112 protein-coding genes, 5 tRNA genes, 1 other RNA gene and 2 pseudogenes (1 of these 120 cut by a window edge) are annotated in these 112,885 nt (G+C 70.4%); 57 read left to right on the forward strand and 63 right to left on the reverse strand.

The features are described from left to right. Window positions 1-199 precede the first annotated feature (199 nt). The 4 genes from VF330_RS07980 to VF330_RS07995 form a co-directional block, all read right to left on the reverse strand. The gene (locus tag VF330_RS07980; protein WP_330850862.1) at window positions 200-2,242 is read right to left on the reverse strand and encodes a DNA polymerase III subunit gamma and tau; all 2,043 of its coding nucleotides are present in this window, start codon (window positions 2,240-2,242) and stop codon (window positions 200-202) included. Window positions 2,243-2,272: 30 nt separating this feature from the next. Further along, window positions 2,273-2,369, reverse strand: an RNA gene (gene ffs, locus VF330_RS07985) — signal recognition particle sRNA small type. 86 nt (window positions 2,370-2,455) lie between these two features. After that, window positions 2,456-3,631: an RNA polymerase sigma factor gene (locus VF330_RS07990; protein WP_330850863.1), complete on the reverse strand. Its 1,176-nt coding sequence runs from the start codon at window positions 3,629-3,631 to the stop codon at window positions 2,456-2,458. A 4-nt stretch (window positions 3,632-3,635) separates the two neighbouring features. Further along, entirely contained in the window at window positions 3,636-3,974 is a 339-nt protein-coding gene (locus tag VF330_RS07995) for a YciI family protein (protein WP_330850864.1), read from the reverse strand. Between the two features lie 131 nt (window positions 3,975-4,105). Here VF330_RS07995 and VF330_RS08000 point away from each other — a divergent pair. Both VF330_RS08000 and VF330_RS08005 read left to right on the forward strand, forming a co-directional pair. Beyond that, window positions 4,106-4,190: transfer RNA gene (locus VF330_RS08000), tRNA-Ser, on the forward strand. 64 nt (window positions 4,191-4,254) lie between these two features. Continuing rightward, window positions 4,255-4,896: a GOLPH3/VPS74 family protein gene (locus tag VF330_RS08005; protein ID WP_330850865.1), complete on the forward strand. Its 642-nt coding sequence runs from the start codon at window positions 4,255-4,257 to the stop codon at window positions 4,894-4,896. A gap of 23 nt (window positions 4,897-4,919) precedes the next feature. Here the strand turns inward: VF330_RS08005 and VF330_RS08010 are convergent, their stop codons facing one another. Then, a complete protein-coding gene (locus tag VF330_RS08010; protein ID WP_330850866.1) occupies window positions 4,920-7,358 on the reverse strand; it encodes an endonuclease/exonuclease/phosphatase family protein in 2,439 nt (812 codons plus the stop codon). Window positions 7,359-7,558: 200 nt separating this feature from the next. On the opposite strand from VF330_RS08010, the gene VF330_RS08015 reads away from it, so the two are divergent. The 3 genes from VF330_RS08015 to VF330_RS08025 all read left to right on the forward strand — a co-directional run bounded on the left by VF330_RS08015 (window position 7,559) and on the right by VF330_RS08025 (window position 8,832). Beyond that, window positions 7,559-8,329: a maleylpyruvate isomerase family mycothiol-dependent enzyme gene (locus tag VF330_RS08015; protein ID WP_330850867.1), complete on the forward strand. Its 771-nt coding sequence runs from the start codon at window positions 7,559-7,561 to the stop codon at window positions 8,327-8,329. Between the two features lie 69 nt (window positions 8,330-8,398). After that, a complete protein-coding gene (locus VF330_RS08020) occupies window positions 8,399-8,614 on the forward strand; it encodes a type II toxin-antitoxin system HicB family antitoxin (protein ID WP_189260145.1) in 216 nt (71 codons plus the stop codon). Further along, on the forward strand, window positions 8,611-8,832 hold the full coding sequence (locus tag VF330_RS08025) for a type II toxin-antitoxin system HicA family toxin (protein ID WP_330850868.1): 222 nt from the start codon (window positions 8,611-8,613) through the stop codon (window positions 8,830-8,832). The genes VF330_RS08020 and VF330_RS08025 overlap by 4 nt, the downstream gene beginning before the upstream one ends. A 153-nt stretch (window positions 8,833-8,985) precedes the next feature. Here VF330_RS08025 and VF330_RS08030 read toward each other — a convergent pair. From VF330_RS08030 to VF330_RS08040, 3 genes are all read right to left on the reverse strand, one after another. Next, a tRNA-Ser gene (locus VF330_RS08030) sits at window positions 8,986-9,070 on the reverse strand. Between the two features lie 32 nt (window positions 9,071-9,102). After that, window positions 9,103-9,534 (reverse strand): nucleoside deaminase, encoded by a 432-nt coding sequence (locus VF330_RS08035; protein WP_330850974.1) that lies wholly within the window; start codon window positions 9,532-9,534, stop codon window positions 9,103-9,105. A gap of 17 nt (window positions 9,535-9,551) precedes the next feature. Further along, complete coding sequence (locus VF330_RS08040) at window positions 9,552-10,040, reverse strand: tRNA adenosine deaminase-associated protein (RefSeq protein WP_330850869.1); 489 nt, start codon at window positions 10,038-10,040, stop codon at window positions 9,552-9,554. 60 nt (window positions 10,041-10,100) lie between these two features. Between VF330_RS08040 and VF330_RS08045 the strand changes: the two genes are divergently transcribed. From VF330_RS08045 to VF330_RS08070, 6 genes are all read left to right on the forward strand, one after another. Then, complete coding sequence (locus VF330_RS08045) at window positions 10,101-11,306, forward strand: M20 family metallopeptidase (protein WP_330850870.1); 1,206 nt, start codon at window positions 10,101-10,103, stop codon at window positions 11,304-11,306. 113 nt (window positions 11,307-11,419) lie between these two features. Beyond that, window positions 11,420-13,351 (forward strand): hypothetical protein, encoded by a 1,932-nt coding sequence (locus VF330_RS08050; RefSeq protein ID WP_330850871.1) that lies wholly within the window; start codon window positions 11,420-11,422, stop codon window positions 13,349-13,351. Window positions 13,352-13,403: 52 nt separating this feature from the next. Then, window positions 13,404-14,342 (forward strand): prephenate dehydrogenase, encoded by a 939-nt coding sequence (locus VF330_RS08055; protein ID WP_330850872.1) that lies wholly within the window; start codon window positions 13,404-13,406, stop codon window positions 14,340-14,342. A gap of 9 nt (window positions 14,343-14,351) precedes the next feature. Next, a complete protein-coding gene (locus VF330_RS08060) occupies window positions 14,352-15,896 on the forward strand; it encodes a fibronectin type III domain-containing protein (protein ID WP_330850873.1) in 1,545 nt (514 codons plus the stop codon). Window positions 15,897-15,915: 19 nt separating this feature from the next. Beyond that, window positions 15,916-17,637 (forward strand): hypothetical protein, encoded by a 1,722-nt coding sequence (locus VF330_RS08065; RefSeq protein WP_330850874.1) that lies wholly within the window; start codon window positions 15,916-15,918, stop codon window positions 17,635-17,637. A 19-nt stretch (window positions 17,638-17,656) separates the two neighbouring features. After that, window positions 17,657-18,841, forward strand: coding sequence for a thiolase family protein (locus VF330_RS08070; RefSeq protein WP_330850875.1), 1,185 nt, complete (start codon window positions 17,657-17,659; stop codon window positions 18,839-18,841). Between the two features lie 4 nt (window positions 18,842-18,845). Here VF330_RS08070 and VF330_RS08075 read toward each other — a convergent pair whose 3' ends face one another. The 5 genes from VF330_RS08075 to VF330_RS08095 form a co-directional block, all read right to left on the reverse strand. Then, the gene (locus VF330_RS08075; protein WP_330850876.1) at window positions 18,846-19,559 is read right to left on the reverse strand and encodes a GbsR/MarR family transcriptional regulator; all 714 of its coding nucleotides are present in this window, start codon (window positions 19,557-19,559) and stop codon (window positions 18,846-18,848) included. Window positions 19,560-19,569: 10 nt separating this feature from the next. Next, the gene (locus tag VF330_RS08080) at window positions 19,570-19,731 is read right to left on the reverse strand and encodes a DUF397 domain-containing protein (RefSeq protein ID WP_330850877.1); all 162 of its coding nucleotides are present in this window, start codon (window positions 19,729-19,731) and stop codon (window positions 19,570-19,572) included. Window positions 19,732-19,741: 10 nt separating this feature from the next. Beyond that, the gene (locus VF330_RS08085; protein ID WP_330850878.1) at window positions 19,742-20,572 is read right to left on the reverse strand and encodes a DUF5753 domain-containing protein; all 831 of its coding nucleotides are present in this window, start codon (window positions 20,570-20,572) and stop codon (window positions 19,742-19,744) included. An 82-nt stretch (window positions 20,573-20,654) separates the two neighbouring features. Then, entirely contained in the window at window positions 20,655-21,296 is a 642-nt protein-coding gene (locus VF330_RS08090; protein ID WP_330850879.1) for a putative glycolipid-binding domain-containing protein, read from the reverse strand. Beyond that, window positions 21,297-21,467 carry an antitoxin gene (locus VF330_RS08095; protein ID WP_330850880.1) on the reverse strand — a complete coding sequence of 57 codons (171 nt, stop codon included), beginning with the start codon at window positions 21,465-21,467 and terminating at the stop codon, window positions 21,297-21,299. A 190-nt stretch (window positions 21,468-21,657) separates the two neighbouring features. Here VF330_RS08095 and VF330_RS08100 point away from each other — a divergent pair, with 190 nt between their 5' ends. Beyond that, on the forward strand, window positions 21,658-22,971 hold the full coding sequence (locus tag VF330_RS08100) for a BNR-4 repeat-containing protein (RefSeq protein WP_330850881.1): 1,314 nt from the start codon (window positions 21,658-21,660) through the stop codon (window positions 22,969-22,971). 77 nt (window positions 22,972-23,048) lie between these two features. Here VF330_RS08100 and VF330_RS08105 read toward each other — a convergent pair whose 3' ends face one another. Continuing rightward, entirely contained in the window at window positions 23,049-24,266 is a 1,218-nt protein-coding gene (locus tag VF330_RS08105) for a thioester domain-containing protein (protein ID WP_330850882.1), read from the reverse strand. A gap of 310 nt (window positions 24,267-24,576) precedes the next feature. Beyond that, the gene (locus VF330_RS08110) at window positions 24,577-25,782 is read right to left on the reverse strand and encodes a DNA cytosine methyltransferase (protein ID WP_330850883.1); all 1,206 of its coding nucleotides are present in this window, start codon (window positions 25,780-25,782) and stop codon (window positions 24,577-24,579) included. Between the two features lie 62 nt (window positions 25,783-25,844). Here VF330_RS08110 and VF330_RS08115 point away from each other — a divergent pair, with 62 nt between their 5' ends. Further along, window positions 25,845-26,603 carry a hypothetical protein gene (locus VF330_RS08115; RefSeq protein WP_330850884.1) on the forward strand — a complete coding sequence of 253 codons (759 nt, stop codon included), beginning with the start codon at window positions 25,845-25,847 and terminating at the stop codon, window positions 26,601-26,603. Window positions 26,604-26,612: 9 nt separating this feature from the next. Here VF330_RS08115 and VF330_RS08120 read toward each other — a convergent pair whose 3' ends face one another. Further along, window positions 26,613-27,905, reverse strand: coding sequence for a hypothetical protein (locus tag VF330_RS08120; protein WP_330850885.1), 1,293 nt, complete (start codon window positions 27,903-27,905; stop codon window positions 26,613-26,615). Between VF330_RS08120 and VF330_RS08125 the strand changes: the two genes are divergently transcribed. Then, complete coding sequence (locus VF330_RS08125) at window positions 27,885-28,076, forward strand: hypothetical protein (protein WP_330850886.1); 192 nt, start codon at window positions 27,885-27,887, stop codon at window positions 28,074-28,076. The genes VF330_RS08120 and VF330_RS08125 overlap by 21 nt on opposite strands. A 134-nt stretch (window positions 28,077-28,210) precedes the next feature. Here VF330_RS08125 and VF330_RS08130 read toward each other — a convergent pair whose 3' ends face one another. After that, the gene (locus VF330_RS08130; RefSeq protein WP_330850887.1) at window positions 28,211-28,423 is read right to left on the reverse strand and encodes a hypothetical protein; all 213 of its coding nucleotides are present in this window, start codon (window positions 28,421-28,423) and stop codon (window positions 28,211-28,213) included. Window positions 28,424-28,489: 66 nt separating this feature from the next. Between VF330_RS08130 and VF330_RS08135 the strand changes: the two genes are divergently transcribed. Further along, entirely contained in the window at window positions 28,490-29,347 is an 858-nt protein-coding gene (locus VF330_RS08135) for an NAD-dependent epimerase/dehydratase family protein (protein ID WP_330850888.1), read from the forward strand. Here VF330_RS08135 and VF330_RS08140 read toward each other — a convergent pair. After that, complete coding sequence (locus tag VF330_RS08140; RefSeq protein WP_330850889.1) at window positions 29,292-30,203, reverse strand: ribonuclease Z; 912 nt, start codon at window positions 30,201-30,203, stop codon at window positions 29,292-29,294. The genes VF330_RS08135 and VF330_RS08140 overlap by 56 nt on opposite strands. 23 nt (window positions 30,204-30,226) lie before the next feature. Here VF330_RS08140 and VF330_RS08145 point away from each other — a divergent pair, with 23 nt between their 5' ends. Next, window positions 30,227-31,048 (forward strand): serine hydrolase domain-containing protein, encoded by an 822-nt coding sequence (locus tag VF330_RS08145; RefSeq protein WP_330850890.1) that lies wholly within the window; start codon window positions 30,227-30,229, stop codon window positions 31,046-31,048. On the opposite strand, the gene VF330_RS08150 is transcribed toward VF330_RS08145, so the two are convergent. The 10 genes from VF330_RS08150 to VF330_RS08195 all read right to left on the reverse strand — a co-directional run bounded on the left by VF330_RS08150 (window position 31,032) and on the right by VF330_RS08195 (window position 39,098). Beyond that, window positions 31,032-31,367: a hypothetical protein gene (locus VF330_RS08150; protein WP_330850891.1), complete on the reverse strand. Its 336-nt coding sequence runs from the start codon at window positions 31,365-31,367 to the stop codon at window positions 31,032-31,034. The two genes, VF330_RS08145 and VF330_RS08150, sit on opposite strands and share 17 nt — an antisense overlap. 64 nt (window positions 31,368-31,431) lie before the next feature. Continuing rightward, window positions 31,432-32,274, reverse strand: a complete 843-nt coding sequence (locus VF330_RS08155) for an SAM-dependent methyltransferase (RefSeq protein WP_330850892.1) — start codon at window positions 32,272-32,274, stop codon at window positions 31,432-31,434. 139 nt (window positions 32,275-32,413) lie between these two features. Continuing rightward, entirely contained in the window at window positions 32,414-33,265 is an 852-nt protein-coding gene (locus VF330_RS08160) for an endo alpha-1,4 polygalactosaminidase (protein WP_330850893.1), read from the reverse strand. 76 nt (window positions 33,266-33,341) lie between these two features. After that, window positions 33,342-33,414: transfer RNA gene (locus VF330_RS08165), tRNA-Arg, on the reverse strand. Window positions 33,415-33,456: 42 nt separating this feature from the next. Continuing rightward, window positions 33,457-33,546: transfer RNA gene (locus tag VF330_RS08170), tRNA-Ser, on the reverse strand. Between the two features lie 155 nt (window positions 33,547-33,701). Beyond that, window positions 33,702-35,645, reverse strand: a complete 1,944-nt coding sequence (locus VF330_RS08175) for an acetoacetate--CoA ligase (RefSeq protein ID WP_330850894.1) — start codon at window positions 35,643-35,645, stop codon at window positions 33,702-33,704. A gap of 91 nt (window positions 35,646-35,736) precedes the next feature. Then, window positions 35,737-36,492: an ESX secretion-associated protein EspG gene (locus VF330_RS08180; RefSeq protein ID WP_330850895.1), complete on the reverse strand. Its 756-nt coding sequence runs from the start codon at window positions 36,490-36,492 to the stop codon at window positions 35,737-35,739. Further along, entirely contained in the window at window positions 36,489-37,778 is a 1,290-nt protein-coding gene (locus VF330_RS08185; RefSeq protein WP_330850896.1) for a PPE domain-containing protein, read from the reverse strand. Before VF330_RS08185 ends, VF330_RS08180 begins: the two co-directional genes overlap by 4 nt. Further along, window positions 37,775-38,317 carry a hypothetical protein gene (locus VF330_RS08190; protein ID WP_330850897.1) on the reverse strand — a complete coding sequence of 181 codons (543 nt, stop codon included), beginning with the start codon at window positions 38,315-38,317 and terminating at the stop codon, window positions 37,775-37,777. Before VF330_RS08190 ends, VF330_RS08185 begins: the two co-directional genes overlap by 4 nt. Window positions 38,318-38,456: 139 nt before the next feature. Beyond that, window positions 38,457-39,098, reverse strand: coding sequence for a dienelactone hydrolase family protein (locus VF330_RS08195; RefSeq protein WP_330850898.1), 642 nt, complete (start codon window positions 39,096-39,098; stop codon window positions 38,457-38,459). 74 nt (window positions 39,099-39,172) lie between these two features. Here VF330_RS08195 and hisC point away from each other — a divergent pair, with 74 nt between their 5' ends. Continuing rightward, entirely contained in the window at window positions 39,173-40,240 is a 1,068-nt protein-coding gene (gene hisC / locus VF330_RS08200) for a histidinol-phosphate transaminase (protein WP_330850899.1), read from the forward strand. Here the strand turns inward: hisC and VF330_RS08205 are convergent, their stop codons facing one another. Continuing rightward, on the reverse strand, window positions 40,241-40,990 hold the full coding sequence (locus VF330_RS08205) for a sulfite exporter TauE/SafE family protein (RefSeq protein WP_330850900.1): 750 nt from the start codon (window positions 40,988-40,990) through the stop codon (window positions 40,241-40,243). It lies immediately after the preceding gene. A gap of 121 nt (window positions 40,991-41,111) precedes the next feature. Beyond that, entirely contained in the window at window positions 41,112-43,157 is a 2,046-nt protein-coding gene (locus tag VF330_RS08210; protein WP_330850901.1) for an SdrD B-like domain-containing protein, read from the reverse strand. A gap of 223 nt (window positions 43,158-43,380) precedes the next feature. Here VF330_RS08210 and VF330_RS08215 point away from each other — a divergent pair, with 223 nt between their 5' ends. The 3 genes from VF330_RS08215 (at window position 43,381) to VF330_RS08225 (ending at window position 45,079) form a co-directional block, all read left to right on the forward strand. Continuing rightward, the gene (locus VF330_RS08215; RefSeq protein ID WP_330850902.1) at window positions 43,381-43,791 is read left to right on the forward strand and encodes a helix-turn-helix transcriptional regulator; all 411 of its coding nucleotides are present in this window, start codon (window positions 43,381-43,383) and stop codon (window positions 43,789-43,791) included. Between the two features lie 20 nt (window positions 43,792-43,811). Continuing rightward, window positions 43,812-44,213, forward strand: coding sequence for a VOC family protein (locus tag VF330_RS08220; protein WP_330850903.1), 402 nt, complete (start codon window positions 43,812-43,814; stop codon window positions 44,211-44,213). A 158-nt stretch (window positions 44,214-44,371) separates the two neighbouring features. Further along, window positions 44,372-45,079, forward strand: coding sequence for a class I SAM-dependent methyltransferase (locus tag VF330_RS08225; RefSeq protein ID WP_330850904.1), 708 nt, complete (start codon window positions 44,372-44,374; stop codon window positions 45,077-45,079). 58 nt (window positions 45,080-45,137) lie between these two features. Here the strand turns inward: VF330_RS08225 and VF330_RS08230 are convergent. Together VF330_RS08230 and VF330_RS08235 are read right to left on the reverse strand one after the other, a co-directional pair. Continuing rightward, a tRNA-Ser gene (locus VF330_RS08230) sits at window positions 45,138-45,222 on the reverse strand. A 28-nt stretch (window positions 45,223-45,250) separates the two neighbouring features. Then, window positions 45,251-45,682: a MarR family winged helix-turn-helix transcriptional regulator gene (locus tag VF330_RS08235; protein ID WP_330850975.1), complete on the reverse strand. Its 432-nt coding sequence runs from the start codon at window positions 45,680-45,682 to the stop codon at window positions 45,251-45,253. A gap of 164 nt (window positions 45,683-45,846) precedes the next feature. On the opposite strand from VF330_RS08235, the gene VF330_RS08240 reads away from it, so the two are divergent. The 4 genes from VF330_RS08240 to ypfJ all read left to right on the forward strand — a co-directional run bounded on the left by VF330_RS08240 (window position 45,847) and on the right by ypfJ (window position 50,539). Beyond that, window positions 45,847-47,562 (forward strand): bifunctional metallophosphatase/5'-nucleotidase, encoded by a 1,716-nt coding sequence (locus VF330_RS08240; protein WP_330850905.1) that lies wholly within the window; start codon window positions 45,847-45,849, stop codon window positions 47,560-47,562. Window positions 47,563-47,658: 96 nt separating this feature from the next. Further along, the gene (locus VF330_RS08245; RefSeq protein WP_330850906.1) at window positions 47,659-48,225 is read left to right on the forward strand and encodes a hypothetical protein; all 567 of its coding nucleotides are present in this window, start codon (window positions 47,659-47,661) and stop codon (window positions 48,223-48,225) included. 51 nt (window positions 48,226-48,276) lie between these two features. Beyond that, complete coding sequence (locus VF330_RS08250) at window positions 48,277-49,071, forward strand: hypothetical protein (protein ID WP_330850907.1); 795 nt, start codon at window positions 48,277-48,279, stop codon at window positions 49,069-49,071. Window positions 49,072-49,642: 571 nt separating this feature from the next. Beyond that, window positions 49,643-50,539: a KPN_02809 family neutral zinc metallopeptidase gene (gene ypfJ / locus VF330_RS08255; RefSeq protein ID WP_330850908.1), complete on the forward strand. Its 897-nt coding sequence runs from the start codon at window positions 49,643-49,645 to the stop codon at window positions 50,537-50,539. A 105-nt stretch (window positions 50,540-50,644) separates the two neighbouring features. On the opposite strand, the gene VF330_RS08260 is transcribed toward ypfJ, so the two are convergent. Both VF330_RS08260 and VF330_RS08265 read right to left on the reverse strand, forming a co-directional pair. Continuing rightward, window positions 50,645-52,156, reverse strand: a complete 1,512-nt coding sequence (locus tag VF330_RS08260; protein WP_330850909.1) for a M28 family metallopeptidase — start codon at window positions 52,154-52,156, stop codon at window positions 50,645-50,647. 80 nt (window positions 52,157-52,236) lie between these two features. Next, window positions 52,237-52,869: a GNAT family N-acetyltransferase gene (locus tag VF330_RS08265; protein ID WP_330850910.1), complete on the reverse strand. Its 633-nt coding sequence runs from the start codon at window positions 52,867-52,869 to the stop codon at window positions 52,237-52,239. A gap of 45 nt (window positions 52,870-52,914) precedes the next feature. On the opposite strand from VF330_RS08265, the gene VF330_RS08270 reads away from it, so the two are divergent. Continuing rightward, a complete protein-coding gene (locus VF330_RS08270; RefSeq protein ID WP_330850911.1) occupies window positions 52,915-53,880 on the forward strand; it encodes an NAD(P)H-quinone oxidoreductase in 966 nt (321 codons plus the stop codon). Here the strand turns inward: VF330_RS08270 and VF330_RS08275 are convergent. Together VF330_RS08275 and VF330_RS08280 are read right to left on the reverse strand one after the other, a co-directional pair. Then, a complete protein-coding gene (locus VF330_RS08275) occupies window positions 53,864-54,508 on the reverse strand; it encodes a class I SAM-dependent methyltransferase (RefSeq protein WP_330850912.1) in 645 nt (214 codons plus the stop codon). The genes VF330_RS08270 and VF330_RS08275 overlap by 17 nt on opposite strands. A gap of 19 nt (window positions 54,509-54,527) precedes the next feature. Continuing rightward, on the reverse strand, window positions 54,528-55,727 hold the full coding sequence (locus VF330_RS08280) for a cysteine desulfurase-like protein (RefSeq protein WP_330850913.1): 1,200 nt from the start codon (window positions 55,725-55,727) through the stop codon (window positions 54,528-54,530). A 245-nt stretch (window positions 55,728-55,972) separates the two neighbouring features. Here VF330_RS08280 and VF330_RS08285 point away from each other — a divergent pair, with 245 nt between their 5' ends. The 8 genes from VF330_RS08285 to VF330_RS08320 all read left to right on the forward strand — a co-directional run bounded on the left by VF330_RS08285 (window position 55,973) and on the right by VF330_RS08320 (window position 63,092). After that, the gene (locus VF330_RS08285) at window positions 55,973-56,455 is read left to right on the forward strand and encodes a bacterial proteasome activator family protein (protein WP_414675355.1); all 483 of its coding nucleotides are present in this window, start codon (window positions 55,973-55,975) and stop codon (window positions 56,453-56,455) included. 66 nt (window positions 56,456-56,521) lie between these two features. Beyond that, window positions 56,522-57,373 (forward strand): class I SAM-dependent methyltransferase, encoded by an 852-nt coding sequence (locus VF330_RS08290; RefSeq protein WP_330850914.1) that lies wholly within the window; start codon window positions 56,522-56,524, stop codon window positions 57,371-57,373. A 59-nt stretch (window positions 57,374-57,432) separates the two neighbouring features. Next, a complete protein-coding gene (locus VF330_RS08295) occupies window positions 57,433-58,344 on the forward strand; it encodes an ABC transporter permease (protein ID WP_330850915.1) in 912 nt (303 codons plus the stop codon). Between the two features lie 16 nt (window positions 58,345-58,360). Beyond that, window positions 58,361-59,179: an ABC transporter ATP-binding protein gene (locus VF330_RS08300; RefSeq protein ID WP_330850916.1), complete on the forward strand. Its 819-nt coding sequence runs from the start codon at window positions 58,361-58,363 to the stop codon at window positions 59,177-59,179. 3 nt (window positions 59,180-59,182) lie between these two features. Further along, window positions 59,183-60,085 (forward strand): glycosyltransferase family 2 protein, encoded by a 903-nt coding sequence (locus VF330_RS08305; protein ID WP_330850917.1) that lies wholly within the window; start codon window positions 59,183-59,185, stop codon window positions 60,083-60,085. A 93-nt stretch (window positions 60,086-60,178) separates the two neighbouring features. Further along, the gene (locus tag VF330_RS08310) at window positions 60,179-61,408 is read left to right on the forward strand and encodes a sugar ABC transporter substrate-binding protein (RefSeq protein ID WP_330850918.1); all 1,230 of its coding nucleotides are present in this window, start codon (window positions 60,179-60,181) and stop codon (window positions 61,406-61,408) included. Then, window positions 61,405-62,283, forward strand: coding sequence for a sugar ABC transporter permease (locus tag VF330_RS08315; protein WP_330850919.1), 879 nt, complete (start codon window positions 61,405-61,407; stop codon window positions 62,281-62,283). The genes VF330_RS08310 and VF330_RS08315 overlap by 4 nt, the downstream gene beginning before the upstream one ends. Then, window positions 62,280-63,092, forward strand: coding sequence for a carbohydrate ABC transporter permease (locus VF330_RS08320; RefSeq protein WP_330850920.1), 813 nt, complete (start codon window positions 62,280-62,282; stop codon window positions 63,090-63,092). The genes VF330_RS08315 and VF330_RS08320 overlap by 4 nt, the downstream gene beginning before the upstream one ends. 58 nt (window positions 63,093-63,150) lie before the next feature. Here VF330_RS08320 and glf read toward each other — a convergent pair whose 3' ends face one another. The 3 genes from glf to VF330_RS08335 form a co-directional block, all read right to left on the reverse strand. Continuing rightward, the gene (gene glf, locus VF330_RS08325; RefSeq protein WP_330850921.1) at window positions 63,151-64,338 is read right to left on the reverse strand and encodes a UDP-galactopyranose mutase; all 1,188 of its coding nucleotides are present in this window, start codon (window positions 64,336-64,338) and stop codon (window positions 63,151-63,153) included. Window positions 64,339-64,406: 68 nt separating this feature from the next. Then, window positions 64,407-65,306 carry a glycosyltransferase family 2 protein gene (locus VF330_RS08330; protein ID WP_330850922.1) on the reverse strand — a complete coding sequence of 300 codons (900 nt, stop codon included), beginning with the start codon at window positions 65,304-65,306 and terminating at the stop codon, window positions 64,407-64,409. Beyond that, window positions 65,303-66,898, reverse strand: a complete 1,596-nt coding sequence (locus VF330_RS08335; protein WP_330850923.1) for a glycosyltransferase — start codon at window positions 66,896-66,898, stop codon at window positions 65,303-65,305. Before VF330_RS08335 ends, VF330_RS08330 begins: the two co-directional genes overlap by 4 nt. 344 nt (window positions 66,899-67,242) lie before the next feature. Between VF330_RS08335 and VF330_RS08340 the strand changes: the two genes are divergently transcribed. The 6 genes from VF330_RS08340 to VF330_RS08365 are packed head-to-tail and all read left to right on the forward strand — an operon-like array spanning window position 67,243 to window position 73,856. Further along, window positions 67,243-68,382, forward strand: coding sequence for an acyltransferase (locus VF330_RS08340; protein WP_330850924.1), 1,140 nt, complete (start codon window positions 67,243-67,245; stop codon window positions 68,380-68,382). A gap of 41 nt (window positions 68,383-68,423) precedes the next feature. After that, complete coding sequence (locus VF330_RS08345) at window positions 68,424-70,364, forward strand: DUF6541 family protein (RefSeq protein ID WP_330850925.1); 1,941 nt, start codon at window positions 68,424-68,426, stop codon at window positions 70,362-70,364. Window positions 70,365-70,370: 6 nt separating this feature from the next. Further along, window positions 70,371-71,597: a hypothetical protein gene (locus tag VF330_RS08350; protein WP_330850926.1), complete on the forward strand. Its 1,227-nt coding sequence runs from the start codon at window positions 70,371-70,373 to the stop codon at window positions 71,595-71,597. 24 nt (window positions 71,598-71,621) lie between these two features. Beyond that, the gene (locus VF330_RS08355) at window positions 71,622-72,746 is read left to right on the forward strand and encodes a glycosyltransferase (protein WP_330850927.1); all 1,125 of its coding nucleotides are present in this window, start codon (window positions 71,622-71,624) and stop codon (window positions 72,744-72,746) included. A 58-nt stretch (window positions 72,747-72,804) separates the two neighbouring features. Continuing rightward, window positions 72,805-73,494 carry a glycosyltransferase family 2 protein gene (locus tag VF330_RS08360; RefSeq protein ID WP_330850928.1) on the forward strand — a complete coding sequence of 230 codons (690 nt, stop codon included), beginning with the start codon at window positions 72,805-72,807 and terminating at the stop codon, window positions 73,492-73,494. Window positions 73,495-73,496: 2 nt separating this feature from the next. Continuing rightward, a complete protein-coding gene (locus VF330_RS08365; protein WP_330850977.1) occupies window positions 73,497-73,856 on the forward strand; it encodes a DUF2304 domain-containing protein in 360 nt (119 codons plus the stop codon). Window positions 73,857-74,005: 149 nt separating this feature from the next. Here VF330_RS08365 and VF330_RS08370 read toward each other — a convergent pair. Further along, a pseudogene (locus tag VF330_RS08370) lies at window positions 74,006-74,917 on the reverse strand (NAD-dependent epimerase/dehydratase family protein); the annotation flags it as partial. Further along, window positions 74,908-75,711, reverse strand: a complete 804-nt coding sequence (locus VF330_RS08375; RefSeq protein WP_330850929.1) for an HAD family hydrolase — start codon at window positions 75,709-75,711, stop codon at window positions 74,908-74,910. The pseudogene VF330_RS08370 and the gene VF330_RS08375, both read right to left, overlap by 10 nt. Window positions 75,712-75,783: 72 nt before the next feature. Here VF330_RS08375 and VF330_RS08380 point away from each other — a divergent pair, with 72 nt between their 5' ends. Together VF330_RS08380 and lhgO are read left to right on the forward strand one after the other, a co-directional pair. After that, window positions 75,784-76,665: an LLM class flavin-dependent oxidoreductase gene (locus VF330_RS08380; RefSeq protein ID WP_330850930.1), complete on the forward strand. Its 882-nt coding sequence runs from the start codon at window positions 75,784-75,786 to the stop codon at window positions 76,663-76,665. A gap of 30 nt (window positions 76,666-76,695) precedes the next feature. Continuing rightward, window positions 76,696-77,865 (forward strand): L-2-hydroxyglutarate oxidase, encoded by a 1,170-nt coding sequence (gene lhgO / locus VF330_RS08385; protein ID WP_330850931.1) that lies wholly within the window; start codon window positions 76,696-76,698, stop codon window positions 77,863-77,865. On the opposite strand, the gene serS is transcribed toward lhgO, so the two are convergent. The 4 genes from serS to VF330_RS08405 form a co-directional block, all read right to left on the reverse strand. Beyond that, complete coding sequence (gene serS, locus VF330_RS08390; RefSeq protein ID WP_330850932.1) at window positions 77,862-79,112, reverse strand: serine--tRNA ligase; 1,251 nt, start codon at window positions 79,110-79,112, stop codon at window positions 77,862-77,864. The two genes, lhgO and serS, sit on opposite strands and share 4 nt — an antisense overlap. Before the next feature lie 94 nt (window positions 79,113-79,206). Next, entirely contained in the window at window positions 79,207-79,656 is a 450-nt protein-coding gene (locus VF330_RS08395) for a DUF350 domain-containing protein (RefSeq protein ID WP_330850933.1), read from the reverse strand. A gap of 21 nt (window positions 79,657-79,677) precedes the next feature. Further along, window positions 79,678-80,841 carry a glutathionylspermidine synthase family protein gene (locus VF330_RS08400; protein ID WP_330850934.1) on the reverse strand — a complete coding sequence of 388 codons (1,164 nt, stop codon included), beginning with the start codon at window positions 80,839-80,841 and terminating at the stop codon, window positions 79,678-79,680. Between the two features lie 6 nt (window positions 80,842-80,847). Further along, window positions 80,848-81,381 (reverse strand): hypothetical protein, encoded by a 534-nt coding sequence (locus tag VF330_RS08405; RefSeq protein WP_330850935.1) that lies wholly within the window; start codon window positions 81,379-81,381, stop codon window positions 80,848-80,850. Window positions 81,382-81,693: 312 nt separating this feature from the next. Between VF330_RS08405 and VF330_RS08410 the strand changes: the two genes are divergently transcribed. After that, on the forward strand, window positions 81,694-82,716 hold the full coding sequence (locus VF330_RS08410; protein ID WP_330850936.1) for a septum formation family protein: 1,023 nt from the start codon (window positions 81,694-81,696) through the stop codon (window positions 82,714-82,716). Beyond that, window positions 82,713-83,063: a metallopeptidase family protein gene (locus VF330_RS08415; RefSeq protein WP_330850937.1), complete on the forward strand. Its 351-nt coding sequence runs from the start codon at window positions 82,713-82,715 to the stop codon at window positions 83,061-83,063. Before VF330_RS08410 ends, VF330_RS08415 begins: the two co-directional genes overlap by 4 nt. Window positions 83,064-83,073: 10 nt before the next feature. On the opposite strand, the gene VF330_RS08420 is transcribed toward VF330_RS08415, so the two are convergent. Further along, on the reverse strand, window positions 83,074-83,670 hold the full coding sequence (locus tag VF330_RS08420; protein WP_330850938.1) for a histidine phosphatase family protein: 597 nt from the start codon (window positions 83,668-83,670) through the stop codon (window positions 83,074-83,076). Next, window positions 83,667-84,557 carry a prephenate dehydratase gene (gene pheA / locus VF330_RS08425; RefSeq protein ID WP_330850939.1) on the reverse strand — a complete coding sequence of 297 codons (891 nt, stop codon included), beginning with the start codon at window positions 84,555-84,557 and terminating at the stop codon, window positions 83,667-83,669. The genes VF330_RS08420 and pheA overlap by 4 nt, the downstream gene beginning before the upstream one ends. Window positions 84,558-84,693: 136 nt before the next feature. On the opposite strand from pheA, the gene VF330_RS08430 reads away from it, so the two are divergent. Further along, window positions 84,694-85,212, forward strand: coding sequence for a macro domain-containing protein (locus VF330_RS08430; protein WP_330850978.1), 519 nt, complete (start codon window positions 84,694-84,696; stop codon window positions 85,210-85,212). A 45-nt stretch (window positions 85,213-85,257) separates the two neighbouring features. Here the strand turns inward: VF330_RS08430 and VF330_RS08435 are convergent, their stop codons facing one another. Beyond that, window positions 85,258-85,752, reverse strand: a complete 495-nt coding sequence (locus VF330_RS08435) for a GNAT family N-acetyltransferase (protein WP_330850940.1) — start codon at window positions 85,750-85,752, stop codon at window positions 85,258-85,260. Window positions 85,753-85,813: 61 nt separating this feature from the next. On the opposite strand from VF330_RS08435, the gene VF330_RS08440 reads away from it, so the two are divergent. Beyond that, a complete protein-coding gene (locus tag VF330_RS08440) occupies window positions 85,814-86,431 on the forward strand; it encodes a response regulator transcription factor (RefSeq protein ID WP_330850941.1) in 618 nt (205 codons plus the stop codon). Here the strand turns inward: VF330_RS08440 and VF330_RS08445 are convergent. The 4 genes from VF330_RS08445 to VF330_RS08460 are packed head-to-tail and all read right to left on the reverse strand — an operon-like array spanning window position 86,409 to window position 92,952. Next, window positions 86,409-87,515, reverse strand: a complete 1,107-nt coding sequence (locus VF330_RS08445) for a GAF domain-containing sensor histidine kinase (RefSeq protein ID WP_330850942.1) — start codon at window positions 87,513-87,515, stop codon at window positions 86,409-86,411. The genes VF330_RS08440 and VF330_RS08445 overlap by 23 nt on opposite strands. Window positions 87,516-87,520: 5 nt before the next feature. Then, window positions 87,521-90,514, reverse strand: a complete 2,994-nt coding sequence (gene cydD / locus VF330_RS08450) for a thiol reductant ABC exporter subunit CydD (protein ID WP_330850943.1) — start codon at window positions 90,512-90,514, stop codon at window positions 87,521-87,523. Further along, complete coding sequence (cydB, locus tag VF330_RS08455) at window positions 90,514-91,485, reverse strand: cytochrome d ubiquinol oxidase subunit II (RefSeq protein ID WP_330850944.1); 972 nt, start codon at window positions 91,483-91,485, stop codon at window positions 90,514-90,516. Before cydB ends, cydD begins: the two co-directional genes overlap by 1 nt. Window positions 91,486-91,497: 12 nt before the next feature. Further along, window positions 91,498-92,952 (reverse strand): cytochrome ubiquinol oxidase subunit I, encoded by a 1,455-nt coding sequence (locus tag VF330_RS08460; RefSeq protein ID WP_330850945.1) that lies wholly within the window; start codon window positions 92,950-92,952, stop codon window positions 91,498-91,500. 331 nt (window positions 92,953-93,283) lie between these two features. Between VF330_RS08460 and VF330_RS08465 the strand changes: the two genes are divergently transcribed. Then, the gene (locus tag VF330_RS08465; protein ID WP_330850979.1) at window positions 93,284-93,862 is read left to right on the forward strand and encodes a TMEM165/GDT1 family protein; all 579 of its coding nucleotides are present in this window, start codon (window positions 93,284-93,286) and stop codon (window positions 93,860-93,862) included. Between the two features lie 9 nt (window positions 93,863-93,871). Here VF330_RS08465 and VF330_RS08470 read toward each other — a convergent pair whose 3' ends face one another. Beyond that, window positions 93,872-94,321 carry a MarR family winged helix-turn-helix transcriptional regulator gene (locus VF330_RS08470; protein WP_330850946.1) on the reverse strand — a complete coding sequence of 150 codons (450 nt, stop codon included), beginning with the start codon at window positions 94,319-94,321 and terminating at the stop codon, window positions 93,872-93,874. 80 nt (window positions 94,322-94,401) lie between these two features. Here VF330_RS08470 and VF330_RS08475 point away from each other — a divergent pair, with 80 nt between their 5' ends. Continuing rightward, window positions 94,402-94,752 (forward strand): cupin domain-containing protein, encoded by a 351-nt coding sequence (locus VF330_RS08475; protein WP_330850947.1) that lies wholly within the window; start codon window positions 94,402-94,404, stop codon window positions 94,750-94,752. On the opposite strand, the gene VF330_RS08480 is transcribed toward VF330_RS08475, so the two are convergent. The 7 genes and pseudogenes from VF330_RS08480 to VF330_RS08510 all read right to left on the reverse strand — a co-directional run. Beyond that, window positions 94,749-95,051: a hypothetical protein gene (locus VF330_RS08480; protein ID WP_330850948.1), complete on the reverse strand. Its 303-nt coding sequence runs from the start codon at window positions 95,049-95,051 to the stop codon at window positions 94,749-94,751. The genes VF330_RS08475 and VF330_RS08480 overlap by 4 nt on opposite strands. A gap of 35 nt (window positions 95,052-95,086) precedes the next feature. Then, the gene (locus VF330_RS08485) at window positions 95,087-97,237 is read right to left on the reverse strand and encodes a DUF5682 family protein (protein ID WP_330850949.1); all 2,151 of its coding nucleotides are present in this window, start codon (window positions 97,235-97,237) and stop codon (window positions 95,087-95,089) included. After that, entirely contained in the window at window positions 97,230-98,315 is a 1,086-nt protein-coding gene (locus tag VF330_RS08490) for an AAA family ATPase (protein ID WP_330850950.1), read from the reverse strand. The genes VF330_RS08485 and VF330_RS08490 overlap by 8 nt, the downstream gene beginning before the upstream one ends. Next, entirely contained in the window at window positions 98,312-99,736 is a 1,425-nt protein-coding gene (locus tag VF330_RS08495; RefSeq protein ID WP_330850951.1) for a DUF5691 domain-containing protein, read from the reverse strand. Before VF330_RS08495 ends, VF330_RS08490 begins: the two co-directional genes overlap by 4 nt. Continuing rightward, window positions 99,733-99,897, reverse strand: coding sequence for a hypothetical protein (locus VF330_RS08500; protein WP_330850952.1), 165 nt, complete (start codon window positions 99,895-99,897; stop codon window positions 99,733-99,735). Before VF330_RS08500 ends, VF330_RS08495 begins: the two co-directional genes overlap by 4 nt. After that, window positions 99,894-101,057, reverse strand: a complete 1,164-nt coding sequence (locus VF330_RS08505) for an SWIM zinc finger family protein (protein WP_330850953.1) — start codon at window positions 101,055-101,057, stop codon at window positions 99,894-99,896. Before VF330_RS08505 ends, VF330_RS08500 begins: the two co-directional genes overlap by 4 nt. 33 nt (window positions 101,058-101,090) lie before the next feature. Further along, a pseudogene (locus VF330_RS08510) lies at window positions 101,091-102,269 on the reverse strand (homogentisate 1,2-dioxygenase); the annotation flags it as partial. A gap of 76 nt (window positions 102,270-102,345) precedes the next feature. Here VF330_RS08510 and VF330_RS08515 point away from each other — a divergent pair. Genes VF330_RS08515 through VF330_RS08530 form a run of 4 tightly spaced genes read left to right on the forward strand, consistent with a single transcriptional unit; the run spans window position 102,346 to window position 106,140 of the window. Further along, window positions 102,346-103,209 (forward strand): hypothetical protein, encoded by an 864-nt coding sequence (locus VF330_RS08515; protein ID WP_330850954.1) that lies wholly within the window; start codon window positions 102,346-102,348, stop codon window positions 103,207-103,209. Further along, on the forward strand, window positions 103,206-104,369 hold the full coding sequence (gene fahA, locus VF330_RS08520; protein WP_330850955.1) for a fumarylacetoacetase: 1,164 nt from the start codon (window positions 103,206-103,208) through the stop codon (window positions 104,367-104,369). Before VF330_RS08515 ends, fahA begins: the two co-directional genes overlap by 4 nt. Next, entirely contained in the window at window positions 104,369-105,001 is a 633-nt protein-coding gene (locus VF330_RS08525) for an IclR family transcriptional regulator (protein WP_330850956.1), read from the forward strand. The genes fahA and VF330_RS08525 overlap by 1 nt, the downstream gene beginning before the upstream one ends. Next, window positions 104,998-106,140: a VWA domain-containing protein gene (locus VF330_RS08530; RefSeq protein ID WP_330850957.1), complete on the forward strand. Its 1,143-nt coding sequence runs from the start codon at window positions 104,998-105,000 to the stop codon at window positions 106,138-106,140. Before VF330_RS08525 ends, VF330_RS08530 begins: the two co-directional genes overlap by 4 nt. A gap of 159 nt (window positions 106,141-106,299) precedes the next feature. Here VF330_RS08530 and VF330_RS08535 read toward each other — a convergent pair whose 3' ends face one another. Continuing rightward, entirely contained in the window at window positions 106,300-106,749 is a 450-nt protein-coding gene (locus VF330_RS08535) for a MarR family winged helix-turn-helix transcriptional regulator (RefSeq protein WP_330850958.1), read from the reverse strand. A 74-nt stretch (window positions 106,750-106,823) separates the two neighbouring features. On the opposite strand from VF330_RS08535, the gene VF330_RS08540 reads away from it, so the two are divergent. Then, window positions 106,824-107,669: an alpha/beta hydrolase gene (locus tag VF330_RS08540; protein WP_330850959.1), complete on the forward strand. Its 846-nt coding sequence runs from the start codon at window positions 106,824-106,826 to the stop codon at window positions 107,667-107,669. 16 nt (window positions 107,670-107,685) lie between these two features. Continuing rightward, the gene (locus tag VF330_RS08545; protein WP_330850960.1) at window positions 107,686-108,585 is read left to right on the forward strand and encodes an NAD-dependent epimerase/dehydratase family protein; all 900 of its coding nucleotides are present in this window, start codon (window positions 107,686-107,688) and stop codon (window positions 108,583-108,585) included. Here VF330_RS08545 and VF330_RS08550 read toward each other — a convergent pair. Further along, window positions 108,557-109,024 carry a hypothetical protein gene (locus tag VF330_RS08550; RefSeq protein WP_330850961.1) on the reverse strand — a complete coding sequence of 156 codons (468 nt, stop codon included), beginning with the start codon at window positions 109,022-109,024 and terminating at the stop codon, window positions 108,557-108,559. The genes VF330_RS08545 and VF330_RS08550 overlap by 29 nt on opposite strands. 14 nt (window positions 109,025-109,038) lie before the next feature. Continuing rightward, window positions 109,039-109,503, reverse strand: coding sequence for a hypothetical protein (locus VF330_RS08555; RefSeq protein ID WP_330850962.1), 465 nt, complete (start codon window positions 109,501-109,503; stop codon window positions 109,039-109,041). Window positions 109,504-109,616: 113 nt separating this feature from the next. Between VF330_RS08555 and VF330_RS08560 the strand changes: the two genes are divergently transcribed. From VF330_RS08560 to VF330_RS08575, 4 genes are all read left to right on the forward strand, one after another. Beyond that, window positions 109,617-110,381, forward strand: coding sequence for a DUF2470 domain-containing protein (locus VF330_RS08560; protein ID WP_330850963.1), 765 nt, complete (start codon window positions 109,617-109,619; stop codon window positions 110,379-110,381). Between the two features lie 94 nt (window positions 110,382-110,475). Then, entirely contained in the window at window positions 110,476-111,174 is a 699-nt protein-coding gene (locus VF330_RS08565; RefSeq protein ID WP_330850980.1) for a CPBP family intramembrane glutamic endopeptidase, read from the forward strand. A gap of 147 nt (window positions 111,175-111,321) precedes the next feature. Next, a complete protein-coding gene (locus VF330_RS08570; RefSeq protein ID WP_414675357.1) occupies window positions 111,322-112,509 on the forward strand; it encodes an arginine deiminase in 1,188 nt (395 codons plus the stop codon). Between the two features lie 99 nt (window positions 112,510-112,608). Beyond that, window positions 112,609-112,885, forward strand: partial view of a ferritin gene (locus tag VF330_RS08575; protein WP_330850965.1) — the 5' portion only. 287 nt of this gene lie beyond the right edge of the window; the window shows 277 of its 564 coding nt (coding positions 1-277); it begins with the start codon at window positions 112,609-112,611; the stop codon falls past the right edge of the window.

Consider the following 112,885-nt stretch of genomic DNA (forward strand, 5'->3'; position numbering starts at 1 on the left):
GTGGGGTGGTCCCGTCACGAGCAGTGCTCGAGGCAGCCACACCCGAGGGGAGAGGTCAAGTCGCGAAAAGCGTGCGACTTGACCTCTCCCCTCGGGCGCGGCAAACGCGTGAGCACTGCTCGTGACGGGACCACCCCACCTGCCAGGCATGGAAAAAGCCAAGAGCACAAGCCAAGACTGCTCGCCTTCGGCTTCGCTGTCAGGCCTTCTTCAGCGGGCGAGCGCCGAGTTCGTCTGCCAGCAGTTTGAGCAGCACCGTTTCCGGGTCCTGCGCTTGTGGGACTACTGCTGACGGGTCCAGTGGGCGGGCGGCCTCGGCGAGCATCGCCTCTTCGTCGTCCGGCTCTGGCGGCAGGGGGTCGTCGGGCTCGGGTGGTTCTGGGGGCGGTGGGACGTCGTCTGCCGGTGGGCGGGGGGCCGGGCGTTGGGGTGGGTCCGGTTGCCTTGCTTGTTGCGGTTGGCCCTGCTGGCTTGGGCGGGTGGGGGCTGGGCGGGGGGCCTTGGCCTGGGCGGTTGCCTGTGGGGTGGCGCCTGGGGTGCCGTGGGTGCAGCGGACCTGCCAGGTGCCGCCTAGAACGGTGGCCAGGGCGTTGGCGATCGCCTCGGTGTTGCGGGGTTCTGCGAGGCGGCGGGCCAGGGGGGCTGAGGTGTGGGTGACGGTGACGGTGTTGCCGTCCACCTCGCTGACCATCGCGTTGGTCAGCATCGCCTCGGTGCTCCTGCTGGAGGAGCGGACCGCTGCCAGCAGTTCCGACCAGACCCTGCGGACCGCTGTCGCGTCCATGGCGCCCACGGCGGTTGCTGCGGGCTCCGGGGACTGCGGTGGTGCCTGGGGGGCCGGTTCCGCGACGGCTACCGGGGTCGGGGTCGGGGTGGGAGCGGGGGGTGCCTGGACTGGAGCGGCTTGAACCGGGGTGGGCGCCGGGGGTGCTGCTGCCTCCACCTGGATCGTCGCGGGGACGGGTGGGGTCGGGCGCGTGGGTGCCGGCTGGTCTGCGGGGGTCGCTGGTTGCTGGGACCTGCGGGTGAAGACCGGGCCGCCTGCTGGTGCCTGGGGGTCGCCCGGTGCTGCCGCGATGGCGGCCGGGGGGCGGCGTTCCAGTTGTTCGAGGCGTTGGAGCAGGGCCGCTTCCGACTGGCTCACCGACGGCAGGAGCATGCGGGAGACCAGGAGTTCCAGCAGCAGGCGGGGGGCCGTGGCGCCGCGCATCTCCACCAGGCCCGCGTGGACGATCTCGGCGTAGCGGGTCAGGGTGGCCGGGCCGATTCGTTCGGCCTGGGCCGCCATCGTGGCGAGCTCGTCCTCCGGGGCGTTGACCAGGTTGCGGTCGGCCGCGTCGGGGACCGCGCAGAGCAGGACCAGGTCGCGGAGGCGGTCGAGGAGGTCGCTCGCGAAGCGGCGGGGGTCGTGGCCCGCGTCCACCAGGCGGTCGATGGTGCCGAAGACCGCCGCGCCGTCGCCTGCGGAGAGGCCGTCGACCACGTCGTTGATCAGGGCCGAGTCGGTGACGCCCAGGAGGGTGATGGCGCGCTCGTACTTCACCCCGTCGGGGCCCGCGCCGGACAGGAGCTGGTCCATGACCGACTGCGTGTCGCGGGCCGAGCCGCCGCCCGCGCGGATGACCAGCGGGAAGACAGCCGGTTCGACGGCCACGCCCTCGGCGGCGCAGTTGCGTTCGAGCAGGGTGCGCATGACGCCGGGCGGGATCAGGCGGAACGGGTAGTGGTGCGTGCGCGAGCGGATGGTCGGGAGGACCTTGTCCGGCTCGGTGGTGGCGAAGATGAAGATCAGGTGGTCCGGCGGCTCTTCGACGATCTTCAGCAGGGCGTTGAAGCCCTGCGTGGTGACCATGTGCGCCTCGTCGATGATGAAGACGCGGTACTTGGCCTCCGCCGGGGCGTAGAACGCCTTGTCGCGCAGTTCGCGGGCGTCTTCCACGCCACCGTGCGACGCCGCGTCGAGCTCCACCACGTCGACGCTGCCCGTGCCGTTGGGCGCGAGGCCGATGCAGCTGTTGCACTCGCCGCACGGGTCGGGCGTCGGGCCCTTCACGCAGTTCAGCGAGCGGGCCAGGATGCGGGCCGACGAGGTCTTGCCGCAGCCGCGCGGGCCGCTGAACAGGTACGCGTGGTTCACCCTGCCCGCCGACAACGCGACACGCAGCGGATCGGTCACGTGCTCCTGGCCAACGACCTCGGAGAACGTGGCCGGACGGTACTTGCGATACAGAGCGAGCGCCACGCCCGAGACAGTACCGGGGGGCACCGACACAAAAAGGGGACCCCGTGCACCCACCAGAGCCCGCTTATCCTTGCTGCCTTCCGGCCCTGGGGAGGTTCGCGAGATGTGTGCCGCACGAGGTCCGACGCAAGTGTAGCGAACGATGTTGATCGAACGCATGTTCGAGTTGCCCACAGCGTTGTCCCCAGGTGTGGACAACTCCGGAACACCTGGTCAGGACTCGATCTCCGCCAGCCTGCGGCGCAGGAAGTCCCGTTCCGGATCGGTTCCGGCGAGCTCGATCGCCTCGCGGTAGGCCCGCGCGGCCTCCTCGTCGCGGCCGAGCCGGTGGAGCAGGTCGGCGCGGGCAGCCCTGAACGGGTGGTAGTCGCGGAGCCTGGGTTCGCCGGCGAGCTCGTCGAGCAACGCGAGCCCGGCCGCGGCCCCGTCGCGCATGGCGACCGCCGCCGCCCTGTTCAGCTGGACGACCGGTGACGGCGTGAGCTTGTCGAGGACGCCGTAGAGCGCCACGATCTGCGGCCAGTCGGTGTTCTCGAAGTCCGGCGCCTCGTCGTGCAACGCGTTGATGGCCGCCTGCACGCCGTACGGCCCGTAGCCGCCCGTGAGAGCACGTTCGGCCAACGCCGTGCCCTCGTCGATCATGTCGCGGTCCCAGAGTGCGCGGTCCTGGTCCTCCAGCAGCTCCGGCCGGGCGCCGCGGCGGGCGTGGACGAGCAGCATCAACGCCAGCAGGCCCGTCACCTCCCGCTCCCCCGGCAGCAGGTTCGCCAGGATCCGCGCCAGCCGGACCGCCTCCTCCGCGAGGTCGTCGCGCTGGGCCGCGTACCCCTCGGTGAAGATCGAGTAGACGGCCTGGAGCACGCCGGGCAGGCGTTCCGGGAGCTCGTGCGGGTCCGGCACGCGGAACGGGATGCGCGCCTGGCTGATCTTCTTCTTCGCGCGCACGATCCGTTGCTGCATGGTCGTGACCGGCACGAGGTAGGCCCGCGCGACCTCGGGCGTCGTGAAGCCCGCGAGGCAGCGCAGGACCAGCGCGCCGCGGTCCTCCTCCGGCAACGCCGGGTGCGCGCACGTGAAGAACAGCTCCAGCCGCTCGTCCGGCAGCACGTCCCCCGCGGGCGGGTCCGCGCGGTCGACCTCCACCTGCAGCACCGCCAGCCGCGCCGCGTGCACCTTGTCGCGGCGCAACCGGTCGACGGCCTTGCGGCGCGCGGTCGTGAGCAACCACGCGCCGGGCCGGTCCGGCACCCCGTCCACCGGCCAGTGCCGCAACGCCGCCTCGACCGCGTCGGAGGTGACCTCCTCGGCCAGGTCGAGGTCGCCGAAGCGCTTGACCAGGGTGGCGAGCAGCCGGCCGCGCTCCTCCCGGAACACCTGCTCGACGTTCACCGGATCAGAAGTCGAACTCGGCGATCGGCCTCACGACCACGGCCCCGCCATCGCGCGAGCCGGGGCACTTCGCCGCCCACTCCAGCGCGGCGTCGAGGTCCGGCACGTCGATGACGTCGTAGCCGCCCAGCACCTCGCGCGTCTCGGCGAACGGCCCGTCGGTGACCGTGCGCCTGCCGTCCTGTCCGACCTGGACGGTGGTGGCGGTGACGAGGTCGGCCAGCGAGTGGCCGGAGACCAGGACGCCCGCGTCCTTCATCTCCTTCTCGTAGGCCTGCCAGTCCGCGACGGTGCAGTTCGCCTGCTGGTCAGCGGCCGCGTAGATCATCAGCATGTACTTCACGGTGTGCCCTCCTCAGTCGGTGTTTACGGGACCACGACGAGCGGGCCTCCGTCAGATCGACACGACCCCCGAGGTTTTTTCGGCGACCCCCGTTTTGGGCCCCGGAACCCCCGTCCGGTAAGGTTCTCCACGGAGGATTCGCATAGCGGCCTAGTGCGCACGACTGGAAATCGTGTTGGGTTCACCCCCTCACGGGTTCAAATCCCGTATCCTCCGCTCTTTTCTCCGGAAGGGCGCCGAACCTCAACGTTCGGCGCCCTTCCGGCGTTACGGTTGCATGATGCTGCACGAAGAGCTGATGCTGCTGTTCATCAACCAGCAGACCGGAAAGCTGCACGTCGACTCGACCTCCGCGGAGAACGCGCTCGCCGGTGCCGTGCTCATCGAGCTGGTGAACTCGGGACGCGTCGCGTTCGAGCCCGACGGCAAGAAGCTCCGGGTCGTCGACCCGGCGCCGTTGACGAACCCGTTGCTCCAGGAGTCGGTGTCGAGGATCGACCAGCCGATGAAGCCGCAGAAGGCGGTGGAGCGGCTGCGGAAACGGGTGCGCGACACCGTGGCCGCGGAGCTGGAGACCGGTGGCGCCGTGCGGGTCGAGGCGCGCAAGGTGCTCGGGATCTTCCCCGGCAGGAGTTACGTGATCACCGACGAGCGCAGGAACGACGAGGTGCGCCAGGCCGTCGGCGACGTCGTGCGCGGGTATCGCGGGGCGGATGAGCGCACCGGGTCGTTGATCACGCTGCTGCACGCGGCGAACGGTGTGCACAGGGTGTTCGAGGGCGACAAGCGCGAGCTGAAGCGGCGGGCCAAGGACATCGCCGACGGCAACTGGGCCGGTGACGCCGTGCGCAAGGCCATCCAGGCGATCCAGGCCGGTGTCATGGCCGCGACGGCCGCTGCCGCCGCCGCGTCGTCTGGCTGACGCGGCGACGGCAGCTGCGGAGGCTACTTCTTCAGGCAGTCGATGATGTCCTCGAGGGCGAACACGATCTTGTCGACGTTCGCGTCACCCGTGGAGGGGCGGGCGCGGACGATCTGCGGGTCGTGGTCGCTCGCCTGGTCGGCGAACTCGGCGTTGATGTGCACCACGTCGTAGCTGAAGCGCGTGATGTTCTTGCTCATCAACAGGTGGTCGAGCGTCTGCGAGTTGCCCTCGAAGACGTAGCTGTACCGCTCGCTGACGGGCAGCGTCTCGATCAGCGCCTTCAGGTTGCCGTCACCGGTCAGCGTCTTGAGCGCGGGCGAGAACTGGTAGTCGTTCAGGTCGCCCGCGAGCACCACGTTGGCGCCCTTGTCGATCGCGCGGATCTGCTCGGTGAACGCCTTCAGCGCCGCGGCCTGCTTGGCGCGCTGCACCTCCGAGGAACGGGTCGGCGGCTGGTTGCGGCCGTGGATGGCCTCGTCGCCGCCCTTGGAGTTGAAGTGGTTCGCGACGACGAAGACGGTGCGGCCGCGGAACTTGAACTCGCCGGCGAGCGGCTTGCGGCTCGCGGTCCACGCGTCGTTCAGCGGGTCGATCCGGCCCGGTGACACGGAAAGCGCGGCGCGGCCGTTCTTCTTCACGACCTGGACGGGCGTCTTGAAGTCGCCGCCGGGACGGTCCACGAAGGACACCCGCTGCGGGTTGAAGAAGAAGCCGACGCGGATGTTGCCGCCGGGCTCGCCGCCGTCCTTGAGGTTCTCCGGGTCGATCTGGCGCCACTGGTAGCGCGGGCCGCCCTTGGCCGCGATCGCGTCCGAGAACTTCTGCAGCGTCTGGTCCGCCGCGACGACGCCGTCGTTGGTCGCGCCGTTGTTGTCCTGGATCTCCTCCAGCACCAGCACGTCCGGGCTGCGCAGGTTCGTCGTGACGCCGTCCGCGAGGCGGTCGAACTTCTCCTGCGGGTCGGACGGGTCGAGGTTCTCGACGTTGTAGGTCGCGACCGAGAGCTCGGACTCCTTCTGCTGCGCCGTGACCTCGCGCTGCAGGTTGGAGGAGGCGTACGTGCCGAGGTTCAGCGCGGCCAGCGTGTAGCCGCCGAAGTTCGTGTACTCCATGGCGCCGACGGTCGCGCCGGTGAACACGTCACCGACGTTCGCGGCGGGCAGCGTGCCGGCGGTCTTGATCTTCAGGCGGCCGCTGTTCTGCTGGTCGTAGCCGGTGTAGATGGTGCCGCCGCGCTGCGTGCGGAACTGGTCGGGGTTGACCGTGACCCAGACCTCGCCGAACGTGTTGCTCGGGCCGACCACGCGGGCGTCGTCGACCTGGACGAGCATGCCCTCGAGCGACTCGAAGTAGTCGAGGCCGTACTTGGCCGGCTCCAGCGGGAGCTGCTCGATGCTGCCGCCGGGCGCGGGCAGGTAGCCGGCCGGGACGTTCTTCACGACGACGGGCGCCGGGACGGGGTTGCCCTTCGAGACCGTGATCGTGGTGGGCGAGGTGATCTCGGTGAGGGTCTGGTTGGAACCCGTGTCGCCGCCCGGCCGGTACTCGGCGACCGTGCCGCTGACCAGCACGCTGTCGCCCACGGCGACGGTCGGCGCGCTGCCGGCCGTGTAGACGAAGACGCCCTCGCTGGTGCGCGGGTCGTCGTCCGGGGTGGTGTCCTGGATCCAGAAGCCGCGGTCACCCGTGGCGCGCGTGCCGGTGACGACGCCGGGGACGTTGGTGACCTTCTGGCCCACCAGCGGCGAGACGCGCGTGACGCCCTGGACGTCGCGGATGCGCTTGTCGCCGGGCGTGGGGTCGGGATCGGGGTCCGGGTCCGGGTTGCCGCCGCCCGGCGTCTCGCCCTTGGAGTTGGTCGGGGTGGGAGCGCCGACGGCGAAGTCCGCTGAGTTGTCGTCAGTATCGGCCAGCCCGGTCTTGCGCGACGCCGAGGTGGTGTTGCTCAGCGCGCCCGTCGCGGTGCCCTCGCGGACGGCGGCCGTGCCGTAGCCGACGAGGTCCTTGACCCGCGGCTCGGCGGCGCAGTCGGCGGCCGTCTTGCAGGTGAGGGCCGTGGTGCCGCTGACGAGCGCGATGGTGCCGCCGGTCGCGCTCATGGCGATGGTGCCCGTGGCGTCCGGAGCGGGCAGCTCGACGGTGCCGCCGGTGCCCTTGGCCTCCGCGACGAGGAAGGTCTTGCCGGGTGCGATCGAGCCGGTCAGCGGGGTGACGCCCCACTGCGTGCTCGCGCCGGGGCTGGCGGAGATGTACTGGACGCTGAAGCCGTCGAGGGCGAACGCGGTGGCGCCGGAGTTGGCCAGCTCGACGAAGTCCTGCGTCAGGGTGGCGCCGGAGTTGCCGCCGCCTCCGTAGACCTCGGAGATCAGCGCGTCGGTGCTGGGTGCGGCGACGGCGGGTGCGGCGGCGAGCACGAGTGCCGCCACCGCTGTCCCGACGACGGGCAGGGTGGGTCTCAAAACTTCCTCCAGGGGATGCGGCGGACCGACGCATCCTTACCCGTTCGAGTGAGCATTGGTAGCCGTTGTTACTAACGGTTAACCGGTTGGCCCATCAATCATCACTCGAACAAGTGTTCGATCATGGTGTATGCTCGTCCTCGGAACGCCGGCCGGTGGACCCCTCCCAGGCACCGGCCGGTGTCCCTACGTTTAGAGGCATGGGGATTCCGAGCTACGAGCGCCGCCGCGCCGAGATCGTCAACCAAACCGAACTGCTGGTCGCGTCCCTGGACGATGCTGACCTGGGCCTTCAGGTGCCGTCCATCCCGGACTGGACCCTCAACCAACTCCTGCGCCACCTCGGCCACGCCCACCGCTGGGCCGGCACGATGCTCCGCGAGAGGTTGCCGGAGATCGACTTCTCCCGCAACAGGGCCCAGCAGCTGTCGTCGTATGTGGGTGAAAAGCCGTCCGACCTGATCCCGTGGCTGCGCGAGGGCGCCACGTCGCTCGCCGAGGTGCTGGGCGAGGTCGACCAGGAGGAGATGATCGCTCCGCTGGGAGGCTTCCCGGGCCCGCGCGTGTGGTCGCGGCGGATGACGCACGAGACCGTGATCCACCGCTGGGACGCCTTCGACGCGCTGGGCGTGCCGTACTCGCTGGACCCGGAGATCGCCCAGGACACGCTGCGCGAGTGGACCGGTCTCGCGGTGCCGTACGCGTTCCAGCGGTGGCCTTCTGAGACCGCTCCGCTGGCCGGTTCCGGGACCGTGCACCTGCACGCGACGGATGTGGAGGCGGAGTTCGTGGTCGACCTCACCGGCTCGGCGCCCGTGGTGCGGGAAGGGCACGAGAAGGCCTCGGTGGCGGTCCGCGGTCCGGTGGTCGACCTCGTGCTGGCTGTTTACCGGCGTCGGCCGGTGGACGGGCTGGAGGTGTTCGGGGACCGCGCGCTGCTGGACCTGGTGCTGGACCGCATCCGGTTCTAGAGACGCGAAAAGGGCCCCGGATCTCTCCGTTGAAGACATGAGATGTCCCAGAGTGGGACACTGGCGTGTATGAGCGAACAGCGGACGCTGACCGCAGCGGTGCACCAGGAAGAGGACTGGTACATCGCTCAGTGTCTTGAGGTCGACGTGGCCAGCCAGGGACAGTCGATCGAGGAGGCGCTGAGCAACCTCCGTGAAGCGGTCGAGCTGTACCTGTCCGAGGTGCCCGAACCTGCGGTGACGGCAACGCCGTTGGTGACCTCGTTCCAGGTACCGGCCGCGTGAGTCCTGCTCTGTCGGACGTCGCCGTCCGCAAGGTCACCCGTGTGCTGCACTCGCTCGGATTCGAACACACCCGCACCAAAGGCAGCCACGCTGTCTACCGCCATGACGACGGCCGCACGGTCATCGTGCCGATGCACGGCACTGTGAAACGCGGCACGCTCGCCTCGATCATCCGGCAGGCAGGGCTGACGCCCGCCGAGTTCCTGACGCTGCCGTAGGCCGCTCCTGCCTCTCAGACGCCGGTATCGATCGGCTGACTCGTTTCACCCTCGGCGGAACAGAGGTGCCGACATCGGCCACAACTGCCGCTACTAACGCCACCAAACGTCAGAGCCCCGATTGCCATGATCGGCAACCGGGGCTCTGAGCAGCGGTGGCGGTGGGATTTGAACCCACGGAGGCTTGCACCTCACACGCTTTCGAGGCGTGCTCCTTCGGCCGCTCGGACACGCCACCGGTAAGAACAATACACAGCCCGATCCACGGGGTTAACGCTGGGTCCGGAAGAAGCGTTCGAGCAGGTCAGCGCACTCGCCCTCCAACACACCGCCGTGCACCTCCGGCCGGTGGTTGAGCCGGCGGTCGCGCACGACGTCCCACAGAGACCCCACGGCGCCGGTTTTGGGCTCCCAGGCGCCGAAGACGAGACGAGAGACACGGGCCAGCACCAACGCGCCGGCGCACATCGTGCACGGTTCCAGCGTCACGGCGAGGGTGCAGCCGTCGAGGCGCCAGCCGTCGCCGAACCGGGAGGCCGCTGCGCGCAGGGCCAGGACCTCGGCGTGTGCGGTCGGGTCGCCCAGGGCCTCGCGGGCGTTGCAGGCCTCGGCCAGCACCGAGCCGTCCGGGGCGAACACCACGGCGCCGATCGGGACGTCCTCGCCCGAACCCGAAGCCGCCTTCAGCGCGGCTCGGACCATGTCCTCCGACGAGACGTTCACGCCTGGATCGTGTCGAGGAGCTGGGTGAACTCGTCGATGAAGCCGATGCGCTGGGCGATCATCTGGAGCTGCTCGTCCGGGTAGAGGTCGACCTCGTCGACGATGATCTGGAGCTCGTGCGAGGGCATGCCGAGGTCGGTCAGCACGCCGAGGTCGCCCTCGGGCCAGATCTCGTTGTCCTCGTCGTCCGGGGGTTCGACGCGCAGCAGGTCCAGGACGTCGGCGGCGATGTCGTAGTCGAGGGCGGCGGCCGCGTCGGAGAGCAGCAGCGCCACGCCTCCGGGCACGGGGCGCAGGACGATGAAGAACTCGTCGTCGACGGCGAGGAGGCCGAACACGGCTCCTGTCGACCTCAGCTGGCGCAACTGCGTGATCGCCGCGTCCAGCTCCGACAGCGCGGAGCTGTCCATCCTGCTGCACCGCCAGCGGCCGTCCTCCCGGACGACCGCGACCGCGAAGCCGTTGACCGGCTCCTGCTCTGTCATGAGCACACCGTAGGGCCCAGACGACCTTCCCGGTAGCCGAGGTGGTGGCACCATCGACTGATGAGCACAACTACGCCGGACCCCCGTCTCGCAGGACTGCTCGAAGGGGCGCGTGCGCTCCAGCCGCGCACGGTGGCGCTGCGACGGCAGATCCACCGGCAGCCCGAGCAGGGGCTGCAGAACCCCAAGACCCAGGCGGCGATCCTGCACGCGCTGGAGGGGCTGCCGCTGACGGTCACGAAGGGCGAGTCGACGACCTCGGTCGTGGCGGTGCTCGAAGGTGAACGGCCGGGGCCGACGGTGCTGCTGCGCGGCGACATGGACGGGCTCCCGCTCCAGGAGGACACGGGCCTGCCGTTCGCGTCCGAAGTGGACGGGAACATGCACGCCTGCGGGCACGACACGCACGTGGCGATGCTGGCCTCGTCCGCCCGGCTGCTCGCGGACCGGCGCGACGCCCTGCGCGGCAGGGTGCTGTTCATGTTCCAGCCGGGCGAGGAGGGCTACCACGGTGCCCGGTACATGATCGAGGAAGGCCTGCTCGACGACGGCGTGGAGAAGGCGTTCGCGCTGCACATCACCTCGACGATGAAGTCGGGCGTGGTGACGTGCCGGCCGGGGGCGATGATGGCGTCCGCGGACACGTTCCACGTGCACGTGAAGGGCCGCGGCGGCCACGGCGCGATGCCGCACAACGCGCTCGACCCGGTGCCGGCGGCCGCGGCGATGGTCGGGGCGCTGCAGACGATGGTCGGCCGGCGGGTCAGCGTGCACGAACCGGCCGTGGTGACGGTCGCGCAGATCAACGCCGGCACGACGACCAACATCATCCCCGAGGTCGCGACCCTCGACGGCACGATCAGGACGCTGTCCGAGGCGACGCGCGCGCTCGTGCACAAGGAGCTCAAGCAGACCATCAAGCACACGGCCGCCGCGTACGGGTGCCACGCCGAGGTCAGCATCGTGCCGGGCTACCCGGTGACGGTGAACGACGACGTCGTCGGGCAGCACGTCGTCGACCTGGCGGCGCGGGCGATGGGCCCGTCGTGGAGCGAGCCGATGCAGGACCCGCTGATGGGCGCGGAGGACTTCTCCTACGTGCTGCAACGGGTGCCGGGCGCGCTGGCGTTCCTCGGCGCCTGCCCGCGCGGGACCGAGGTGGAGGACGCGGCGCCGAACCACTCCAACCGCGTGCTGTTCGACGAGGCCGCGATGGAGCACGGGGTGGCGACGTACGCGGCGTTCGCGCTGGACGCCCTGCGGTGACCGGCATCCGGTGATCGGCCAGGCGTAACGGACGGCCGCCCGGACGGATTCCCTCAGGGACGTCCCGGGCGGCCACGACTCCTCCCGGGGCACATCGCTGCCGAGGAGGGCCCGTGACGCACGCCCAGGGGGACCAGTTCCCGCCCGCAACGCTCGATCTCAACGGCACCACGTGGACCAGGAGCAATCCGCACTCCACGACATCAGCCGTGTACCAGTGCCCCGCCCACCCCTCCTTCCACATCACGCTCATCCTGAAGACGCCGCTCAAGTCCACGAACTGCACGCAGGTCCACGCCACCCCGAACCAGCACGCCTTCCGGAACCTGCACGTGTGGCTCGGCGGCGCGGACAACTTCCACGCGGGCGCCGAGCACTTCACGGACCTGACCAAGCCCCAGCAGAACAACGCCTACACCTGGTTCCTGGCCAACGGGACGACGATCCAGGCGTTGCTGGACTCGGCGTACTCCCGGCTGAGGGCGGCGAAGACCGCGTTCTTCCCGCCCGCCCAGGTGGCGGCGAACGCGGGTCCGGCCCCTCAGAAGCAGGCCACGGCGTGGGACGCGGCCCAGCAGAACGCGGAGAAGGCGGCCGTGCAGCACGCGGCGGAAGAGCAGAAGCTGCAACGGAAGCTGGGCCAGGTGCGGAGGTCGCTGAACTACGTCTCGCTCAACTTCCCGGACGCGGAGCTCCACGGGGACAAGGCCTTCCACTTCGTCTGCGACTACGCCAAGTGGTCGGCGCCGTTGGGCGAGGCCGTGGTGGTGTGGGCACCGCCGCTCAACGAGGCTCCGCAGTCGAAGTTCAAGTTCCTGCTGGAGAAGTACGAGGTCTCCGAGCTGTTCTTCTTGTACGGCGCTCTCACCGGCAAAGGACGCGTCGCGTGCGCTGTACCCCGCTCCTCCTGCACGAAGATCGAACTGGGTGGGGCGGGGACCAGCGTCGTCCTGCGGGAGGTCGTCCGCCAGAAGAAGAAGCTCGACCACGTCGTCGCGAACGTGATCGAGCCGTACGGGTACGCGCCCGGCCACGTCTTCCTGCCGTTCATCGGCGGCCTGGTCAAGAAAGCGGGCTGGTACTCGTACGACCCCGCCGGCGTGCACGACATCGCGCTGCACACGGCCATCGAGTTCAAGCTCGACACGAACAAGCTGCCGAACTGCCTCGTGCAGGTCTTCCCGAACAGCGCTCAGTCCTGCGCCCTGGACCTGATGCGGCACGTGCACGCGACAGACCTGACCAAGGCGCACACGGGATTCATGTCCTACCCGTGGCCCGACAAGGCGGTGAACGCCTGGGTGCAGACACTTCCCGAAGCGGAGCACAAGAACGACGTAGTGCTGGTCGACGGCCTCTTCTTCGCCCTCAAGGTCCACCTGGTCACTCCCGAGGCGAAGATCGCGTACTCGACGTTCGGAGCCCCCGCGTACTTCCTGCGCAGCAGCAGCAAGCCGGCCTTCTTCGACCTGAACGGGCTGACGCCGCTCGACCAGCCCGCCTGGAAGACGGATCCGGTGAAGATCCTGCAGCAGGAGTTCGACGAGGCCCGCGACGTGACGCCGTCGTACGCCTTCCGGTGCATGCTCGACGACGCGTACGTCCTGGAGACCCCGGACGGCGTCTGCCTCTCGACCCACCTCCTCCGGGAGCGCGAGACGCCCGACGACGTCGCGGTGACCGACGGCGGCACGTCCATCGGCTGGGTCGACCTCGGCCTGACCTACCCGCTGATGGACCACCTGCTGGTCTCCGGGCTGGTCACCACCGGCTCCCGCAAGATCGCCGAGTTCGCCTCCCACGGCACGACGTGGTGGAAGGTGGACGTGGAGGCGGCGGAGTACTGGGTGTGCACCGCGGACCTCCAGCAGGTCGTCCCGTTCGGCGACAAAGACCACGACTTCCTGCCCAACGACGAGCTGCAGATCCTCGACTGGGTGATCGCGGCGGACGGCGACGGACTGGTGTTCGTCCAGGACGGCAAGGGCACGTGGCTGGCGCGGATGTCCGTGTTGAGCACCGAGGCGCCGGACGGCCACACGTGAGCAAGCACGGTCGCTGTTAGTCCGAACACCCCTCACACGGAATGATGGGCGCGTGCGAGACGTGTGCGTGATCGGACTGGGACTGATCGGCGGCTCCGTGCTGCGGGCCGCCAAGGCTGCCGGGCGCACGGTGTGGGGTGCGACCGCGAGCGGCGAGGACGCGGACAGGGCGCGTGCCGAGGGCTTCGACGTCACGACGGTCGACGACGCCCTCGGCCGCGACCCGGAGGCGCTGGTCGTCCTCGCCGTGCCGCTGCCCGCGCTCCCCGACCTGCTGCGCAAGGTGCCCGAGGGCACCCGGCTCACGGACGTCACCAGCGTCAAGGGGCCCGTCCACGACGCCGTGCACCGGTACGCGAAGAACGTGCGGTTCGTCGGCGGGCACCCCATGGCCGGCACGAGCCGCAGCGGCTGGGACGCGGGCAGCGCCACCCTCTTCCGGGACGCGGCCTGGGTCGTCACGCCCGAGGAGGCGGACGACCACCTCAACGACGTCATCCGGCTCGCGCTCGACCTCGGTGCCCACGTCGTGCCGACGACGCCGGAGGAGCACGACGAGGCCGTGGCGCGGATCAGCCACCTGCCGCACATCATGGCGGCGGTCCTGGCGGCGGTGGGCGCCGGCGGCGGGCCGTTGGCGATGGCGCTCGCGGCGGGCAGCTTCGGCGACGGCACGCGGGTCGCGGGCAGCAGGCCGGAGCTGGTCCGGGCGATGTGCGAGGGCAACAGGGACGCGCTGCTGACGGCCGTCGACGACGCGCTCGGACGGCTCGGCGCCGCCCGCGGGTCGCTCGCGTCCACCGGCGGTCTGGCGAAGACGGTCGAGGCGGGTCACGAAGGTCGCAACGTGCTGGTCAACCAGCCGAAACGCACGGCGGTCACCATCGACCTGACCAAGCCGGGCGCTCTGGCGGCGCTGCGGAACCTCGGGTCGCGTGGAGGACGGGTGGTTGGGCTGAACGGCAGCACCGCCTCGGCGGAAACGTCGTAAGGTCGCCCGATGGATCGACGGACGCTCGCCGGCGGCGTCGGTGGGCTCGTGCTCGTCGTCGGTGCCGTCGTGGCCCTGCGCGCGGGTGACGCGCCGGACACCCTCAAGCGGGAGATCGCCGACGGCGTCGAGGTCGTGGCCCTCCAGGAACCGACCAGGCCGGCCAACGCACGGGTCCAGGCGCTGGACGCCGACGCGCTGCAGGTCGCGTGGAACGGTTCCGCGTCCGCCTACGAGGTGCGCTGGAACGGCAACCAGCAGCTCGTGCCCGGTCCCGAGGTGGAGCTGCCCGGCCTGAACCCCGACGACGAGGTCGAGGTCGAGGTCAGGGCCGTCAGCGCGACCGGCAGGCGGTCGGAGCCGCTCAAGATCGCCGCACGCCCCGCGGACCTCTACGACGACCGGTGGGACGACCAGCTCGTCGGCCAGGTCGACAGGTTCGACGGACCGGAGGCGCTCGACCCCCGCAAGTGGCGCGTCGAGGCCGAACCGGAGTGCCTCGGGCTGCGGCCGTTCGGTCCGGGCAGGCGCGTGGACGTCGACTGCCCGATGGCGTCGTTCCAGTCGAACACGCCCATCCGGTTCGGCGTGCCCGCGGGCGACGGCGCGGTCGGCCGGGCGATCATCAGCGTCGCCGGTGCCGTCGAGTCGAGCCACGTGCGGCTCACGATGCTGCCGGACCCGTGGCAGTACCTGAAGGAGACCGACGCGCAGCCGAAGGGCGCGGTGAGCCTCGACATCACCACGCAGGGCACGCGGATCATCGCCGACCCCGACCTCCCCCGCACCGCCAAGCAGGTCCCGCTCGGCGACTCGCAGATCACCGGGCTCGTCGCGGGCGTGCGGCACCGGTGGGAGATGCGGGTGCTGCCGGACGCGGTCGTCGCGCTGCGGGACGGCGTCGTGGTCGCCTACGAGCCCGTCGCGATCAGCACCCCGCTCGTGCACCCGCGGATCCGCATCGACGGCGGCGGCTTCCTCGACGCGTTCGGCGTCGGCGGCGTGCCGGAACGGGTCGTGCCCACCGAGGTCATCCCGCTCGTGCAGGACGTCGAGGTCCCACACGACGCGGTCGCCGCGAAGGTCGTCACGCCCCGGCCGGGCAACCAGGTCGAGGTCACCGACGTCGCGGCGAGGAAGGTCGCGGCCGTGCGGGACGCCCAGCTCGTGGTGATCCGCAAGCCCGAGAGCCGTCCTCAGGCGCTGCCGCGGCTCGCGGATCGCCCCGGCGGGATCAAGACCGGCGGACCGCGGCTGCACGTCATGCACGAGGACGGCACCAAGCCCCCGCAGAAGCTGCCGGCCACCGGACGGGTCCTCGTCACCGCCGAGGTCAACGGCATCGGCCACCGCGGCATCGAACTGGAGCTGGACGGAAAGCGGATCGTCGCTCTGCCCACGAACGAACAGGGCGACGCCGTCCCCGGCAGGCACGAGTTCTGGCTCGACGCCGGGAACCTGGCCCCCCGGTCGCTCGCTCGGCTCAAGCTCAGCGTCCTTCCGGCGGACCACGGCGAACCCGTTACCACCGAAACCGTGTTCGAGCTGGGGTGAACGCCCTAGCGTGACGGCTATGAAGCGGGTCGCCTTCGCCGTTGCGGGCCTCGCGCTGGTGGTCGGCGTGGTCCTGCTGCGCGACACCGGCGAGAGCGAGTCCGGCCTGCCCGCGGCTCCCCCGCCGCCGACCAAGCTCAAGCCGTTCGTCGCGGAGCAGGTGCTGGCGCCGAGCCCGCAGGGCCGTCCGGCCACGCCGTCGAACGTCGTCGCACGCGGCCGCCACCACCGGATCGCGGTCACCTGGACCGGCGACTCCCCCGCGTACGAGGTCCGCTGGGGCGACCGGGTCCGGCTCGTGACGCGGCCGGGCGTCCAGCTCAACGGCCTGGAGAACGGGCGCGAGCAGCAGATCGAGGTCCGCGCCGTGGACGCGTTCGGCCAGCGCTCCCAGCCCGCGCGGACCGCGGCGACCCCGAACGCCGACAACGCGCCGTACACGTTCGTCGACCGCTTCGACGGCTCCGACGAGCCGGACCTCGGGCGGTGGCGGCTCGCCAAGCGCACCGACTGCGCCCGCGCGACCTCCGGCGACAGCGAGGACCACGACCGGCTCGTGATCAGCAGCAGCTGCGGCACCCGCGCCGTGACGCTGCGGTCGCGCACGCCGTTCGTGCGCAACGACGACGAGAGCCGGTTCGTCGTCGAGACCGACGCCCCGAGCACCGGCGGCAAGCTGCTGCTCGACCTCGTGCCGGGTCCGGTGAGCGTGCAGGGCGACCCGGTGCCGCCGAACGCGATCCGCGCGACCGTCTCGACGGACGTGGCCGGCAACTCGATCGTCGAGCTCGTCCCGAACGGCACCCCGGCCAAGGCCGTCCCGGCCGCGCTGCCGGGCGTCACCACGCGCTGGGAGATCGTCCTGACGTCGAACGGCGTGCGCGTCGAACGGGATGGCGAGGTCGTCGCCACCTCGCCGTTCGTGCCGCAGTGGCGCGAGGCGACGGCGCTGGTCGGCGTCGCGGCACTCGCGGGCGACCGGGTCCGCGCGGGCGTCGACCTGATCGGCTACCGCGCCGCGAAGTCCGACGCGCCACCCGTCTCGCCCACGCCGCAGGTCCGCGTCGACGGGCCGACGTCGAGCCCCACCCCGATCGAGGGCGTCACCGCAGTTCAGCTCCGCATCGCACTGATCCCCTCGCGGGAGGGCGACGCGCTCACCACGATCAAGGTCAACGGCGTGGACACCCCGCTGCGACCGGCCGTCGAGGGCACGCCGTGGAAGCCCGGCGCGGAGTACCCGGCCGTCGCCGACCTGCCGAAGGAGGCGTTCACCGAGACGGTGAACGTGCAGCTCCCCAGCCCCGACCGCATCCAGGTCACGCACACCGACGTCGAACTGACCGGCGCGATGGACGTGCCGCAACGCCAGCCCGGCACGCCCCTGGTCGACGCCAAGCCGACGCTCGCCGACCCGGTTCCCGAGGTCCTGGACGCGGGCGGCCAGCCCATCGAGAGCGGCGCCGCGTTCACCCGCGGCCGCGTGGTGCTGGAGGTCCGCGTCAACGCCCTGGACTCGGCCGTGGCGGGCCTGGCCGGGTTCGAGGTCAGGATCGACGGCACGCACGTGGCGACCGTCCCGACCACGGCGGATGGACCGGCCGCCGCGGGCCGGTGGCGGCTCTCGCTCAACACCGGGACGATGTCCGCCGGTGCGCACGCCATCGAGGTGAAGGCCTTCAGCACCGAGTCCGGTGTGGACCCCGAAACGGGTTACGTCCCCTTTTTGCTCAAGGCGTGAGTGCCCCAAGATGGGGTGCATGGCTCGCGCATTGATCATCGACGCCGCCCGCACGCCGTTCGGCCGCTACCGCGGTGGCCTGTCCGGCATCCGGGTGGACGACCTGGCCGCACTGCCCATCGTCGACCTGCTGCGCCGCTACCCCGATCTCGACCTCGCGCGCATCGACGACGTGCTGCTGGGCGACGCCAACGGCGCCGGCGAGGACAACCGCAACGTCGCGCGCATGGCCGCGTTGCTGGCGGGGCTGCCGGTCTCGGTGCCGGGCGTGACGCTCAACCGGCTGTGCGCGTCCGGCGGCGAGTCGATCATCCAGGGCGCGCGGGCGCTGCTCGCCGGTGACGCCGACCTGGTCGTCGCCGGTGGTGTCGAGGGGATGTCGCGGGCGCCGTTCGTGACGGCCCGGCCCGACAAGGCCTTCCCCGACCGCTTGGAGACCGTGTCGACGGCGCTGGGCTGGCGGCTCGTGAACCCGCGGATGCCCAAGCACTACACCGTGCCGCTGGGACTGGCCGCCGAGACCGTCGCGCACGAGCTCGGCATCACCCGCGACCAGATGGACACCTTCGCCCTGCGCTCGCACCGCCGGGCTGCGGCGGCGTGGGACGCGGGCGTGCACGAGGGGTTCGCGTTCCCCGTGCAGCTGCCGGACGGCACCGCGATCCGGCGCGACGAGAACGTCCGCGCGGACACCAGCGTCGAGAAGCTCGCCAGGCTCAAGCCCGCGTTCTCCGAGAACGGGACGGTGACGGCCGGCAACGCGTCCCCGCTCAACGACGGCGCGCTGGCGGCGTTGCTCGGCACGGAAGCCGTCGCCGAGGAGCTGGGCGTGGACCCGCTCGGCGAGGTGCTCGGCAGCGCGACGACCGGCGAGGAGCCGCACCGGTTCACGATCGCGCCCGTCTCGGCGATCCGGAAGCTGCTGGGACGCCTGCACCTGGAGGCGTCGCAGGTCGACCTGTGGGAGATCAACGAGGCGTTCGCCGCGATGGCGCTCTCGGTGCTGCACCACCTGCCGGAGATCGACCGCGAGAAGGTCAACGTCCACGGCGGCGCCATCGCCTACGGCCACCCGCTCGGCGCCTCGATGCCGCGCGTGATCGTCGACGTGTGCCGCCACCTGCGGTCGCGCGGCGGCGGCATCGGCGTCGCCGCGGCGTGCGTGGGCGTCGGCCAGGGCGTCGCGGTGGCGGTGCGCGTCTAGCTCTTCAGGGCTTCGGGTGCAGGATGTCCCGCGCCTGCTCGGCGGCGCGGGTGATCGCCTCGGACACGAAGTCCAGGAACCGCGCGATGTTCTCCAGCCGCGTCGCGGCCCGGGTGCCGGGCCCGAGGCTGCTGACACCCTGCCGCGCCGCGTCGGCGAGCTGCGTCGTGCCGGCGGCGCTCGCGATCATCGACTGGTACCAGATGTCGCCCTCGTCGACGACGTACCGGTCGCGCCGCCGCTCGTCGCGCACGCGCCCGATCAGCCCCTGGCTCTCCAGGTACGACATCGCCTTGGACACCGACGCCGGACTGACCTGCAGGTGCGCCACCAGCTCCGCCGCGGTCAGGCTGCCCGAGTCGGTGGCGTAGAGGCTCGCGAGCGCACGGGCCGTCATCTTCGGCAGGCCCTGCGCGACGAAGATCCCGGAGAACACCTCCTCGAACTCGCGCACCGCCGCCGGGTCACGCCCGTCCACGCGTTCCAGTGCCTGCCGGCTCCTGGCCGACGCCGGCTTGCGCCGCTGGGCCCTGCGCTCGGTGGCGAGGTGCGCGAGATCGGCCTTGTACCCGGCCGGACCGCCGTTGCGCATCACCTCGCGCGTGACGGTCGAGGTGGGACGCTCCAGGCCGCGCGCGATCTCCGCGTAGGCGAGGCCGTCGGCCAGGCCGAGGGCGATCTGGCGGCGTTCCTGCTGGGTGAGTCGGCCTCCTGGCATGCCCAGGAGCTTAGTTTTGCGGAGCCTTCACCACGCTCAGGAACGCCGACCAGGCCTGGCCCGACACGGGCAGGTGCGTGGCCGGCGCCTTGCTGTCGCGGATGCCGACGCCCTGGCGCACCTCGACGCAGTCGTTCACCGGGCTGTAGCTGCTCTTGCGCCACGCGGACATGCGAGCCCCCTCAAGCCAGGATGCTGGTGATCAGCCTCCTCGATTCTTCCGCATCCAAGGCTTGGCGGTCGAGCAACTTGATCACCTCGGCATACGTGCCGAGCGAGGCTTTGTCCTCGATGAAGAGGCTGGTGTTCTCGGTTTCGGTGAAGACGACCGGCTCGTACTTCTCGTAGCCGAGGTAGTAGAAGGAGCCGGAGAGGCCCGCGTGCGCCCCGAAGGAGATGGGCACGACCCTCACGCTGATGTACAGGCGGTTCCCCATCGCCAGCACGTGGAGCAGCTGCTCCCGCATCACCGCCGGTCCCCCGACGGGGAGGCGGAGTGCCTGTTCGTGCACGTAGAAGACGAACTGCCGGCTGTAGTGGAAGATCCTCTGCCGCGCCGCCTTCGCGGCGATGACCTCTTCGACCTCCACGGTCTTCGCCCTGACCGACCGCTCGATGAGCGCGCGGGTGTACGCGGGAATCTGCAAGGGCCCCGGGATCAGGTTCATCGACCACATGGTGATCTCGTTGGCGAGGCGTTCCTGCTCGACCAGCGACCGCACCTGGTCCGGGATCCCGTCCTCGGGGAAGACCAGGAACCCGTTCTTGCGGGTCTCCTTGAACAGCGCCATCAGGCGGCGGCCCTCGTCGGCCTCCACCCGGCACAGGCCGAGCAGCATGGCCACCTCGACCTCGGTGACCCCGCCCTTGCCCCGCACCAGGTCGGAGACCTTCGCCTCCTCCCAGTCGAGCAGCTCGGCGATCCGCCGCTGCGTCAGGCCGGTGGACCGGATGGCGTCGCGGACGCCATCACCGAACGAGCGCCCCACCACGCTCGAGAATCGTTTCGGCATGGCGGCAAGCTAGAAGGCATGGCGAAGCACTTCCATCGTTCGGAGGCGACTCGCCACGAAGGAAGTACTTCTTGGAGGGCTTCTAAATCCGCTTCGAGATCAGCGGGTAGTCGACGACCAGGCCGTTCGCGTCGACCTTGATGTTCTGCTCGAAGCCGCCGCTCTTGAACCGCACCACCGAGACGTCGTCGCCCACCGACACCGTCTTGTAGGTCTGGGTCACGGCACGCACCGACAGGTCGGGCAGCGACACCCGCACGACCGGCAGCGCGTGCTCGCCCGGCTCGCGGTGCAGGCCGAGGCGGCGGATCGGGATGGCGTTGAACAGCACGGCGAACTGGACGTCGACGTCGAGGGCGCCGTTGAACGTCTCGCGCTTGCTGCCCTGGCCGTGGTCCACGAGCCAGGCGCCGTCCTCTGTCCGCGAGAGGGCGCACTGACGCTCCTCCAGGACCGTGGCCGTGCGCAGCAGCAGGCGGGTGACCTGGCCGCTCTCGCCCACGGACACCTCGAACGAGGCGTTGAACTGCTCCTCGGGTCCGGCGGCGACGAGGCGACCGGACGCGCGCAGGCGCTGGTCGCTCGACAGCAGCAGGCGGACCTGTTCGAGCCGTGGCTCGTGGAGGCCCTGCCAGGTGATCATCTCCGGCCGGCGGGCAGAAGGAGAGCGGGTCTCCGCACCGGAGGTGGCCCGCTCAGCGTCAGTGGTGTTGAAGGAGTTCACTCATCCACCTGGAAGGATGTCCTTGATCTTCTCGGCGACCGAGTCGACCTGCTCTTGGTGACCGAACTTGCCCGCGACGAAGCCCGCCGCGGCGTCGATGCCCTGGTCGACCTTCTCGTGGTTCTGCTCGGCCAGGTCAAGCGCCTTGTTCTTGATCTCGTCGAAGTTCATGTGGTGCTCCTCCGCTCCTGACGCAGGGTACCCGAGCGGGCCCCGCGTGTTGATAGCCGCGATCACGCTAACTGCGCCTGGACAAGTCGGCTGTGCGAAACGGAAGATGTCGGGTGCCGCCGCCTGGTCGGCCGCCGTCGCGGCCAGAACCAGGAGGACACGCCACATGACACGGCTCCTGCGTGGAGTTATGTCCGCAGCACTGCTGTTGCCGCTCGTCGCCCTCCCTTCGGCCCACGCCACGGCCGACGTCCAGGGGAAGGCGCAGTTCGCGGTGACCGCCACCGCCACGAACGTCGCGGCTCGCAGCGACCGCCGTCCCGTCGCGGGCGGGGTGCACGACAAGCAGGCCGGCAAGACGTTCATCTCGTGGGCCGGGCAGTACGAGGACAGCTACGTCCAGACGTACGACCACCGCCGGTCCACGTGGTCCGCACCCAACCGGATCGCCGACGGCGACGCCGACTCGCACAACTACCCGACCATGGTCCAGGCCGCGGACGGGCACCTGCTCGTCTTCCGCGGCATGCACAACGTCGAGCTGAGGATGTCCCGGTCGCCGCAGGCCCACTCGGCCGACGGCGTCTGGGAGGAGACGCTGATCTCGAAGAACGCGGCGACGTACCCGATGCCGTTCGTCACCCGTGACGGCACGATCTACGTCTTCTTCCGCGAGACGTCCGGCGACCTCGACCCGGCCGTCCCGACCGACACACGTCCGATGCTCTACGTCGTGTCCAAGGACAACGGGAAGACGTGGAAGACCTCCACGGAACTGACCGGCGACCGGTTCGCGATCGGCTCGACGTCCCGCGCGGACAACATGAACGAGATCTACATCGGCCAGCTCCGGCTGGAGGACGACGGCCGGGTGCGGATCGTCTACACGCTCGCCGGTGGCGGTCCCGAGGGCCACAAGCACGACCGCTACCACCGCAACATCTACTACGCGTGGTTCGACCCGAGGACCCTGCACTTCCACTCGGCGTCCGGGAGGGATCTGGGCACCCAGATCAACGACGTGGACCAGGAGCGGCACCTGAAGGTCGCGGAGACCCCGCTGACCCTGCCGAACAACGTCAAGTCACCCGACTACATCCAGCTGGTGGGCACGACGCTGGGCCGTCCGTTCCTGCTCTGGTTCTCCGGCGACGAGGCGGGCGGACCGCTGCACGACCACCTGTCCACGTGGAACGGCCGCGCCTGGGAGACCAGGGAGGTCGCGCGGGGGCTGAGGGTCCGCGACATGGAGGAGATCGACCCGTTCACGTGGCGCGTCTACGCCACCGAGGACGGGAAGCCGAACGTGAACACGTACCTGGTCCGGTTCGGGCGCACGTGGGACGCGGAGACCGTGATCCCGACGGCCAAGCCGGTGCAGCGCGTGGAGGTCGTGGGCGGTTTCCGCGACCCGGCGCGGGCGATCTTCTCGGGGGCGTCCTCCCAGCGGGACGTCGCGGTCGCGGACGGCGACATCACGGTGGCGGGCCTGAGCCGTCGCTAGGAACACCCTGAGAACGGCAAACGCCCCCAGGACCGGCGCGGAACCTGGGGGCGTTCGTCTACGAGGTGCTGACTAGATCAGGCACCGGCCTTCTTGCGGCGCACCACGAACAGCGCACCGACACCGGCGCCGACGAGCACCAGACCACCGACGAGCGGCCACAGGATCGAGGCACCGGTCGAGGCGAGGTTGTCGTCCGTGCTGCCACCCGGAGCCGGGTTGGCCGGGGTGGAGGAGGACGGGGTGGTCGCCGGGGTGGACGACGACGGGGTCGTCGAGGACGGCGTGGTCGGCGAGGTGGACGACGGCTGGGTCGGGACGACCTCGGTCTTCCAGTCGACCTTGGCCTCCTTCTGGACCTTGGCCTTCTGCGGCTGCGCGACGACGAGCGACTGCGCGACGTTGTCGTCCTGGCCGTTGTGCGAGACGAACAGGCGGCCCAGCGCGATCTCGGCCTCGGCCGAGAGCTTGAAGGTGGCGTTGCCGTCCTTCGTGCCTTCCGGCACGCTCACGAAGAACTCGGAGACCTTGTCACCGGTGCCCTTGACGGCGAGCTCGTCGTTCTTCTTCTGCACGGCGAGCGGGTTGCCGGACGCGTCGACGATCGTGACGCCCTCGGGCAGGTTCGCGGTCAGCTTGACCTCGGAGGCCGTGGTCGTGACCTTGAACGGGCCGATCTTCTGGCCGGCCTTGCCGGACTGCGAGGCCGGGTCGATCTCGAGGGTCGGCTTCGGGGCCTGCTCGACCTTGGCGTCGGTGACGAACTTGTTGTACAGCTCCACGACCTCGGCGTCGTTCTTCTTGCCCTTGACGTCGAGCTCGGCGTTGTCCGAGAAGTGCCAGAGCGCGGCCTGCGTGGCGGCGATGACGTCCTGCTTGTCCAGCTTGGCGATGCCGAACGTCTTGCGGATGTCCTCGACCGACTTGTTCGGGTAGGACCGGTTCAGGATCCAGAGGACCTTGCCGGGGTTGTCACCCTTGAACTTGGTGTTGGGGTTCGGGTGCTTGTCCCACGGCACCTCCTTGAGGACGTCGCCGTCCTTGAGGGGGGTCGGCAGCTCGACGCAGTAGGCGAGGACGTTGGTGCGGTCCTTGTCGTCCTCGATGCGGAGCTTGATGACCGAGGTGCCCTGCTTCTGCGCCTTGTCACCGTCCTTGAGCCACACGTCGTGGCCCTGCTCCTGGCCGCCGCGATCCGGCGTGATCTTCACTTCGGCGTGGGCCGGAAGGGCCGAGAACGACAGGGCGGCAGTGGCGCCGAGCAGCGCCGCGCCGATCCTCAACCGGGAAGCCATGGGTCTCCTTGCTCGCGTGAACCAAACCCGAACGCGGGGGAAGTCGTGTCGTCCCGTCGGGACAGTCGGCACGTCGACAGCGACACAGAACCGACAGGAAGCGACCGGACACTAACCGATGGGGTGTCACACGTAAGGGTGAGGTGTGGAGAGCATCACCCACTGCCCGTGACCAGCGGAAAGATACTCAGGGTGTCCACAGTGGATAGGCGTTCGATGCATTGATTTTGTCAGGTGACGTTAGATTCGTTGCCCAACAGTTATCATTTGCCGCGTCCGCTACGGATGATCACCGGGAGCGGTTCAACGGTCAGGCGACCAATTCTGTGACTTCCACCGGACGAATGTCGCCGGGCCGCAGCGAGGTGCCGCGCAGGCACATCTCACGGGGCTCCGGGCGGTCGCCGGTGAGAATCCACCTGGTGAGTCCCGCCAGCTGGTGCGCGATCAACGGCGGAACGGCGTCACCCACGTGGCGGTAGGCGTTCCCCAGAATCGAGACGTCGAACCTGAACTGCTTCGGAAACCCTTGCAGCAGAGCCATCTCGCGGACGGTGCAGAGCCGGTGCTGGACGGGGTGGGCATAGCGCCCGTTCCCGACGTGACCGCATTCCCTCTTGATCGTCCGCGCCGGTTCGTCCCACCACATGCGACCGTAGACGTCGGGGTGCGATCCCCAGTTCTGCTGTTCGACGATCTTGTGTTGTGCAGGATTCAACAACTTCGCCGTTTCGGGTGAACGGAGCAGATCCGCCCACGACCCGCCGTTCGCGGGAATGGCGCGCATTCTTTCGAGGCTGCGGCCCTGGGAAAAGGTCGGCGAGACGTGAATGGGGTCGTCCGGGTCGGCCTGGCCGGCCTCGATGACGGGCAGCTTGCCGATCGCGCGCCGGACCGTGACCGCCGACGGGCGGACGACCCTGCCCTCCCACAGGTCGTCCAGGGTCAGCAGCGGCAGGCCGCCGTCCACGGCCACCATCAGCGTCCGCTCGCGCAGCTGCGGCAGGCCGAAGCGCGAGAGCATGTGCGTGCCACCCCAGACGGAGTACCCGATCCGGGTGAGCTCCTCGGCGAGGCTGTCGAAGTGGTGGCGCTGCTTGCCCTTGACGAGCTCGCGGGCGTTCTCGACGAGCACGACCTTCGGGCGCAGCTCCTGCGCGTACACGGCGATCCGGCCGACCAGCGAGTTGCGCGGGTCGTCGCGGAGGTGGTTCTGCGAGGTGATCCGGCTGAACCCCGAGCACGGCGGGCAGGCGAGCAGCACGTCCAGCTCACCGCGCTTGAGGCCCCAGACCTCGCGCAACGCCGACGGCGACACCCTGGCGAGGTCGACCTCCAGCGGGTCGACGCCGATGTTCGCGCGGTAGGTGTCGTTGCAGCGCAACGACCCCAGCTTCGAGCTGGGCTTGCCGATCTGCGCGTCGGCGGCACCGACCACCCGGAAGTCGCGATGGGCGTGGAAGCCGAAGCTCATGCCGCCCGCACCCGAGAAGATGTCGGCCACCGTGAAGGACACGGCGAGATCGTACGGGCGAGGCGCCGATGGCCTTTCCGTGACATCCCGTACCTTTCCGCCCTATGGAGCTGCCGCGTGCCTGGCAACGGCCTGACCCGTTGCGCGGACTCGACAGGATTTCCTGGGTCGAGGTCTACGACGGCCGCGGCGGGGCCGGTCGGCTGCCCCGCCTGCTGCGCTCCCTGGTGGACCCCGTCGCCGAGGTGCGCCTGGAAGCGCTCTCCTCGCTCGCCGACCGGCTGCTGACCGACGACACGGTCTCCGAGGCGTCGTTCTGCGCCGTGCCGTTCCTGGTGGAGCTGGGAGCGTCCTACAAGGTCGCGGCGGACGTGCGCGATCGGGTGATCTTCCTGCTGGCCGCCATGGCGTTGGCGGGCAAGGGCTTCACCGAGGACGGCCGGCGCACGCACCGCCGGTGGAACGCCCTCGGCCGCGAACTCCCCCGCACGGCTCCGGACTGGCTCACGCAGACACGGCACGCCGTCGCCCAGGGCGCGCCGAAGATCTTCGAGGCGCTGGCGTCGGAACGGGTGGCGTGCCTCGTCGCGCTGGCGTGCGCGGTGCCGGAGAACCTGCCGGAGTTCGTCGGCGGGCTCATGGGCGAGATGGCGGAGCTGCCCGGTGAGGAGATGCTCGCCGACGCCGCCGAGATCGCCACGGCGCTGCTGAAGGGGTCGCCCGAGCTGCTCGGCGTCGACCGCCCCAAGGTGCTCGGCGAGGGGCTGGTGCGTCCGGCGCACCAGCCGCGCGAGGTCGCCGCCGCGTTGATGGGCTACCGGTTCGCCCTCGACTCCGCGTACGGCGACGAGGGCGCCTGGTAGATCGCCTTCCTAGGCGATCACTGCCTCTTCGAAGGTCTCCTCCACCGGAACGGTGTCCTCGACCGCGATGGCGGGCTCCAGGGCGCCGAGACCGGTGCCCCACTCCTGGTCCGCCAGCGCGAACGCCGCGACCGTCAGCGCCGCCACCGGAGCGCCCACGGGCATGTTCTCGCGGTGCAGGTCGAGGTCGAGGCGGCCGCCGATCGGCGACGGGCTGAGCCGCAGCGTGGCGTGCGCGGGCTCGTCGGCGTGCGCGAGGCGGCAGGCCCAGCCGGTGAAGATCACGCGGCGTTCGTCCACCTCGGTCGGCTGCACGGCGCGCACGTTGGCGCCCACGGCACCGGCGCGGTGGTTGTCCGCCGCCTGCAGGACGAGCTCCTCGAACTCCATCGACGAGATGCCGAGGTCCCAGCCGGCGACCAGGGCGACCTGGACGAGCGCGAGCGGCAGGGTCGGGACGGCGTCCTCGAAGCAGACCATCGCGCCGCCGTAGCGGGTGTTGATCTCGGTCGGCAGGAAGCCGTCCTCGGTCGCGATGCCGTCGAGCGTGAACGTGCCGCGGTAGCCGACGGTGCCGCGCAGGTGCTCGCCGACGCGGCGGGCCAGGTTGCGCATCTCGTCGCGGATCCACACGGGCGGGTCGTAGAACGACGCGCAGCCCGCGTAGAGGAACTTGGCCTGGCCCTGGCGGCGCGGCACGACCATCTCGATCGGGCGCAGCACCGCGGTGCCGTCCGGGAACACGATGCCGTGGACGCTGACCGGGATGCCCTCCAGGAACGGCATCACGCGGACCTGGTCGCACTTGGGCGCGAGCACCTCGAAGGCTTCCTTGGCCTCCTCGTACGACCGCACGCGGCGCACGAAGTTCGCACCGCCGTTGATCGCGGGGCCGTCACCGGACCAGACGACGCCCGCGCCGCGGTCCAGGATCTCCGAGGCTCCCCAGAGGCGTTCGAAGTCGAGGTCGAACACCATCGCGGGCGCGCGGCGGGCGCTGAGCTCGTCCCAGAGCGCGTCGATGGTGGTCTTGTTCTCCAGCTCGACCCAGTCGTGCTGCCGGGCGTTGAGCACCGGGCGGCCCTGGAAGTCGCCGATCTCGTTGTAGGGCGTGCTGATCACGACCGCCTCCGCGGCCGCGTCGAACTCGCCCAGGATCGCCTTGACCTCGGCGCTCGGCTTGGTCAGCAGCTTGCCCAGGCGGCGCTGCTCGACGGCGACGAGGCTGCCCTTGATGCCCAGCGAGACCCAACGGGCGATCTGGGAATCATGGAGCGGGGCATGATCATCGGTATCGAGCACGAGCGTATGGCGGGCGCCGAGCGCATGGAGCTCCTGCGCGCGCTTTGCCAGACGCGTCCCACCGGCCAGAACGACCAGCCGGTCACCGAACAACCTGCCGAGGCGCTCGTTGAGCGCTGCGAGAACATGATTCATCGCCGAGAACCCGCTTTGAGAAGAAGCAGAAGATGAACCGGCGATCGCCGGGTGACGCGTAGCGTAGAGCCACCCGGTATGCGTGTCGAAGCACGGTCCGGCAACGGCCGGATGAATCTTGCGACGGGCCTGTCGGCACAGGCTCCGGGGCAAGCGCGTGAGACGGCTTCCTAGAAGCGGGCCGCGTCCCGAAGGACCTGGTCAACGCGGTTGAGGAAGCTCCGCCTGGGGTTGATCGACGGCAGCGGGGCGGTCAGCTCCGCGGGGGCGGGCTCCGGCGTGGGAGCGGCGCCCACGATCTCGGCCACGTTGCGCAGGAACTCCTGCCGCTTGAACTCGTGCACGGCGTGGTCGTGCAGGAGTCCGGCGATGCTCGTGTGCACAGCGCGATGGGGATAACTCACTCGGGTGTTATCGGCTCACCCGGCGGTGACCTTTAGGGTCAACTCGTGCGAGTTCTGGTGACCGGCGCCACTGGGTACGTCGGCAGGGCCGTGGTGCGTGAGCTGCGGGTTCATGGTCATGAACCGGTTGCGTCCCGGCAGCGCCTCTCCGAGCCGTTCGAGCTGACCGATGTGGACGCCGTGATCCACCTGGCGGCCGCGGCCCGTGTGCGGGAGTCATTTCTTGATCCGCTCCCGTACTGGGAGACGAACGTGGGCGGGACGCTCAACCTGCTCAAAGCCCTGAAGGGGCAACGGTTCCTGCTCGCCTCGACCGGTGGCGTCTACCGGCCGTCGGACGCGCCGCTGACCGAGGACTCGGCCAGGGAGCCGTCCTCGCCGTACGCCGCGACCAAGGCCGCCGCGGAGGACCTCGTGGCGTGGACGGCGAGGTCGGGCCAGATCGGCGCGACCACGCTCCGTCTCTTCAACGTCGCTGGAGGAGGTGACGCGGACACCACTCGGGTGATCACGCGGGCTGTCGCGTCCGCCGCCGGGACGGTGCCCGGGATGGAGGTCTACGGCGACGGCACGGCCGTGCGCGACTTCGTCCACGTGCGCGACGTCGCTCAAGCCTTCGTCGTGGCGCTGGAGGCGTGTTCCGTGGGCACGTCGTCGGTCTACAACGTCGGAGGGACCCCTGCGTCCGTGCGGGACGTCCTGGCCGCGGTCGCGGACGTGACCGGCCACGAGGTGCCCGTCGAGTGGAAGCCGGCGCACCCCGGCGAGGTGCGGTTCCAGCGGGCCGACGTGGCGCGGCTGCGCGCGCTGGGCTGGGAGCCGCGGCACTCGTCGCTGGCGGAGATCGTCAGAGACCAGTGGCTCGCTTCGGCACCGGCACCCGGTCCAGGTCCTTCGCGATGACGATCTCCCCGTCGAACTCCGCGGCCGCCTCGGCGTGGAACTCGGCGGGGTCGTCGTAGCGCTGGGAGAAGTGCGTGAGGACGAGCTTGCGGACGTTGGTCTCCTGCGCGACGCGGGCGGCCTGCTGGGCGGTGAGGTGGCCGTGGTCGCCGGCGAGCCTGGTGTCGCGGGCGAGGTAGGTCGACTCGATCACCAGCAGGTCGGCGTTGTCCGCGAGCTCGTAGACGTTGTCGCAGAGCCGGGTGTCCATGACGAACGCGAACTTCTGGCCCTTGCGGGGTTCGCTGACGTCTTCCAGCCGCACCCCGTCCAGCTCGCCCCGGGCCTGGAGCGTGCGGACCCGCGGGCCCTGGATGCCGTGCTCCCTGAGCTTCTCGGGCAGCATCCGGTGGCCGTCCGGTTCGACGAGCCGGTAGCCGAAGCTGTCGATGCCGTGGTCGAGCCGGTAGGCCTCCAGCGTCCCGAACTTGCCGCTGGCGAACACGCCGTCGGAGTCGACCGGCTCCTCCTCCACGTCCGCGGCGTCGTAGAACGCGCTGGCGTGCCGGAGGCGTTCGAAGAAGTGGGCGCCGGAACGCGGGTAGTGCGCGTGGACGGTGTGCGGGACGCGGTCCAGGCTGAGCCGCTGGACGATGCCGGGGACGCCCAGGCAGTGGTCGCCGTGGAAGTGGGTGATGCAGATCCGGGTGATGTCGCTCGCAGCGGCGCCCGCCCGCAGCATCTGCCGCTGGGAGCCCTCGCCGGGGTCGAAGAGCAGGCCTTCGCCGTCCCACCTGAGCAGATAGCCGTTGTGGTTGCGCTGCCGCGTGGGAACCTGGCTGGCCGTTCCCAGGACGATCAGTTCCCGGACTGTCACACCCTGACGTTAACGTCTGTGCCATGCGGAGCGTGGAAGTGGCGGCGTCGTGGCCTGTCGGGAACGTGGCGGTGGCCGTCGTCTCGGACGGGGCCGTCGTGGGTTCTCTGGGTGATCAGCAGCGCGTGTTCCCGCTCGCGTCCGTCACGAAGCTGCTGACGTCGTACGCGGTGCTGGTGGCCGTCGAGGAGGGCGCGGTCGAGTGGGACCAGCCCGCCGGGCCTCCAGGGTCCACTGTGCGGCACCTGATCGCGCACACGGCCGGGTACGCGTTCGACAAGGCCGAGGTGCAGGCCGAGCCCGGCACGCGGCGGATCTACTCCAACGCCGGGTTCGACGTGCTGGCGTCGTTCGTGGGCGAGGCGTGCGAGATGCCGTTCGCGACGTACCTGCATGAGGCCGTGTTCGTGCCGCTGGGGATGAAGTCGTCGGCCCTCGTCGGCTCGGCCGGCGCCGGTGCCGAGTCCTGCGCCGCCGACCTGGCGCTGTTCGCGGCCGAGCTGCTGTCGCCGACGCTCGTCTCGGCAGAGCTGGTCGGCGAGGCCACGTCCGTCGTCTTCCCCGGCCTGAACGGCGTGCTGCCCGGCTACGGCATGCAGAAGCCGAACGACTGGGGCCTGGGCTTCGAGATCCGCGACGGCAAGTCGCCGCACTGGACCGGCACCTCGCACTCGCCGCGCACGTTCGGGCACTTCGGCCAGTCCGGCACGTTCCTGTGGGTCGACCCGGAGATCTCGTCGGCCTGCGTCGCGCTGACGGACCTGCGCTTCGGCCCGTGGGCGGTCGAGGCGTGGACGCCGTTCTCCGACGGCGTCCGCGCCGAGCTGGTCAGTCGGCGAGCCTGAGCGCGAGCTGCCGGAGGATCTCCTGCACGTCGGCGTCCTCGTAGTCGTTCTCGTACGCCTGCGCGACGCCGTGGAAGGCGTAGAGCAGGCCGGCGGTGAACCAGCCGAACTGCGACAGCACCTGGTCCATCGCCTGCTTGAGGGCCTGCGCGCCGGCCTCGTTCAGCTCGCCGTCGACCTTGACCTCGTAGCTGAACACGCCCTCCTGCAACGACTTGAGGGCCATGCGCAGGTAGTCGTTCGATCCGGCGCCGTCGTAGGTGAGCGTCAGGACGCCGAGCGCCCGCTGCATGATCTCCCGCTGGTCCACAGCCGCCACTCTGCCTCGTCGCCCGCCGCGGACAAAGGGCCCGGCACGCATCGGCGCGCCGGAGCCCCCTCCGTCAGGCCGGCTTGCGCGCGACCCACCGCGCGACCGAGAAGACCCCGGCGGCACGGGCGGCGTCGAGCACGCGCTTGCCGTCGTGGATGACGGTGTTCTTCTCGCCCTCGTAGTCGCCCCAGCCCTGGCCGTCGTCCGGCGGCGTGCTGCCCCAGCACTCGACGCCGGCGTAGAGGTCCTCGGACACCTCGACGTCGAACCCGGCCGCCACCATCAGGTCGCGGTAGCCGTCCAGCGTGCCGAGCTCGGGGATGGAGATGACCTCCTCGACCGGGCGGATGAACTCGGCGATCTGCTCGGGCGTCCGGTGGTCGCCGAACGGCCGGGCGATCCAGTCGACGCCGACAAGGCACGCGCCGGGCTTGAGCACCCGGAAGGCGGCCTGGAAGAAGGCGCCCTTCTCGGGCAGGTGGCAGACCGACTCGTAGAAGCTGACCATGTCGAGCGAGGAGTCCGGCCACCACACGAGCGACTTGTAGTCCTCGTCGCCGACGGTCAGGAACGCGGTCTTGTCGCCTTGTCCCCGCTGGTCGGCGTACTCGCGGGCCTGCGAGGAGAGCCACTCGTTGTTGGAGATCCCGACGACGTGCGCCTGGGCGATCTCGGCCATGTAGACCGTCGTGCCGCCGACGCCGCTGCCGAAGTCGAGCGCGGTCCCGCCGGCCCGCAGCCCGGCCGCGTCGACCTGCTTGCGCGCCAACGCCTTCGCCGCGTCCTCCGGCGACAGCCCCGCCTGCTCGGCCGCCAGGTCGCCGTGGTGCCAGAACTGCCCCATGAGCGCGTGGTACGCGGGCCCGGCGTGGTCGTAGTACTCGCGAACCTGCTGCTCGACAGTGGTGTTCACCAGTTCCGGCCTTTCAGGATCTCTGCTCCAGCAACGGCGAGGGGCAACGTAGTTCCCGATTCAACGACTTGTCCACGACCGGTGCGCGGCAACGACGACCTGCGATTTTCGGTGCTGTGATCACCGGCACGTCCTCGGCTCAGCAGTGGTCGAACGCGTAGTCCCTACCGCCCGCCGCCACGAGCAGCCGGTCGCGCAACGTCGTCGTCGCGGGCGTCTCCGGATCAGCGCACACGTCGCGGAAGGTGCCGCGCAGGTCGTCGGTGTACTCGATGTCGAGCACGTGCGTCCCGTACACGCCGGTGTAGGACGAGCACTCGCTCCAGCGGTGGCACTCCTCGGTCACCGCGAAGTCGAAGCCCACCTCGGACCGCCCGCGGGCCGCCTGCTCCGCGGAGTTCTTCTGCCCGATCGCGAGGCCCTTGCCGTGCGCCCGGTCCGCCAGCGCCTTCGCGTACGCGAGGTTGTCATCGGCCGTCAGCCGGCCGTCCGACCGCAGGAACGAGTCGAGGTTGTCGATCTCCACGGCCTGGAACCCCTTGGCGGCGCACCGGTCGACGGTCGCCCCGAAGATCGCCGCCAGCTCACCCCTTGCGGCGGGCGTCGAGGTGTCGAGCAGGAACTCGTCCGGCCACTTCGGATCGTTGACGGGCTTGCCCGACGAGTCCTTCAGCACCAGGTGCGCGCGCTCGGTCAGCCACACGTCCCGTTCGCCGGGCTGCGACTGGAACCCGTTGACGTAGCAGACGGAGTAGAGGCCGGGCGCGGGTTCGGCGGTGCTGTCCCGCACCACGAGCGTGACGCCGCCGGGCGGCGGGTAGGCGGCGCCGAGCTGGTAGTCGAGGACCGCCTTCTCCGGTGGGAGCCGGACGCCCTGTGCGGTCGGCGGCGCCGAGGGCTTCGGTCCCGGGGATTCGGACTCGGGTTCGTCGGCGCAGCCGGAGAGGACGAGTGCGGCGAGTGCGATGCCGAGGAGAGAACGGAGACGCACGGAGAACTCCTCGGTGGAAATAGTCGGCTCACGACGAAGCCCCGGCCAGACCGAAGTCTGACCGGGGCTTGTCCAGTGCGCTCGGCAGGATTCGAACCTGCAACCTTCTGATCCGTAGTCAGATGCTCTATCCGTTGAGCTACGAGCGCGTGCTATTCAATTATAACCGAACCCCTGGAGGCTCGGCCTTGCGGAGGCTCCGGGATTTGAACCCGGGATGGGGGGTTACCCCAAACCGCATTAGCAGTGCGGCGCCATAGACCAGACTAGGCGAAGCCTCCCGGGACCATCCTCGGCCACGACGCATAGGTTACACAGGTCTTCAACGGAGTTGCAAAACACCCCCCTCCCAACCCCGTACGCGCTGGTCAGAGCACGTGCGGAGGGCGGGAGAAGGGCGTTAAATGCCTGGTCGGCGCGTGCGAAGTGACCTAGATCATTCTGAAGCGAGTTCCAGGAAGGGCCGCAGCGACTCTGGATTGCGCAGCGCTCCCCTGCTCACGGCCTTCTCCGGGTCGGCGCCTGCCAGGATCTTCTTGACCGGGACCTCGCACTTCTTGCCGTTGAGGGTCCGCGGAATCTCGGCGACGGCGACGAACCGGTTCGGGACGTGGCGCGGGGAGAGCGCCGAACGCAATTCCCGGCGCAGCACCGGTTCCACGTCGGCGAGCGGGACGCCGTCCAGGACGACGAAGCAGAGCAGTTCGCCCTCGGTGACGCCGGACGTGTCGATCACCAGCGAGTCGGCGACGCCGTCGACGGACTCGACGACGCGGTAGAACTCCGAGGTGCCCATGCGGACGCCGCCGCGGTTGAGGGTCGAGTCGGAGCGGCCGTAGATCACCGCCGAGCCGCGCGGGGTGATGCGGATCCAGTCGCCGTGGCGCCAGATCCCGGGGTAGGTGTCGAAGTACGCGTCGCGCAGCCGCTCGCCCGTGTCGTCGCCCCAGAAGAACACCGGCATCGACGGCATGGGCTTGGTGATCACGAGCTCGCCGACCTCGTCGTCCAGCGCCGCGCCCGCCTCGTCGAAGGCGAAGACGGAGGCGCCGAGGGCGCGGCAGGACAGCTCGCCCAGCCACACCGGGCGGTCCGGCGAGGCGGCCACGAAGGCCGTGCACAGGTCGGTGCCGCCGGAGACCGAGGCGATCTGGACGTCCTTGCCGACGGCGGAGGCGATCCAGCGGAAGCCCTCCGGCGTCAGGGGCGCGCCGGTCGAGCCGACCACGCGCAGGCCCGTCAGGTCGTAGCTCTCCGACGGGTTGAGGCCGTCCTTGAGGCACGACTGGACGTACGGCGCGGACGTGCCGAAGTAGTTCACGCGGTGCTGTTCGGCCAGGTGCCACAACGTGTTCAGCGACGGGTAGGCCGGGCTGCCGTCGAACAGGACGATCGTGGTCCCGACGAGCAGGCCGCCCACCAGGTAGTTCCACATCATCCAGCCGGTGGTGGTGAACCAGAAGAAGCGGTCGCCGGGGCCGAGGTCGCTGTGCAGCGCGAGCATCTTCAGGTGCTCCACCACGATGCCGCCGTGGCCCTGGACGATGCCCTTGGGCAGGCCCGTGGTGCCGGACGAGTAGAGCACCCACAGCGGGTGGTCGAACGGCACCGGCGTGAACTCCAGAGCCGCGCCCTCGTTGTCCGCCAGCAGCTCCGCGAACGACAGGGTGTCCGGCAGCGTCGCGCCGTTGTCCAGGTAGTCGACCAGGACGGTGGCGCGCAGGCCGGGCAGCTGGGCGCGGATCTCCTCGACGACCGGGCGGCAGTCGAACGACCGTCCGTTGTAGACGTAGCCGGAGACGGCGACGAACACCGCGGGCTCGATCTGGGTGAACCGGTCGGCGACGGCGCGGGCGCCGAAGTCCGGCGAGCACGACGACCAGGTGGCGCCCAGCGACGCGGCCGCCAGGAAGGCGATCAAGGCCTCGGGGGCGTTCGGCACGAGTGCCACCACCCGGTCGCCCTGCGAGACGCCGAGAGAGGCCAATGCGGCCCGGAAAGCGGCCACGCGCGAACGCAGCGCACCGAAGGTCAGCGAGGAAGCGACGCCGTCCTCGCGGTGGAAGATCACGGCCAGGTCGTCGTCGCCACCGCGGCGCAGCGCGTGCTCGGCGTAGTTCAGCGTCGCGCCGGGGAACCACCGGGCGCCCGGCATCTCCGCGGAGCCCAGCACGCGTTCGGGGGCGGAGTGGAACCGGACGTCGAAGTACTCGGCTATGGCGCCCCAGAACCCCTCGAGGTCGGAGACGGACCACTCCCACAGCGACTCGTAGTCGGGGAAGTCGTGGCCCCGCCCGGCGAGCCAGGAGCGGAACTCGGTCATCCCGTTGTCCCTCGTGGGGTCCGGGCGCCACAGCAGTTCGACGTCGGTGTCGGTCATGCCCCATGTCTAATCGAGGCACCACCGCACGTCCATGTGTGATTGGCGGACTTGCGGTAGCCCACCTGTGTGGAACGACCTGGGGGTGGACCTAGCCCGCGGCCAGCAGCTCGTCGACCGCGCTCGTCAGCCGGCCGGCGTCCGCCGGGGCCAGCACGAGCCAGCCGTCCTGCTTGCGGAGCAGGTAGCGGCCCTCGCGGGTGTCGAGCCACGACACCGAACGGCCCGTGGGGCGCGGCACGCCGTCGCGGTTGCGGGCGGTCAGGCCCAGCTCACCGCCGCCGATGCGGGACGTGACGAGGCGCAGCAGCGTGTGCGCCTCCGGCTCGCGGACGCCGACGCCGCGCAGGACGTCGAGGAACGCCTGCTTGCCCTCCTGCTCGCCCGCCTTGCCCGCGCGCACGTAGTCGTCCCAGCGCACGTTGACGGCGCGGCCGGTGCCGGGCGCGAGGCCTGGCAACGATGACACCGTGGCCGAGGCCAGCGAGGTCGGGCGGAACGGGTAGAGGTGCACCTCGCCGTTGACGCGCGCGGCGAACGCGCCGCCCCAGCCCGCGCAGGCGATGCCGCGGGCCAGTTCGGCGCCCTTGAAGTACGCGATCTCCAGCGCCCGGTCGAACTCGCCGAGCCCGGCGACGAGCGCGCGGAGGTCGGGGTCGGGGCGCTGGATCGTGCCGAGACGGCGGGCCAGCAGCGTCTGCGAGCTCGCTTCGACGAGGCGCTGCCGTGCCGCCCTGGTCGCCCCGACGTGGGGCGTGCCGAGCGGCACGGTGCGGTCCTCGCCGTGCACGGCTTGCCACAGCAGGAAGAACTCCTGCGAGCTCACCGTGAACTGGCGTTCGTTCACTGACCGATCACCGGCGGGGCCGCCTTGCGGTCCACTCCGAAGACGTTGTCGTCCTCTTCGAGGTAGCTCGCGCTCTTGTGCTCGCGTGCGTCGTCACGGCCACCGGCACCGCCGGCCGCGGCCATCGGCGCGCCACCCATCGCGAGCGGGTTCTGGAACGCCTTGGTCTGGTTGCCGACCGCCTGCGACGAGGCGGCCGCCGCGGCACCGGCGCCACCACGTGTGGTCTCGTTGACGCCCGCGACGCCACCGCCGACACCGGGACCGCTGGGGCCGCTCGCGCCACCGCCGCCCTGGTTGCCGGCGCCGGAGTTGAACGGACGGGCCATGCCCATGCCGCCGCCGAAGCCGCCACCACCGCGACCGCCGCCGAACCCGCCGCCGCCACCGCCGCGCGACGAGGTGCTCGTGGTGCCGCGGTTCTGGTTGTTCGCCGTGCCGGCCGCCACGGGCGCGGTGCCGCCACCGGCACCCGCGCCGGCGCCGGTCGTGTCGGGGGTGCCCGGCGTGCGGGTGCCGCCGAGGTCACCGCCGGTCGGCGTCGGGTTGATCGGGTTGACCGGCGGCGTGAACTGCTGCGGAACGGTCTGGTCGACGGCCGCCGAGTTGCGCTGGAACGCCGCCATGACGTCCGCGGCACGGCGGTGCGACGCGTCGTTGGCCGCGAGGGTGTCGACGGGGCTGGTGCCGATGGCGTCGAAGTTCGCGAACTCGCCGGTCGGCTGGGCCACGCGGGCGATCTGCGGGTTCGCCACCGAGCTGAACCCGTCGACCTGGTCGACCGTCAGCAGCCTGTCGCGCAGGGCGGGGTTGACCGGGGTGACCGGGCTGATCGCCGCGTCCGTCGGCACGGGTGCCGCGGGGGCCTGGGGAGGCGGCGGCATCGCGGCGCGGGCGGCCTCGACGTTGGTCGTCTCGGTCGTGATCGCCGCGGAGACCTTGGTGGCGTAGTTGGCCGTGTCGTCGACCCAGTTGGTGACCTCGGTGAGGCCGTCGCGGGCCAGGCGCGCCGAGTCGCTGTCCCAGCCGACGCTCGAGTCCTCGACGGCCTTGAGCAGGTTCGCGCGCACGCCGGCGATGTCCTCGCCGATCTTCGCCCAGTTCGTGGCGGCGGCCTGGGCACCGGCGAGGTTCACGCCCGTGTGCACCATGTTGTAGAGCTGCTCGTGCGTGTACGTCATCCAGTCGACCGGCTCGTGCAGGTCGTTGCGGTCGTACTTGCGGTCGTCGCCGTGGTGCGACCCGTTGCCGTTGCCGCCCTTGTTGTTGTTCGATCCGTAGCTCACCAGGACCCCCCGGCGTTCTTCATCGACTTCTCTGCTTCTTCCTCGACGTCGCGCATGGTGTCCCTGTTGCGGCTCAAGGCGTTGCTGATGTCGTCGAGGACCTTGAAGAGGTCGAGCAGCGCCTTGGCGGCTCCGGAGTCCTCTCCGACGGCGAGGTCGGCGAACCGCGCGCTGATCGCCTTGGCGACCGGGTTCTCCCCGAGCTGCAGCGGCGTGGCCAGCTGGTCGGTCGCGCGCTTCCACAGGTCCATGACCTGGTCGCGGGCGGCGTCGACGGCCTTGATCAGGGCGTCGGCCGCCTCGAAGTCGAGCGTCAGCTTGCCGCTGTCCGCCGCTTGGTCGAGCTTGGCCGCGGCGTGGCTCGCGTCCGCCTTGTCCGCCAGCATCTGCTGCTGGAGGGCCGGCTTGGCCGCCGCCAGCTGCTCAGCCGTGATCGGCACGGTGGCCGACGTGGTCGTCGTCGTAGTCGGATCGGGCGTCACCACCGGCGCCGCCCCCGTGCCTGTCGTCGTCCCACTCGTCCCAGTGCCTTCAGCCATCCCTCACAACCCCCTGCACTGCATTAACTCGTCACCGCAGCACTGGGCGTTACCGATCACCACACCCAGTTCAGCCCGTCCGGAGCACTCCTTAGATGTACCCGGACACCTGTTCGGTTCCAATCCGCCGGAAAGATGCTTACCTCATGTGAGCGTCGAACCAGTTCAACGCACGAGCCCACGCTTCGTCACTCGAAACGTCGAAACGGACCACATCTGACGCGGTTTCCGAACTGATCACAGCATCACGAAGCTTGCTCACTTCTTCCGAGTCGTCGTCGCGGTAGATGCCGAGCCACGGGCAGGACAGGTCGGAGGCGACGTCGACCAGCGCCGGCAGCCCGTCCGAGAGCGGCTCGAGGATGCCGGGCCCCTGCACGGTGACGGCCGCGCCGATCGTGCGGCTCGCGGCGACCACCATCGCGACGGTGCCGCCGATGTCGAACCCGACGACGCCCATCCGGTCCGCGCTCACGCCCTGCTGCCCGAGCCACACGAACGCGACGTCGGTGTCGGCGAGCAGGCGGTCGCCGGAGAGCTTGCTGACCCGGTCCCTGATGTCGTCGCCGTGCACGCGGTCCTCGTCGTAGAGGTGCGGCGCGATGGCGAGGAACCCCTCTCCCGCCAGGCTGCTGACCAGCGTCCGGACCCCCGCGGTGATCCCGCGGGCCTCGTGCAGCACCACGAGACCACCCCGTACGGCGGAGTCGGGTTCGGCGATCGTCACCCGCAGCTCACGGCCGTCGGTGAGGGAAAGCGTCTCGATGCGGGTAGTGGTCATGGTTCACCCTCGCACGCCAGGGTGAACTCCAGTCAACGTGACCAATCGGACGGAGCAATGCGAGGATCGGGAGCATGACCGTGCGAACCCGTGCTGACCTGGCGTCCCTGCCTTCCTACGTGCCCGGCAGGACCATCCCCGGCGCCATCAAGCTCGCGAGCAACGAGGTGTCGGCGGGCCCGCTGCCGAGCGTCGTCGAGGCGATCGCCGCCGCGGCCACCGCCGTGAACCGGTATCCCGACTCGGGGAGCGCGGAGCTGACCGCCCGCCTCTCCGACAAGCTCGGCGTTCCCGCCGACCACATCGCCATCGGCTGCGGCTCGGTGACCCTGTGCCAGCAGCTCGTCCAGGCCACCTGCACCGAGAACGACGAGGTGCTGTTCGCCTGGCGGTCGTTCGAGGCGTACCCGATCGTCACGCACGTGGCCGGCGCGCGGCAGGTCCGCGTCCCGCTGAACTCGGAGCACACCCACGACCTGGACGCGATGCTCGCGGCGATCACGCCGAACACGCGGATGGTGTTCGTCTGCAACCCGAACAACCCGACCGGCACCGCGCTGCGCACCGAGGAGATCGAGGCGTTCATCGCCCGCGTGCCGCGCGACGTGCTCGTGGTCCTCGACGAGGCCTACAAGGAGTTCGTCGACGACGCGCACGTCCCGGACGGCGTCGAGCTCGCGAAGCAGCAGTGGGCGACGGGCCACGACAACGTGGCGGTGCTGCGGACGTTCTCCAAGGCCTACGGCCTCGCGGGCCTGCGCGTGGGCTACGCGGTGGCCCCGCCCGTGGTCGCCGACGTGCTGCGCAAGGTCTACGTGCCGTTCTCGGTGAACGCCCTGGCCCAGGCGGCCGCGATCGCGTCGCTGGACGCCGAGGACGAGCTGATGGTCCGCTGCCGCGCGATCGTCGCCGAACGCGTCCGCGTCCGCGGCGAGCTGCTGGCGATGGGCTACGACGTGCCCGAGACGCAGGCGAACTTCGTGTGGCTGCCGCTGGGCGAGCGCACCGCGGAGTTCAACGAGCACTGCCTGGAGCACAAGGTCGTGGTGCGCGCGTTCGCGGGCGAGGGCACCCGCGTGACGATCGGCGAGCCGGACGAGAACGACGCGTTCCTGGCCGCCGCCCGCGCGTTCTCGCTGTAGCTACTTGGTGAGCAGCTGAACGATCGCCGCGACTCCCACCACCACGATGACGCCGCGCAACACGGCGGGTGGGAGTTTGCGGCCGATCTTCGCCCCGATCTGCCCACCGACCACCGACCCGACGGCCAGCAGCAGCACGACCAGCCACGCCACGTCGGCGATGAAGATGAACATGACGCCGGCGACGAGGTTCACGAACGCCGTCAGCACGTTCTTCAGCGCGTTGAGCCGCTGCAGGTGCTCGCTGACCAGCACCCCCATGAGCCCCATGACCAGCACGCCCTGCGCGGCGCCGAAGTAACCGCCGTAGATCCCGGCCGCGAACACGCCGAACCACAACAGCAGACCGCCGTCGTTGTCCGTGCGCCGGTCCGCGAGCCTGCGGTTGAGCCAGGGCTGGATGACCACCAGCACCAGCGCGATGACGATCAGCACCGGCACGATCGCGGTGAAGGCCTTGTCCGGCAGCGTCACCAGCAGGATCGCCCCGACGACACCGCCGAGGATCGAAGCGGGCAGCAGCTTCTTGATCCGGGGCGCCTGCCCCTTGAGCTCCTCGCGGTAGCCCCACGCCCCCGACAGCGACCCGGGCACGAGCCCGAGGCTGTTGGACACGTTCGCGACCACGGGCGGGTAGCCGACGGCGAGCAACACCGGGAAGGTCACGAGCGTGCCGCTGCCGACGACGGTGTTGATGCCGCCTGCGAACACACCCGCGATGACCACCACGATTGCTTCCCAGACCGTCATGCCACCCCCAGTCACCCGATGGTTAGCGACGCTAACACTCCGCCCCGACCAGGGAACTGTGGCGCTGATGACAACGGGCCGCCACTCAACGTGAGTGGCGGCCCGGTCCGTTCGCAGGTGGTCAGGCGACCAGGCGCCGCCTGCCGATCACGCTGGCCCCGACGCCGAAGGCGACGAGCAGTGCGCCGACCAGGCCGAGCCCCAGCACGCTGGCACCGGTCTTGGCCAGCGCGTCGACGCTGCCGCCACCACCGGCACCGGCGGGAGCGGCCGGGGCGTGGTCGCCGCCGGGCACAGCGGCGGGGCTGGGAACGACGGGGAAGCCGTACCTCCACTCGCTGCCGGCGTAGACGGCGACGTGACCGCCCCACTCGCCCTCGAACTGCCACGGCCCGTCCACCCTGGCGAAGTACGTCCCCGCGGGAACGCGGTCGAAGCGCACGTGGCCCTGGTCGTCGGAGACCGTCTCGGCGACGTCCACGCCGAGCTCCCGGTCGTGCAGCAGGATCCGGGTGCCGCCGATGGTCTCGCCCGCGTCGGCCGTCCCGTTGCCGTTGCGGTCGTGGTAGAGCTCGCCGGTGACGGAACCGAACCCACCGGGAACCCGCGCCGAGTCGAACGCCTCGGCGGCGTCGGTGTTCCACCCGGCGTGCGGCGCGAACCCGCAGGACGCGATGACCTTGCCCCAGGTGATGCCGGCCGGCGGTACCTTCTCGACCACGACGATCGTCCTGGTCTCGCCCGCCCCGACCGTCACGCCCGCGCCGCGCAGCTCGCCCCAGCCCGGCGGGTTCGGCTCGCTGATCCGGCCGCCGAACTGGTTCTCGTCACCGATCCGGTTGCACCAGGCCTGGATGCCGGTCATCGCCCGGTCGCCGGAGTTGGTCAGCGTGATCGTGATCCGGGCGTCCTCGTCGGCCTGGTAGACGTCCTTGTCGAGCGTGAGGGTCGCGCTGAGCGACTCGGTGTACGGGCGCTCCGCGCGGGCCACCAGCTCCAGCGGTGCGCCGGGCTGGACGCGAGTCTTCGACTCCGTGCCGTCCGAGTGCACGATCCAGCCGCCGGCTATGGAGTAACCGACGTAGTAGTCGCCCGACGGGATGTCGGTGAAGGTGTAGCGGCCGTTGGCGTCAGTCGTCGTCTTGAAGTAGCCGTAGGGCACACCGCCGTTGATCTCGACAATCGCGTCCGGCGCGGCCTCGCCGGCGTCCTGCTGTCCGTTGCGGTTCTTGTCGTTGTAGACGAGACCGTTGATGCTGCCCTTGCTCTGCACGACGACGACCTCGCCGTGGTACCCGCTCTGGTGCGGGTTCGGGCGGCCGTCGTAGTTGATGCCGCCCCAGATGACCAGCTTGCCGTTCTGGAGCTGCTCGATCATGCCGGTGGCCTCGAACGTGCGGGACGCGCCGGGGGCGAGCGAGATGCCGGGACCGCGGTAGCCGAAGTCGCCCCACTGCGACTCGGGGGTGCTCACGGCGAGGATCGGGAAGTCCAGCTTGACGTGCTCGGCGGTCTGGCCGCCGACGTTGGTGACGGTCAGCCAGAAGCGCACGGTCTCGTGCGACTGGTAGCTCGACTTCTCGAACCACAGGGTGCCGCGCGGGCTCGGCGCGGCCGCACCGGGCGTGAGCCCGAGCGTCGTCTCCCCGCCGGCTTCGGTGACTTGGACCTCCAAGCCGGCGTTGCCGTTGGTGAACTTCCACGCGGGGTCGATCGTGAGCCAGTACGGCCCGACGGGAAGACCGGTGAACTCGGACCAGCCGTCGGCACCGCTGGCGCGCTCCGCGACGGCGGCGCCGGTCTGCTTGTCCGTCAAGGAGACCTCGAGTCCGACGATCTGCTCGCCCGGCTCGAAGTACCCGTTGCCGTTCCGGTCCTGGAAGGTCCTGACCTTGAAGTTGCCCACCGCCGCGGCCTTGCCGGGCTCCTCGCTCTTCGGCGGCTCGGGCGGCGCGTTCTCCGACGTCGGGACGGGTGCGGACCCGGTGCTGCTCGGCGGCGCCGACTCGGACGTCGACGGCGGCGCGGAGTCCGAAGTGGACGGCGGCGCGGTCTCCGTGCTCGCCGGCGCCTGCTCGACGCTCGTGGACGCCGGCGTCTCCGGCTCGTCCTGCGCGAGCGCACCGGCGGTGGCACCGCCGAACGCGAGGACGACAGCGGTGGTCAAGGCCCCGAATCTGAGCAGGGCACGGCTGACCGATCTCTCGGACAAGATGAATCCCCCATGAGAACGTTGGTAGTCGTTCGCCGACGTCAAGCCCCCGCACGCGTCCGCAGAACCGCCGCCAAGCTACCCGAGTGGTTGCGTCCCCGGAAGCCCGTTTCTTCCACTTCGGATGCATCTGTGAAGTTCGGCCCGAGGTGTCGCGCACCGGTGGCATGCTGGCGGCGTGACACCGGAGGACCTGGCGCACCTGCGCCGGGCGCGCGACCTGATGGACCGCGAGTACGCCAGTCCGCTGGACGTGCCCGCGATGGCCAGAGTCGCCCTGATGTCGCCGTCGCACTTCTCCCGCAGCTTCCGCGCGGCCTACGGCGAAACCCCGTACGGCTACCTGATGACCCGGCGCATCGAGCGCGCCAAAGCGTTGCTGCGCCGGGGAACGCTGTCGGTGACCGAGGTGTGCGTCGAGGTCGGCTGCACCTCGCTGGGCTCGTTCTCCGCCCGCTTCACCGAACTGGTCGGCGAGACGCCGTCGGCCTACCGCGCCCGCTCGCACTCGGCGCTGACCGCGGTGCCGGGCTGTCAGCTGAAGGGCCTGACAAGACCGAGCAGGTTTCGAGAAGCGTCGAATCCCTGAGCTGCCTAGGGTTTCGGCCCATGAAGCTCTCGCACACGTTCCTCTTCGTCCGCGACCAGGACGAAGCCCTGAAGTTCTACCGCGACGTCCTGGGCCTGGAGGTCCGCACCGACGCGCCGATCGAGGACCACCGCTGGCTCACCGTGGGACCGCCAGAGCAGCCGGACGTCGAGATCGGCCTGTCCCACATCGGCCCGCCGGTGCCGCCGACCGACCACGAGGCGCTGCACGCGTTGCTGGCCAAGGGATCGCTGCACGGCATCATCTTCGTGACCCCGGACGTGGACGCGAAGTTCGAGCAGGTCCGCGCGGCCGGCGCCGAGGTCCTCCAGGAGCCCGTCGACCAGCCCTACGGCGTCCGCGACTGCGCCTTCCGCGACCCGTCCGGCAACATGGTCCGCTTCTCCTCGCCGCGGTTCTGAAAAGCAGTTCTGCTTCTTCCGGCCGTGTGCTTTCCTGATGTCCTCTGGCGCACACACAGATGAGGTCGATGCCATGGCAGCCCCGGACACACCGGGTGCCTTCGCCGTGCCCGGTGACAACCACGTACTTCTTCGTGCGATCACCAGGAGCATCGATCTTGACTTGGTACACCACCTTCTTCACCGATCTCGCCAACGGTTTCTGGCGCGGCGCGGTACAGCCCTCGCAGACCACCGCTGAGATCGACTTCGTGGCCGGCTTCGCACCCGGCCTCCGCGTGCTGGACGCGCCGTGCGGCAGCGGCAGGCACAGCATCGAACTGGCCCGCCGCGGCTACACGGTCACCGGCCTGGACATCTCGGCCGAGGCCATCGGCTTCGCCCGCTCGTCAGCTCCCTCACTGGACTGGCGGCTGGGCGACGTGGCTTCGCTGGGCTCGATGGGCTTGGCCGCCGACCTGGCGTTGTGCATGGGCAACAGCTTCGGCTACCTGTCACACGCCGGCTCGGTGCGCTTCCTCGCCGACATGGCGGCCATCGCCCCGGTGCTGGTACTCGACTACGGCTGCGCGGCCGAGTCGTTGTTGCCTTCGCTGCCAGGCGAGATCCGGATGTCGGCGGGCGGCGTCGACATGGTGGCCGTGAACTCCTACGACGTGGCGTCGGGGCGGCTGCTGATCGACTTCACCTTCACCGACGGGTCGCGGGTGCAGCGGTCGCGTTGTGAGCAGCACGTCTACACGGCCGGTGAGCTGACGCGGATGCTTCATGGCGCCGGGTTCGGGGCCGTTGAGCTGTACGGCGACGTCGACGGGAGCGCGTTCTCGCTTGGCAGCCACCGGTTGCTGGCGGTGGCGCGGCGGTGACGAGCGGGGGCGGCACGCCTGATCTGGCGTGCCGCCCCTGTTCGTGCTGTTCAGACTGCGGAAGCGGAGGGATTTGAACCCCCGGACGGTTGCCCGTCTCCCGCTTTCAAGGCGGGTGCATTCGGCCGCTCTGCCACGCTTCCCCGACACCACCGGTGTCCGCCGAGGAGCCTAGCCGTTCGCCTCGCGCAGGTGTGTCATGACCCGGTCGAAGACCTTGGCCAGCACCTCGCCCTCCTCGGGCGTCAGCAGGTCGACGATGTGGGCGCGCACGCCTCGCAGGTGGGTGGGGGCGGCTGCCACCAGGAGGGTCATGCCCTTCGGGGTCAGCTCGGCCAGCACGCCTCGGCCGTCCTCCGTGCACTCGCGGCGCGACACCAGGCCCGCCTTCTCCATGCGGGCCACCTGGTGGGAGACGCGAGACTTCGAGGAGGCGACGTCCTCCGCCAGCTGGGTCATGCGCATGCGGCGGTTCGGTTGTTCGGAGAGGCGGACGAGGATCTCGTAGTCCGCCAGTGACACTCCGTGGGCGTCCTGCAGCTCTCGGTGCAGGCGGTCCATGAGCATGGAGGAACCGCTCACGTAGGTGCGCCAGGCACGCATCTCCCCCGCGTCCAGCCAGCGCGGCGCTTCCTCACTTGGTGTCACGGGAACAAGGCTAGACGGCCGGATGACGATCCAGTCATCCCTCTGGAAAACGCGGCGTCCGGGAGGCAGACTCCTCCGCCGTACACGCGCGTTAACCACGCCTTCGAAAGGCTCCACCCATGAGTTCGTTCAGACGGCTTTCCGTTCTGGCGATCACCGCCGCCGCGGCCACTGTCATCAGCGCTACCGGGCCTGCCCAGGCCGATGTCCAGTCACTGCGCGGTCGGGGCACGGTTGACGTGCGCCTGATCGGCATCAACGACCTCCACGGCAACATCGAGCCGCCGACCGGGTCTTCCGGACGCGTCATCCTGCCGGACGGCACGACCGTCGACGCCGGTGGCGCCGCCTACAACGCGACGCACATCAAGAACCTCCAGAAGGAGGTCAAGAACTCCGTCATCGTCGGGCAGGGCGACCTGATCGGCGCGAGTCCGATCGTGTCCGCGCTGTTCCACGACGAGCCGACGATCGACGTGCTCAACAAGGTCGGTCTCGACGCGACCGCGGCGGGCAACCACGAGTTCGACGAGGGCTACAAGGAGCTCCTGCGCATCCAGCGCGGCGGGTGCCACCCGGTCGACGGGTGCCAGTTCAACGACAAGTACAAGGGCGCGAACTTCCCGATCCTCGGCGCGAACGTCACGCACGCCAAGACCGGGCTGCCCGCCCTGCCGCCGTTCTGGGTGGAGATCCGCGACGGCATCCCGATCGGCTTCATCGGCATGCCGCTCAAGGACGTGCCGATCCTGGTCGACCCGAACGGCATCAAGGAGCTCCAGTTCGGTGACGAGGTGAAGGCGGCCAACAAGTACGCCAACCTCCTCGACGCCATCGGCGTGAAGTCGATCGTGCTGCTCGTGCACCAGGGCGACCAGGTCACCTCCACCGGTGGCGGCCCCAACGCGTGCAACGTCGCCGCGAACAACCCCGGCAGCGTCATCGCCACGCAGGTCAGCCCGAAGATCGACGCGGTCTTCTCCGGCCACAGCCACCAGCACTACAACTGCGTGGTCAAGGACCCGGCGGGCAACCCGCGCCCGTTCATCGAGGGCCTCGCCTTCGGGCGTGAGCTCAGCGTCGTCGACCTGAAGATCGACCGCCGCACGCGCGACGTCATCCGCGGCGAGACCAAGGCCGACAACAAGATCGTCACCCGCACGGTCACCCCGGACCCGGCCATCCAGGCCGTGATCGACCTGGCCAAGACGAAGTCCGCCCCGATCGCCAACAAGCAGGTCGGCACGATCAGCGCGGACATCCTCAAGGTGCAGAACACCGCCGGCGAGTCGCAGCTCGGCAACCTGATCGCGGACTCGCAGCTCGCGGCCACCTCCGGCAACGGCGCGGTGCTCGCGCTGATGAACCCCGGTGGCGTGCGCGCCGACCTCACCTACGCCAGCTCGCCCGCGGGCGAGGGCAACGGCGTGGTCACCTACGGCGAGGCGTTCACCGTGCAGCCGTTCGGCAACATCCTGCAGACGGTCACGCTGACCGGCACGAACATCAAGGCCGTGCTGGAGCAGCAGTTCACCGCGGCGAGGCAGTTCGTCCTGCAGCCGTCGTCCGGCCTGAAGTACACCTGGTCGGCGTCCGCGCCGTTCGGGTCGAAGGTCTCGAACGTCACGCTCAACGGCGCTCCGCTCGACCCGAACGCGAGCTACCGCGTGACGATCAACAGCTTCCTCCAGGGCGGTGGTGACGGCTTCAGCGAGTTCACCAAGGGCACCGCCATCACCGGTGGCGGCATCGACCTGGACGCGTTCTCCGCCTACCTGACGGCGCACCCGAACCAGGCACCGCCGGCGCTCGACCGCATCACGCAGACCCCGTAACCACGGGCCGCGCGAGAAGGCCGCCCTAGCGACGAGAGTCGCCGGGGCGGCCTTCTCACGTGTCCGGTTGCTCCATTTGATCTAGGGTGAGGGCCGATGTCGTGGTTGCGTCGGCTCCTGCTGCTCGCCGGTCTGGTGACCGGTGCCTGGCTGCTGGGCGGCGCCGGCCAGGCGCACGCCGACGTCCGCGTCGAGATCGACCAGCTCACGATCGAGGTCGAGCTCCCGGTCGCCGACGTGGAGGTGCTGGTCGAGACCGGACTCGCCCCGCCACCACCGGAGGCGCCCGTCCCGCCGGAGCCGGACCCGCGCACCGACGTCCCCGAACCACCTCGCGAACCACCGGCCGTCGAAGCGCCCGTGCACGTCGAAGTGCCGGCCGAACCGCTTCCCACCCCACCTCCGCCGGTCGCGAGCGACCCGATGAGTCCCGTTTCGCCGCAGCAGCCGCAGTCCCCACCGCACTCGCGGGCGGAGCAGCCGGTCACCGGCACGCTCCCACAGAGCGGCGCCGGGGCAACGGCGAGCGGCACGCAGATGCCGATGGGCACGCTGCCGCACGCCATGTGGCCGCCCACCACCACGACGTCGCTCGTCAGCACCGAACGGCACGACGCACCGCACACCGTGCGCGCCGAGGAACCGACGTTCTCCCCCGACTGATCCCCGCACGCGCTCAGGGATCCGTCACTTCACGCGTCAGGGAGAACAGTCATGCGCAAGAACCTCAACCGGACCATGTCCGCGGCCCTGCTGACCGGCGGCATCCTCGTCGCCACCGCCGGGTGGGCCCAGGCCGTCCCGGTGCCGGTGGACGTCGACGACGAGGTCCGCGTCGGCAACCTCGTGAGCGTCCCGGTCAGGATCTGCGGTAACGCGGTCAACGTCCTGGGCACCGGCGACGCCACGTGCGAGGAGCGGCCCGCCGCGCGCGTCCAGGCCGACAAGGCGCTCGTCTCCGCGCCCGTCACGGTGTGCGGCAACGCGGTCGGCGTCGCCGGCGGCGGCTCCGGCAGCTGCGGCGAGACCAGGCCCGAGCAGGCGAACGGCGCGGTCGAGGCGCCGATCACCGTCTGCGGCACCAGCGCGGCCGTGCTCGGCACCGCGAGCGGCGACTGCGGCAAGACCGGCGAGCCGGGACCGGAGCAGCCCGAGCAGCCCCAGCCCGAGCAGCCGGAGCAGCCCCAGCCCGGGCAGCCCCAGCCCGGACAGCCCCAGCCGGAGCAGCCGGGCGGCCAGAATCCCGGCGGTGGCAACGACAACGGCGGCAACGGCGGCGGGAACAACACGGGCGGCAGCGACAACGGCGGCGACGCCGGCGACGACTCGGGCGCCGGCACCCCGCAGACCGGGGACAAGGCGTCGCAGCGGGTGGCCGAGAAGGCGGTCGCGATCCCGTCGTTGTCGAGGACCGGCGCGGATCCGCTGGAGTTCCTGCTGGCCGGTCTCGGCCTGATCACCGCGGGATTGTTGACCCGTCGCGGTGCGCGCGGCAGGACCAGCGAATAATCGTTTTCTGATGATTTTTCACAATCGCCCGGTGAGCACCAGCTCACCGGGCGATTGCTGTCCGCACAGTCGATCTCCGCAGGTCACCCGGTTGTACTTCACCAATTCAGGTTTGGCGTGAGGTGTTGTGAAGTGCGGCGATCAAGCGCATGCTGAATGACGAGCTGGCAACCGGACGGTGAAATGAACCAGACCACCGGAGGCCACGCCCAGAAGGGGTAGGTGGTGCTGTGCAGGTATCTCCTCGCTGTGGCGAAACGCGGTTTGTCGCATCCCCGCGAGCGGACTGGACGTGACCGGTCCGGTCGCGACCGAGTAGCGGCGGACACGGGGTTTCGGGTGCCCAGGCGCCATCGGGCGTCGCTCGGCGCACTTCGACGCTGTTGAGCTCGGCATCGCTGACGTCTCATGGCGTCACCGGCCGAGCGCCACGCCAACCTCCGTGGGCCGTAGTCGTCACGACCAAATGGGAAAGCCTTGGTGCGGTGCCCCGACGTCGGGCTCCGCACCAAGGCATGTTTCGTGCTTTATCGTTTGCGGCACCCATGGGGTCCTTAACAGGAGGATTGCGGTGCAGTTCAACGAAGGCGCGGATCTCGATCTTTCTCAGGTTTCGGACCAGCGGGGCGTCGGCGGACGCGTCGCCGGCGTCGGCGGCGGCCTCGGCGTGGTCGGCCTGATCATCTACTTCCTGGTGCAGCAGTTCACGGGCATCCAGCTGCCCACGAGCGGGCTGGAGGGCATGGGGAACAACACCCAGGTCGAGTCGAGCCAGCTGGCCGAGAAGTGCAAGACCGGCGCCGACGCGAACCGCGACGGCGACTGCCGGATCGTCGCCACGATCAACTCGATCCAGGCGTACTGGAAGGACCAGTTCGCCCGCTCCGGCAACACCTACCAGGTCACCAAGACCAACTTCTTCCGCAACAGCGTCAACACCCGCTGCGGCAACGCGACCTCCGCGACCGGCCCGTTCTACTGCCCCGCGGACTCGCAGGTGTACATCGACCTCGACTTCTTCAACGAGCTGCGCACCAAGTTCGGTGCGACCGGCGGCCCGTTCGTCGAGGCCTACGTGCTGGCGCACGAGTACGGCCACCACGTGCAGAACCAGCTCGGCACCTCGGACAGGGTCGGCAGGGAGACCGGTCCGACCTCGGGCTCGGTGCGCCTCGAACTGCAGGCCGACTGCTACGCGGGCGCGTGGGGCAAGGCCGCGACGACGACCCCCGCGGCCAACGGCCAGCCGCTGATCACGAACATCACGCAGGAGGACATCGCCGCTGCCCTGGACGCGGCGTCCCGCATCGGTGACGACTTCATCCAGAGCGAGCTCGGTGGCGGGCGCGTGGACACGACCCAGTTCAGCCACGGCAGCTCGGCGCAGCGGCAGAAGTGGTTCAACACCGGTCTGCAGACCGGTGACCCGGCGCGCTGCAACACGTTCGACACGAACAACCTGGGCTGACGGGTCGACCGGCCGAAATTGTCAGACCTGTCTGGAAAAATGAAAGCAGGGGTCCCCTTGGCGGGGGACCCCTGCGTCAGCTAGAGCTGCTTACGAGACGGCTGCTTACGAGACGGCCGCGTGCGAGTGCTCGCCCACGTGCGCGGCCTTCGACAGCGCCACCGACGAACGGGCCTCCGCGCGCTTCGAACGCGGCGGCACGCCGTTGACGTCCTCGGTCGAGACGCCGTAGGCGGCGGTCACGAACGCGATGGCGCCCGCGTTGCGGCCCAGGGCAGTGCGGTCGATGTTGCCGAGGTTGTCGCACTTCGAGTGGTAGCACGGGTCGTAGGCGACACCGGCCGTGCCGCCCCACTTCGCCGCCTGCGCCGCGGTCTTCACGCCCTCGGCGCCGGTGAACAGGCCACCGGCCGGGATGCCCTGCGCGATGAACTCGCCGTAGTCCGAACGACCCGAGAAGTCGGTGCCCTCGGTCGGGACGCCCTTGGCGGCGAAGTAGTCGGCGAAGGCCTTCTCGATCTGGGCCGAGCCGTACGGGCCCGCGCCCGCGCCGACCTTGTCCGAGTCGTCGCCGTCGTAGATGAAGTACGCGGCGTTCGGGGAGCCGACCATGTCGAAGTTCAGGTACAGCGCGATGTCCAGCTGCTGTTCGAACGTCAGCGACCGGACGTACTCCGTCGAGCCGATCAGGCCGCGCTCCTCCGCGCCCCACCAGGCGAACCGGATCGCGTTGTCGACCTTCGGGCTGGAACCGAGCTGCAGCGCGGTCTCCAGCAGGCTGGCCGAGCCGGAGCCGTTGTCGTTGATGCCGGGGCCGACCTCGACGCTGTCGAGGTGCGAGCCCGCCATCACGACGTTGTTCGTACGGCCCGTGCGGGTCTGCGCGACGACGTTGCGCTGGGTGCGGGTCTCGGTGTGGAAGCGGACGTCCACGGTGATCGCGGAACCCGCCTTGCCGGCGAGCGCGGTGCCGTCGGCCTGGGAGACGCCGGCGACCGGGATCTTGCCGGGGTTGGTCAGCGTCACGTTGGACAGCGGGCCGGCGGTGTTGTTCGAGACCAGCACGGCGATGGCACCCGCGGCGAACGCGTTGAGGTGCTTCTGCTCGAACGTGCAGCCGCCGCGGCGGATCATGGCGACGGTGCCGGTGAAGTCCTGGCCGGCGAAGTCGGTGGCCTCGCAGCCCGTGGTGGCGTCCTCGGGGACGACGCGCAACGGGCCCGTCACGCCGCCGGCCGGGGTCTGCGGCGACTCGTTGAGGATCAACGCCTGGTAGGTCGTGCCGTCGACGCGGGCGATCTCGGCGTCGGTCACCGCGACGTCGAAGTCGAACGTCGGCGTGGACACGATGAAGCCCTCGTCGCGGAGCTTGCCCGCCACGTAGTCGACGCTCGCGTCGTAGCCGGGGGTCAGGGCGGCGCGGTTGCCGCCGTTGCGGTCGGCGAGGCGCTGGAACGCGATCAGGTGCCGGTTGACGCCCTCGACGGTGACCTTCTTGGCGAGCTTCTTGGCGAGGGCGGGGCCGGCTGGTTCAGCCGCGGCGGACGCGGTGGCGGTAGGGGCGGCGACTAGTGCCGAGATGGCAAGCACAGCCGCCAGCTTGGTTCTGCCGGACATGTGAACGGTCCCCTTCGTTCGGAGTCGCTGAACCCTCACAAACAGGAGACCCAGGACACAATCCTTCGGTCGGCGGGATCTCACCTGGTGAGCAGGTCGACACTCTCCGCGAGCCCCTCGACGGCCACCTCCCAGTCCGGGCGCACGAAGTCGGCGGCGTCCAGGCGGAGTCGCACGTGCTCAAGGCGCTCGCCGCGGGGTGCGGCGGCCATCGTGCCGTCGTGGCGGTAGCCGAGCTTCTCGCTCACGCGGCTGGAGGACCGGTTGCCGAGCCAAGCCGCCGAACGGGCGATGGTCGCACCCAGGTGGTCGAACGCGAACTGGAGGACGGCGACCCTCATCTCGGTGCCGATGCCGTCGCCCTGGAACCGCTGCCCGATCCACGAGCCGGTGCTCACCTCGCGCAGCGCGCCGAAGCTCTGCGCGGCGACCTCCTGCGTGCCGACGACCCTGCCGTCGCGCCGCGCCAGGAAGTTGATCTTCCAGTTGCCGGGTTCCACCTCGGAGCGCGCCCGCCAGAAGTGCTTGATCATGCCGAACCCGCCGTCGCCCGCGACCCAGTCCGTCCACGGCACCAGGAACGGCATCTCCGCCGGGTCGTGCACGCCGTCCTTCGCCACGTCGACGAGCTCGAGCAGACCCTCGTCGTCGTCCGGGCGCAGCTCCAGGCGCGGGGTGCGGAGAACCAGGTGTCGCAGAGGCCAGGCGTCCATGATCCGATGGTGCCGGACGTGTCGAACGGTATTACGGTCGAACGCATGCGTGCCATCACCGTTCGCGATCCCGGCGGCCCAGAGGTGCTCGAGTGGACGGAGGTCCCCGACCCCGTTCCCGGTCCCGGCGAGGTGCTGATCGACGTCGCCGCGTCCGCCGTCAACCGCGCGGACCTGTTGCAGCGCCAGGGTTTCTACCCGCCGCCGAAGGGCGCGTCGGACATCATCGGACTGGAGTGCTCCGGCACGATCGCCGAGCTCGGCGAGGGCGTCACGGGCTGGAACGTCGGCGACGAGGTGTGCGCCCTGCTCGCCGGCGGCGGTTACGCGGAGAAGGTCGTCGTGCCGGCGCCGCAGGTCCTCCCGCTGCCGCAGGGCGTCGACGTCGTCACGGCGGCCGCGCTGCCCGAGGTCGCCTGCACGGTGTGGTCGAACGTCGTGATGGACGGCCGGCTCAAGCTCGGTGAGACGTTCCTCGTGCACGGCGGCGCCGGCGGCATCGGCACGCACGCCATCCAGGTCGCCAAGGCGCTCGGCGCGACGGTCGCGGCCACCGCGGGCTCCGACGAACGCCTCGCGAAGTGCGCGGAGCTCGGCGCGGACATCACGGTCAACTACAAGACGCAGGACTTCGTGGCCGAGGTGAAGAGCGCCGACGTCGTGCTCGACAACATGGGCGCCGCCTACCTGCCCCGCAACATCGACGTGCTCGCCACCGACGGCCGGTTGATGATCATCGGCATGCAGGGCGGGGTGAACGGCGAGTTGCCGATCGGCAAGCTGCTCGCCAAGCGCGCCTCGGTGATGGCGACCGGGCTGCGCGGCCGGTCGGTGGAGAACAAGGGCGCGATCGTCGCGCAGGTCCGCGAGCACCTGTGGCCGCTCGTCGAGAGCGGTGCCGTCAAGCCGATCGTCGGCGAGGTCGTGCCGATGTCCGACGCCGCTGCGGCCCATCGGTTGCTGGAGGCCAGCGACGTCTTCGGCAAGGTCCTGCTCAGGCGGGAACGGTAGAGGTGCCCAGCGCGGTCCGGGGAGCGGTGCGGAACTCCAGCCCGAACTCCTCGGACCAGCGCGCCAGCACGGCCTGCTCGTCGGGACGGTCGACGTCGTCGGCCAGCACGGTCGCGCCCGGCGCCAGCACGGCCCGCAGCACCGGCAGCGCGGGATAGCGCGAGTCGCCGAACCCCGGCCCGTCCACCAGCAGCAGGTCCACCAGCCCGAACCGGTCGACGTAGGCGAGCACCTCGTCGTGCACCTGCTGCGGCGCGTACCACTGGCCGTGCCGCGACAACGCCGCCGGATGCCGCGACAACGGCGCGTGCACCACGCGGGCGGTCGACCCGAGGCCCTCCCGGCGCAGCTGCGAGGCGACGAACGCGGCCATCCGCTCGTCGTGCTCGATCGACAGCAGGTGCCCGAACCCGCGCTGCCGCAATAACCTCGCCAGCAGGACGGACGTGGAACCGCAGCCCAGCTCCACCAGGACCGTCCGCGCGCCGAGCACCACCTCGTCCATCACGGCGACGAGGGCGGACGGGCGCAGGTCGCCGGAGAGCTGGGGCAGGTACTCGGTGTCGAGCGATCCGAGGCGCCGCAGGGCCGAGAGGTCAGCCAGCTCGCGGGCCAGCGAGTCGTCCAAGCAAGAACTCCCAAGTCCCTCATGCCAGTTCGGCCACCGCCCTGACCAGGTCGTCCATCTCGACGGCGTTCGTGTAGTGCGCGAGCCCGATCCGGATGGCGCCGCCGATCTCGCCGACGCCCAGCACCGAGAACACGCCGTGCTGGCCGGGGTCGGCGAACGCGCAGACGCCCCGGGACGCGAGGTGCTCGACGCCGTCCTCCGCCTTGACCCCGGCGACCGAGAACGCCAGCGCCGGAACCCGTCGCATGGCGTCGCCGATCACCATCACGTGCCGCAGCGAACGCAGCTCGTTGATGAGGTTGGCGAGCAGTCCCGCCTGGTAGGCCTTCACGGAGCCGAGCGACGTGAGCAGCCGCTCGCGCCGCGTGCCGGACGCCGCGTCGTCCAGGTCCGCCAGGTACTCCACTGACGCAACGAGCCCGGCGAGCATCGGGTACGCGTGCGGGCCGAGCTCCAGGCGTTCCGGGCCGCGGGCGGCCGGGTCGACCGAGACCGACGGCAGCCGCTCCAGCATCGACGGGTCGCGGAACACCAGCGCGCCGACCGGCGGGCCGCCCCACTGACCGGCGGACAGCGCCACCACGTCGGCGCCCATGCCAACGATGTCGAGCGGCACGAACGGCGCGGCCGAGGACGCGTCGACGACCACCAGCGACCCGTGCGCGCGGGCCACCGCGGAGATCTTGCCGAGGTCCGGCCGCGTGCCGACGACACCGGACGCGGCGGTGATGGCGATGAGCTTGGTGCGGTCCGTGACGAGCTCGTCGTACTGCCAGCTCGGCAGCTCGCACGTCTCGATGTCGATCTCCGCCCACTTCACCGCGCTGCCGGTGCGCTGGGTGGCGCGCAGCCACGGCGCGATGTTCGCCGCGTGGTCCAGCCGCGACACGAGCACCTCGTCGCCCATGAACCAGTCGTCCGTCATGGCGTCGGCGAGGCGTTGCAGCAGCACGGCGGACGACGGGCCGAGCACGACGCCCGCGGGATCGGCGCCGACGAGGTCCGCCACGGCTCTGCGGGCGGCGTCGACGATGCCCTGCGCGCGCTGGGAGGCGGGGAAGATGCCACCGGGGCCGGAGACGGGGGCGCGCAGCGCGGTGGAGACGGCGGTGGCGACCTGTTCGGGCACCTGCATGCCGGCGGGCGCGTCGAGGTGGACCCAGCCGTCGCCGAGCGCGGGGAAGAGCCCTCGTACCCGTGCGACGTCGAACGCCATGACTCACACCGTACGTAACTAGGCAAACACGGTGTCGAGCAGCCCCACCCGGCGACCGGGTGCCGGGCAGGTCCGTTCGATGAGAGCCACGGGCGAGAGGTTCGGAGGGGGTGCCGCCGGAGCAGCCTCATACCGGGCGTATTCGGCTGCTCCGGCGGTACCCCCTCCGGGCCCCTCGGCCGCGGCTGTCGCGGACGAGGCCTGCCCGGCACCCGGTTAACCGTGAAGTGACCCAGGACGCGAGGATGGAGACCATGACAAAGGAGCAGCCCGTCGTAATCGTCGGCGGCCAGGACGGCGACATCACCGACATGGTCGAGCAGCCGGCGAAGGTCATGCGGATCGGCACGATGATCAAGCAGCTGCTGGAGGAGGTGCGGACGGCGCCGCTGGACGAGGCGAGCCGCAACCGCCTCAAGGAGATCCACAAGCGGTCGATCGAGGAGCTCGAGGACGGTCTCGCGCCGGAGCTGCGCGACGAGCTGGAGCGCCTCTCGCTGCCGTTCACCGACGACTCCACCCCGTCCGACGCCGAGCTGCGGATCGCCCAGGCCCAGCTCGTCGGCTGGCTGGAGGGCCTCTTCCACGGCATCCAGACCGCCCTGTTCGCCCAGCAGATGGCCGCGCGGTCGCAGCTGGAGCACATGCGCGGGCGGGCCCTCCCGGCCGGCAGCGGCGACGGATCGGAGCTCGGTCCCACCGGCAAGGGAACTGGGCAGTACCTCTAGTACCTCTAACCCGTTCGTGGGCCCTAGCATGCGGCCCACTACCCGGTGTGGTGTGAGGAGTCGAACGTGCTCGACAAGGTTCGCCGGAGCCTGCAACCCGGCTATTTCCGCAAGGCCCTCCGCGAGAAGCTGATGCGGGCGATCGACGAGGTCGTCCAGCCCTACCACGAGGTCCAGCAGGGGCGCATCGACGATCTCCAGCACCAGCTCAACGAGGCGATCCGCTACCAGGGCGACCGGCTGGCGGAGCTGACCGCGAACTACGAGCACCGCGAGCGCAGGGACCTGCTGTTCGCCGCCGAGCGCGACGCCGCGGCGGACAGCGCGAGGTTCGCGCTGGAGAACATGCGGACCGCGCCGAACTTCCCCGACCCGCACGCCACGCTGCACCACGCGCTGAGCCTGCTCGAGACCGACGGCATGGTGCTCGAGTTCGGCGTCTACACCGGCACGACGTTGAAGATCATCGCCAACGCCGCCGACGGGCGCGAGGTCTACGGCTTCGACTCGTTCACCGGCCTGCCGGAGGACTGGCGCACCGGCTTCGAGGCCGGCGCGTTCGGCCTGGAGCAGCTGCCCGACGTGCCGGGCGCCGAGCTGATCGCCGGCTGGTTCGACGACACGCTGCCGGGCTTCGCGGCCGAGCACCCGGGGCCCGTCGCGTTCCTGCACGTCGACTGCGACCTGTACTCCTCCACCAAGACGGTGCTGGAGCACGTGGGCTCGCGGCTGCGGACCGGGTCGGTCGTGCTGTTCGACGAGTACTTCAACTACCAGGGCTGGCGCGACCACGAGCACAAGGCCTGGACGGAGTTCGTGGACGCGACCGGGATCGAGTTCGACTACGTCGGGTATTCGTCCGACCACGAGCAGGTGATCGCGAAAATCACACGGGTACCGGGCGAATCCGGACGTTGACCTCCCCGTGACCGACCGGGGGCGAGGCCTCCGTTAACTCGCCGGTACGCTCAGTCCTCGTGCAAGCCACCAGTACGCTCGACCATCCCGAGGCACCCCCTGCCGCGAACTCCAGGACGTTCGCCCGCGCCTTCGAGGACATCAAGACGGCCTGGCAGCACCGGGAGCTGTGGGGCCATCTGGGCTGGCAGGACATCAAGCAGCGCTACCGCCGGTCGGTCATCGGGCCGCTGTGGATCACCATCTCGATGGGTACCACAGCGCTCGCTCTCGGCCTGCTGTACTCGCAGCTGTTCAACGAGGACATCGCGACGTTCCTGCCCTACGTCACCGTCGGCTTCGTCATCTGGGGTTTCATCCTCGGCTGCGTGAACGAGGGCACCGAGGTCTTCATCGCCAACGAGGGGCTGATCAAGCACCTACCGGCGCCGATCACGGTCCACGTGCTGCGGCTGGTGTGGCGGCAGACGCTGTTCTTCCTGCACAACCTCGTCGTCTACGTCGCGGTGCTGGCGATCTTCTTCACGACGCTCAGCCACCCGTACGTGATGGGCAACGACCCCGAGCTGAAGCCGGGCGTCAGCTGGGAGATCCTGCTCGCGATCCCCGGTTTCGCCCTGCTGGCGATCAACGGCGTGTGGATCTCGCTGCTCTTCGGCATCATCAGCACCAGGTTCCGCGACATCCCGCCGGTCGTGCACAGCTTCATCAACCTGGTGTTCTTCATGACGCCGATCGTGTGGCACGCCGGTGTCCTCAACAAGGTCAGCGGCGGCAACGGCGGCTGGCGCGTGCTGATCGCCGAGCTGAACCCGGTGTACCACTACCTCGAGGTGGTCAGGGCGCCGTTGCTCGGCCACGTCATCGACTGGCACCACTGGGCGATCGTCGGCGGTCTCACGGTCGTCGGCTGGGCGCTCGCGCTCGTCGCGTTGCGCAACTGGCGCGCCCGCGTCTCGTACTGGGTCTAGAGGAGGTCGGCACACCATGGTCAGCATCAACGTCTGGAACGCGTCCGTCGACTTCCCGATCTTCGACGCGAAGTCGAGGTCGCTGAAGAAGCTCGCGCTCGGCAAGGTCGGCGGCAAGATCGGCTCCGAGGGCCGCGTCCCGATCATCGAGGCGCTGCACGACATCACGCTGTCGCTCAAGCACGGCGACCGCGTCGGTCTGGTCGGCCACAACGGCGCCGGCAAGTCGACGCTGCTGCGCCTGCTCGCGGGCATCTACGAGCCGACCCGCGGCAGCCAGCGGATCGTCGGCAAGGTCGCGCCGGTCTTCGACCTCGGCGTCGGCATGGACCCGGAGATCTCCGGGTACGAGAACATCATGATCCGCGGCCTCTTCCTCGGGATGACCCGCAAGGAGATGGAGAAGCGAGTCGACGACATCGCGGAGTTCACCGAGCTCGGCGACTACCTCTCGATGCCGCTGCGCACGTACTCCACCGGTATGCGCGTGCGGCTCGCGCTCGGCGTGGTCACCTCCATCGACCCGGAGATCCTGCTGCTCGACGAGGGCATCGGCGCGGTCGACGCGGCGTTCATGGCGAAGGCCCGCGACCGCCTCAAGGACCTCGTCAAGCGGTCCGGCCTGCTCGTGTTCGCGAACCACTCCGACGAGACGCTGCTGGACTTCTGCGACAGCGCGATCTGGATGGACGAGGGCCGCGTGAAGATGCACGGCGGGCTGCGCGAGGTGCTCACCGGGTACAAGGGCCACGACCCGTTCGAGCGCATGAGTCCCGAGGAGATCGCGAGGCTCGGCTACTCCTCTCCCGTCCTCAGCGGAAATGGCGGCGAATAGACCGTGAACCTCCAGGCACTGCCCAAGGGCTCCGTCGTCGCGGTGGTGGTGACCCGCCACCGCAGGGAGCTGCTCGCCGAGTCGCTCAAGGCGCTGGCCACCCAGACACGGGTCCCCGACCACCTGGTCGTCGTCGACAACGGTCCCGACCAGCCGGTCGACGACCTCGTGGAGCAGTGCCCGCTTCCCACGACCTACCTGCCGTCGCACCGCAACCTCGGTGGCGCCGGCGGCTTCGCGCTCGGCATCCTGCACGCGCTCTCGCTGGGCGCGGACTGGGTGTGGCTCGCGGACGACGACGGCCGCCCGGCCGACGAGAACGTGCTGTCGGTGCTGATGGAGGAGGCCGAGCGGCGCAAGCTGGCCGAGATCTCCCCTGTCGTCACGAACATCGACTCCCCCGACAAGCTCGCGTTCCCGTTGCGCCGCGGCCTCACGTGGAAGCGTTCCGCGGCGGACCTCGGCACGGACTTCCTGCCGGGGATCGCCTCGCTGTTCAACGGCGCGCTGTTCCGCGCCTCGACGCTCGACGTGGTGGGCGTGCCGGACTACCGGCTGTTCTTCCGCGGCGACGAGGTGGAGATCCACCGCAGGATGGTCCGCTCCGGCCTGCCGTTCGGCACGTCGCTGCGGGTCGCCTACGTGCACCCGGACGGCTCGGACGAGTTCAAGCCGATGCTGGGCGGCAGGTTCCACGCGCAGGACCCGGAGAACCAGGTCAAGCGGTACTACACCTACCGCAACCGCGGCTACCTGCTGTCGCAGCCGGGCATGCGCAAGCTGGGCGCCCTCGAGGTGTTCCGGTTCGGCCTGTACTTCCTCGGCGTCAAGCGGGACCCGAAGGCGTTCCTCGAGTGGATCAAGCTCGTGCGCCAGGGTCAGCGGGAGCGCTTCTTCCGCAAGTGAGCCGGGTCAAGGGGGCGGGGTCGTCGATCCCGCCCTGTGGCGACTTCGGGTAACCGCTCGCGCACCCGAGGTGATCGGAGTAAGACGGGACGCGTGATCTCCCGACGCAGACTCCTGTCCCTGGCCGGTGCGAGCGCGCTGCTGGCGGCCTGCGGTTCCAACACCGGCCGAGGTGGCGACGGCCAGGCCCTCAAGCAGTGGTACCACGCGTACGGCGAGCCGGGCGTGCAGGAAGCCGTGCAGCGCTACGCCGAGTCCTACGCGAAGACGCCGGTCACCGTGCAGTGGAACCCCGGCGACTACGACTCGAAGCTCGCGACGAGCCTGCTGTCCGACGGCGGGCCGGACGTCTTCGAGTCCACCCCGCAGATCAGCTCGGTCCGCGCGGGTCAGTACGTGCCGCTCGACGACGTCCTCGGCGACGCGAAGAGCGACTTCACCGAGTCCATCCTCGCCACGCACACCGTGGACGGCAAGGTCTACGGCATCCCGCAGGCCGTGGACATGCAGATGTTGTTCTACCGCAAGAGCTTCTTCGTCCAGGCCGGCGTGCAGCCCCCGACCACCGTGGACGAGCTGATCGACGCGTCCAGGCGGCTCACCAGGGACGGCGTCAAGGGACTCTTCGCCGGCAACGACGGTGGCGGCGGGGTGCTGGGCGGGCCCGCGCTGTGGTCGGCCGGTCTCGACTACGTGCGCGACCACCAGGTCGGGTTCGACGACCCCGGTGCGGCGCAGGCGATCGGCAAGCTGCGCGAGCTCTACGCGAGCGGCAGCCTGCTGCTGGGGGCGGTGAAGGACTGGGCGGAGCCGGACGCGTTCACGCAGGGGCTCGTCGCCATGCAGTGGACCGGGTTGTGGACGGTGCCGGCCGTGCAGAAGGCGCTCGGCGACGACTTCGGCGTGCTGCCGTTCCCGAAGCTCACCGGCAGCGGCGCGCCCAGCGTGCCGGTCGGCGCGTTCGGCGCGATGGTCAACGCCAGGTCGAAGCGGGTCGACGAGGCCAAGGAGTTCGTGCGCTGGCTGTGGGTCGAGAAGACCGACTACCAGGAGGACTTCAACCTGGGCTACGGCTTCCACATCCCGCCGCGCAGGAGCATCTCGGAGAAGGCCTCGAAGCTCACGACGGGTGCCGCCGCGGACGCGGTGAAGTTCGTGCGGGACAACGCGAAGGCGTCCAACCCGCCGGACTGGACCTCGGTGATGCGGACCGCGTTCAACGACGCCGTGTCGCGGGTGGTGCGCGACGGCGCGTCCGCCGACACCGAGCTCAAGGGCGCGGCCGCGAAGGTGCGGGACGAGCTGAAGCGCCTGTACGGATGAGACACACTCGGGCGTTCTGGCTGTTCGTCGGCCCGTTCGCGGTGGGGCTGCTCGTGTTCGTGTACGTGCCCATCGGGTGGAGCCTGCTGCTGTCGTTCTTCGAGGCGCGCAACACGGTGACGCCCAGCGAGTTCGTCGGTCTGCGCAACTACGCGGACATGCTGACGGACCGGCCGTTCCTCGCGAGCCTGGGCACGTTCAGCGTGTTCGCGGCGTTCATCGTGCCGCTGACGTTCGTGCTGGCGCTCGCGCTGGCGTTGCTGGTGAACCAGATCAGCTTCATGCAGTCGTTCTTCCGGTCGGTGTTCTTCCTGCCGACGGCGTGCTCGTACGTCGTGGCGTCGCTGGTCTGGAAGCTCTCGATCTTCAACGGCGTGCGCTTCGGCCTGGCGAACACGGTCCTGGGGTGGTTCGGCGCCGAGCCGGTGGCGTGGACGGTGTCGACGTCGCCGCCCTGGTACTGGCTGGTGCTCGTGACGCTGCGGCTGTGGTTGCAGCTGGGGTTCTACATGATCCTGTTCATCGCGGGGCTGCAACGGATCCCGCGGCACCTCTACGAAGCCGCGTGGATCGACGGTGCCGGGCGCGGCTGGCAGACGTTGCGGTACATCACGATGCCGCAGCTGCGCACGACGTCGGTGGCCGTGCTGCTGTTGCTGCTCATCGCGGCGTACCAGGCGTTCGACGAGTTCTACAACGTGCTGGGCACCGACCGCGGCTACCCGCCGTTCGCGCGGCCGCCGTTGATCTACCTCTACTACACCGCACTGGGTTCGGGCGGCCAGGACTTCGGGCACGGCAGCGCGGGCGCGGTGGTCCTGACGCTGCTGATCGCCGGTGTCACGTTGCTCCAGGGGCGGGTGATCACGCGATGAGGGCCCTCCGGTACCTGGCGCTGTCGATCGCGGCGGTGCTGTTCCTCGTGCCGTTCTACCTGGTGCTGCGCAACGGTCTGTCGACCGAGCAGGAGATCACGTCACCGACGTGGACGTTCTGGCCGAGCGAGATCCGCTGGGAGAACTTCGCGGAGCTCTTCGGCAACCCGGCCGTGCCGCTGGTGCGCAGCATGCTCAACTCGCTGGTCGTCGCGGTGCTGCAGACCTCCGGGCAGCTGCTGCTGTGCGGACTGGCGGGGTACGGGCTCGCGCGGATCCCCTACCGGTACGCGAACATCGTGCTGTACCTCGTGGTCGCGACGCTGATGATCCCGGCGGCCGTGACGTTCGTGCCGACGTTCGTGGTCGTGTCGACGCTGGGCTGGGTGTCGGACCTGCGCGGGCTGGTGATCCCCGGGCTCTTCAGCGGGTTCACGACCTTCCTGTTCCGCCAGTACTTCCTGACCTTCCCGCGGGAGCTGGAGGAGGCGGCGCGGATCGACGGGCTCGGGCACTGGGGCACGTACTGGCGGATCGTGGTGCCGAACTCGAAGGGGTTCTTCGCCGCGCTGGGCGTCATCGCGTTCGTGACGAGCTGGAACCAGTTCCTGTGGCCGTTGGTGATCGCGCAGGACCAGGACTCGTGGACCGTGCAGGTGGCGCTGTCGACGTTCCTGACCTCGCAGTCGATCGACGTGGTGCAGCTGTTCCTGGCAGCGGCGGTGTCGATCCTGCCGCTCGTCGTGGTCTTCCTGGCCTTGCAGCGGTTGCTGGTGCGCGGGGTGACCGAGACGGGGATCAAGGGCTGAGAGAAACGGGAAAGGCCCGGCCGGGAAACCGGCCGGGCCTTTCCCGCGCGAAATGCGATCAGTCGTCGAGCGAGCCGTTGAGCGGCTTGTTCTCGGTGAAGAACGGCGCGATCTTGTTGTCGAACACGGTCAGCGCGGAACCGATGGCCATGTGCATGTCGAGGTACTTGTAGGTGCCCAGACGGCCACCGAAGATCACGTTGCGCTGGGCGGCCTCCGCCTTCGCGAGCTCGCGGTAGCGCTCCAGCTTGGTGCGGTCCTCGGCCGTGTTGATCGGGTAGTACGGCTCGTCGTCCTTCTCCGCGGCGCGGGAGAACTCGCGGACGATGACCGTCTTGTCCGACGGGTACTCGCGCTCCGGGTGGAAGTGGCGGAACTCGTGGATGCGGGTGTACGGGACGTCCGCGTCGTTGTAGTTCATGACCGGCGTGCCCTGGAAGTCGCCGATCGGCAGGACTTCCTGCTCGAAGTCGAGCGTGCGCCAGCCGAGCCAGCCCTCGGAGTAGTCGAAGTAGCGGTCCAGCGCGCCCGTGTAGACGACCGGGACGCCCGCCGGGATCTCGTCACGCACCTCGAAGTAGTCCGTGGACAGCTTCACGTCGATGTTCGGGTGGTCCGCCATCTTCTCGAGCCACGCGGTGTAGCCGTCCTTCGGCAGACCCTCGTAGGTGTCGTTGAAGTAGCGGTTGTCGAAGTTGTAGCGCACCGGCAGGCGGGCGATGACCGCCGCGGGCAGCTCCTTCGGGTCCGTCTGCCACTGCTTGGCGGTGTAGTCCCTGATGAACGCCTCGTAGAGGGGGCGGCCGACCAGCGAGATCGCCTTCTCCTCGAGGTTCTTCGCGTCCTTCGAGTCGATCTCGGAGGCCTGCTCCGCGACCCACGCCCGCGCGTCCTCGGGGGACATGTAGCGGCCGACGAACTGCGACAGCAGGCCGAGGCCCATCGGGAACTGGTAGGCCTGGCCGGCGTGCATCGCGAACACGCGGTGCTGGTAGCCGGTGAACTCGGTGAACTGGTTGACGTAGTCCCAGACGCGCTTGTTGGACGTGTGGAACAGGTGCGCGCCGTAGCGGTGCACCTCGATACCGGTCTCCGGTTCCTTCTCCGAGTAGGCGTTGCCACCGATGTGGTCGCGCCTTTCGATCACCAGCACGCGCTTGTCGAGTGTGCTGGCGGCGCGCTCGGCGACGGTGAGGCCGTAGAAACCAGATCCGACGACAACGAGGTCATAACCCGCGAGGTTCACGCCCGCAGATTACAAGGGCCCCCCGGCGCGAATCCGCCGAGGGGCCCTTGCGAGCAAACGATCTCAGGTCAGAGAACGGAGCGCGGCATCTTCGGCTTCGGGTTGAAGGCGATGCCCTCGACGACCTTGCGGAAGAGCTTGGTGCGGATGGACCACGGCACGTTGCCGTGGCGCAGGCCCTGCACCAGGCGGGCGAGGAACTTCAGCCAGGACACCGGGTTCTCGTGGTGCAGGCGGAAGGACGACTCGTTGCGGGCGCCGTACTCGAACTTCCACAGGTTCGACGCGTTGACGTCGCCGAAGTTCACGCCGCGGTTCACACCGAGGTCGTGGACCACGACGCTGCGCAGGACCTGCACGCCGGGGCCGGCCTTGGTGATGCGCAGGGTGTACTCCTGGTCGTCGAACCAGATGAAGTACTCCGTGAGCGGCAGGCCGAACTTGGTGAGCGCCCAGCGCGGGAACAGCACCGAGACGAACGAGCAGTGCGTGACCAGGACGTTCTCCTGGCCCTTCGCGATCAGCTTGCCCCAGTCCCAGGTGGTGCCGGGGTTGTTCATCTCGCAGATGTTGCCGTCGACCCACTTGACCAGCGAGCACGCGTAGGGCAGCTGCATGCCCATGGCCTCCTCGGCCTTCGCGTGCCCGTTGATGAGCTCCTCGAGGGCGTCCGAGTTGGCGTAGCAGTCGTCATCCATGATCCAGATGAAGTCCGCGCCGAGCTCGTAGCTCTTGTTCATGCCGGTCGCGAAACCGCCCGCGCCACCGGTGTTCTCCTTGAGCCGCACGACGACGACGCCGTCGATCTGCTCGTACTCCTTGAGCACCTCGTCGGTGCCGTCGGTGGAGGCGTTGTCGACGACGACGACCCACTCGGGCCGGCGGGTCTGCGCGAGGACGTGGTCGAGGACCGTTGTGAGCTTGTCCTTGCGGTTGTAGGTGACGACAACGGCGGCGACAGTGCTCACTTGAGCCATCCTTGGTAGAGGTCGCGCGTCCAGTCCTCGGCACGCGGCAGCTTCGCGAAGGCCTCGGCCTTGGCGGCCTGCTCGTCGAGCCAGGTCTTGCGCTGGTCGGGAGAGGTCATCATGGTGCGGATCCGGGCCGCTGCGGCCTGGACGAAGGCGTAGGGGTGACGCGGGCACAGCAGGTCGTCGGCGATCAGCGACGACTGCGAGCCGACGTCCGCCGACACGACGGGCACACCCGCGGCCGTCGCTTCGAAGGACGTGAGAGTCAGGCCCTCGTTGTCCGATGAGACGACGAGCACGTCGGAGTCGCGGAAGGTGTCGCTCACCGGGCGGTCGGGACCGCGCAGCTCGACGGAGCCGCCCAGGCGGGCGACCAGGCTGTTCACCTCGGCGGCCAGCTCTCCGTGGCCGTGGACGATGAACCGCACCTCGCGCGGCGAGTTCTTCTTCAGCTCGGCGGCCAGCTGCAGGAACAGGTACGGGCGCTTCTGCTGCGTGAACCGGCCGACGAACGCCACCGTGAACGGGTTGCTCTCGACGGCTTCCTCGGCACCGACCGCGATACCGCCGGTGGTGAGGCCCGCGAGCGTCGCGAACACGACCTTCTCCTGGTCGAGCCCGTGCTTGCCGACCAGGTGGTCGCGCAGCTGGGGCGAGATCACGTGGTGCTGGTCGATCATGTTCGACAGCCGCACGGAGATGTCGACGAACCCGCCGGTGCGCCACTCGAGGACGTGCAGCGAGTCGACGACCGGGATGTCCGGGCGGACCGACTTGATCCACGGCAGCAGGTTGTAGAGCCACGTGCAGTGGTGCAGGTGGATGCCGCGCACGTCGAACGCCGAGAGCACGCCGTTGAGGAAGGCGGACTCCTGCTTCGGGTCCAGCGGCAGGTTCAACGGCACGACCAGCGCGCCCTCGAGCTCCGGCCGCGTGATCCACTCGTGCGGGGAGGGGCGGTCGGTGACCACGATCGGCGTGAAGCCGGCCTCCTTGGCGAGGCGGATCGTGTCGATCGCCCAGCGCTCGGCGCCGCCCAGCTCCAGCCAGTGCAGGCCGAACAGGATCGCCGGCGTGTCGCCGTGGGGCCTCGCCGCGGTGCCGCGGCTGAGCCGGACCGGGGCCTTGCGCGGCACGTCACGGCCCTTGCGCTCGACCATGTCCGTGCGGAACTGCCGCAGCGCGTCGAACTGGACGGGTGCGAGGAACCGGACGGCCTTGCGGGCCTTGCCCAGCACACCGGTCAGCTGGTGGTAGGCGGTGAGCGCGGCGGGCTGGCCGCCGATGTCGAGCGCCACGTCGACCAGGCCCTCGGTCGCGGCCGAGTGCTGGTCGGTGACAGTGGGGGCCGTGCTGCGCACGACCAGTGAACCGACGACCTCGCGGTCGTCCTCCCACGCGATGGTGGTGCGTTCCTCGTCTGTCAGCGCGGGCAGCGTGCCGGAAGGGCCGCGCACCACCGTGAAGCGGAAGGTCTGACCTGGTCCAGCGAGGGAGTGGAAGTTCGCAGCTCCCACGACCAGGCGCCGCTCGCGCTCGTCGAGGAAGGCGTTTCCACCGGTCAGGCCTACACCGCTGTCGTCGAGCACCTCGAAAACAGGGGAAGGCTGGGAATACACAGGCGTGTCCGTCACGTCTCTCGGAGTGGTTGGTCGGCGCTCACCGCGGACGGGGAGCCGAGCGAGGCCGATGGTACCGGCCCGGCGGACAGGACCGTGCATCACTGTCCTGTCCTAGCGTCGCTCACCCTTCCGGGGATGTGATGTTGCTCTGCGTGGACGAGGATGTGGACTCGTTCCTTCCAGTCACCCCATCGGGTGTGGCATCGTGCTCGGGCGCACTCCGCAGCGCGCCTGTCTTGCCCCTCCGTCGGCCGGCCCTCACGCGGCGGTATCGGGGAGCGGCAGCTCCGGTCACCCGCTCAAGGACGTCGATGTCGCAGTTAACGCATGCCCAGTTCCTGGCCCTGCGCCGCTTCCCCGCCCTCGACGGACTGCGCGCGATCGCGGCCGTGATGGTCGTGTTCAGCCACTACGGCGGGCACCGGTGGGCGCCGTACGCCGGCTGGCTGGGTGTGCACCTGTTCTTCGTCATCTCCGGGTTCCTCATCACGACGCTCGCGCTGCGCGAGGAGGACCGCAACGGCCGCGTGTCGGTGCGGAACTTCTGGATCCGCCGGATCTTCCGCCTGATGCCCGTCTACTACGTCGTGCTCGGCGCGACCGTCCTGCTGTACTTCCTGCGCGGCGAGTTCTTCAGCGCGCGTGTGGACGAGGTGCTGCCGTACTACCTGACGTTCAACAACGAGTACATCGCCGCCGGGCACATCTTCGGCCACTCGTGGACGCTCGCGATCGAGCAGAAGTTCTACATCGTCTGGCCGGTGATCGCGTTCGCGCTGGGCGCGATGCCGTTCGGCCGCCGGCTCTCCGTCGCGTTCGGCGCGATCGGCCTGCTCGTCGCCGCGATGGTCGTGCCGTTCTACTCCTGGGGCACCCCGTCCTACATCGTCATCCTGATGGGCTGCGTGCTCGCGATCGCGATGCACTACCGGCAGGGGTTCGCGGTCGTGCGGCACCTGACCCACCCGGTCGCCGGGTTCGTGTTCGCGATCGGCCTGGTCGCCCTGCACCTGACCGCCATGTCGTGGCTGTCGGCGTTCGGCGGCGACACCGTCCTCATCCTGGTCTACGGCGCGTGCGTGTTCCTGCTGCTGCCCGGCCTCTTCGCCGGCGGTCCGCTGGTGTCGTTCCTGTCCCTCAAGCCCATGAGGTTCGTCGGCGAGCGTTCCTACTCGCTCTACCTGATCCAGCAGTTCGCGGCCATCGTCCTGATGGCGGCGATGCCGGTGTTCAAGGTCGAGCGGACCATCAGCGCCGTCGCGGTCACCCTCGTCGGCCTGATGATCGCGGACCTGCTGTACCGGTGGGTGGAGCAGCCGATGATCGAGGTCGGCCGCAGGCTCATCGCCAGGATCGGCAGGCCCGGCGGGCCCCGGCGCGACGAGCCGGCGCCCGCTGCGCCCGAAGCCGCCCGCGGTGAAGCTCCGCAGCTCGTCCCGAATACAGTGTGAGCAAGCCCGGCTCAGCGGGTGACACCTGAGAGGCGAACCCGATGAGTGCCCAGCTCGGCGTATTCAGTGTGCTGGTCGTGCTGCTGATGGCCCCTGGTCTCGCCGTCGGACTCGCGTCCGGCCTGCGGGGCTGGACGGCGGCCGCGGCGGCTCCCCTGCTGACCTTCGGCGTCATCGCGGTCTCCGCCTCGGTGGTGCCCGCCGTGCTCGGCCGCTGGTCGATCTGGGGCCTGCTGATCGCCACCGCCGTCGCCGCGCTCGCCGGTCTGGGCGTCCGCCTGGCCACCCGCCGCTGGACCGGCAGGACGCCGGCGGCCGGCCCGCTCGTGCCGTGGACCCGGTGGCAGCACGCGGGCGTCGCGGCCGCGGTGCTCGCGACCACCGCGCTCGGCCTGGTCGTGACCGCGCGGGCGACGCACATGCTGACCGACGTCCACCAGTTCTGGGACGCGAGCTTCCACGCCAACTCCGTCCGCTTCATCGAGGAGACCGGCCAGTCGCAGCCGTCGGCGCTGCGCGCGATCAACGACCAGGCGAACGCCGGGTTCACCTACCCGAACGGCTTCCACGTCCTCGGCGCGACGGTGCTCGGCCTGACCGGCGCCGCGATCACGATCGTGCTGAACACCCAGGCCGCGCTGCTGGCCGGCCTGCTCGCGCTCGGCGTCGCGGGCCTGGTCAGGGCCGCCGGTGGCCGTCCGCTGCTCGCCGGCGGCAGCGCCCTCGCGGCGGGCATGTTCTCCGCGTTCCCGTACGACCTCGAGTTCTTCGGCCCGATCTGGCCGTTCGCGACCGGCCTCGCGCTGATGCCGGCGCTGCTCGCGCTGCTGATCCACAGCCTCGACCACGTGCGGCCCGCGCTGGTGGTGACCGCCGCGCTGGGCATCTGCGGGCTCGTCACGCTGCACCCCAGCGTCACGCTCGCCGCTGTCATCTTCGGCGTCTGCTACCTCGTGCAGCGCTGGGTGACCGCGCGCCGGGTGCCGCTGGTGGAGGCGGGGCTGCTGATCGCCGCCGGCGTCGTGTCGTCCGTCTACGCCGTCCCGCAGCTGCTCGGCATGGCGAGCACCGCGCAGAGCGGCACGTTCGAATGGCCGCTGCACGACAACGCCGCCGACTCGCTGGGCCAGCTCTTCTTCCTCGGCCACGAGGCCGCCCGGCCGCAGTGGTGGCTGGTGGCGGCGATGGTCCTCGGCCTGGTGGGCGTCCGGCGCCTGAAGCCCATGTACTGGTGGCTCGCGGGCGGTCTGGTCTTCTCCGGCCTGTTCGTGATGACGACGTCCTACAAGGGCCCGCTCGTCGCGGCGCTGACCGGCTTCTGGTGGAACGACCGCTGGCGGTTCGCCGCGCTCGTCGTCCCGGCCATGGTCGTGCTCGCCGGCCACGGGCTCGTCGTCGCGCGCGACGGTCTCGCGACCCTGCTGCGCCGCCGTCCCGAACAGCTGGCGGTCTGGCAGCGGCTGGTCGCCACCGGCCTCGTGGTCGGCCTGTTCTTCGTCCTCAGCAACGCCTTCTACCAGGGCCGCAACGTGCAGCGGATCATCGGCGCGTACAACGGCGGCTACCCCACGGTGACGAAGGCCGAGCAGGAGGGCATCGACAAGCTCGCGACGATCGTGGGCGAGAACGACCTCGTCATGAACGACCCGCGCGACGGTTCGGCGTGGATGTGGGCGTTGGACGACGTCCACCCCGTGTTCGGCCACGTGCTCGGCGAGACGCCGCCCGCGAAGTCGGTCGGCGAGGACAGGGTCGCGCTCTTCACGCGGTTCAACAAGATCGACACCGACCCGCAGATCCGGTCGATCGTCGAGAAGATGCGCATCACGTACGTCTACGAGGGCTGGGGTTTCGCCGCCCCGTTCCTGACCCGCGCCCCCGGCATGACCGACCTGGACCAGGTCAAGGCGCTGGAGCCGGTGTTCAGCAACGAGCACGTGAAGATCTACCGCGTCGACGTGGGCGCGAGTCAGGGGCGTTGATCAGTGGTGGCGGCCGACACTCCGAAGCGGACCGGCAGGGTCGGCGCGCTGCTCGCCCAAGCCGGGGTCGCGATCGACCAGCTGGTGTTCAGCGGGATCACGTTCGTGCTGCAGATCGTCGCGGCGCGGGCGTCGAACCTGGCGGACTTCGGCGTCTTCTCGCTGGTCGCGATCGTGCAGATCGGCCAGTGGTACCTCGGGCGGGCGCTGACGGCGGAGCCGTTGCTCGTCTCGCGGTCCGCCGGTGACGACCGCAAGCTGCGGGGCGCGGGGGCGACGTCGCTGTCGTTCGGCCTGCTGGTGGGCGCGGCGTGCGCGATCGCGGCGATCCCGTTCACCGGGCTCGCGCGGGAGCTGCTGCTGATCCAGGCGGTCGTCGCGCCGTTCACGTCCGTGCTCGACCACAGCCGGTACGTCCTGTACGCGAAGAAGCGCGCCGGTGTCGCCATCGCCCTCGACGCGGCGTGGCTGGTGCTGTTCGGCGCCGTGGCGGCGGTGTGGGCGGTCGTCGGCGAGCTGACCGCGACCACGACGTACCTGGTGTGGGCGCTGGCCGCGGTGCCGGTCGCGATCGCCGCGGTCGCGGTGACGGTGACCCCGCTCGCGCTGGGCCACGTGCGGGAGTGGGTGCGGGACCAGCGCAAGCTCATCCCCGGCTTCCTGATCGACGCGGCGTACCTGACGCTCAGCACCTGGGCCACGTTCGGCGTCGCGCTGGTCGTGGTCGGGTCGGACGGGCTCGGGCTGCTGCGCAAGGCGCTGATCCCGGTCACCGCGCTGATCGTGCTCTTCATCGGCATCAGCAACGCGCTGCTCGCGCACCTGGCGGGGCGGTCGGCGCGCGAGGTCGTCCGGCCGCCGGTGATGATCGCCGGACTGGCCGCCGTCGTGTGCGGCGTGACGGCTGTGCTGCTGCTCCTGCTGCCGGCTGACCTGCTCACGGCGGCGCTGGGCACGCCGTGGGAGCTGCTCCAGCCGGTCGTGATGGCCCTGCTCGCCTACGCGTTCCTGCTGACCAGCGCCCAGGCGGCGATGATGGCGGCCAAGGCCACCGGACGGGCGTGGCTCGGGCCGCGGGTGCGGACCGTCGAGTTCTGCCTGGAGGTGGGTCTCGGTGCCGCGCTCGGCGTGGCGTTCGGGGTCGTCGGCATCGCGGTCGGCATGGCGACGGCCTGGCTGGTCGCGAACGCGTTCGCGTGGCTGGGGCTGTTGAGGGGTCGCTCGAACGACTGAACGCGCGTGTGGCAAGTTCTGCGCGTGCACCTGGTCGACATGCCCGCCTACTACCCCCCGCACAAGGGCGGCGTGGAGGCGTACACACATGAACTGCACCGCCGGATGCTCGAGGCGGACCCCGAGCTGCGCATCACCGTGTTCACCTCCGCGGTCGGCGCGCCGGCCGGGGTGGAGGAGCTGAGCGACCGCTGGAAGGTCGTGCGGTGGCCCGGTGGCGACATCATCGACCACTACCCGGTGCCGAAGCCCGGCTTCACGAAGCTGCTGCGCAGCCTGTGCGGACCGGACACGGTGCTGATGACGCACACCCGGTTCTACTGGCCGCACGCGTGGGCGGCGCTGTTCGCCAAGCGGAACAAGATCCGCCGCGTGCACGTCGAGCACGGCTCCAGCCCGGTGCAGAGCGGCAACGCGGCCGTCCGCTTCGTGGCGTTCCTGGTCGACGCGCTGACCAGCCAGCCGGTGCTGCGCTGGGCGGACGAGGTCGTGGCCGTGTCCGGCTCCGCCGGCGAGTTCGTACGGAAGCTGGCCGGCCGCGAGGCGAAGGTGCTGCACCGCGGCATCGAGCTGGAGGACGGCCTGGGCCCGCGGCCGCGCAGCGGTCCCCCGACCGCCTGCTTCGTCGGCCGGCTGATCAACGGCAAGGGTGTCGCCGACCTGCTCGACGCCACCGCCGCGGTGCACCGCGAGGGCGTCGACCTGAAGCTGCGGCTGTGCGGCGACGGCCCCGCTGCCGCCGAGCTGCGCGCCAAGGTGGCGTCGCTGGGCCTCACCGAGCACGTCGAGTTCCTCGGCGCGGTCGACCACGACACCGCGCTGAGCGAGATGGCCGCCGCGACGGTGTTCGTGAACCCGAGCTGGACCGAGGGCCTGCCGACGACGGTGCTCGAAGCGGCCGCGATCGGTGTCACCGTGGTGGCGACCGACGTCGGTGGCACGGCGGAGATCGTCGAGGACGGCGTGACCGGCTGGCTCGTGCCCCCGCGCGATCCCGCCGCGCTGGCGGCCGCTCTCGTGAAGGCGGTCACCGACCCCGAACGCGAGACGCGGGCCGCCAAGCTGCGCGCGAACACCCGTGCCCACTTCTCGTGGGACCGGGCCGTCGCGGAGTTCTTCGCACTGCTGGCTGCCCGGAAGTCCGCATAACCGGCGCGCTAGCCTGTGCCAGTCCCTCAACACCCCCACACTTCGCCAGGAGGTCCCAGTGGCGGACCAGTCTGACGTTTGGCTGGTCGTCCCCGTCTACAACGAGGCCCAGGTGATCGGCGACGTCATGCGCAACGCGCTGCAGACGTTCCCGAACATCGTGTGCGTCGACGACGGTAGCCGGGACGGCTCAGCGGACGCGATCCGCGCGACGGGGGCACACCTGGTGAGCCACCCCGTCAACCTCGGGCAGGGTGCCGCCCTGCAGACGGGCGTCGAGTACGCCCGCGAGCAGCCGGGCGCCGCCTACTTCGTGACGTTCGACGCGGACGGCCAGCACCAGGTCGCCGACGTGCTGCGGATGCTGGAGCGCCTGCGCGCCGAGCCGTTCGACATCATCGTCGGCACCCGCTTCAAGGGCGACGACTCGCACATCCCGCTGATCAAGCGCGTCGTGCTGAAGACGGTCGTCGCGGTCAGCCCGCGGCTGCGCAAGCTCAAGCTCTCGGACGCGCACAACGGCCTGCGGGTGTTCAACAAGAAGGTGGCCGACGAGATGGCCATCACGCTCAACGGCATGGGCCACGCGTCCGAGATCGTCGAGATGATCGCCCGCAAGGACTGGCGCGTCACCGAGGAGCAGGTGGAGATCCTCTACACCGAGTACTCGATGTCGAAGGGCCAGTCCCTGATCAACGGGGTCAACATCCTGTTCGACTCCGCTCTCAAGACCAGTTCGAGGCGCTGACCATGGTTCTGATCCAGATCCTGCTCATCCTGGCCGTCGTCGTCCTGCTGCTGCTGTTCCTGCGCCACCACGGGACCACGAAGACGGCAGCCGGCGTCAAGATCGGCTTCGTGCTGTTCATGGTCCTCGCGGTGGTCGCGGTGATCCGGCCGCAGTGGGTGTCGTGGCTGGCCGAGGTCGTGGGCGTCGGCCGCGGTACCGACCTCATGCTGTACGGCCTGATCGTGGCGTTCGGCTTCGCGACGATCAACACGTACCTGCGCTTCAAGGAGCTCGAGCTGCGGTACGCGCGGCTGGCGCGCGCGATCGCGATCCGCGGTGCCGAGGCGCCGGCCGAGATCGACGAGAAGACCGCGGCCTGACCTCCCCCGAACACCGATCGGCCCCGTCCTCCGCTGGAGAGGACGGGGCCGATCGCGTTCGCTCCGGCGTTGCGGCAGTACTCCACGGTCCGCTCGGCGCCGGTCTTGATGTCGACCTCGGGCACCCAGCCGAGGTCGCGCGCGGCCTTCGAGGCGTCGAGCGCGGAGGCCCTCAGGTCACCGAGCCGCGCCGGGGCGTACTCGGGGGTGTCGGGCGCGCCCGCCGCCGCGGCGACCAGGCTGTGCAGGTCCTTGTCCGACACCTGCTGACCGGTGCCGATGTTGTAGCGCTCGCCGCCGCCGTTCTCACCCGACGCCGCCACGAACGCCGCCACGACGTCCTCGACGAAGACGTAGTCGCGCGTGTTGCCGCCGTCGCCGAAGAGCTTGGTGGGCTTCCCCGCCAGCAGGGCGTTCGCGAAGATCGCCACGACACCGGCCTCGCCGTGCGGGTCCTGCCGCGGGCCGTACACGTTCGCCAGCGCGAGGTGCGTGCACTCCAGGCCGTAGAGCTGGCGGTAGGTGTTCAGGTACACCTCGCCGGAGACCTTGCTCGCCGCGTACGGCGACTTCGGGTTGATCGGCACGGCCTCGGAGACCGGCAGCACGTCCGGTGTGCCGTAGATGGAGCCGCCGGAGGAGGCGAAGCACACCTTGCGGGCGCCGGCCTTGCGGGCGGCCTCGGCGACGTTGATCGTGCCGATGACGTTCTGCTGCGCGTCGAGGATCGGGTCGGCGACGCTGACGCGCACGTCGATCTGCGCGGCGAGGTGGAAGAGGACCTCGGGGCCGAACCCGGCGACGACGTCGGCGAGCTCGGGGTTCGCGATGTCGAGCTGCGTGAAGGAGTACCGGTCGGCGTGGGCCGGGTCCGCGGGCGCCGTGCGCGTGCCGCGGCGCAGGTCGTCGACGACGTGGACCTCGTGCCCGTCGCGCAGCAGGCGGTCGACCAGGGTGGAGCCGATGAAACCGGCGCCGCCGGTCACGAGTGCACGCACGGAAACCTCTTGGAGTCGGGGACTGCCGGATTTGCGCACAGGGTATCCAGCGCTCAGAACCACCGTTCCAGCACCATGGCGACGCCGTCCTCGGCGTTGGGGCCGGTGATCTCGTCCGCCGCGGCCTTCGCGGCCTCGTGGCCGTTGGCCATCGCCACGCCGTGTCCCGCCCACCGCAGCATCTCGACGTCGTTCGGCATGTCCCCGAACGCGATGACGTGCTCGGGCGCGACGCCGAACCGCTCCGCCACGTCCGCGAGGCCCGACGCCTTCGTGACGCCGTGGACCGAGATCTCGATCAGCCCGTTGTCCGTGGAGTAGGTGAGGTCGACCTCGCCGTGCAGCACCTCGCCGATCGCCCTGGCCATCTCGGCGCTGGTCAGGTGGCTGTTGCGGACGAGCAGCTTGACCGCGGGACGGCCGAGCGTCTCGGCGCGGCTCAGCCCGCTGTGCGGTCCCTCCGGCCACGGGTGGGTGTAGCTGAGCTCGGCGACGAACGTCAGCTCGTCCTTGGGCGTGCCGACCAGCTCCACGGCGTACGTGCAGTCGTCGAGCACGCTGTCGACCGCGGACGCGATGTCGTGCAGCTGCACCGGGCTGAGCGTGCGCGCCCAGACGATCTCGTCGCGGCCGATGTCGTAGAGCACCGCGCCGTTCGCGCAGACGGCGAGCCCGTCGAGACCGGCGTCGGCGGCGATGCGCGGGACCCAGCGCGGCGGCCTGCCGGTGGCCAGGACGAACGGCACACCCGCCGCGAGCACGCGGGCGACGACCTCGACCGTGCGCGGGCTCACGGACTCCAGCGTGCTGAGAAGGGTTCCATCGACGTCGGAGGCGACCAGGCGCGGCTGTTCCACGACGAACATCTTGCCTTGTCAATTACGCGAGCCAAGTTCGTCGGACGCTGAACAGCTGGTTACCGTACGTCCGTGCGCGCTGGAATCGTGATTCTCCCGGAACACCGATGGTGGATCGCCGAACCCAAGTGGCGCGCGGCCGAGGAGTACGGGTTCCACCACGCGTGGACCTACGACCACCTCGGCTGGCGCACGCTGGTGGACGGCCCCTGGTTCGGCGCGGTCCCGACCCTGACAGCGGCCGCGCTGGTCACCTCGCGCATCAGGCTCGGGACGTTCGTCGCGAGCCCGAACTTCCGCCACCCGGTGCCGTTCGCCCGCGAGCTGCTGACGATCGACGACGTCTCCGACGGCCGGTTCACGCTCGGCGTCGGCGCAGGTGGGGCCGGGTACGACACGACCGTCACCGGCGCGAAGCCGTTGCTGCCGGGCGACCGGACGGCCCGGTTCGGCGAGTTCGTCGAGCTGCTCGACCAGCTGCTGTTCCAGGACCGCACGACGTGGAACGGCCGGTTCTACTCGGCGGAGGAGGCCCGCAGCGCGCCCGGTTGCGTGCAGCGGCCGCGGCTGCCGTTCGTGGTCGCCGCCAACGGCCCGAAGGCGATGGCGATCGCGGCCAGGTACGGCCAGGGCTGGGTCACGACCGGTCCGGAGACCGAGGACCACGAGACGTGGTGGCGCGGGGTGGCGGAGATGTCCGAGCGCTTCACTGAGACGTTGGCCACGCAGGGCCGCACGTCGCGGGTGAACCGCTACCTCAACCTCGACTCGGCGCCGGTGTACTCGCTGTCGAGCGTCGAGTGCTTCGTCGACGCCGTCGGCAGGGCCGCTGAGCTGGGCTTCACCGACGTGGTGGCGCACTGGCCGCGGCACGACGGCGTCTACGCGGGCAGCGAGCAGGTCGTGGAGAACGTCGCGGCGGACGTGCTGCCGACGCTGGACCGGCACCTGTAACGGCACGTCGCTGTTTTAGATTCCGTCATCGTGCGCTCTGTTGTGGTGGTCGGTGGCGGAATCGTGGGGCTGGCGGTGGCCGCCGAGCTGGCCGCGCGCGGTGACCGCGTGACGGTGCTGGAGAAGGAGGGGCGCTGGGGCGCCCACCAGACCGGGCACAACTCGAACGTCGTGCACGCCGGCCTCTACTACAAGCCGGGTTCCTTGAAGGCGCGGATGTCGGTGGCCGGCAACGCGTCGATGATCGCCTTCGCCCGTGAGCACGGCGTGCCGGTCGAGGTGTGCGGGAAGCTCGTCGTGGCGACCTCCGAGGAGGAGCTGCCGCGGCTGCACGACCTGGCCGCCCGTGCGGAGGCGAACGGCGTGCCGGCGAAGCTGATCTCCGCTGCCGAGGCGCTCGAGTACGAGCCCGAGGTCGCCTGCGTGGCCGCGTTGCGCGTCGAGAGCACCGGGATCATCGACTACCCGGCCGTCTGCGCCGCCCTGGTGCGCTCGCTCGACGGCCACGACCTGCGGTTGCGCTCACCCGCGCTGGCGATCAGGACGAACGGCGCCAAGGTGGAGGTGGCGACGCCGCAGGGGGTCGTCCGGGCCGACGTGCTGGTGAACTGCGCGGGCCTGCAGAGCGACCGGATCGCGCGGCTCGCGGGGCTCTCCCCCGCGGCGAGGATCGTCCCGTTCCGCGGGGAGTACTACGAGCTCAAGCGCACGTCGCTGGTGCGCGGGCTGATCTACCCGGTGCCGGACCCGACGCTGCCGTTCCTCGGCGTGCACCTCACGCGGATGCTCGACGGCTCGGTGCACTGCGGCCCGAACGCGGTGCTCGCGTTGCGGCGCGAGGGCTACCGGTGGAGCGACGTGTCGCTGGGCGACATCGCCGACGTGGCGCGGTTCCCCGGCACGTGGCGGCTCGCCCGCAAGTACGCCCGGACCGGGGTCGAGGAGGTGCTGAGGTCGCTGTCGCGCAAGCGCTTCGCCGCCTCGCTCGCCCGGCTCGTGCCCGCGGTGCGCGAGGACGACCTGGTGCGCGCCGAGAGCGGTGTGCGGGCGCAGGCGATGCTGCCGGACGGGTCGCTCGTCGACGACTTCCTGATCCAGACCGCGGACCGCCAGGTGCACGTGCTGAACGCGCCCTCACCGGCGGCGACGGGCTCGCTGGAGATCGCGAAGCACGTCGCCGACCGGCTGGGGACGGACTAGCGGGGCTTGAGCACGTCCAGACCGAGGAACGGCCGCAGCGCCTCGGGCACGGTGACCGAGCCGTCGGCGTTCTGGTGGTTCTCCAGGATCGAGACGATCCACCGCGTGGTGGCCAGCGTGCCGTTGAGCGTGGCCGCGATCTGCGTCTTGCCGTTGTCGTCGCGGTAGCGCACGTTCAGGCGGCGGGCCTGGAACGTGGTGCAGTTCGACGTCGAGGTCAGCTCGAGGAACCGCTGCTGCGACGGCACCCACGCCTCGCAGTCGAACTTGCGGTACGCCGACATGCCGAGGTCGCCCGTGGCCGTGTCGATGACCCGGTAGGGCACCTCGATCTTGGCGAGCATCTCCTCTTCCCAGCCGAGCAGCTTGGCGTGCTCCGCCTCGGCGTCCTCCGGCTTGACGTAGCAGAACATCTCGACCTTGTTGAACTGGTGCACGCGGATGATGCCGCGGGTGTCCTTGCCGTACGACCCGGCCTCGCGGCGGTAGCACGACGACCAGCCCGCGTACCGCTTCTCGCCGTCGAGGATCTCGTCGGCGTGGTAGCCGGCGAGCGGCACCTCCGACGTGCCGACGAGGTACAGGTCGTCGGCGGGCAGGTGGTAGATCTCGCTCGAGTGCGCGCCGAGGAACCCGGTGCCCGCCATGATCTCCGGCCGCACCAGCGTGGGCGTGATCATGAGCTCGAAGCCGTTGGCCGTGGCCTGCGCCGCCGCCATGTTGAGCAGCGCCAGCTCGAGCTGCGCGCCGACGCCCTTGAGGAAGTAGAACCGGGAGCCGCCGACCTTGGCGCCGCGCTCCATGTCGATCGCGCCGAGCCGGGTGCCCAGGTCGAGGTGGTCGAGCGGCTCGAAGTCGAACTCGCGCGGCTCGCCGACGTGCTTGACGACGCGGAAGTCGTCCTCGCCGCCGACGGGCGCGTCCGGGTGCACCAGGTTCGGGATCTTCCCCAGCAGCCCGTCGACCTCGGCCGCGGTGGCGTTCTGCTCGGCCTCGGCGGCCTTGACCTCGGCGGCCAGCTCCTTCGCCTTGACGAGCAGGGCGGTCTTCTCGTCGCCCTTGGCCTTGCCGACCTCCTTGCCGAGCACCTTCTGCTCGGCGCGCAGGGTGTCCGCGCGGGAGATGGCGCTGCGCCTGCGCTCGTCAGCGGACAGCAGGGAGTCGACGACGCCCTCGTCCTCGCCACGGGCACGCTGCGAAGCGCGCACGATCTCCGGGTTCTCGCGCAACACCTTGAGGTCGATCACCCTGAAAAGGGTAGTCCCCGCCCGTTCCACGTCTCATCCGGATGTCCGGAACGCGGTACGGGCGGGGACCGGGGCTCCCACGCGGGAGCTGCGACTAGTAGATCGCGAACGCGACCACGAGACCGAGGGCGACGTGCGCCGCGGCGACGACGACGGACGCCGGCGCGAACCGGTCGGACTCGATGATCGAGCCGATGTCCAGCCTGGTCACCCACTCCAGCAGCCGCACGGCCGCGACCTGCACGATGATGCCGACGATGCCGTAGATCAGCGACGTGAGCAGGCCCTCGTCGAGCTTGCCGACCGCGCTGAGGATGGCCACGACCACGATGAACGCCATCGAGACGAGGCCGGAGGACGTCACGATCACGGCGTTCGGGGCGCCGTTGCGGACGAGGATCGACAGCTTGCCCGGCGTCGTCCAGTCGATCGCGTAGAAGCCGAACACCATCAGGACCAGACCGACGACGGCGTACAGCGCGATGGCGCCGATGCCCCGGCCGATCGCCGAGCCGAAGCCGGGGTCCAACGCGAGCTCGTACATGTGCTGTTCCCTTTCGGAGTCTTACTCAACAATTCGATGCGGCACGAACGCCGCGCCATCGTCGGTCACGAGACCGACCGTTTCCCGGATGCCGAGGCCCGCCGACGTGTCGCCGACGACCCAGGCACCCAACGCGGGGCGGTAGCCGTCGAAGTCCGGAAGCGGATCGAACAGCTGGTAGACGAAACCCTCTTTGCCGTAGACGCCGCCGGTCTGCGTTTCGTAGCCGGGGGCGACGATCTGGATGTTCGACCCCTCACGGCCGAGCAGCGGCTTGCGCACGTACTCGGTGAGCATGCCGGGGTCGTTGAGGTAGGCCGGGAGCAGGTTGGGGTGGCCCGGGTACATCTCCCACAGGACCGCGAGCAGCGCCTTGTTGGAGAGCAGCATCTTCCACAGCGGCTCGAGCCACAGGGTGCCGGGCAGCGACTCGACGGCGTGGCGGCCGAACTGCTCCTCCACCACCCACTCCCACGGGTAGAGCTTGAAGACCGTGCCCATCGGGGCCTCTTCGAGGTCGACGAACCGGTTGAGCAGCGTGTCCCAGCCGATGTCCTCCATCGCGATGCCCACGGTGTTCAGCCCGGCCTCGGCGGCCGTCTCCTGCAGGCAGGCGGTGGTGAGGTGGTCCTCGCCGGACGGGTCGGCGCTCGACCAGCTGAAGTGCAGCTCACCGGACGGGAGCTTGGCGCCGAGCTCGGTCCAGCGCTCGACCAGGCGCTCGTGCAGCGAGTTCCACTGGTCGTCGTCCGGGAAGACCTCGGTCTTCCAGTACCACTGGATGTAGGCGGCCTCCAGCAGCGACGTGGGGGTGTCCGCGTTGTACTCGAGCAGCTTCGCCGGGCCGGAGCCGTCGTAGCGCAGGTCGAAGCGGCCGTAGACGTGCGGGTCGCGGCGCCGCCACGACTCGGCGATGTGCGGCCAGACCCACTCGGGGATGCCGAAGTCCCGGTAGCGCTCCGTGAGGACCACGTTGTCCACCGCGTCGAGGCACATGGAGTGGAGCAGCTCGACGTCGGCTTCGAGCGACAGGATCTCGCTCATCTCGAACACGTAGTGCACCGACTCGTCCCAGTAGGGGCGGTCGGTGCCGTTGGAGTACTTCGCGGGCAGGCCGAACACCAGGCCCTGGTCGGAGACCGTCCGCTGCCAGTTCGGCCGCGGGTGTGAGCTTTCACGACGCAACTGCGCTCAGCCTCCGCTGCTCTTCGAGCCGCTGCTGACGCCGAAGCCGCCGCGCTGCACCGTCGTGCCCGACTTCGTGCTGACGTTCGCACCCTTGGGGATCGTGTAACTGCCGCCGACGGCCTTCTGACCGACCGAGCCGGACCCTCCGTAGTTGTAGCGGTACGAAGAGCCACCGATGTAGATGAAGCCACCGCTCGAGTACCCGCCGTGACTGCGGTAGTAGCTGTCGGAGCAGTAGTCGTCGTCGACGATGACGTTGTTCTGGTCCGTGCACTGCGCGGTGACGTTCTTCGGGCTCGCCGCCGCGTACCAGATCGCGACCAGCGCGATCACGCCCACGGTGACACCACCACCGATGAGCAGGCGCTTTCGCGTCTTGCGCTTCTTCTCGAACGCGGCGGACTCCGCGGCGAACCGCTCCTGCTGCGCCTTCTGCGCGGCGGCACGCGCCCGCTGCTCGGCGACGCTCGGCTGACGAGGCTGGGTCACCCCGGCCTGCTGCTGCCGAATCTTGCCCTTGGTGGGCTTCTGCGGCACCGGCTGGTTCGATCCTGCCTGGTCAGGCGCAGGCTGGTACGGCGGAGGTTGCTGCGGTTGTCCGGGCGGTCCCGACTGCGGCGTCGGCTGGCCAGGCTCTGGCAAGTTGTTGTCAGTCATCACCACTCCCGCGGGCAAGGTACCTAGCGAGACGGCGAAAACACGGCCGATTCAGTGACGAGTGTCCTAAAAGCAACACTCGACCCAACCCGGCGCACAGCCGCCTCACACGGCACGGGCATCATGGATGAGATGTCTCCGAGCGCCGGTTGGTTGAGTCGATCGCGTCACACCCGTGACACACGGGTCGTGATGATCGGTGCTTTCGTGGGCGCGTTCGGCCTGTTGATGTTGTCCGCGTTCACCACCGTGCTGTCCGCCGGACCGATCGGGACGAAGCGCGAACTGGTCAACGCCGCGTACCAGGCAGCCGTCGGCGAGTGCCTGAACTGGGAGAAGACCGATCTGTCGGACGCGCAGAAGGTCGACTGCGCCGCCGCGCACAAGTTCGAGGTGACCGGTACGGCGGACATCACGGCCGCCTACCCGAAGGAAGCGCCGTTCCCGAACGCCGAGGCGTGGGAGAAGATCGCGCAGGAGAACTGCTCCCAGGCCGCGACCACGTACCTGGCCGGCAAGCTCGACCCGAAGGGCAAGTACGGGATCAGCACGCTGAACCCGGACGAGCGCCGGTGGTCGGACGGTTACCGCCAGTTGCGGTGCGGCCTCCAGGTCGCCGCGCCGTCCGGCGCCGCCCTGCCGTCGTTCGGCAGCGCGAAGACGCAGGACCAGTCGAACGTGTACGACCCCGGCGTGTGCCTCGCGCTCGGCGAGAACAACACGGTCGGCGACCCGATCGAGTGCGCGAAGCCGCACACGTTCGAGATCGTCGGCGTCGTGCAGCACCCCGAGGGCCCGTTCCTGCCGGTCGAGCAGCAGGAGAGTGTGATGTCGGAGAAGTGCGCGGCCATCGCCACCGAGTACACCGGCGGCGCCGACCTCAAGGGCAGGGGCCTGCTGGTCACGTTCGACACGCGGGCCGAGGAGAGCTGGGCCGTCGGCTCCCGCAAGGCCAACTGCAAGGTGGGCGCCGTCCCCCAGGGCAACAACCTGGTGGCGTGGGAGGGCAGTGTCCGCAACCCCAACGGCGCCCCGCTGACCACGTCGAACCCGCCGCAGACCACCTCGGTCAGGCCGCAGGACGAGCCGACCGGCGCCCCGCTGCACTCCGAGTCGGGCAAGCCGCCGTCCTCGGAGTCCGGCAAGCCCTCCGACTCGAACAAGCCCGACAAGCCGTCCTCCAGCGCCCCCACGACGACCACCGAGAACCGATGACCGTCGAGATGACCAGGGCCCGCTTCGAGGAGCTGGTCGAGGAGGCGCTCGACCTGGTCCCGCCGGAGTTCACGCACGCGATGAACAACGTCGTGGTGCTGGTCGAGGACCGCAACCCGGACGAGCCGTCCCTGCTGGGCCTCTACCAGGGCATCGCGCTGACCGAGCGCTCCACGGACTACGGCGGCGCGCTGCCGGACCACATCTTCATCTACCGCGAGGCGATCCTCGACGTCTGCGACACCGAGGACGACGTCGTGGAGGAGGTCACCATCACCGTGGTGCACGAGATCGCGCACCACTTCGGGGTGGACGACGCGCGGCTGCACGAGCTGGGCTGGGGCTAGCGGGGCCGGGTCAGATCTCCACGCCCGCCCACGACCGGCACACCCAGCCGTCGCCGTCGGAGTCCAGGACCACGACGCCGGTGTTCGGCAGCAGGTTCTCCGCCAGCTCGACCGGGATGTTGGAGGCCAGGGCCAGCGCGCCCATCCGTCCGGCGCCGCCGTGGGTCACGACCACGACCGTGCCCTCGTCCCGGCGGATCGACCCGATGGCGCCGAGGAACCGGTCCAGGACCTGCTGCCCGGTCTCGCCGTCGCCGGGGAACGCCACGTCGAGCGCGCCCTCCGCCCACTTGATCACGGTCTCGAGGTAGGTCCGGTACGCCTCGGTGTCGTTGCGGCCCTCCAGCGAGCCGACCTGGATCTCGTGGACGCCCTCCAGGATCTGGACGGGCAGGCCGAAGCGCTCGGCGGTCGGGGCCGCGGTCTGCTGGGCGCGCAGGCCGGTGCTCGCGTAGACGGCGGTGACCTCCTCGGACGCGAGGAGGTCGGCCAGCTCACGTGCCTGCTTGCGCCCCAGCTCCGTCAGCGGGGGCCCCGGCATCAGCGTGTCCAGCTTGCGTTCGATGTTCGACGCCGTCTCACCGTGCCTGACCAGCAGCAACCTCACCCGCGCTCGCCCTTTCTGACAGCATCGACCCAGGAGGCGGCTGCGGCGAACTCGTCGTTGCGAGCCTCGGAGGGCTCGTGGTCGGCCTTCGGGAAGGACCCGAGGAACCGGATCTCGTGCGAGTGTCGGTGCAGCGCGGCCAGCGCGTCACCGATCCTCGGCTCTGCGATGTGCCCCTCGACGTCGATGTAGAAGCGGTACGTGCCCAGTTTGCCCTTCGTGGGACGCGATTCGAGGCCGGTGAGATTGATGCCACGCAGCGCGAGCTCCGTGAGCAGCTCGGACAGCACGCCCACCCGGTCCGGCGTGGTCACGACGACGCTCGTGCGGTCGGCGCCGGTCGGCTCCGGCAGCGTCCCCGGCCGGCGCAGCAGCAGGAACCGGGTCCGCGCGTCCGGCACGTCGAGGACGTCGGTGGCGTACTCGTCCAGCTCGTAGTGCTGCACGGCGACGGGCGCGGTCACGGCGGCGTCGAACTCGCCCCGCTCCACGGCGGCGGCGGCCGCGGCGGTCGACGACGTGGCGATCGAGGTGACCCCCGGCAGCGAGGCGGCGATCCACTCGCGGACCTGCGCCAACGCGTGCGGGTGCGAGGCGATGGTCCTGATCTCCGCCGTGCCGGGGCGGACCAGGACGCTGAACCGCACGTCCAGCACGGTCTCGGCCACCGCGACGACCGGCTCGTCGCGCACCAGGGCGTCGAGCGTGGCCGGCACGGCCCCCTCGACGGAGTTCTCGATGGGCACGCACGCGAACTCGGTGTCACCGGCGCGCAGCGCGGCGATGGCGAGCGGGATGGTCTCGACGGGCACGAGCTCACCGTCGAACCGCATCGCGGCCTGCTCGGTGAAGGTCCCCTGTGGTCCGAAGTACGCAATGCGAGGCACGCCGTGAAGAGTAGAGGCGCGAATCACGCCTGTGTCAGGGGCCGAACCTGGGTTCCGCCGGGACCGTTCGAACTGGAATGCTTGGGGCGTGCCCGCTCTAGCGCCTGAACTCGTGTTGTGCGCGGTCGACGAACCGATGGCGAACGCCTGGCTCGCCGTCGCTGACGGACGCACAGGGGTGCGGGTGCACCGCGGGTCGGTGCTGGACATCCCCGCGCAGGCGATAGTCAGCCCCGCGAACTCGCAGGGCTGGATGCGCGGCGGCATCGACGCCGTCTACGCCACGGCGTTCCCCGAGGTCGAGAACAACGTCCGCAGCGCGGTCCTCACGCTGCACGGCGGTGAGCTCCCCGTCGGCGAGGCGCAGATCGTGGCGACGGGCGAGACCGAGCCCGCGTGGCTGATCAGCGCGCCGACCATGCGCCTGCCGGGCGAACGGCTGCCGGTAGACACCGTCCACCCCTACCTGGCCGCCCGTGCCGTCCTGCGGCTGTGGCTCGACGGACGTCTGGAGGACGGCACGCCGGTGCGCGACGCCGTCCGCACCATCGCGATGCCGGGGCTCGGCACCGGGGTGGGAGGCGTCGCGCCGTCCACGTGCGCCCACCAGGTCGCCGCCGCGTGGGACGAGTCGTTCAACCCGCTCCACGTGTAGTCCACATGTGCACAACCCTGTGGACAACGTGTGGACAGCTGTGGACTACTGCCGTGGCGCGACCCATCGTTCGAGGTCCAGCTCGTCCGTGATGGGGATGCCGAAGTCCCCCACCGCCGGTATCTCCGGCTTGAGCTTGCGCGCCTCGCGCACGGCGTCGGGTCTGAGCACGGCCAGCTTGAACCCGCGGCGCTGGAAGAAGCGGACGGCGTCCAGGTTGTCGTTCGTGGTCGTCAGGCGCACTCGGGAGCAGCCGAGTGCGCGTGCCTGCCGAACCGCGGCGTCGACCAGCGCGGTGCCGACGCCGCGGCCCCGACGCAACGCGTCGATCGTGACGATTTCCAGTTGGTGGTTGGCCACCGCGTGGGTCAGCAGACCCAGCACGTGACCCTGCTTTTCCACGAGGAAGCCGGGCAGACTCGCGGGGAAGAACACCTCGCCGTGCGCGACGGCTGTGTGTGCGCCCCATAGCTCGAGGACCAAACGAGCGACGACTATGCGATCTGCTTCCTCGATCGGCCTTACCGAGCCTTCTGCCATGACAAGAACTGTCTCAATCCGAGTCTCACTCAGGAACAGCCATTCGACGTACGGTGGATTCGTGCCAGTGCGCGTTTTGTTGGTTGACGATCACGAAGTGGTGCGCAGAGGACTGCGCGAGATGCTCGACGACGAGGAGGACATCTCGGTCATCGCCGAAGCCGGTTCCGTGGACGAGGCGGTTGCTCGGGCCCAAAAGATTACGCCCGATGTGGCGGTTGTGGACGTTCAGCTGCCCGACGGCAGTGGTGTGGACCTGTGCAGGACCCTGCGCGACCTGGGCATCCGCTGCCTGGTGCTGACCGCCTTCGACGACGAGGAGGCGCTGGTCGGGGCCATCATGGCCGGTGCGTCGGGCTATCTGCTCAAGCAGGTCCGCGGCCAGGACGTCGTCACGGCGGTGCGCGAAGTCGCGGCTGGACGGTCCCTTCTGGACCCCGCCACCACAAGCCGGGTACTCGAACGGATGCGCAATCCAGCCCCGGTTGGCCTCACCGACCAGGAACAGCGCGTGTTGGAACTCATCGGTGAGGGCCTGACGAACCGCCAAATCGGTGAACGCTTGTTCCTCGCGGAGAAGACCGTGAAGAACTACGTGACGTCCGTGCTCTCCAAACTCGGCATGGAACGGCGAACGCAAGCCGCCGCATGGGTGGCTAAACGGGGACGGACCAGGTGAGCGTCGTCCCGTTCGGTGAACTCACGACGCGGAAATCGCCACTCGCCGCCTTCGCCCGTTCCGCGAGGTGCCGCAATCCGCGTTGAGTGACGCCGGACGGGATGCCGCACCCGTTGTCGGCGACTCGCAGCAGCAGGTGCTTCTCGTCGCGCCGCACGTCGATCTGGACGTTCGTGGCCCCCGAGTGCCGCACGACGTTCGACAACGCCTCGCGCAACGCCGCCCGCGCGTCGTCGGCGTGCTTGCGCGGCACGTTCGCCAGGTCGCCGGACACGTGCAGGCGCGGCGGGAACCCGAGCAGCTCGCCGGCCGTGCGGACCTCGGCCTTGATCGAGTCGTGCAGGTCGGCCGAGTCGGCGGGGTCGGTGTTGCGCAGCTCGCGGACGGTCGCGCGGACCTCGGCGATCGTCTCGTCGACCAGGTCGACCGCCTCGTTGATGCGGGTCCGGTCGGTGTTGTCGAGCTTCTTGCCCAGCCGGCGTTCCAGCAGGCTAAGCTGCACGCCCGCGCCGTAGAGGCGCTGGATGATCACGTCGTGCAGGTCGCGGGCGATGCGTTCGCGCTCCTCGTAGACCGCGACGCGCTGCCGTGCCGTGAAGCCCTCCGACAGCACCACGGCGAGCCCTGCCTGCGCCGCGAACGCCGACAGCACGTCCACGGTCTCCTGCGTGAACGGCGGCTTGTCCCGGCGCCGGTAGACCGCCAGCGCACCGATCTTGCGGTCGGAGGTGCCGAACGGCGCCACGGCGAACGGCCCGTAGCTCCGCAGCGCCTGCGGCACGTACGGGGCGGTGCGCGGGTCGTTCGTCACGTCGTCGGCCATCACCGGCACGCCGGTCCGCGCGGCCTTGGCGGCGGCGCTGCGGGAGCTCAGCGTGGCGACGACCGGCTCGCCGCTGGACGCCTCGACGGTCAGCGTGCCGTCGTCCTCGGCCGTCGCGAGCATGGCCAGGCCGAGGTCGGCGTCCGCGATCTCCGCGGCCGCCTCCACGACGAGCCGCAGCACGTTCTCCGGGTCTTCCAGCGCCGCCGACGTGATCTCGGTCGACGCGACGAGCACGCGCCGCGCCAGGGAGGGGTCCATGGTCCTCAACGGTAGGCGGGCGTGCCGAGGTCCAGCACGAGGTCTGCCCGTGCCGCCTCATCGGGGCGGTGGGTGATGTGCAAGATCGTCCTGCGGTCGCGCCGGAGCTCGTCGAGGAGCTTGCGCGCGGTCGGTTCGTCGAGGTGGGCGGTGGGCTCGTCGAGCAGCACCACGTCGGCGTCGTGCAGCAACGCCCGTGCGAGCGCGAGCCGTTGCGCCTCACCGCCCGACACCTGGTCGGGACGGATCACCGTGTCGAGCCGGTCGGCCCACTCGGGCAGGCAGGCCCTGCGCAACGCCTCCCGCAGCTGCTCGTCGTCGTGCTGCCCCGACATCCGCAGGTTCTCCCGCACGGTCGTGCTGACCAGCATCGGCTCCTGCGGGCACCAGGTGGCGCGCGGCAGCTCGACGATCCCCCGCTCCGGCTCCAGGAAGCCAAGGAGCAGCGCGAACAGCGTCGACTTGCCGCTGCCCGAGGGGCCGACGATCGCGACGTGCGTGCCGGGTTCGACGTCGAGGTGCAGGTCGCGCAACGTCGGCTCGGTCGCGCCCGGCCAGCGGACGTCGACGTTCTCCAGCCGGATCCGCCTGCCCCGCGCCGGCTCCGGACGCTCCGGGGCGTCGAACTGGAGCCGGGCGCTCGCCTCGCGCAACGCCCGGCGCTGCTGGGCGGCCGGCGGCAGCGCGGCCAGCGGTTCGGCGAGGGCGAGCGGGACCAGGCCGAGCACCGGGTTGCCGGTCGTGGCGCAGACCAGGGCGGCCGCACCGGTCGCGAGCAGCACGATCGCCGTGGCGGCACCCGTGCCAAACGCTTGCCTGCGGGTCTGACCGGCGAGCTCGACGTCCTCGGCGTGCAGCCGGGCCAGCAGGCGGTGGTGGGCGTCGTGGGCGATGAGGTCGGGCGCGGCGGTGAGCGCGTTGATCGTGTCCCGGGCGACCTTGCGGCGGCCCCTGGCGAGCTTCGTGCTGGCCCGGCGCTCGGTCCAGACGGCGACGGCCGGGGCGCCGAGGCCCGCCGCGAGCAGCAGACCTCCCAGCGTCAGCGCGGCCGCCGAGTCGATGAACGCGAACAGGACCGTGGTCGCGATGCCCGCACCGATGGCCACGACCGGCGGAACGAGCACCCGCGGCACGAGGTCGCGAACGGTGTCGGTGTCCTCGACGAGCCGTTGGAGGCCATCGCGCCGTTGGGTCCGCACGAGTCGCAACCACAGTTCGGCTCGCAGGTTCGTCGCGAGCTTGAACGCCTCGTGGTGCGTGACGAGCCGCTCGACGTACCGGAGCACGCCCTTGCTCAGCGCGAACGTCCGCACGCCCACGACCAGCACCGACAGCGTCAGGATCGGTGGCATCTCGGCGGCGCGGGCGATCAGGTGGGCGGCGAGCGCGGTCAGCGCGATGCCGGCGACCGTCGCCAGCACGCCCAGCCCTGCGCCCTTCCACGGCACCGGCAGGCGCTTCGGCCGTTCGTGCTGCGTCTCCTCGGTGACGACCCTGGCGAACGTCTCGTCCTCGGTCGCCTCCTTCTCGCGGTGCGAGGCGAGGACGACGGCCGCCGTGGCGCTGGCCCGCTTGATCGCTTTGTCGACTTTGCGACTTGTCACCGGGTCGAGGTGCGCGGTCGGTTCGTCCAGCAGCAACACCGTCGCGCCGTGGCGCACCCTCAGCAGAGCGCGCGCGACTGCGACGCGTTGGCGTTCACCGGTCGACAGGTCCGTGATGCGGCGGTCGAGCAGGTGCTGGGCCGCGACCTCGCGTGCGACCTGCTCGATGTCGTCGGCGTCCGGGACCGTCAGTTCCAGCTCGGCCCGCGGCGTCACCGCGGCGAACGCCGGCTTCTGCGGCACGTACGCGATGTCGCCGGCGACGAACGCCGTGCCGTCGGTCGGCTCCAGGAAGCCGAGCAGCACCTGGAACGTCGTCGACTTCCCCGCGCCGCTCGCGCCTTCAAGTCGATAAATCTCCCCCGGTCGCACGTCGAAGCTGACTCCGTCGGGTGCGAACCCGCCTCGGCGCAGCACGCGGAGGTTGTCGACGTGGACCGAGCCGCCGGGCAGCCGGGGCCGGTGCGAGCCCTCGTGCTCGACGACGTCGGCGACCCGCCGGACCGCCTCCAGCCCGTCCTCGCTGGCGTGGTGGGCGGCACCGGCCGCGCGCAGCGGCAGGTAGCACTCGGGCGCCAGGATCAGCACGACCAGCGCGGTCATCAGGGTCATGTCGCCGTGCACGAGCCGGATGCCGATGCCGACCGCGATCAGCGCGACCGACAGCGACGCCGCGATCTCCAGCACCAGCGCGCTCAGGAACGCGATCTTGAGCGTGCCCATCGTGGCCTTGCGGTGCTGCTCGCCGATCCGGCGGACGGCAGAGGCCTGCTGCTTGGCGCGACCGAACACCGTGAGCACGGGAAGCGCCCGCACCAGCTCCAGCAGCTGTGCCGACAGCAGCTCGGTGACGTCGGCGGCCTTCTGCACGCGCTTCTCGGTGTACCAGCCGATCAACGCGGCGAACACCGGGATCAACGGCACGGTCACCGCGATCAGCACCGCCGACGGCCAGTCTGTGACCAGGATCCACGCGCCGACCAGCGGTGGCACCACCACGGCCGTGACCAGCGCGGGCAGGTAGCGGGTGAAGTACGCGTCGAGCGCGTCGAGGCCCTTGGTCGCGAGCACCGACAGCTCGGCCGTGCCGCGGTCGGCGATCCAGCCGGGACCGCGTTCGAACGACTTGGCGAGCAGCTGGGTCCGCAGCTCCTCCTTCGCACCGGCAGCGGCACGAGCGGCAGCGCTTTCCGTCGCCCACGACAGCCCAGCGCGCGCGAGGATCGCCACGGCGAGCAGCGGAAGTCCTTCGCGGGTGGTGATCACCGACGCCAGCGCGACGGCCTGGGCGACGAGCGCCAGTGAGTTGAGAAACGCCAGCACGCCCACCCCGGCGAGCGCGCGCCTGGCGTTCCTCGAGAGCTGGGGCAGCGCTCCCAGCGGGCCGCGCTTCATCAGTGGCCCGCCGGGATGTGCTGAACGCCGATGCGCTTGCGGAACACCCAGTAGGTCCAGGCCTGGTAGACGAGCACCGCGGGCGTGCCGAAGCCGGCGACCCAGGTCATGACCTTCAGCGTGTACGGGCTCGACGCCGTGTTGGCGACCGTGAGCGACCACGCGTCGTTGAGCGTCGACGGCAGGACGTTCGGGTAGAGCGAGCCGAACAGGATCACGACGGTCGCCGCGATCGCGAGCCCCATCAGCGCGAACGACTGGCCGTCGCGGTTCGCGAGCAGCCGCCACATCGCGGCGCCGAGCACCAGCACGACCACACCGGCCCAGAGCCCGGCGACGATCGCGAGCAGCGCGACGAGCGGCAGCAACGCCACCGGCGCCAGCACCAGCGCGACCCGGCGGGCCCGCTCGCGGATCTCGCCCTCGGTCTTCAGGGCGGTGAACACCGCGCCGTGCACGAGCGCGTACCCGGCGAACGCCAGCGCGCCGACGACCGTGTCGAACCGGATCGCCGCGAAGGCCGAGCCCACGCGGTCGCCGTCGGCGTCGATCGGCAGGCCCAGCACCGTCGTCGAGATCAGCAGGCCGACGCAGAGCGTGGCGACCCACGAGCCGGCGACGATCGTGACGTCCCACGCCTTGCGCCAGCGCGGGTTGTCGACCTTGCCGCGGTAGTCGAACGCGACGCCGCGGCCGATCAACGCGATGAGGAACAACGTTAGTGGCAGGTACGCGGCGCTCAGCAGCGCCGCATACCAGCCGGGGAACGCCGCGAACGTGGCACCGATCGCGACGATGAGCCACACCTCGTTGCCGTCCCAGACCGGCCCGATGGTGTTGATCATGACTCGGCGTTCTTCGTTGCTGCGCCCGAGAACCGGCAGCAGCATGCCGACGCCGAAGTCGAACCCTTCGAGGAACAGGTAGCCGAGCCACAGCACGGCGATGAGCACGAACCAGAGCGTTTCCACGTCGTCTCTCCCCTAGTACGCGAACGCCAGGGCGCCGTCGTCGGACTTCTGGGGCAGTACGCCGGGAATCCCGCCTCTGACGTACTTGCGGATCAGGTAGAACTCCACGACCGCCAGCACGCTGTAGACCGCGGTGAGCAGGATCAGCGAGGTCAGGATCTCGCCGACGGTGCTGTTCGAGACCGCCTGCGCGGTGAACATCCAGACACCGTCCACACCGGACGGGTTCGGCACCACGACGAACGGCTGCCGGCCCATCTCGGTGAAGATCCAGCCGAAGCTGTTGGCCAGGAAGGGAGTCGCGATGCCGGCGAGGCCGAGGACCGGGAACCACCATCCGGTGGGCGTCCGGTTCTTCCGCGTCAGCCAGAGCATGAAGACACCCAGGCCGGCCGAGATCGCCCCGAACCCGATCATCAACCGGAAACCCCAGTAGGTGACGGGAAGCGCGGGCACGTAGTCGATCGGCTTGCCGCTGAGCTCACCCAGGCGGTCGTCGACGGGGTAGAACTCGCCGTACTTCTCCTGGTACATCGGCACCAGGTCCTGGATGCCCTTGACCTCGCTGCTGAAGTCGTTGTGCGCCAGGAAGCTCAGCAGTGCGGGGACCGTGATGCTCTTGACGTTCTCGCAGTCGGGCCTGGTGACGTCACCGTACGCGAAGACGCTGAACGCCGCCGGCTGTTCGGTGTGGCACAACGCTTCCGCGGCGGCCATCTTCATCGGCTGCTGCTCGAACATGAGCTTGCCCTGCAGGTCGCCACTGATGCTCAGCGCCGCGAAGGCGACCACGCCGACCCACGTGCCGAGCTTGAGCGAGCTGCGCCAGACCCGTTCCTCCTCCGACTTCCGGTGCAGGTGCCAGGCGGCGATCCCCACGAGGAACGCTCCGGCGACCGCGAACGCGCCCGCGATGGTGTGCGGGAAGGCGGCGAGCACGGTGTTGTTGGTCAGCACGGCCCAGATCGAGGTGAGGCGCGGGCGGCCGTCGTCCATCACGATGCCGACGGGGTGCTGCATCCACGAGTTGGCGGCGAGGATGAAGTAGGCGCTGGCGATGGTCGCGAGGCTGAACGCCCAGGCGCAGGCGAGGTGGACCTTCTTCGGCAGCTTGTCCCAGCCGAAGATCCACAGGCCGAGGAACGTCGACTCGACGAAGAAGGCGACGATGCCCTCCATGGCGAGCGGAGCGCCGAACACGTCACCGACGAACCGCGAGTAGGCGCTCCAGGCCATGCCGAACTGGAACTCCTGCACGATGCCCGTCACGACGCCCATGGCGAAGTTGATCAGGAGGAGCTTCCCCCAGAACTTCGTCATCTTGTAGTAGCGCTCGTTGCCCGTGCGCACCCACGCGGTCTGCATCCCCGCCACCAGCAGGGAAAGGCCGATCGTCAGCGGCACCATCAGAAAGTGGTAGACGGTGGTGATGCCGAACTGCCACCGCGCGAGTTCGAGTACTTCCACGTCTTCGAGCGTAGGTCTGGACCACGGCCGCGAGCAGGTACGACGGTCCCGTCCGCAGGCGGGACCAAGGTCCCGTGCGCGACATCACGCCGGTCGGATGACATGCGTCCGTTAAGATGAATGCGCCAGAGGGGAGTAGTTCCCACCGGAGCAGTCGGCCGGTGGCGTGGTGATCGACATACTGATCCGCCTTCGAGCGGATCCGGTGCCACACCCGTCTTGTACGGGCGAACGAGACCTCCGGCCGGGCTTTGCAGCATGCCCGGTCGGGGTCTGTTGCGCCTCCGTCCGGGTTCGTACTTCGGACGTGGAGGACCTCGTGGCCACATCACTGCTCGCGTTCATCACCGCCTTCGCGGTGGTGTTCCTCGTCGAGCTCCCCGACAAGACCATGGTCGCCACCCTGGTCCTGACCACGCGGTACCGCGCGTGGCCGGTGTTCGTCGGTGTCATCGCGGCCTTCGCCGTGCAGACCGTGGTCGGTGCGGCATTCGGCACGGCCATCACCCTGCTCCCGGACCGCCTGGTCGCCGGCGTGGTCGCCGTGTTGTTCCTGGTGGGCGCGTTCCTGCTGCTCAAGGAGGGGTTCTCGAAGGAGGAGGACTCCGCGGACGAGGCCGGGACGCGAGCGGCCGTGCCGTTCTGGCGGGCGGCCCTGACGTCGTTCGGCGTGCTGTTCGCGGCCGAGTGGGGCGACGCCTCGCAGCTCGCCACCGCCGGCATCACCGCCCGCTACGGCGAGCCGATCGCGGTCGGGCTCGGCGCCTGGCTCGCGCTGGTCGCCGTGGCCGGGCTGGCGGTCCTGGTGGGGCGCAAGCTCGCCGGGCGGCTGCCGACGCACTGGATCCAGCGGGTGGCCGGCGTCGTCTTCGCGGTGTTCGGTGTGATCGCGCTGACGCAGGTGTTCTGACGCGGGCGCTCACCACACCGGTCGGAGTCCTGGCTGGTCCTCGCCGTGCACGTGCCGCAGGTACGCGGCGAGGCCGGTCCTGATCGCGGTCAGCGTGTCCGCTCCGATCGCCTCGGCCATCTCGGCTTCGAGGTCGGCCCAGAGGTTGTCCGCGAGCCTCAGGTAGTCGCGGCCCTTCCCCGTCAGGGCGACGTACTGGGCCCGCTTGTCCGTCGGGTGGGGCTCGCGCAGGACGTAGCCCCACTCGTCGAGCTCGTTGACGATCTTCGCCGCCGCCTGCTTCGTGACGCCGAGGTGCTGTCCGATGTCGACGGTGGTGGCGCGCTTCTCCTTGAGGAACCGGAAGACGTAGCCGTGGGCGGGCCGCAGCGGTTCGAGGCCGATCTGCCGGAGCCGGTCGTGGAACCGGTCGCCCATGGCGCGGTACGTCATCGCCAGCAGCACGGGCACCGGGTCCATGGTTCCCCGTTTCAAAGTAGACAACTCGGTTGACCTTATTCTAAGGTTAGACAACCCAGTTGACTACATTGGAGGTCGATGTGCTGGTCCGAGGGGACTCCGCCGCCACGCACTCGTTCGGCGGGTTCGAGTTCAGGTCGCTGGCCGTGCCGTCGCGCGGCAGTTCCGAGATCGCGCTGTGGACGGTCGACGTGCCGGAGGGCGGCGACGGGACGCCGCACCGCGCCTCGAAGGAGGAGGTGTTCTACGTGCTGTCCGGGTCGGTCACGATCCAGGGGCAGACCGCCGGGGCGGGCGACGCGATCGTCGTGCCGCCGGACACCGAGCTGTCGCTGACCGGAGGACCCGCGCGGGTCCTGGTCGCGACGTCGGTGGGCATCGAGGGCACGCTGGCGGACGGTTCGACGATCACGCCGCCCTGGTCGCTCTAGTTCGCCGGGGAGCCGTCCTCGCGGGGCGGTTCCGGCGCGGTGTCCGGGACCTCTTCGCGCAGGTCGTGGGCGATCTTCTTGGCCTCGTTGATCAGTTGCTGCGAGGAGTCGAGGCGGTCCTCGTCGGGCGGCGTGAGGTGGACCTCGTCCGACGTGGTGCGGCGGGGTTCGTCCGTCACGGCGAGGTCGTCGTCGGCGGTGCTGCCGTCGTCCACGTCGGCCGGGTGACTTCCGCCCGGCGCGGCGGCGAGGTCGTCGGTCTCCGGCGTGGCGAGGCGGTCTTCTTCCGGTGCGGTCACGGTCGGAGGATCACCGGATCCGGCGGTCGCCAAACTCAGGCCAGCAGGCTCCGGACGTGGGCCGCGAGGCGTTCGGCGATCTCCAGGTCCCACTCGTCGTCCTGCGCGGGCGCGGGGGTCTGCCCCGCCACGACCCGTTCGCCGAGCAGGCGCCGCTCGGCGGGCGTGAAGTCGGTGACGGCGCGGCGCAGCAGCGGCAGGGCGTCGTCGAACGCCTCGCCGCGCAGGCCGGTCAGCCACTCGTCGATCAGGCCGAACAGGCGCGGGTCGGCCGCCAGCAGCGTGGCCGAGCCGCGCAGGAAGCCCGCGACGAACGACGTCGCCACCGACCGGTGCAGGCGGGCGGCCACGTCGTCGCTGGTCAGCTCCCCCGCTTCCCACAGCAGGCGGGTAGCCCGGCCCGTGGGGAGGCCGTGCGCCTCCGCCTTCACCAGCGCGTGCAGGGCTCGCCACCAGGTCTTCTGGTGGTCCTCGTCGGCGGCGAGGCGGGTGGCCTCGTGGGCACCGTCGAGCGTGACGAGCGCGCTCTCGGCCGTCTCGTCGTCGATGCCCCGGCAGGCGATCGGGAGGCCGACCGCGCCGCGGGTGAGCAGGCCGTGCAGGGCGACGCGGAGCAGTTCCGGGTCGGTGCCGCGGACCGAGCCGTAGCGGACGGTGCGGGCCAGGTCCGGCAGTGCGGCCAGGAGCTCGAGGGCGTCGGTGGCCATCGCGGCGCAGCGGTCGAGGGCGTTGCGGGCCTCGGTGACGGCTTTGGGCACCTCGCAGCCGACGGACTTCGTGAGCGCGGCGGCGGCGTCGGCGACCCTCGTGGCGTCCTTCGCCGCCTGGGTCAGGACGTTCTCGGCCGCCGTGTGGACCGTCGTGCCGTGGCGCGCGGCGACCGCGACGGACACCGCGAAGACCGGGTCCCAGCGCAGCTGCCAGGTCTCGGCGAACGTGCCGAGCGAGTTGGAGCGGTCCTGCCTGCCCCACGGGACGCCGAGGACCTCCAGGCGCTGCAGGAGTTTCGAGCGCTCGCGGTCGGTGTCCTTGCGCAGGTCGAGCTTGAGCTGCTTGGGCTGGACGTCCGCCGGCAGGCGCAGTCGTCGTTGCAGGCGTTGGAGATCCGCCGCCAGCGGTGAGCGCGGGACGGCGTCCCCGACCTCGCCGAGGCGTTCGCCGACGACGAGCTTGCGGTGCACCAGCTGGAGGTGGATCTCCTCGCCGCCGCAGAGCACGGCGAGCGCGGCCTCGTTGACCTCGCTCAGCCCCGCGCTCGGGCGTTCCCTCAGCGCGGCAAGGGTTTCCGCGAGCCGGACGGCTTCCACGGCGCTCGCGGTGGAGGCCGGGAGGTCTTCCTCGCGCAGCACGGCGGCGGCTTTGGCGAACCAGCGCGGCACCACGTCGGACTGGTGCTGCCAGAGGTGCGCGTACCAGCCGGGCGAGTCGACGCCCGCGCCGTACCCCGACTCCGCGGCCAGCTGGCCGTGGCTCCACGGGACCCAGGTGCCCGAGATCCTGCGGCGCCGCAAGCCCTTCAGCAACGCCGTGTCCGCGGCGACCGTCGGTTTCGTCATCAGCGCCGGGACGTGCCAGGCACCGCACACGACGACGATCGGGCCGTCGGTCTCCCTGCGCGCCTTGCGGATCGTCTGGCGCATGAACGCTTCGCGGCGCAGCGTGCGTTCGCCGACCCCGGCCTCGAACTCCGCCCGCACGGCCACCATCGCCTCGGCGATGGCGTCGGCTAGGTCGAGCGGGTCGGACGCGCTGTGCTCGACGACGTCCTCCCACCAGCGTTCCGGGTCGTCGAAGCCGGCGGCCTCGGCGAGCAGGCCGATGGGGTCGACGTTCCCGCTCGGGCCGTCGTCACCGATCGACGCCGACGCCGGCAGGTCGAAGAACCGGGCGGTGGTGCCGTTCTCGTCGGCGTAGCGCAGGGCCTGCCACTCCGGCGAGAACTCCGCGAACGGCCAGAAGGCGGCGTTCTCGGGGTCGGTCTCGTCGTGCAGCAGGATCGCGACCGGCGGCGTGAGGGCGTGGACGTGCTCCAGCAGCCCGTCCGCCTCGGGAGGGCCCTCGATCAGGATCAGCGCGGGCCGGGTCTTCTCCAGCGCCCGCCGGACCATCCGCGCTGAGCCGGGCCCGTGGTGCCGGATGCCGAGCAGGACGAGATCGGGAACTGTGCCGGTGCCCGACTCAGGCACCGCTCACGTCCAGGCAGGCGCGGTAGAGGTCGCGCCACTCGGAGCGCTCCTTCAGCACCGTCTCCACGTACTCCTGCCACACGGTCGCGTCCGACACCCGGTCCTTGATCACCGAACCGATGAGCCCGCTCGCCAGCTCGTCCGCGCCCAGCGTGCCGTCGCCGAAGTGCCCGGCGAGCGCCATGCCGTTCGCGACGACCGAGATGGCCTCGGCCGTGGACAGGCTGCCGCTGGGCTTCTTCAGCTGCGTGCGACCGTCCACGGTGGACCCGTTGCGCAGCTCCCGGAAGATCCGCACGACCCGGCGCACCTCGTCGAGCGCGGGCGGTTCGGCGGGCAGCTGCAACGCCTTGCCGAGCTGCTGCGCACGCGTCACGACGATCTCGACCTCGGCGTCCTCGGTCGCGGGCGGCGGCAGCACGACGGTGTTGAAGCGCCGCGCGAGCGCCGACGACATCTGGTTGACGCCCCGGTCGCGGTCGTTGGCCGTGGCGATGACCGTGAAGCCCGGCACGGCCTGGACCTGCGAGTTCAGCTCGGGCACCGGCAGCGACTTCTCGCTGAGGATCGTGATGAACGAGTCCTGCACCTCGGACGGCATGCGGGTCAGCTCCTCGACCCTGACCACCGTCCCCAGCTGCATGCCCTTCATGACCGGGCTGGGCACCAGCGCGTTCTCGCTCGGGCCCTCGGCGATGAGGCGGGCGTAGTTCCAGCCGTAGCGGACCTGGTCCTCGCTCGTGCCGGCCGTGCCCTGCACCACCAGCGTCGAGTCGCCGCTGATCGCCGCCGCGAGGTGCTCGGACAGCCACGACTTGGCCGTGCCCGGCACACCCACGAGCAGCAGCGCCCTGTCGGTGACGAGCGTGCCCACCGCGACCTCGACGAGCCGGCGCGCGCCGACGTACTTCGGCGAGACCACCGTGCCGTCGGGCAGCGTGCCGCCCAGCACGTACGTGACCACGGCCTGCGGCGACAGGCGCCAGTTGGGCGGCCGCTGCCGGTCGTCCTGCGCCGCGACGGCCTCGAGCTCGGCGGCGTACTGCTGTTCGGCCGTCGGCCTGAGCACGGCGGTCACGGGACCTCCTGGGTCGGTGGTGCGAACGATTCGCGCAGGCGGATCCGGAGCCCGAGGACCTCCAGCTCCAGAGAGCTCTCCGGCCAGCGCCGGGTCAGAGCCTCCCAGCTGGCGCCGAGCAGGTCGGCGTCACCCCTGGCCAGCAACACCGACGGCGGCCTCCCCGACCGCCAGCGCGGGTCGGGCAGGGCCGCGTACCGGTGCAGCAGCGCGCGGGTGGTCTCGGGCGACCAGGGCGCCGGCAGCTGCGCGCAGGCGTGGTCGAGCAGGTCGTAGTGCCAGTTCTTCGACACGGCCACGACCGCCTGCTCGGCCACGGTCGACGGCAGCGCGGCCAGCATCTCCAGCTGCTCCATGCCGGTCAGCGTCTCGGCGGCGGCGACGGCCCACGGCCGCGGGTCCTTGGCGGCGGCGAGCTGGTCGGCGACACCCCTGAGCAGCGCGGCGGCCCACGGTCCCCGGCGAAGGATGTCGGCGGCCTTGGCGTCGTCGGCCTTGAGCGTGGAGGTCCAGTACGACGGCGGCACGCTCGCGGCCGCGGCCCGGATCCGCCCGGCCACGCCCTTCTCGGACCCGTCGCGCATCAGGTCGCGCACTTCCTGCGCGTCGGGCTGCGCGGTCCAGAGCTCCTCCGGCCGGACGTCGAGCCCGTCCGAGGTGAGCCGCAGGCCGTGCCGCAACCGGTGGGCCGCGCGGGCGGCGAGCCGCGTGCGCCCCAACGTCCGCAGGAGCCGCAACGCCTCGTCGTGGACGGCCGCCGCCTTGTCGTCGAGCGCGGCCTCGAGCAACCGCTCGTCCTGGCCGTTCAGGCCGGTCTCCAGCGCGCTGACCAGCACCTGGCGGTCGGCGGAGCGACGGGACGCCTGGAACTCGGACGCGATGAACGCCCCGACCCCCGCCGGATCAGCCTTGCGCTTGCGGCGCAACGCGCGCACCCGTTGGGCGCTGGGCAGGTCGAGGACCTCCTCCAGCGGTACCTCGTCGACCAGCGGCGCGGCCCCGCTCGCCCAGGACCAGCCGGGCCGGGTGTTCGCGAGCCACCGGCCGCGCGCGCCCAGCACCTCGACCACGGCGGCCCGCAGCCCCGGCCGCGCGGTGCCGAGCGCGAGCAGCGCCGGCAGCATGCGGTGCTCGGCGACGACGTTGCCCGCCTTGGCCAGCGCGCACCACTCGGTCAGCAGGACCTCGTCGTCGAGGTTCATGATCGCCTCGAGGACGGCCTTGGCCGCCGGGCGCGGGAACTCGGCGGTCTCCTCGGGGGCCAGGTCGACCGGGTCGGTCTGCGCCTGCGGCGGGAGCGTGGCGCCGAACGCCGCCACGCCCAGGGCCGCGCAGTCGGAGAGCAGCTCGGCGGGATCGCCGCCGCCCCTGGTCGTGCCGATGAGGAGGTTCTGGACGGTGTCGGACCAGTCGGCCTTCACGCCGCCACCTCCGGGGTGCGCAGGAGCGCTGAGCCGGCCAGGACGAGAGGTCTGAGGAGTGCGCGCCGGTCGAAGCCGGCGAAGTGGCCGGGACGGGAGGTGCGTTCGCCCGGCCGGGCAGCGCGGGCGCTGAGACGGACGTGGGGCTGCGCGGTGGTCACGCCACCACCTCCAGCTTGCCGTCCACCGCGATCGCGCCCAGCCGCAGGGCGTGGCCGTCCCACAGGCCCCACGCGTCGAACGGCACGCCGCCCGTCAGCGCCAGGGCCATGTCCAGGCCGCTGTCGTCGCGGACCGGCAGGGCGTGGCCCGAGGTGTCCGCCAGCGCGCCGCCGCCCAGCCGGACGGAGGCGCAGCCGAGTGGGAACAGGCGCTGCCACGGGTCGGCCACCAGCATCGGCTCCAGGGACGCCAGCGACGACCTCCAAGACGGTGGCGCGGGCACCGGGGCCGGGGTGCGGGAGGCCTCCAGGTCGCCCAGGGCGACGCGGTCGGACGCCGGGTAAGGGTGGACCAGGGCCGAGGACTCCTGGCCGTGCGGGAGCAGCGGTACGGGGGCGCCGACGGCCGAGTGGCGGATGGCGACGACCCAGCGTTCCGACTCGCGGCCCCAGCACCACTGGCGGACGGTCCGGACGCGGCCGTCGTCGGTCTCCAGGCGCAGCAGGGCCACCCAGCGGTCGAAGACGCCGGGGGTGGCGCGGACGGTCTCCTCCGGCACCGTCACGCCCAGGCGGGAGCGCGGCTGGACGAAGCAGAGCAGGTGCAGGCCGCCCAGGCGGTCGGCCACGTCCGAGGTCCAGCGGGGACCCGAGCGGGCGACGATCTCCTGGATCTCCCCCACGGCCGCGGCCACGCCGGGCACCTGGGCGTCGATCATGCGGGCGATGAACGCCTGCCACCACGAGGCCGGGCGGCCCGGCAACGACGCCACGCCCGCAGAGGCCACGTCGAGCAGCCAGTCGCGCAGGCCGTCGATGCCCGACGACATCGCCACCGCCCTGCGGTCGGCCGTCTTCTCGCGGGCGCGCAGCCGCCGTGCCACCGCCTCCGGCGAGGAGTCGAGCTCACGGGCGGCCCGCCGGGACGTCCACTCCTCCACCCAGTCGGGCGGCAGGGCGTCCGGGAGGTCGAGCTCCTGCAGCGAGATGGCGTGCTTGCAGGGGAACTTGCGGGACGGGCAGCTGCACTTGGCAGAGCCCGCGGCCAGGTCGACGCACACGCGGTACGGCACGGAGCCGGAGCCCGTGTAGAGGCCCCACAGCACCGGCAGGGCCTTGCCCAGGCCCTGCCAGCGCGTCGGAACGGCTCGTGTCCTCACGGGACCAAAGTAGCGAGGACCCCCGACAGAAAATCAGGCCGGACCGCGACGGGCCCACGTCCACGCGTACGCCGGGTCCTCACAGGCCTCCGCCGCCTCGCCCATCTCGAGCGGGCGGAACGTGTCGACCATGACCGCGGTCTCGTCGAAGTAGTCCACTCCCAGCGACGCCTCGACCGCTCCGGGCTGCGGGCCGTGCGTGCAGCCGGACGGGTGCAGCGACATCGAGCCGACGCCGATGCCGGAGCCCTTGCGCGCCTCGTAGTTGCCGCCGACGTAGAACATCAGCTCGTCCGAGTCGACGTTCGCGTGGTTGTACGGCACCGGCACGGCCAGCGGGTGGTAGTCGACCTTGCGCGGGCAGAACGAGCACACGACGAAGTTCGGGCCCTCGAACGTCTGGTGCACGGGCGGCGGCTGGTGCACGCGGCCGGTGATCGGCTCGAAGTCGCGGATGTTGAACGCCCACGGGTACAGGTGCCCGTCCCAGCCGACGACGTCGAACGGGTGGTTCGCGTAGGTGAACCGGGTGAGCCCCGCCCGGTGCCGCACGAGCACGTCGACGTCGGTCCCGTCGACGAGCAACGGCTCGGAGGGACCGCGGATGTCGCGCTCGCAGTACGGCGAGTGCTCCAGGAACTGGCCGGCCTTCGACAGGTAGCGCTTCGGCGGCCCGATGTGCCCGGTCGCCTCCAGCACCAGCAGCGACATCGGCGACGACGGCACCACCCGGTACGTGCACGAGGTCGGGATCACGACGTAGTCGCCGTCGCCGACCTCCAACGCCCCGTAGATCGTCTCGATGACGCCGGACCCGGTCTGCACGTACAGCAGCTCGTCACCGAACGCGTTGCGGTACAACGGCGACGGCACGGTGGCCACCACGAACCCGATGGTCACGTCCGGGTTGCCGAACAGCTTGCGCCGCCCGGTGACCGCGTCGACCTCGTCGGAGGCCCAGGTCAGGTCCTGCGTCTTGAACGCCCGCGGCTTCAGCGGCAGGTTCGGCGCGACACCGCCGCGCTCGTCCTTCACGGTCTCCGCGTTCACGATCGCGGTCGGCAGGTGCCGGTGGTAGAGCAGGGCCGAGTCGGCCGAGAACCCCTCCACTCCCATGAGCTCTTCCGCGTAGAGCCCACCGTCCGGTTTGCGGAACTGGGTGTGGCGCTTCCGGGGGATCTCCCCGACCTGGCGGTAGTAGGCCATGACGTCTCCGAAACCATCTCTGCGAGCGTTCGACTATCGGACATCTTTGTTCACTTACCGATACCCGGCTAGCGTGTCAGCCGTGTCAAGCGCTGTCGAACTCCGTGCGCCCGGTCCGCGCGGTACTCCGCCCCTGCTCGCGAGGCTCGTGGACGATGCCGCGCTGTTCCCCCCGGGGAACGCGTCGATGCCCGACGCGGTGCGCGGTCACCTCGACGGACGCGTCGGCGAGTGGTCCGGCGTCATGGGCCTCTTCCTCTGCCCCGCCTCCCGTCTCGCCGAGCTCATCACCGAGCTCATCAAGGTCAAGCCACCGAAGCCGATCGCGCTCTCCCTCGTGATCGACACCGGCCTCGGCGGCGTGCCGAAGGCCGTCTCCATCGTCGAGAGCCGCAGCGAGCTCCTGGCACTGCGCATGGTCGAGATGCCCGCACCGTCCGATGTGGACGAGGTGTGGCTCGAACGCGTGTCGGAGTTCGTCCCCGAGGACGTCATCCGCGTGGTCGAACCCCGCCGCGGCGGTGCCGAGTGGCTCGACGGCGTCCGCCGGGTCATCGAGCACGGCAGCTGGCCCAAGCTGCGCTGCGGCGGCCTGAGCACCGAGAACTTCCCGAGCGTCCAGGAGGTCGCCGACTTCCTGTCCGTCGTCAGCGGTGGCGGCGTCGCGTTCAAGGCGACCGCCGGTCTGCACAAGGCCGTCCGCTACACCGACGAGCAGGGCTTCACCCACCACGGCTTCCTGAACCTGCTCGTCGCCACGGCGCGCAGCCTGAGCGGCCGCGACGTCCGCGAGGCCCTCGCGAGCACCGACGCCGAGGCGCTCACCGCCGAGGCCAAGGCGCTCAGCGACCAGGCCGCGCACGCCGTCCGCGGCGTGTTCGCGAGCTACGGCTCGTGCTCGCTCGCCGAACCGATCGCCGACCTCGAGGAGCTTGGACTGCTGTGAGCTGGATCAGCGACCCGAGCTTCACCGAGGACCAGCCGTTCGGACCGCAGACCCTGCCCTACGGCGTCGTCGACGGGGGCGTGGCCGTCCGCGTCGGCGACCGGGCGCTGCTCCTGAAGAGCCTCGCGCTGGGCAAGTGCAGCGAGTTCGTCCAGGGCGACTCGCTCGACCCGCTGCTCGCGGCGGGCCGGCCGATCTGGAGCGTGCTGCGGGCCAAGCTGCGGGAGATCGTGTCGGCGAGCTCCGCCCCCAAGGGCGCCGAGCTCGTCGGCATCGAGACCGCGAAGCTGCCGTTCACCGTCGGCGACTACGTGGACTTCTACTCGAGCAGGCACCACGCCGAGAACGTCGGCCGCATGTTCCGCCCCGACGGCGACGCGCTCACGCCGAACTGGACGCACCTGCCGATCGGCTACCACGGCCGCGCGGGCACGGTGTACGTCTCGGGCACGGACATCAGGCGCCCGAACGGCCAGAAGCGCGGCAGCGAGGGCCCGAAGTTCGGTCCCTCGGAGCGGCTCGACATCGAGGCGGAGGTCGGGTTCGTCTGCGGCGGTCCGCCGGCGGCCGGCGTCTCGACCAGCAGGGCCGCCGAGCACGTCTTCGGCGTCGCGCTGGTCAACGACTGGTCGGCGCGCGACATCCAGGCCTGGGAGTACCAGCCGCTGGGCCCGTTCCTGGCCAAGTCGTTCGCGACGTCGATCGGCGCGTGGATCACGCCGCTGGAGGCCTTCTCGGTCGCCCGCGTCCCCACGCCGCCGCTGCCGAACAAGCTGCACGACTACCTGGCGACGGACCAGCCGTGGGGCCTGGACATCACCATCACGGTCGAGCTGAACGACACGATCGTCTCGCGGCCCCCGTTCCGGGAAATGTCGTGGTCGTTTGTGCAACAGCTCGCCCACATGACGGTGAACGGGGCTACCGTGCGCCCAGGTGATCTGTTCGCCTCCGGCACGGTCTCCGGTCCGGAGAAGGACGAACGCGGCTCGTTCCTCGAGCTCAGCTGGGGTGGCAAGGAACCGTTCAAGCTCGACGACGGCTCCACGAGGTCCTTCCTGGAGGACGGTGACACGGTCAGGCTGACCGCCACCGCTCCCGGTGAGGGCGGTTCCGTGGTCGGTCTCGCCGAGGTGGTGGGCACGATTCGGAGTGCGTGATGGTCGGAGCGACGAAGGAGAGCTCGCTGACCCTGGAACGGGGTCTGGCGCTCCTCCAGGCTGTCGCTGAGGCGGAGTCCGAGGCACCGTCGATCTCGGAGCTCGCCACGGCCATCGGCGCGTCCAGGGCCGCCGTGTACCGGCTCCTCGTCCCGCTCCAGGCGCGCGGTCTCGTGCGCAGGGAGGGGTCGAAGGTCCGGCTGGGCCTGGGCGTGCTGCGCCTGGCCTCGAACGTCCTGCCGCAGCTGCGGATGGCGGCCAACCCGGCGCTGCGCGAGCTGGCGGAGAAGGTCGGCGCCACCGCGCACCTGACCGTCGCGGACGGCGGCGAGGCCCAGGCCGTCGCCGTCGTCGAACCGTCGTGGACGGCTTTCCACGTGGCGTACCGGGTGGGGTCGCGCCACCCCGTGCACCGCGGGGCGGCCGGCAAGGCCATCTCGCAGCCCACCGAGACGTGGGTCGCCTCCGCGGGCGAGCTCCAGCCGAACGCGTTCGGCGTCGCGGCTCCCGTGCGCGGAGTGCCGGGTCTGCGGGCGTCCGTGGGTGTCGTGGCGCTGGAGAAGCTCGACGCGGACATCGTCGGCCCTCACGTCGTGCGTGCGGCCGAAGAAGTGGCAGCGGCCCTCAAATGACGGATGAACGGCTGCGGCGCTGGCGTCTGCTGCTGGGGCCGAGCGCCGAGGAGGTGTCCGAGCTCGGCGAGGACGACCAGCGGCGCGACAACGCGCTCACGGGCCTCTACGGCGGCGGTGGCGACCGCGGCGCAGGGCTCGGTGCCAGCTCGCCGCAGCTGCACCGGTGGCTGGGTGACGTCCGCAAGTACTTCCCCACGTCCGTCGTGCAGGTGATGCAACGGGACGCGATCGACAAGCTCGGTCTCAAGCAGCTCCTGCTCGAACCCGAGCTGCTCGAGTCCGTCGAGCCGGACGTGAACCTGGTCAGCACGTTGCTCCAGCTCTCCCGCGCCATCCCGGCCCGCACCCGCGACACCGCGAAGACCGTGGTGCGCAAGGTGGTCGAGGACATCGAGCGGCGCCTGGCGGACCGGCTGGTCGAGGCCGTGCGCGGCGCCGTCGACCGCTCGAAGCGCACGCACCGGCCGCAGCTGCCGGACGTCGACTGGGCGACCACGATCAAGGCGAACCTCAAGAACTACCAGCCGCAGCACCGGACCGTGATCGTCGAGGACCTGATCGGCCACCGCAGGCGCAGCCGGACCGCGGCGATGCGGGACGTCGTCCTGCTCGTCGACCAGTCCGGTTCGATGGCGGACTCGCTGGTGCACGCGGCGGTGCTCGGCTCGGCGCTCGCGTCCATCCGCTCGATCTCGACGAAGCTCGTCGTGTTCGACACCGAGGTCGCCGACCTGACCGACCAGCTCAGCGACCCGGTCGACCTGCTGTTCAGCGCCCAGCTCGGCGGCGGCACGGACATCAACCGCGCGGTCGCCTACGCCCAGACGCTCATCCGCAGGCCCACCGACACGGTCGTCGTGATCATCAGCGACCTGTACGAGGGCGGCTCGGAGTCGGAGCTCCAGCGCCGCGTCCGCGAACTGGTCGCGAGCGGCGTCACGGTCGTGAACCTGCTGGCGTTGAGCGACTCCGGCACCCCGGCCTACGACCACGAGCTGGCCGCGAAGCTCCACGCGCTGGGCGCACCGGCGTTCGCCTGCACGCCGGACAAGTTCCCCGAACTGCTGGCCGCGGCGCTGCGCAAGGACGACCTCACGCAGTGGGCAGAGGCCGAGGGCATCGCGACGGGCCGCTAGGGCCTGTCCCGTGAGTCCGTTCGATGAGAGTCACGGTCGAGCGTCCCGGAGGCGGTGCCGCCGCGGCGCCCTCATACCGGGCGTATTCGGGTGCTGCGGCGGCGCCGCCTCCGGGGCCCTCGGCCGCGACTGTCGCGGACGAGGCTCACGGGACAGGCCCTAGGCCAGTGCGTCGGCCAGCGCCGTGACGGTCCTGGCCAGCTCCGGCAGCAGCTCGGGCGGGATCTTGTCGAGCACCCGCTTGCGCGCGCTGGCCAGGTGGGCCGGCTGGGCCGCGTGCATCGCCTCCAGCCCCTCGTCGGTGAGGATCGCGTCGTTGCCGCGCGCGTCCTCGCCGTGGCGCTCCTTGAGCACCAGCCCGTGCTTGCCGAGCCCGTCGACGACCCTGGTGATCCGCGACGCCGTGAGCCCGGCCTGAGCGGCGAGCGCGGACATCCGCAGCCGCCGGCCGGGCGCCTCGCTCAACAGCAGCAGCACGGCGAACTCGGTCATCGTCACGCCGGTGCGGGACATGTCGTCCTCCAGCGCGCGGGGCAGCGAGTGCACCAACCGGCCGAGGCTCTGCCAGAGCTCGGTCTCGTCGGAGGACAGCGGGGTGAGTGCGGTCACGCTCACACCTTACTTGCCTGATCAAGCAAAAGGGGGTATTCCTTGCTTAAGCAAGCAAGCTAAGGAGTGAGTTGATGACGTCTCCCGCACCTGCGCCGGAGGGGTTCGAACACGCGTACGCCGAGGTCAACGGCGTGAACATGCACTACGTGATCGGCGGTGAGGGGCCGCTGGTGGTGCTCGTGCACGGCTGGCCGTTCAGCTGGATCGAGTTCCGCGAACTGCTGCCGTTGCTGGCGGCGCGGGGCTTCCGGGTGGTCGCGCCGGACCTGCGCGGGTCCGGCGACTCGTCGATCCCCGACGGGCACTGGACCAAGCAGGACGAGGCCGACGACCTGCACGAGCTGCTGCGCCACCTCGGTGCCGAGAACGCGTTCGTCCTCGGCACCGACGTCGGCACGATGACGGTCCACGCCTGGGCCCAGCGGTACCCGCGGGACGTCACGCGGCTCGTGCTCAGCGAGTGCTTCCTGCCCGGCTTCGGCCTGGAGGAGCACCTGTCGGGTCTGTGGCACTTCGGGTTCCACGCGCAGAGCGAGTTCGCGGCGAAGCTCGTCGAGGGCCGCGAGGAGCAGTACCTGTCGTGGTTCTACCCGCAGATGGTCCGCGGCGGCATCACCGACGACGACCACGCCGACCTGCTGCGCACCCTCACCCGGCCCGGCGGGATGCGCGGCGGGTTCGAGCACTACGCGACGGTCCTGGAGGACGGCCGCAACGCGCGCGCCGGCATCAAGGTCGAGGTCCCGGTGCTCGTGCTGCACGGCGAGTACGGCCTGCCCTCGGACGTGCTGCTCAACGGCGCTCGTGAGGCCGCCACGGACGTCCGCGCCGAGATCATCTCCGACGCCGCCCACACCTACGCCGCCGACAACCCGCACGCCACCGCCGAAGCGCTGACCCGCTTCTTCGCGGCCTGACCCCAGGAGCCGGACCATGCAGATCCTCGTCACCGGAGCCACGGGGTACGCCGGGCGCCGCGTCTCGGCCGCCCTCGCCCGCGCCGGGCACACCGTCCTCGGCCTCACCCGCGACCCCGGCAAAGCCCACGACCTGGTCGTCGACGAGGTCACGCCGGTCGAGGGCGACCTCGCGAAGCCCGACACCTGGCGCGACCACCTCGACGGCACCGACGCCGTCGTGCACCTGGTCATGGACCTCGACGACCCGGCGGGCACCGACCGTGCGTTGTTCACCGAGATCGTGGAGGCCGAGAAGCGCGACGGCCGACGGCGGCACGTCGTCTACACGACCGGCATCTCCTCCTACGGCCGCACCGGCGTGCCGCTGATGGACGAGAACACGCCTGGCAACCCGGACAGCCCGATCGGGTTCCGCTTCGCCCTGGAACGCGAGCTGGCGGCGACCGGCTTGGCGCACACGGTCGTGCGGCCCGGCTTCCTGTACGGCGGCCCGGCGACCACGTCCATGACCGCGCAGTGGTTCGCGGCGGCGGAGGCGGGCGCGCCGGTGTTCTACGGCGACACGGCCAAGCGTTGGAGCTGGGTGCACGTCGACGACCTCGCCGACGCTTACGTCCGCATCCTCGACCGTGGAGCGGAGAACGAGGTGTACGTGGTCGCCGACGACCAGCGCCTGCCCGCGCTGGAGGTCCAACGGATCGCCGTGCGCGCGGCGGGCTTCACCGGCGAGATCCGGCTGGAGCCTGCGGAGGCGGGCGGGTTCATGCAGGTCGCGGCCGACCAGGACGAGCTCGTGTCCAGCGCCAAGGCCCATCGGCTGCTCGGCTGGCGGCCGCGGCACGTCTCGTTCACCGACGCGCCCGAGCGGCACCACCGGGCGTGGGTCAGCGGTCGATCACCCGTCCGCGTGTGAGGAACGCGAGGCCTCGCGTCATCGCCACCACGCGCCCCCGCTCGTCCGGCCCCGCGATCCAGATCCGCCCGGTGTGCCGGACGAGCACGCGCGCCCGTTCCGGCAGCTCCGGCAGCCGCAGGTTCATCTCGGAGTCGGCGACCCGCAGGTAGGCCTGGCGCCCGATCCGCCGACCGGCCACGAAGCTCACCGACACCGGGCGCCACGGGAACCGCTCCACCAGGGCGACCGTGCCGCGTCGGGTGAGGAAGTGCCGCAACCCCGGCGCGGCCAGTTCGAGCACCACCGGCACGGACAGCACGGTGAGCCAGATCCAGCCGATCACCAGCACGACCCCGAGCACCACGAGGGCGAAGAAGATGTGACCGACGGCGCGCCTGTCCGCCCGCGCGAGGCAGGTGTCACTCCACGCCGTGGTCACGTGCACGTCCACTGGCATTTCCCGCTACTTGATCATCGAAACACGCGGGCGGGAATGAGCTGCGGAACACCTCGGAACGTGACCACGGTGTTGCCCTCGGCATCCGGCCGGACGAACCAGACCCGCCGGTGCCGCGCGATCCTCCCGCGCAGCAAAGGCCCGACGCGCAGGCTCAACAACAATGGCGGCTGCCCCAGGACCACGAGCCGCCCGCCCTCCCACTTCGCGTGCGCGAAAACCCACGGCTCCCCCTCCGGCAGTCGCACCGGCCGCCGCCGCGTCACCGACCACAGGACGGCCGCGGCGAAGAACAACAGGACCAACGCCACCGGTGACGACCACGACCACGCCAGCACCAGGACGAACTGGAGCAGGAAGGCCGCGCCGGCGACCACCGTCCACGTCAGGGCACGACGGCTCGCCCGGTCCAGGCAGTGCCGGGTCCACCGATCGTCGAGCGCCGTCACCTCGGTGGACGGCTTGCTGGGCACGACCACCTGTCCGTCTTACACCTCTTCGTGTGAACCGGGTAGTGAGATGGACGGCTCCGGCGCTTCCGCGAGAACCGAACCTAAGTTAGCCTTGCCTAACCTTCTGAGGAGGTGCAGCGGTGACCGACACCCAGACCAAGCGCCCACCGGCGCCGCACGCCGCCGAGCGCGCCCGCACCATCGCGGCTCGCGGCGGTCAGGCCGCGCTGCTCCCTCAGGCGGGCAACCGCACCAGCCCGCTGTTCCACCACGTGCACCCGTGCGGCACGACGATCCTGCTGCTGCCCGACGAGCACCCGCTGGTCGGGCAGCTCTGGCAGGCGCCGCGCACCGAGGTGACGGCGATGCTGGAGATCGCCGACCAGGCGCCGGTGCCGTTGCGCGAGCCCGTCCGCGGCCTGCTGTGGCTGACGGGCTGGGTCTCGGCGCTCGACGGCCAGGAGGCGCGCGACGAGGTCCTCGCGGTCGCCGACGTGCGGCCCGACCACCGGTTGCTCGACGCCGGGCACGGCGCGTCGGTGCTGCGGCTCACGCCCGCGTCGCTGGTGATCGCGGACGCCGAGGGCACGTCGTCGATCCGGCCGGAGCAGTTCGCGAGCGCCGCGCCGGACCCGTTCTGCCGCAACGAGGACCACTGGCTGCGGCACCTGGAGAGGGCGCACCGCGACGTCGTCGGCCAGCTCGCCCGGCACCTGCCGGAGGAGCTGCGGGACGGGCACGTGCGGCCGCTCGGGCTCGACCGGTTCGGGCTGCGGCTGCGGGTCGAGGCGGAGTGCGACGACCACGACGTGCGGATCGCGTTCTCCAAGCCGGTCAGCACGGCCCAGGAGCTCGCGGCGGAACTGCGCCGGTTGATGGGCTGCCCGTTCCTCGCGCAGAGGTAGCGTCACGCAGGTGATCGAACCTGCGCAGAGTCCGACACCGATCCCCGACGCCGAGAAGCGCGGTTACCAGCTCGAACTGCTGATCGTCTTCAGCATGACGCTCGGGCTGTCCGGCCTGCGCAGCCTGGTGCGGCTGGTCGACAGCCTGCTCCAGCCGACGCCGCTCAACCAGCAGTCGGTCGCGATCAACGTCCCGCAGGCGCGCGCCGACCTGCTGGACCTCGTGGCGCAGCTGCTGGGCGTGCTCCAGCTCGCCGCGTGGGGCGGCATCGGCCTGTACCTGCTGTGGCGCACGGGGATCAAGCTCAGGGTCGTCGGGCTCGACGGCACCCGCAAGCTCGCCGACTCGCTGGGGGCGCTGGGACTGGCCGCGGTCATCGGCATCCCCGGGCTCGGGCTCTACTTCGCCGCCTGGTCGCTCGGGCTGAACCTGGCCGTGCAGCCGTCGACGCTGGACGACCAGTGGTGGATGAGCGTCGCGCTGGTCCTCGCCGCCGCCGGCAACGCGTGGGCGGAGGAGGTGCTCGTCGTCGGGTACCTGATCACCCGCCTCCAGCAGCTCGGCTGGCGGCAGTACACGGCGCTGTTCGCGGCGGCCGTCCTGCGCGGGTCGTACCACCTCTACCAGGGCTTCGGCGGGTTCGTCGGCAACCTCGTCATGGGTCTGGTGTTCGGCTTCTACTGGCAGCGCACGAAGCGCCTGTGGCCGCTCGTCATCGCCCACACGATCCTCGACGTAGTCGCGTTCGTCGGCTACGCAATGTTGCGCGGCAAAGTGAGCTGGTTGCCCTAACGATTCGGCTGTCCGCGTCGAATTGACCCGCGATCCGTTGCCAATTAAGGCTCGCGAGCGGCGATTTGTGCTGTTCAGGGTTACGCTCGCCTGGTGACTGCGCACACGATCTCCGAGACCGAAGCACTCCCGGACGCCGCGCCCCGCGTGGACAGCGAGGTCGGCCCGTTGCGCACGGTGCTGCTGCACCGGCCGGGCAATGAGCTCAAGAGGCTCACCCCGCGCAACAACGACCAGCTGCTCTTCGACGGCGTGCCGTGGGTCGGTCGTGCCCAGGAGGAGCACGACGCGTTCGCCGCGACGCTGACCTCCCGCGGCGTCGAGGTGCTGCTGCTCGGGGACGTGCTGGTGCAGGCGCTGGAGGACCACCGCGCGCGCATCGCGGGCATCCACAGCGCCGTCAACGAGCGCCGCCTCGGCATCGACCTGGCCGACGCGCTGCGCAGCCACCTCACCTCGCTGCCGGCCCCGCAGCTCGCGCAGGTGCTGATGACCGGCATGACGTTCGAGGAGCTGCCCGCGGCCGAGGGCGCGTCGCTGGTGCGCAAGATGCACCTGCCGATCGACTTCGCCGTCGACCCGCTGCCGAACCTGCTGTTCACCCGCGACTCGTCGGTCTGGGTCGGCGACCGGGTGGCCATCACGTCGCTCGCCCTGCCCGCCCGCGACCGCGAGACGACGCTGACCGACCTGATCTACGCCTACCACCCGCGGTTCCGCCGCACGGGCCGCGCGTACGGCGCCCACTCGGCGCCGTTGGAGGGCGGCGACGTGCTACTGCTCGCGCCGGGCGTCATCGCCATCGGCGTCGGGGAGCGCACCACCCCGGCGGGCGCGGAGTCGTTCGCGCGCTCCGCTCTCGCGGACGGTCTCGCGCACACGGTGCTGGCGGTGCCGATCGCGCAGGAACGCGCCACCATGCACCTCGACACCGTCTGCACGATGGTCGACCGCGACGCCGTGGTGATGTACCCGGCGATCAGCGACGCCCTCACCGCCTACCCGCTGCGCGCCGACGGCGACGGCGGCGTGCGCGTGGACGGCCCGGTGCCGTTCCTGGAGGCGGCCGCCGAGGCGATGGGCATCGAACGGCTGCGCGTGATCGACACCGGTCTCGACGTCGTCACGGCCGAGCGCGAGCAGTGGGACGACGGCAACAACACGCTGGCGGTCGGTCCCGGCCTCGTCGTCGCCTACGAGCGCAACGTCGAGACGAACGCGCGGCTGGAGGACGCCGGCGTCGAGGTGCTGCGCATCGCCGGGTCGGAGCTGGGTTCCGGCCGCGGCGGTCCCCGGTGCATGTCGTGCCCGATCGACCGCGCGCCATTGGTGTGATTCTTAGGAGCGCCTAACCTTTGTTCGGATCACCTTTCCGAACAAAGGTTAGCTTTTCCTTGAATGCAACTGCCGCTGATTTGGGTTAATGTACTCCGCATGGCCTCGAACGTGAAGAAGATCCTGTCCGGCAACAAGTCGAAGTTCCACGAGCTCCTGCAGGCCCAGGTGGGCAACGAGTTCTCGGCTTCGCAGCAGTACATCGCACTCGCCGTGTGGTTCGACAACGAGGACCTGCCGCGTCTCGCGTCGCACTTCTACAAGCAGTCCCTCGAAGAGCGCAACCACGCGATGATGATCGTGAAGTTCCTGATGGACAACGACATCGCGGTCACCATTCCCGGCGCCGAGGTGCCGATCAACGAGTTCAAGTCGC

This window comes from Lentzea sp., assembly GCF_036380075.1.
Lineage (GTDB): Bacteria > Actinomycetota > Actinomycetes > Mycobacteriales > Pseudonocardiaceae > Lentzea.

Bases quoted from the DNA above. Each gene is read 5' to 3' on its own strand.
- VF330_RS08250 (WP_330850907.1), top strand. From the start codon at position 48,277: ATGCGCAAGAACCTCAACCGGACCATGTCCGCGGCCCTGCTGACCGGC.
- VF330_RS08265 (WP_330850910.1), bottom strand. From the start codon at position 52,869: ATGGACGCCTGGCCTCTGCGACACCTGGTTCTCCGCACCCCGCGCCTG.
- VF330_RS08015 (WP_330850867.1), top strand. From the start codon at position 7,559: ATGGGGATTCCGAGCTACGAGCGCCGCCGCGCCGAGATCGTCAACCAA.
- VF330_RS08300 (WP_330850916.1), top strand. From the start codon at position 58,361: ATGGTCAGCATCAACGTCTGGAACGCGTCCGTCGACTTCCCGATCTTC.
- VF330_RS08445 (WP_330850942.1), bottom strand. From the start codon at position 87,515: ATGGACCCCTCCCTGGCGCGGCGCGTGCTCGTCGCGTCGACCGAGATC.
- VF330_RS08340 (WP_330850924.1), top strand. From the start codon at position 67,243: ATGTCGCAGTTAACGCATGCCCAGTTCCTGGCCCTGCGCCGCTTCCCC.
- VF330_RS08435 (WP_330850940.1), bottom strand. From the start codon at position 85,752: ATGGCAGAAGGCTCGGTAAGGCCGATCGAGGAAGCAGATCGCATAGTC.
- VF330_RS08260 (WP_330850909.1), bottom strand. From the start codon at position 52,156: ATGTCCGGCAGAACCAAGCTGGCGGCTGTGCTTGCCATCTCGGCACTA.
- VF330_RS08205 (WP_330850900.1), bottom strand. From the start codon at position 40,990: ATGACGGTCTGGGAAGCAATCGTGGTGGTCATCGCGGGTGTGTTCGCA.
- VF330_RS08095 (WP_330850880.1), bottom strand. From the start codon at position 21,467: ATGAACTTCGACGAGATCAAGAACAAGGCGCTTGACCTGGCCGAGCAG.
- VF330_RS08565 (WP_330850980.1), top strand. From the start codon at position 110,476: ATGACGCTCGGGCTGTCCGGCCTGCGCAGCCTGGTGCGGCTGGTCGAC.
- VF330_RS08075 (WP_330850876.1), bottom strand. From the start codon at position 19,559: ATGCCAGGAGGCCGACTCACCCAGCAGGAACGCCGCCAGATCGCCCTC.
- VF330_RS08415 (WP_330850937.1), top strand. From the start codon at position 82,713: ATGACCGTCGAGATGACCAGGGCCCGCTTCGAGGAGCTGGTCGAGGAG.
- VF330_RS08540 (WP_330850959.1), top strand. From the start codon at position 106,824: ATGACGTCTCCCGCACCTGCGCCGGAGGGGTTCGAACACGCGTACGCC.
- VF330_RS08035 (WP_330850974.1), bottom strand. From the start codon at position 9,534: ATGGTCCGAGCCGCGCTGAAGGCGGCTTCGGGTTCGGGCGAGGACGTC.
- VF330_RS08220 (WP_330850903.1), top strand. From the start codon at position 43,812: ATGAAGCTCTCGCACACGTTCCTCTTCGTCCGCGACCAGGACGAAGCC.
- VF330_RS08175 (WP_330850894.1), bottom strand. From the start codon at position 35,645: ATGACCGACACCGACGTCGAACTGCTGTGGCGCCCGGACCCCACGAGG.
- VF330_RS08280 (WP_330850913.1), bottom strand. From the start codon at position 55,727: ATGGCGTTCGACGTCGCACGGGTACGAGGGCTCTTCCCCGCGCTCGGC.
- VF330_RS08115 (WP_330850884.1), top strand. From the start codon at position 25,845: ATGGAGCTGCCGCGTGCCTGGCAACGGCCTGACCCGTTGCGCGGACTC.
- VF330_RS08240 (WP_330850905.1), top strand. From the start codon at position 45,847: ATGAGTTCGTTCAGACGGCTTTCCGTTCTGGCGATCACCGCCGCCGCG.
- VF330_RS08125 (WP_330850886.1), top strand. From the start codon at position 27,885: ATGATCATCGGTATCGAGCACGAGCGTATGGCGGGCGCCGAGCGCATG.
- VF330_RS08105 (WP_330850882.1), bottom strand. From the start codon at position 24,266: ATGGCTTCCCGGTTGAGGATCGGCGCGGCGCTGCTCGGCGCCACTGCC.
- VF330_RS08020 (WP_189260145.1), top strand. From the start codon at position 8,399: ATGAGCGAACAGCGGACGCTGACCGCAGCGGTGCACCAGGAAGAGGAC.
- VF330_RS08145 (WP_330850890.1), top strand. From the start codon at position 30,227: ATGCGGAGCGTGGAAGTGGCGGCGTCGTGGCCTGTCGGGAACGTGGCG.
- VF330_RS08045 (WP_330850870.1), top strand. From the start codon at position 10,101: ATGAGCACAACTACGCCGGACCCCCGTCTCGCAGGACTGCTCGAAGGG.
- VF330_RS08080 (WP_330850877.1), bottom strand. From the start codon at position 19,731: ATGTCCGCGTGGCGCAAGAGCAGCTACAGCCCGGTGAACGACTGCGTC.
- VF330_RS08060 (WP_330850873.1), top strand. From the start codon at position 14,352: ATGGATCGACGGACGCTCGCCGGCGGCGTCGGTGGGCTCGTGCTCGTC.
- VF330_RS08545 (WP_330850960.1), top strand. From the start codon at position 107,686: ATGCAGATCCTCGTCACCGGAGCCACGGGGTACGCCGGGCGCCGCGTC.
- cydD (WP_330850943.1), bottom strand. From the start codon at position 90,514: ATGAAGCGCGGCCCGCTGGGAGCGCTGCCCCAGCTCTCGAGGAACGCC.
- VF330_RS08065 (WP_330850874.1), top strand. From the start codon at position 15,916: ATGAAGCGGGTCGCCTTCGCCGTTGCGGGCCTCGCGCTGGTGGTCGGC.
- VF330_RS08550 (WP_330850961.1), bottom strand. From the start codon at position 109,024: ATGCCAGTGGACGTGCACGTGACCACGGCGTGGAGTGACACCTGCCTC.
- VF330_RS08430 (WP_330850978.1), top strand. From the start codon at position 84,694: ATGGCGAACGCCTGGCTCGCCGTCGCTGACGGACGCACAGGGGTGCGG.
- VF330_RS08285 (WP_414675355.1), top strand. From the start codon at position 55,973: ATGGAGACCATGACAAAGGAGCAGCCCGTCGTAATCGTCGGCGGCCAG.
- VF330_RS08365 (WP_330850977.1), top strand. From the start codon at position 73,497: ATGGTTCTGATCCAGATCCTGCTCATCCTGGCCGTCGTCGTCCTGCTG.
- hisC (WP_330850899.1), top strand. From the start codon at position 39,173: ATGACCGTGCGAACCCGTGCTGACCTGGCGTCCCTGCCTTCCTACGTG.
- VF330_RS08085 (WP_330850878.1), bottom strand. From the start codon at position 20,572: ATGCCGAAACGATTCTCGAGCGTGGTGGGGCGCTCGTTCGGTGATGGC.
- VF330_RS08395 (WP_330850933.1), bottom strand. From the start codon at position 79,656: ATGTACGAGCTCGCGTTGGACCCCGGCTTCGGCTCGGCGATCGGCCGG.
- VF330_RS08070 (WP_330850875.1), top strand. From the start codon at position 17,657: ATGGCTCGCGCATTGATCATCGACGCCGCCCGCACGCCGTTCGGCCGC.
- VF330_RS08525 (WP_330850956.1), top strand. From the start codon at position 104,369: ATGGTCGGAGCGACGAAGGAGAGCTCGCTGACCCTGGAACGGGGTCTG.
- VF330_RS08190 (WP_330850897.1), bottom strand. From the start codon at position 38,317: ATGGCTGAAGGCACTGGGACGAGTGGGACGACGACAGGCACGGGGGCG.
- VF330_RS08530 (WP_330850957.1), top strand. From the start codon at position 104,998: ATGACGGATGAACGGCTGCGGCGCTGGCGTCTGCTGCTGGGGCCGAGC.
- VF330_RS08315 (WP_330850919.1), top strand. From the start codon at position 61,405: ATGAGACACACTCGGGCGTTCTGGCTGTTCGTCGGCCCGTTCGCGGTG.
- VF330_RS08195 (WP_330850898.1), bottom strand. From the start codon at position 39,098: ATGACCACTACCCGCATCGAGACGCTTTCCCTCACCGACGGCCGTGAG.
- VF330_RS08345 (WP_330850925.1), top strand. From the start codon at position 68,424: ATGAGTGCCCAGCTCGGCGTATTCAGTGTGCTGGTCGTGCTGCTGATG.
- VF330_RS08005 (WP_330850865.1), top strand. From the start codon at position 4,255: ATGCTGCACGAAGAGCTGATGCTGCTGTTCATCAACCAGCAGACCGGA.
- VF330_RS08245 (WP_330850906.1), top strand. From the start codon at position 47,659: ATGTCGTGGTTGCGTCGGCTCCTGCTGCTCGCCGGTCTGGTGACCGGT.
- VF330_RS08270 (WP_330850911.1), top strand. From the start codon at position 52,915: ATGCGTGCCATCACCGTTCGCGATCCCGGCGGCCCAGAGGTGCTCGAG.
- VF330_RS08410 (WP_330850936.1), top strand. From the start codon at position 81,694: ATGATCGGTGCTTTCGTGGGCGCGTTCGGCCTGTTGATGTTGTCCGCG.
- VF330_RS08100 (WP_330850881.1), top strand. From the start codon at position 21,658: ATGTCCGCAGCACTGCTGTTGCCGCTCGTCGCCCTCCCTTCGGCCCAC.
- VF330_RS08235 (WP_330850975.1), bottom strand. From the start codon at position 45,682: ATGCGTGCCTGGCGCACCTACGTGAGCGGTTCCTCCATGCTCATGGAC.
- VF330_RS08470 (WP_330850946.1), bottom strand. From the start codon at position 94,321: ATGGACCCGGTGCCCGTGCTGCTGGCGATGACGTACCGCGCCATGGGC.
- VF330_RS08040 (WP_330850869.1), bottom strand. From the start codon at position 10,040: ATGACAGAGCAGGAGCCGGTCAACGGCTTCGCGGTCGCGGTCGTCCGG.
- VF330_RS08320 (WP_330850920.1), top strand. From the start codon at position 62,280: ATGAGGGCCCTCCGGTACCTGGCGCTGTCGATCGCGGCGGTGCTGTTC.